Below are 114,012 nucleotides of genomic sequence, written 5' to 3'. Positions count from 1 at the left end.
CCCACCACCACCGGCCCCCGATCCCACCCCCACCAGCCCCTTCCTCCAGCCAGCCCCCGACCCCCGCCCAGCCACTGCGCCCCCGCCGATCCACCCCGGCACCCCGCCACCCCGGCCCCAAGCGTCGCGGAGCGACGCAGCACCACCCGGACCCCCGCAAGCAACCCTCACCAGACCCCAACCCACCCCGACCCGAGAAGCCCATGCGGGGCCGGGCCGCGCGCGCCGCGGAGCGGCGAAGCCCCACCGGCGCGGAGCGCCGCAGCATCTGTCACGCTGCCTCGTTGTGCGGGGTGAGGTTGATGGTCAGGTCGGCGTCGAGGGCTCGGGCCAGCCGCCGCAGGAGTGGGATCGTGGGCACGGTGCCGCCGCCTTCGATCCGGGAGATCTGCGGCTGCTTCATGCCGCAGCGCTCGGCGAGTTCGGCCTGGGACAGTCCGAGGGCGGTGCGTCGGTCGTAGACGAGCTGGCCGAGGTCGTGGGCCAGTTCGGCCTCCTCGTACAGCCGGTCGTACTCGGGGTTCTCCTCGACCGCTTCGCCGAGGAGCTTGCGGTGGCGGCGGGTCTTCCACTCGGCGTGGTTCATCGCAGTTCCTCCTTGATGTCGCGGCTGTAGGGCTTACCGGCAAGGGGCGCTCGTACCCCAATCCCCCTCCAACGCCCGCCAGAACACGTCCGCCAGGACCCGTTCCCCCGCCGGCGAGAGATGCGTGCCGTCATGCGTGGCGGACTCGTACGGCCACGGGGTGGGCGGCTCCACCAGCGTCAAAGGGGAGGTGGGGGTGGAGAGTTCCGCGAGCGTCTTCGTCAGGAGGTCGTTGAAGTGTGCGCACTCCGCGTCGAAGGACGGGTCGTTCGCCGCGACCACGTTGCGCAGGACCGGGAGGATCGCCATGCGGATGCGGGGGTTGGACTCGCGGGCGGCGGTGACGAAGGCGTGGACGTTCTGCGTCGTCTGGGCCGCGTTCGTGTAGAAGCCGAGGTCTATGAGGCCCAGGGCGACCAGGAGCACGTCCGGGCGGTGGGCCGCCACGGCCGGACCGATCAGCGGCGCCATGTGCAGCCAGCCCTCGCCCCAGCCGGCCAGGTGCTGCTGGGGGAAGGCCGGGTCGGCGTAGGCGTGGGAGGTGGCGGCGTCCGTCGCCGGGTCGTAGAGGGCCGTACGGGGGCCCACGACCTCCACGGCGGTGCGGCGGCTCAGCCCACGCCACAGGCGGTAGCGCCAGGTGTGGTCACCGGCGCTGCCGATCGTGATGGAGTCGCCGACGAACATGATGCGCATCGCCTCATCATCCCAAGCCGGATCCGCCCCCGGGGAAGGGGTCTCCTCCGGGTCGATCTCCCCGTCCGCCCCCGGCGTGGCACGCTTGGGGCATGGTCAAGGCATACGGGGTCGGGGTCGGAGTGCTGCTCGCGATGGGCGCGGTGTGCGCGGCGGGTGCGCCCGCCCTCGCGGACGACGGCGACTTCGGGATCCGGGACGCGCGCATCACCGAGTCCAGCGGGCTGGCCGCCTCCGCGCGGCACCCGGGGGTGTACTGGACGCACAACGACAGCGAGGACGGCCCGTACGTGTACGCCGTCGACTCGCGCACCGGGAAGACCGTCGCCACCGTCACCCTCACCGGGATCGGGCGCCCCCGCGACGTCGAGGCCGTCTCGATGGGCCCCGGCGGGCAGCTCTACGTGGGCGACATCGGCGACAACACGGGCGGCAGCTGGTCGCACGTGTGGATCTACCGCTTCCCCGAGCCGAAGGTCCTCAAGGACGTGACCCTGCGCGCCGTCCAGTACGACGTGACGTACGCGGACGGCCCCCGCGACGCCGAGGCGCTGATGGTGCACCCGAAGACCGGCCGGGCGTACATCGCCAGCAAGAAGGAGGGCGGCGGCGCCCTCTACGCGGGGCCGGAGAAGCTGACGGCCGGGCGGACGAACGTGTTCCGCAGGATCGCCCCCATCGACCTGTGGGTCACCGACGGCGCCTTCTCGCCCGACGGCCGCCGGCTGGCGCTGCGCAGCTATCTGGGCGGGCGGCTGTACAGGTGGGAGAAGGGCAGGCCGGTCGAGGACGGCCGCCTCTCCGTCCCGCTCCAGCGGCAGGGGGAGTCGATGACGTACACCACCGACGGCCGCGCGCTGATGTACGGCACCGAGGGGGCGGGCAGCGAGGTCACCCGGGTCGCCGTCGAGGGCGGCGGTACGGACCCGGCGGGCACCCCGAAGGCACCGGGCGACCCCGCGGCGGGAGCGGCCGGGACGGACGGAGCGGACGGGACGGGCCCCGCCTCCGAGAACCGCGATCTCTTCGTGGTCGTCCTCGTCGTCGCGGGCGCCACCGCCGCCTTCACGCTGCTGCGGCGGGCACTGCGCCGCGCCTGAGTCCGTACACCCCTGCTCCCATCCGGCCCGCGAGCGCTTGCACCCCGGTGACCCGTGGGTTGAAGTGGCGGGGTGGAAGTGGAGCCGCCGTCGCACGCCCTGTCGGTCGCCCAGCGCGGCGGCCGGGCGGTCCTGGGTTTCTCCACGCTCGGGTTCGCCGGGTCGCTGGCGTTCTATCTGGCGGGCGACGGGCCGCCGTTGAGCCGCTGGTGGCCGCTGGCCGCCTGCGGCGCGCTGGTGCTGCTCTCGGCGATCGTGGTGTTCCTGGAGCCGTTCACGCTGGTGCGCTGGCGGGCGGTCCTGTCCTCCGTGCTCGCCTCCTGCGTGATGCTGGGCGGCATCGTGGCGACGCTGTCGCTGATCAGCGAGGACGACATCGACCTGCTCTCCGCCGGCCGGGTCGTCGACAGGCGGTTCGAGGCCGATGAGTACCTGGACGCGGACCGGACCGCGGCGGGCAGGCGGCGCATCCCCACCGGGGTCTTCCTGCAGCAGCTGCGCTTCACGGCGCCCAACGCCGTGCAGGCGAGCGGCTTCGTCTGGCAGCGGCTGCCCAAGGGCTTCCCCAAGAAGTTCGAGGGGGTCGTCTTCCCCGACGCGGAGGACTCCTACGGCACCAAGGAGGTCTACCGCGACAAGCAGCCCGAGGACGGCTCGACGACGGTGGGCTGGTACTTCAAGGTCAAACTGGCGGAGAACTTCGACTACGAGCGCTACCCCTTCGACCGGCAGGGCATCCGCCTTCGGCTGTGGAGCAAGGACCGGGCCGACGACTCGATGGCCCTGGTGCCGGACTTCCGCTCGTATCCCCCGTGGCAGCCCCAGCAGCGCTACGGCGTCGATCCCGGCCTCGTCCTGCCGGGCTGGAGCACGGTCTTCAGCAGCTGGAGCTATCTGCGCCTGGACTACCACACCACGCTGGGCGGCAACCCCCGCGACTACCACGGCGCCTACCCCGTACCGCCGGACCTCTACTTCAACGTCGGCATCGACCGGGACTGGGTGTCGCCGTTCTTCGACACCCTCACCCGCTGGCTGATCGTCGCCCTCGTCATCTTCCTGGCGCTCTTCGTCTACCAGAAGGACAAGGGCGAGCTGCGGCCCGACCTGGGCTTCAGCACCTGGGCGGTGATCACCTTCGGTGTGCAGATGCTGCTCGTCGTGGTGATCGACCAGGATTCCGTACGACTGGCCACCGGCCCCACGATGGCGTACGTGGAGTGGTTCGCGCTCTCGCTCTACACGGTGATCTTCCTGGTGGCGCTCAACGCCGTCATCCTGACCAGCCGGCGCTACTCGCCGGGGCTGGAGTGGCGCGACAACCGCGTCGCGAAGCTGCTGTACTGGCCGGTCCTGCTCGCGCTGATCTTCGCGGCGACGCTGTACGTCTTCCGCCCGCGGTGGTGAGCGGGGGCCGCGCGAACGGCCCCCCCTTCACCGGTCCGTCTCAGAGCCGCTCGGCCACGTAGTCCACGCAGGCCGTGAGCGCCGCCACGTCGGCCGGGTCGATCGCCGGGAACATCGCGATCCGCAGCTGGTTGCGGCCCAGCTTGCGGTACGGCTCGGTGTCCACGACGCCGTTGGCCCGCAGCACCTTGGCGACGGCGGCGGCGTCCACCTCGTCGGTGAAGTCGATCGTGCCGATCACCTGCGAGCGCTGCGCCGGGTCGGCGACGAACGGCGTCGCGTACCGCGAGCGCTCCGCCCAGCCGTAGAGGCGTTCGGCGGAGTCGGCGGTGCGCTCCACCGCCCACTTCAGGCCGCCCTGGCCGTTGATCCAGTCCAGCTGCTCGGCGAGCAGGAAGAGCGTGGCGAGGGCGGGGGTGTTGTAGGTCTGGTTCTTCAGGGAGTTGTCGATCGCGGTGGGCAGCGAGAAGAACTCCGGTACGTGCCGCCCGGAGGCGTGCACGGCCGCCGCGCGGTCCAGGGCGGCGGGGGAGAAGACGCCCAGCCACAGGCCGCCGTCGGCGGCGAAGGACTTCTGCGGGGCGAAGTAGTAGACGTCCGTCTGGGCGATGTCCACGGGCAGGCCGCCCGCGCCGGAGGTCGCGTCGACCAGCACCAGGGCGCCGGGGTCGGCGCCGCCGACGCGCTTGATGGGGGCGGCGACACCGGTGGAGGTCTCGTTGTGGGTGAGGGCGTAGACGTCCGTGCCCGCCTCGGCCTCGGGCTCGGGGTGCGTGCCGGGCTCGGCGGAGATCACCGTCGGGTCGTCCAGCCAGGGCGCGAGCCTGGCGGCCTTGGCGAACTTCGAGGAGAACTCGCCGAAGCTCAGGTGCTGGGACCTGCGCTCGATCAGGCCGTGGGTGGCGATGTCCCAGAAGGCGGTGGAGCCGCCGTTGCCGAGGACCACCTCGTAGCCCTCGGGCAGCGAGAACAGCTCGGCGACGCCCTCGCGGACCCGGCCGACCAGGTTCTTCACGGGGGCCTGGCGATGGGACGTACCCAGCAGGGAGGTGCCGGTGGCGGCCAGGGCCTGGACGGCCTCCGTGCGCACCTTCGAGGGGCCTGCGCCGAACCGGCCGTCGGCGGGCTTGATGTCAGCGGGAATCCGGATCTCAGCCACGGCGGCAGCGTAGTGGGTGGGAGCGGGCGGGAGGGGGATACGTCCAGCGGATGAGACGGGGTGTCCGCCCGTGTCCGCCCGCCGGAAGGCCGCGTTCCGGACCCCGGCCCGGCCGGGTCCGTACGAAAAAACATGCACGCATGCTTGTTTTCCGCTCCGGACGCTGCCACGCTGCTCGACAGCCCCGCCGGATAGGGCCTGACGAGAGGAGCGTGCCGTGGCCGATACGACGGCCCTGTTCGACGATCTGCGGGACGAGGGCGCGGAGTTGGAGGAGCTGGTCGCCGCGCTGCCGCCCGGGCAGTGGGGCGCCGCGACGCCCGCCGAGGGGTGGAGCATCGCCCACCAGATCGCCCATCTCGCCTGGACCGACGAGCAGTCGCTGATCGCGGCCACCGACCCGGTCGCCTTCGGCCGGGTCGTGGAGGAGGCCGTCGCCGCCTTCGACACCTTCGTCGACGACGGCGCGGCGGCCGGAGCCGCCCTGCCGCCGGGGGAGTTGCTGGACCGGTGGCGTACGGGGCGGACCCGGCTGGCGGAGGTGCTGGCCGCGCGCGGCGGCGGGGAGCGCATCCCGTGGTTCGGGCCGCCGATGAGCGCCGCCTCGATGGCCACCGCCCGGCTGATGGAGACCTGGGCGCACTCCCTCGACGTCGCGGAGGCGCTCGGGGTGGTGCGCGAGCCCACCGCGCGGCTGCGGCACGTGGCGTGGATCGGCGTACGGGCCCGCGACAACGCCTTCCGCACGCACCAACTCACGCCGCCCGCCGAGCCGTTCCGCGTCGAGCTGACCGCGCCCGGCGGCGAGGTCTGGGTGTACGGGCCGGAGGAGGCCGCCCAGCGGGTCGCCGGGAGCGCGTACGACTTCTGCCTGCTCGCCGTCCGGCGCGTCCACCGGGCCGACACCGGCCTGACCGCGGTCGGCCCGGACGCCGAGCGGTGGCTCGACCTCGTGCAGGCCTTCGCCGGCCCGCCCGGCGCCGGACGGGAGCCGCGCCGATGACGGCCCCGCTGCGGATCGGCAACGCCTCCGGCTTCTACGGCGACCGCTTCACCGCGATGCGCGAGATGCTCACCGGCGGCCGGCTCGACGTCCTCACCGGCGACTACCTCGCCGAGCTGACCATGCTCATCCTGGGCCGCGACCGCCTGAAGGACCCCGCCCTCGGCTACGCCAGGACCTACCTGCGCCAACTGGAGGAGGGCCTGGGCCTCGCCCGTGAGCGCGGCGTCAAGCTCGTCGCCAACGCCGGCGGCCTCAACCCGGCCGGCCTCGCCGACGCCGTCCGCGCGCTCGCCGAGCGGCTGGGCATCCCCGTGCGCGTGGCCCACGTCGAGGGCGACGACCTCACCGGCCGCTTCCCCGGCGCCCTCGCCGCCAACGCCTACCTGGGCGGCGCGGGCATCACCGCCTGCCTGCGCGCCGGCGCCGACGTCGTGGTCACCGGCCGCGTCACGGACGCCGCGCTGGTCTCCGGCGCGGCGGCCGCGCACTTCGGCTGGACGCCGCAGGACTACGACGCCCTCGCCGGCGCGGTCGTCGCCGGGCACGTCCTGGAGTGCGGGACGCAGGCCACCGGCGGCAACTACTCCTTCTTCACCGAGCACGACATACGCCAACCGGGCTTCCCCCTGGCTGAGTTGGCGGCCGACGGCTCCTGCGTCATCACCAAGCACCCCGGTACGGGCGGCGCGGTCACCCGCGAGACGGTCACCGCCCAACTGCTCTACGAGACGGGCCCCGCCCGCTACGCCGGCCCCGACGTGACCGCCCGCCTGGACACCGTCCGCCTCACCCAGGAGGGCGCCGACCGGGTCCGTATCGACGGCGTACGGGGCGAGCCCCCGCCCCCCACCCTCAAGGTGGGCCTGAGCCGGCTGGGCGGCTGGCGCAACGAGACGGTCTTCGTCCTCACCGGCCTCGACGTCGACGCCAAGGCAGCCCTGGTCAAAGAGCAGTTGGCGCCCGCACTCGCCCCCGTCAAGGACGTCCGCTGGACCCTGGCCCGTACCGACCGCGCGGACGCGGACGTACAGGAGGAGGCGAGCGCCCTGCTGCGCCTCGTCGTCCGCGACAGCGACCCCGACACCGTGGGCCGCGCCCTCTCCGGCGCCGCGATCGAACTGGCGCTGGCCAGCTACCCCGGCTTCCACGTCACCGCGCCGCCCGGGAAGGCGAGCCCGTACGGCGTCTTCGAGGCGGCCCACGTCCCCCAGCCCGACGTACCGCACACCGCCGTCCTCCCGGACGGCACCCGCACGGACATCCCGACCCCGCCCGCCTACCAGGAGCTGGAACCAGCCCAGCAACCCGCTCTCCCCGAGCCGTTGCCCCCCGCCCCCACCATCCGCGCCCCCCTCGGCGCCATCGCGGGAGCCCGCAGCGGCGACAAGGGCGGCGACGCCAACCTCGGCGTCTGGGCCAGGACGGACGAGGGCTGGCGCTGGCTGGCCCACGAACTGACCGCGGACCGCCTGCGCGAACTCCTGCCGGAGACAGCCCCCTTGACCGTCGAACGCCAGGTACTCCCGCACCTGCGCGCCCTGAACTTCACCCTGCGCGGCCTGCTCGGCGAAGGCGTCGCCTCCCAGGCCCGCTTCGACCCCCAGGCCAAGGCCCTCGGCGAATGGCTCCGCGCCCGCCTCGTGGACCTCCCGGAGACCCTGGCCAAGGAGACCCAGCCATGACCGTCCTGCCCACCCGACTCGACCCCTCGGCCCCCGAGTACACGGCCAACCGCGAGGCGATGCTCGCCAAGCTCGACGAGTTGGCGGCCGAGCACGCCAAGGCCCTCGCGGGCGGCGGCGAGAAGTACACGACCCGCCACCACGCCCGCGGCAAGCTCCTCGCCCGCGAACGCATCGAACTGCTCCTGGACCCCGACACCCCGTTCCTGGAGCTGTCCCCCCTCGCGGCCTGGGGCAGCGACTTCGCCGTCGGCGCCTCCCTGGTGGTCGGCATCGGCACCGTCGAGGGCACCGAGTGCCTGATCAGCGCCAACGACCCGACCGTACGCGGCGGCGCCTCCAACCCCTGGACGCTGAAGAAGGGCTTCCGCGCCCACGAGATCGGCTACGCGAACCGCCTGCCCTCCATCCACCTGGTGGAGTCCGGCGGCGCCGACCTGCCCAGCCAGAAGGAGATCTTCATCCCGGGCGGGGCGATGTTCAAACACCTCACCCAGTCCTCCGCGGCCGGCATCCCGACCATCGCGGTGGTCTTCGGCAACTCCACGGCGGGGGGCGCGTACGTACCGGGCCTCTGCGACCACGTGATCATGGTCAAGGAGCGGGCCAAGGTCTTCCTGGGCGGCCCCCCGCTGGTGAAGATGGCCACCGGCGAGGAGTCGGACGACGAGTCCCTGGGCGGCGCGGAGATGCACGCCCGCACCTCCGGCCTCGCGGACTACTTCGCCACCGACGAACAGGACGCCCTGCGCCAGGCCCGCCGCGTGGTGGCCCGACTCAACTGGCGCAAGGCGTACGCGGATCCGGGACCCGCCGAGCCCCCGAAGTACGACGCGGACGAACTCCTGGGCATAGTCCCCCCGGACCTCAAAACCCCCTTCGACCCCCGCGAGGTCATCGCCCGCCTCGTCGACGCCTCGGACTTCGACGAGTTCAAACCCCTCTACGGCACCAGCCTCACCACCGGCTGGGCGACCCTGCACGGCTACCCGGTCGGCATCCTCGCCAACGCCCAGGGGGTCCTGTTCAGCGAGGAGTCGCAGAAGGCCACCCAGTTCATCCAACTGGCCAACCAGCGCGACATCCCCCTCCTCTTCCTCCACAACACCACCGGCTACATGGTCGGCCGGGAGTACGAGCAGGGCGGCATCATCCGCCACGGCGCCGCGATGATCAACGCCGTCTCCAACTCCACCGTCCCGCACCTGTCGGTCCTGCTGGGCGCCTCCTACGGGGCAGGCCACTACGGCATGTGCGGCCGCGCCTACGACCCCCGCTTCCTCTTCGCCTGGCCGAGCGCGAAGTCCGCGGTGATGGGCCCCCAGCAGTTGGCGGGCGTCCTGTCCATCGTCGCCCGAGCCTCAGCCCTCGCCAAGGGCCAGCCGTACGACGACGAAACAGACGCGACCCTGCGCACGATGGTGGAACAGCAGATCGAGTCGGAATCCCTCCCCATGTTCCTCTCGGGCCGCCTCTACGACGACGGAATCATCGACCCCAGAGACACCCGCACGGTCCTGGGCCTCTGCCTCTCAGCGATCCACACCACCCCCTACCAGGGGACAAAAAACGCCTACGGAGTCTTCCGCTGATACCTCTGTGGTGAGTAGCCGGGGTTGCGACGCCCGGCACGCCGAGAGCACGCACCGGACGCCGCTGTTAGCCCCGAAGCACTTGGGAGTGGTTCATCCCCATGTGCATTGAGTGCCGTAATACCCCTGTCTCATGCCTTGTTGACCTAGGACGGAATCGCTGATGATCGACACCCTTCTGGTGGCCAACCGGGGCGAGATCGCCTCCCGTATCTTCCGCACCTGCCGCGAGTTGGGCATCGCCACCGTCGCGGTCCACTCGGATGCCGACGCGCGCGCCCTGCACGTACGGGAGGCGGACGCGGCCGTACGGCTTCCCGGCGACACCCCGGCCCAGACCTATCTGCGCGGCGACCTCATCATCAAGGCAGCCCACGCGGCCGGCGCCACCGCCATCCACCCCGGCTACGGATTCCTCGCCGAGAACGCCGACTTCGCCCGCCAGGTCACCGAAGCGGGCCTCATCTGGATCGGCCCGCCCCCCGAGGCGATCGAGGCGATGGCCTCCAAAACCAAAGCCAAGGAAATCCTGGGCATCACCCCCCTGGACCCGGCAGCGCTCACGGAGGAGGACCTCCCCGTGATCGTCAAAGCCGCAGCAGGCGGCGGCGGCCGGGGAATGCGCGTGGTACGCCAACTCCCGGACCTCTCCCAAGCCTTGACCGCCGCAGCAGCCGAAGCAGCCTCGGCCTTCGGCGACGACGAGGTCTTCGTAGAGCCCTACCTGGAGAACGGCCGCCACATCGAGGTCCAGCTCCTGGCGGACACCCACGGCACCGTCTGGACCCTGGGCACCCGCGACTGCTCCCTGCAACGCCGCCACCAGAAAGTCATCGAGGAGGCCCCGGCCCCCGGCGGCCCCTGGGACGAGCTGTACGACCAGGCGACATCCATCGCCAAGTCCATCGGCTACACAGGAGCGGGAACAGTCGAGTTCCTCCTCGCCCCCGACGGCCGCGCCCACTTCCTGGAGATGAACACCCGCCTCCAGGTGGAGCACCCGGTCACCGAACTGACCCACGGCATAGACCTGGTGGCCCTCCAGATCCGCATCGCCCAGGGCGAAAAACTCCCCCCCGTACCCCCCGCCCCCCACGGCCACGCGATAGAGGCCCGCCTCTACGCGGAGGACCCGGCCCACGACTTCGCCCCCCAGACGGGCCGCCTCCACGCCCTGCGCATCCCCCACGCCCGCACGGACGCCGGATACGCGGCCGGCGACACGGTCACCCCGTACTACGACGCGATGCTGGCCAAGGCGATCGTCCACGCCCCCACCCGCGACGAGGCGATCCGCCGCCTGGCCCACGCCCTGCGCGTCGCCCGCATCCACGGCCTGACAACCAACCGCGACCTGCTCGTACGCTCCCTGCTCCACCCCGACTTCACCACCGCCGCGATGACCACGGCCTTCTACACCCACCACCTCCAGGAGCTGACCAAGCCCCCGACAACTCCCACCCTCACCCCCCTGGCCCCCCTCGCCCCCCTGGCAGCGGCCCTCGCGGACGCAGCAGCCAGAAGAGCAACACCGAAGAACACCCTCCCGGCCCGAATCGGCGGCTGGCGCAACATCCCCTCAGCCCCCCAGACCAAGACCTACACCACCCCCGCGGGCGAAACCCACGAGGTGACCTACCACCTCACCCGCACCAACACCCTGGAATCGGCGACCCACCCCCACGTCAGCCTGATCGAAGCAACCCCCACCCACGTAACCCTCGAATCGGACAACGTCACCCGCACCTACGAGGTGACGGCCTACCCCGACAACCTGGTGCACGTCGACTCCCCCCAGGAAACAGCAACCCTGCACGCCCAACCCCGCTTCACCGACCCCACCACCCAGCAACTCCCCGGCTCCCTCCTGGCCCCCATGCCGGGCACGGTGATCCGCATAGCGGAAGACCTGACCCCGGGAACCCCCGTCACCCAGGGCCAACCCCTCCTCTGGCTGGAGGCGATGAAGATGGAACACAAGATCACAGCCCCCACCACAGGCACCCTCACAGCACTCCACGCAACGGTAGGAACCCAGGTGGAACCAGGAACCCTCCTGGCGGTCGTAGAAGAAGACCAGAGCGAAACGGAAACCCACCCACCCAAGTGAGGGGCCCGGAGCGACGACTCCGAAAAGACGCACCGCAACGCAGGCCCCCGACAGAGCAGCAAATCGACCGATGGCCAGTACATCCCTATGGCTTTTCGGAGTTGTCGTGGAGAGGCCCCGCCCCAGAAGAAGAACCGATGTGCCCCCCAACCCAAAAGGAGCACCATGTCCATCACGGAACCCCAGGACCACCAGGACCTCCGCGCAGCAGTATCGGCCCTGGGAGCAAAATACGGCCGCGCCTACTTCACCCAGGTAGTGAACGAGGGCCGCCACACAGACGAACTCTGGTCAGAAGCAGGAAAGCTCGGCTACCTGGGCGTAAGCCTCCCCGAAGAATACGGCGGAGGCGGCGGCGGAATAGCCGAACTCTCCATAGTCCTGGAAGAGTTGGGCGCAGCAGGCTGCCCCCTCCTGATGCTCATCGTCACCCCCGCCATCACCGGCACGGTGATAGCAAGATTCGGCACGGAGTCCCAGAAGCGCGAATGGCTCCCCGGCCTGGCCGACGGCAGCCGCAAGATGGCCTTCGGCATCACCGAGCCGGACGCCGGCTCCAACTCCCACCGCATCACCACCACCGCCCGCCGGGACGGCGACGACTGGATCCTCACCGGCCGCAAGGTCTTCGTCTCGGGCGTGGACATCGCCGACGCGACCCTCATCGTCAGCCGCACCGAGGACGCCCGCACGGGCAGGCTCAAGCCCTGCCTCTTCATCGTCCCCCGCGACACCCCGGGCTTCCAGCGGACGATGATCCCGATGGAACTCTTCGGCCCGGAGAAGCAGTTCGAGCTGGTCCTGGACGAGGTACGCCTCCCCGCCGACGCCCTGGTGGGCGACGAGGACGCCGGCCTCTTCCAGCTCTTCGCCGGCCTCAACCCCGAGCGCATCATGACCGCCGCGATGGCGCTGGGCATCGGCCGCCTGGCGATGGGCGTCTCCGTGGAGTACGCCCGTACCCGCCAGGTGTGGAAGGGCGGCCCCATCGGCGTCCACCAGGCCATCGCCCACCCCCTGGCCCAGGCGCACGTGGAACTGGAACTGGCCCGCCTGATGATGCAGAAGGCCGCCGCGCTCTACGACAGCGGCGACGACGCAGCCGCGGGCGAGGCGGCGAACATGGCCAAGTACGCGGCAGCGGAAGCAGCGGTGAAAGCAGTGGACCAATCAGTCCACACCCTCGGCGGCAACGGCCTCACCAAGGAGTTCGGCCTCGCCCAGCTGATCACGGCCTCCCGCGTGGCCCGTATCGCACCGGTGAGCCGGGAGATGATCCTGAACTACATCTCCCACCAGACCCTGGGCCTACCCAAGTCGTACTGACCCCAGGATGCTTGACCCGGCACCACCCCCCACCGGGGCGGTGCCGGGCCAAGCGCGTATCAGCCACGTACGAAGGGGAAGGCCACCGATGATCTTCCAGAGCGAGTACGCCCCCGTCACCCCCATCGACGAACCCATCCACGACGCGGTCCTGGGCCGCGCGGCGGAGTACGGCGACATCCCCGCCCTCGTCGACGGCGTGAACGGCACCACCCTCACCTACGCCCAACTGGACGCGTTCACCCGCAAGATCGCCGCCGCCCTCGCGGAGTCCGGCCTGCGCAAGGGCGACGTACTGGCCCTGCACAGCCCCAACACGATCGCCTACCCGGCGGTGTTCTACGGCGCGACCCGAGCGGGCGCGACGGTGACCACCGTCCACCCGCTCGCCACCCCGGCCGAGTTCGCCAAGCAACTGCGAGACGCCGACGCCCGCTGGATCGTGACGGTCTCCCCCCTCCTGGAAACCGCGCAGGCAGCGGCAGCCGAAGCCGGCGGCATCAAGGAGATCCTCGTCTGCGACGAGGCCCCCGGCCACCGCTCGATCCTGGACCTCCTGGCGACAACCGCCCCCGAGCCCCGAGTGGACATCGACCCCGCGGAGGACATCGCCGTCCTCCCGTACTCCTCGGGCACCACGGGCACCCCCAAGGGCGTGATGCTCACGCACCGCAACATCGCCACGAACCTCGCCCAGCTGGACGCGACGATGGACGCCCAGCCCGGCGAACGCATCCTCGCCGTCCTGCCGTTCTTCCACATCTACGGCCTGACCGCCCTGATGAACGGCCCCCTGCGCAAGGGCGTCACGGTGGTGGTGCTGCCGCGCTTCGAGCTCGACCAGTTCCTCACCGCGATCGAGAAGCACCGCATCCAGGGCCTCTACGCCGTCCCGCCGATCATCCTGGCCCTGGCAAAGCACCCGGCGGTCGAGCAGCACGACCTCAGCTCCCTGGAGTTCGTCCTCTCCGCGGCCGCCCCCCTGGACGCGGACCTGGCCCGCGCCTGCGCCGCGCGCCTGGGACTGCCGCCGATCCTCCAGGCGTACGGGATGACGGAGCTGTCCCCCGGCTCGCACAACGTCCCGCGCGGCTGTACGGACTTCCCCGCCGGCGCGGTCGGCAAGCTGCTGCCGTCCACCGAGATGCGGATCACCAGCCTGGACGAGCCGGGCCGCGACCTGGGCACGGACGGGACGGGCGAGGTGTGGTTCCGGGGCCCGCAGGTGATGAAGGGCTACCTCGGCCGCCCCGAGGAGACCGACGCCATGATCGACGCGGACGGCTGGCTGCACACCGGCGACGTCGGCCGGGTGGACGCGGACGGCTGGCTGCACATCGTCGACCGGGTCAAGGAGCTGATCAAGTACAAGGGCTACCAGGTGGCGCCCGCCGAGCTGGAGGCCGTCCTGCTCACCGACCCGCGCATCGCCGACGCCGCCGTCATCGGGGTCCACGACGAGGAGGGTACGGAGGTGCCCAAGGCGTTCGTCGTGCCCCAGCCGGGCCGGGAGCTGACCGCGGACGATGTGATGCAATACGTGGCCGGGCAGGTGGCCCCGTACAAGAAGGTGCGACGCGTGGAGTTCGTCGGACAGATCCCCCGCGCGATCAGCGGCAAGATCCTGCGCCGCGAGCTGCGCGACCGCGAGAGGAGCACGAGGCCCTGATGGACCCCCTGGTACGGGTGGCGCACGAGGACGGCACCGCCGTGCTCACCCTCGACTCGCCGCACAACCGCAACGCCCTGTCCACCCGCCTGGTCACGGAGCTGTACGCGGCGCTGGAGGCGGCGGCCGGCGACACGCAGGTGCGCGCGGTGCTGCTCACCCACACCGGCGGCACCTTCTGCGCCGGCGCGGACCTGGGCGAGGCGGTCCACAGCGCGCCGGCCGACGCGGCGCGGGGCCTGGCGCGGCTGCTGCGCACGATCGTGGAGCTGCCCAAGCCGGTGCTGGCGGCGGTCTCCGGCCATGTCCGGGCGGGGGGCCTGGGCCTCCTTGCCGCCTGCGACGTCTCCGCCGCCGGGCCCCAGTCCACCTTCGCCTTCACCGAGGCCCGCCTCGGCCTGGCACCGGCGGTGATCTCGCTGCCGGTACTGACGCGGATGGAGCCGCGCGCGGCGGCCCGCTACTACCTCAGCGGCGAGCGCTTCGACGCCGAGACCGCCGCCCGTACGGGACTGATCACGCTGGCCGGGGAGCCGGGCAGGGCGCTGGAGCCGGTGCTGGCGGGCATCCGGCGCTCCTCGCCGCAGGGGCTGGCGGAGTCCAAGGCACTCACCACGGCGGCGGTACTGCGGGCCTTCGACCGCGACGCCGAGCGCCTGGCGGAGCTGTCGGCGCGGCTCTTCGGCTCGGCGCAGGCGCGGGAGGGCATGACGGCGTTCCTGGAGCGGCGGGACCCCGAGTGGGCGCGGTAGCAGCACCTGTGGACGAGACCGAAGCAGCCCCCGCGAACGAAGCAGCCCCCGCGAACGAAGCAGCCCCCGCGAACGAAACCGCCCCCTCACCTGCGGACGGGACCGACCCCCCTCACCGCACCCCCCGCGGCGCCGCCCCCAAGCAGGACCGCAGCCGCGCCACCCGCCAGCGCCTCCTGACGGCGGCGGTGGACTGCCTGGCGGAGTACGGCTGGAGCGGTTCGACGGTGACGGTGGTGGCCGAGCGCGCCGGCGTCACCCGGGGCGCCGCGCAGCACCACTTCCCCACCCGGGAGGACCTCTTCACCGCGGCCGTCGAGCACGTCGCCATCGAGCGCCGCACCGCCCTGCGCGGGGTGGTCGGCGGCTCGACGGTGCACGAGGCGGTCGGGGAGATCGTCGACCTCTTCACCGGCCCGCTCTTCCGCGCCGCCCTGCAGCTCTGGGTGGCCGCCGCCCACGAGGACCAACTGCGCCCGCGCGTCACGGCGTTGGAGGCACGCGTCGGCCGCGAGTCGCACCGCATGGCGGTACGCCTGCTGGGCGCGGACGAGTCGGTGCCGGGCGTGCGCGAGACGGTCCAGGGCTTCCTGGACATGGCCCGCGGCATGGGCCTGGCGACCCTGCTGAGCGACGACACCGCACGCCGCAGACGAGTAGTGGAGCAGTGGGCCCGCCTCCTGACGGACGCCCTGGCCCGTACGACCCGATGAAAAGCCGCCGCCCCCACCGGAACCGGCAGGGGCGGCGGACACGGTGCGGGGGGCTGCCTACGCCACCGGCGCCGCGATGTCCTCGTAGCCCGCGATCGCGCTGACCGGGCGGGTGCCGGGGCCGGTGTAGCGGGCCGAGGGGCGCACCAGGCGGCCGGTGCGCTTCTGCTCCAGGATGTGCGCCGACCAGCCGGCGGTGCGGGCGCAGGTGAACATCGAGGTGAACATGTGCGCCGGGACCTCCGCGAAGTCCAGCACGATCGCCGCCCAGAACTCCACGTTCGTCGCCAGCACCCGGTCCGGGCGCCGCGCGTGCAGCTCCTCCAGCGCGGCCTTCTCCAGCGCCTCCGCCACCTCGAAGCGCGGCGCGCCCAACTCCCGCGCGGTACGCCGCAGTACGCGGGCGCGCGGGTCCTCGGCGCGGTAGACGCGGTGGCCGAAGCCCATCAGGCGCTCGCCCCGGTCCAGGGCGCCCCTGACGTACGCCGTCGCGTCGCCGGTGCGCTCGATCTGCTCGATCATGCCCAGCACCCGGGAGGGCGCGCCGCCGTGCAGCGGGCCGGACATGGCGCCCACCGCGCCGCTCAGCGAGGCGGCGACGTCGGCGCCGGTGGAGGCGATGACGCGGGCGGTGAAGGTGGAGGCGTTCATGCCGTGCTCGGCGGCGGAGGTCCAGTAGGCGTCGACGGCGGCGACGTGCTTGGGGTCGGGCTCGCCGCGCCAGCGGATCATGAAGCGCTCCACGACCGAGGTGGCCTTGTCGATCTCCCGCTGCGGCACCATCGCCAGCCCCTGGCCGCGCGCGGACTGGGCCACGTACGACAGCGCCATGACGGCGGCGCGGGCGAGGTCCTCGCGGGCCTGGGCCTCGTCGATGTCCAGCAGCGGGCGCATGCCCCACACCGGGGCGAGCATCGCCAGCGCGGACTGCACGTCCACCCGGATGTCACCGGAGTGGACGGGGATGGGGAAGGGCTCGGCGGCGGGCAGGCCCGGGTCGAAGGCGCCGTCGACGAGCAGGCCCCAGACGTTGCCGAAGGAGACGTGGCCGACGAGGTCCTCGATGTCGACGCCGCGGTAGCGCAGCGCGCCACCCTCCCGGTCGGGTTCGGCGATCTCCGTCTCGAACGCGACGACTCCCTCGAGTCCGGGTACGAAATCGGACATGCGGCGGCTCCCCTGATGAAGGTCAACTGTGTGCGACACCGGCGGACTTGTGGTCAGCGGCCAGTCCCTGGCTCGCGTCCGTCCGCCGTACAACTCCGTCCCGACCCGCGCGGACCGGTGCCTTCCACGCGCGGGCCCGGCCACGATATCCCGGTGGCGCGGCGGGTTCCCAGAGTCCGGCCGGCGGATTCTGGCGAGTTGCCCCCATGCGCTCTCGGGTGATGTCCGGCACATCGGCCGGTTGCCGCCGGAGGGGATTACACCGCGCGTCCAGTGGGCAGACTGCGCCGGCGGCGCGCGGACCGTACGGCAGGATGGGCCCGTGCGAGACGACGAGAGCGAGCCCGCCGCCCGTTCCTACGACCCGGCCGCGATGCGCGAGCAGTACCGCTCGGCGGGGCTGGCGGAGGAGGAGTTGGCCGCCGGGCCGATGGAGCAGTTCGACCGGTGGTTCAGGGACGCCGTGCGCAGCGGGGTCTACGAGCCCAACGCCATGGTCGTCTCCACGGCGGACGCGGACGGGCGGCCCAGCTCGCGCACGGTGCTGCTGAAGGAGTACGGCCCGCGCGGCTTCGTCTTCTACACCAACTACCGCTCCCGCAAGGGCCGCGAGCTGGCGGCCAACCCCCGTCTCTCGCTCCTCTTCCCCTGGCACCCGATCGCCCGCCAGGTGATCGTCTCCGGTACGGCGCAGCGCGTCGCGCGCGCGGAGACCGCCGCCTACTTCCGCGAGCGCCCGCGCGGCTCCCAGCTCGGCGCCTGGGCCAGCGAGCAGTCCTCGAAGATCGCCTCCCGCGCCGAACTGGAGCGCCTCTACGCGGACGTGGAGCTCCGCCACCCGCCGGGCGAGGAGATCCCCGCGCCCCCGGAGTGGGGCGGCTTCCTGGTCGTACCGCAGAGCGCGGAGTTCTGGCAGGGCCGCGAGAACCGCCTCCACGACCGCCTGCGGTACGAGGCGCAGGACGGCGGCTGGCGGGTGGACCGGCTGTGCCCCTGAGGGCCCCTGAGGGCCCCTGAGGGCCCCTGGGGTCCCGTGCGTCCCGAGCCGGTGTACTGCCGCCCGCGGAAAGGGAGTTCGCGCACCCCCGGCAGGTATCAACAGGTTAAACATTTGGGCGAACCGGGTGTGGGCCAGGTCACTTTCGAGTTGAATGATCGGAGGTAGCCGGCCCACGCTGGGGGTGGAGATGAGCGCGACCCGCCATACGGACCGCCCGGGCGAGCAGCCCCCCGCGGCGCAGCCGCCCCCGACCCCCGACCTCCTCTCCGCCCTGCTGGACGGAATGGACGCGGCGCTGTGCGCCTTCGACGCCCAGGGCGTGGTCACCCACTGGAACAGGGAGGCCGAGCACCTGCTGGGCTGGAGCGCCCGCGAGGCCGTCGGCCGGCGCGGCTTCGCCGGCTGGGCGGTGCTCCCCGGCGACGCGCAGGAGGTGCGCGAGCGGCTGCTGGGCGTGATGGGCGCGCCGGGCCGGCAGGTGCACGAGTTCGCGCTGCTGACCAAGGACGGCCGCCGCGTGCTGGTGCGGATGCAGGCCGCGGCGGTGACCACGGCCGGCGGTGAGCCCACGGGGGTGTACTGCGCGTTCAGCGAGGTGCACGCCCAGATCGACCTGGAGCGCTCGATCGCGCTCAGCGAGGCGCTCTTCGAGGACGCGGCCTGGGGCGTGGTCCTGGTCGACGTCGACCTGCGCCCCGCCGTGGCCAACGCCCAGGCGGCGCGGGCGCTGCGGGCCGGCCCCTCGGCGCTGCTGGGCCGCCCCTTCGGCGAGCTGCTGGAGCAGGGCGCGGAGGAGCTGGAGTCGGCCCTGCAGCACGCCCTGGCCCGCACCACCCCGTCCGCGCCGGCCGATCTGTGGGTGGCGGTGCGCGGCGAGGGCGCGGAGCCGGGGGGTGCGGGGGCCCTGGAAGGGGGTGCGGGGGGCGCGGGCGGCGAGCCGCAGCGCCGCTGCTGGCGCAGTGCCTTCGTACGGCTGTCCTCGCCGCTCGCCGAGCAGGCGGTGCCGCTGGGGGTGGGCTGGCTCTTCCAGGACGTGACGGAGACGAAGACGGCCGAGCAGGAGGCCGCGGTCGCCCGCTTCCGCGAGCACCAGCTGCACCGGGCCGGGCGGGCGGCGGCCGAGTGCGAGGACCCGGTGGAGGCGGCGACGGTCTACCTGGACTTCGCGCTGGCCGGCTTCGCCGACCACGCCCTGGTCGACCTGCTGCCCCCCGAGGCGCGCGAGTCCGGCCAGGAGGCCCCGCGCCGCCTGATCCGCGCCGCCGCCACCCCGGCGCAGGGGCCGGGCCCGTGCCTGCCGACGGGCGGGCGGCCCTGGTCGGGGGTGGCGATGCGCTATCCGGCCGCGCATCCGGTGCTGCAGGCGCTGGAGCGCTGCGGCTCGGTGCGGGCGGGGTGCGCCGGTGCGGATCCGGAGGTGGCGCAGGGCTGGGCCCAGGCCCGCCGCTGGCCCGAGGGCGCCACCCACGCGCTGTGTACGGTGCTGCGCAGCCGGGGCCGCACGCTGGGCGCGCTGACGTTCCTGCGCGGCGGGGTCCGCCGCTCCTTCAGCCGCGACGACGCGCGCTACGCGGAGGACGTGGCGGCCCGGGTGGCGACGGCGCTGGATCTGGCGGAACTCCTGGGATGAGCACCCGGGCTGAACTCCCGGGCCGAATTCCCGGGCCGGACGAACCCGGTGGGACGGGAGGGTCGCAGGGCCCGCGCAGGACGCCCCGTTCCGTCCCGGTCCGGCCCCGTCCGCGCGGCCCCGTTGCGCATGCCCGGCCCGGTTGTCGGTGGGATGCGCAAGAATTGGGGGCACGGCCACCGCACCACGTATCCGAGGGGCACGCATGTCCGGACTCATCGACACCACGGAGATGTATCTCCGCACGATCTTCGAGCTTGAGGAAGAAGGCGTGGTCCCCATGCGCGCGCGTATCGCGGAGCGGCTCGACCAGAGCGGGCCGACCGTGAGCCAGACCGTCGCGCGGATGGAGCGCGACGGACTGGTGACGGTGGCCGGGGACCGGCATCTGGAGCTGACCGGCCAGGGCCGCCGGCTGGCCACGCGCGTGATGCGCAAGCATCGGCTGGCCGAGTGCCTGCTGGTCGACGTGATCGGGCTGGAGTGGGAGCAGGTGCACGCGGAGGCGTGCCGCTGGGAGCACGTGATGAGCGAGGCGGTGGAGCGCCGGGTGCTGGACATCCTGGGGCATCCCACCGAGTCGCCCTACGGCAATCCCATCCCGGGCCTGGAGGAGCTGGGCGAGGAGGGCACCGCCGACCCGTTCCTGGACGAGGGGATGGTCAGCCTCATGGAGCTGCAGCCGGGCGCGGAGGGCAAGTCCGTCTTCGTGCGCCGGATCGGGGAGCCGGTGCAGACCGACGCCCAGCTGATGCACACCCTGCGCCGGGCGGGCGTGCGGCCGGGCGCGGTGGTGAGTGTGACGGCCTCCGCCGGCGGGGTGCTCGTGGGCAGCGGCGGCGAGGCGGCGGAGCTGGATCCGGAGATCGCCTCGCACGTCTTCGTGGCGAAGAGGTAGCGCGGCGGGCTGTGCGGAGGGGGTTGTGCGGGTAGGCATAGGGGCGGATGGGGATACGGGCCCCGGCGCCTGGCGCCGCCGGGGTCCCGCCTCCCCTCGCCGACCCGGAGCCCCGAGCTCCCAGGGTCGTCCCCCGCGGCGGCCTCCCCAGGTCCGCCTCCCGGTTTCAGTCATCCCCGCGAGGGGCTCCGCGAACCCTGGGGCGTGGTCACCCGAAAGTGGGGTTCAGGGCGTCGGAGCCGAATGTTCGAATGAAAGTTCGATAGTTTGAGGTCGGCCCGGATCCGGGCGGCCGTCCCTGGGGGCGGGCGCCCGGATCGGACCGGGCGGCCTGGACGCGGAGAGCAGGGGGTGCCGGCAGATGGTGCGCCGTATCGATGTCACGGGCGCGGGCGGAGTGCGCCTGGCGGCCTGGGAGTACGCCGACCCCTCCCCGAGCTCTTCGAGCAGGGGATACCCCAAGGGCCTGCCCTCCCCGCGCGGGGGCGGGCCGGGCTCGGGTTCTGCCGCCGGGTCCGCCCCCCGCGTCCACCCCGAACCGAAGCGCCCCGGCGTGCTGTTACTCCACGGGCTGATGGGCCGCGCCTCCCACTGGGCGCCGACCGCGCGCTGGCTGGCCGGGCGCTACCGGGCCGTCGCCGTGGACCAGCGCGGCCACGGCCGCAGCGGGAAGCCCGCCGAGGGGCCGTACGGCCGCGACGCCTTCGTCCAGGACGCCGAGGCCGTCGTCGAGCAGCTTGACCTGGCGCCCGTGGCCCTGATCGGGCACTCCATGGGCGCCCTCACCGCCTGGCAGTTGGCGGCCCGCCGCCCCGAGCTGGTCCGGGCGCTGGTGATCTGCGACATGCGGGCCTCCGCGCTGGGCGCGCGCTCGCAGCGCGAGTGGGAGGAGTGGTTCGGCTCCTGGCCCGTCCCCTTCGCCGCCCTCGCGGACGTGCGCCGCTGGTTCGGCGAGGAGGACCCGACGCTGGAGCGCCCCCGCCCCTCGCGCGGCGCCTTCTTCGCCGAGGTGATGGCCGAGCGCTCGGACGGCTGGCGCCCTGTCTTCTCCCGCCGCCAGATGCTGACGGCCCGTGAGACGTGGGTGCACGACGCGCACTGGGAGGAGCTGGCCCAGGTCCGGTGCCCCACGCTGGTGGTGCGCGGACTGGACGGCGAGCTGGGCCGCGCGGAGGCGATGGAGATGGTCCGCGTCCTCCCCCGCGGCCGGTACGCGGAGATCCCGGACGCGGGCCATCTGGTGCACTACGACTCGCCGGAGGGCTGGCGCGGCGTGGTGCAGCCGTTCCTGGACGAGGTGCTCCACCCGGTCGCGTAGTCGCCTCCGGGGCGAGCGCGCCCGGGAGTTCGGTGCGCGCGACATGCTGCCGGACGTGTGAGTCCCGTGTGTCGAACGGGGGAAAACCCGGGGGGAGCCGGGGAAAACGGCAGTCTGCGGTCAGATAGTCATACAAAACGGGCGAGAGGGAGATCTCGTCCGACGGACTGTCAGACGGACTGTCAAGGGGCAATTGTGTTCAACGGTGTGTTCCATCGGAAGAGTGCGCTGATCGCGTCGGTGGCAGTGGTCGCGGGGCTGCTCAGCGCCGCGCCCGCCGCCGCGGCCGCGCAGCCGGGATCGGTGAAGACCTGGGGCGACGGCTACCCGCGCGGCGTGGTCGTCGCCAAGGGCGGCGTCAACATCCGCTCCGCGCCCAGCCACGTGGGCTCCACCTGGCGCGGCAACGTCGGCCGCAGCGAGGTCATCGACCTCGTCTGCAAGGTCTGCGGCACGGACGTCCTGGGCAACGGCATCTGGTTCAAACTCCGCGACGGCGACTACGTCACGGCCCGGTACGTCAAGAACGTGGACTACGTCCCCTGGTGCTGACGGCGCCGCACCGACACGCAGAAGCCGCACCCCCGGCGCGAGGGTGCGGCTTCTGCGTACGTACACCAGCGGCGGTCAGCGGCTCACCGCCGCCAGGATCTCCGGCAGCCGGCGTGCCAACTGCGGGGCCGCCAGGCGCAGTGCGCCCGCCACCAGCAGCCACGCGTAGCCCGCGCCCAGCGGGAGGACCAGCCACAGCCAGCCGTGCAGGTCCGCCACGTGCAGCCAGACCGTCAGCGCCACCACCGGGGCGCAGAGCAGCGCGCCCACGATCATGCCGGCGAAGATGCTGAAGCCCGCCAGCGCGCCCTGGCCCGGAGCGGCGTTCCTGAAGCCGCTGTCCTGCGGGACGGAGTACGGAAGCCGCACCGAGGCCGGCGCCCCCGTCGCCACCAGCGCGCCGAGCAGTGCCAGCGCGATCCCCAGCGCCTCGGGCAGCGCCGCCCAGTCGCCGACGAGCGCCGCGCCGCCCACCACCACGAGCACCACGAACGGCACCGCGACCGCCAGCAGCGCCAGCGCCCGGCCGCGCAGTTCGAGGTACGCGTCCTCGCGGCCGGAGATCGTCGAGGCGACCAGCCAGAAGCCCGAGTAGTCCTGCCCGAACTGGTTGTACATCTGCAGCCCGAGCATCCCCGACGCCCAGCAGGCCACGTAGATGCTCCCGCCGCCCTGCACCACCGTCACCACCGGGATCAGCAGCCCCACGCCCATCCCCGAGGCCCAGGCCGACCGGGTCTTCGGGTCGCGCCAGGCGTAGCGCAGGGAGCGGACCATGACGGGGCCGCTGCGGTCGGCGGGCAGCAGGCGGGCGGCCCAGGCGCCCCGGCCGGGCCCGCCCCCGCGCGTGGCGGCGGGCTCCGCGGCCCGCAGCGTGGAGGAGTCGGGCGCGGTCATCAGCTTCGTCAGCCCGCGCTCCCACCACCACAGCAGCAGCGCCAGCGCGGCGGCCGTGAGGCCCAGCCCCAGCGCCGCGCGCCCCCAGGCGCCGTCGCCCGCGGCCCCTACCGCGTCCACGGCCGAGGCGGGCGGCACCCAGCGCAGCACCCGGGCGATCGGCTCCAGTACGTCCAGACCGCTGCCCGGCCCGCTGAGCCGCTGGATGCCCAGGTTGACCGCCTGGACGCCCACCGCCACCAGCAGACCGCTCAGCAGCGCCAGATCGCGCCCCTTGCGGCTGGTCAGCAGCCCGACGTTGGCCGTCGCCACCGCCCGCGCCAGCGCCAGGCAGACCAGCACCGCCAGCACCCCGGCCACCACCGCCACCACCCCGGCCGCGGCGCCCCGGCCGGCGGCGACCACCGCACCGGCCACCATCGCCACGGTGAAGAGCGGGCCGATGCCGATCACCGAGGTCAGCAGCAGCGCCGTGACCGTCGAGCGCGGCCGCAGCGGCAGCATCACCAGCCGGGTCGGGTCCAGCGTCTCGTCGCCGCCGGGGAAGAACAGCGGCAGGAACGCCCAGCCCAGCGCCAGCAGCCCCACCAGGCAGACCGCCAGCGCCCCGGCGTGGTCGTGCCCGCGCAGCAGGACCAGGCCCAGCAGCTGCGCGGCGGCGAAGAGCGCCACCAGCACCGCCGCGGTGACGAACAGCGCCCGCCGGCCGGCCGACTGGCGCAGCCCGTTGCGCAGCAGCGCGAGCTTCAGCCGCGCGAAGGTCCCGGTCAGCGCGACCGTCCCCGGGGTGGCCGGCGTGCTCGTCCCCGGGACCGCCGGCGTGCTCGTCGGGGTGCCCGTCCGCGTGCTCAACGCGCCGCACCGCCCAGCCAGTCGAGGCTCTGCCCGGCGTCGCGGCCGTGCGCGCCGACGAGTTCGAGGAAGGAGTCCTGCAGGGAGGCCGCCGCGCCCCGTACCTCGGCCAGCGGGCCCTGGGCGCGGATGCGGCCCGCGCTCATCACGGCCACCCAGTCGCAGAGCGACTCCACCAGCTCCATCACGTGGCTGGAGAAGACGACCGTCGCCCCGGAGGCCGTGTAGCGCTCCAGCACCTGCCGGATGGTCTGCGCCGACACCGGGTCCACCCCCTCGAACGGCTCGTCCAGGAAGAGGACCTCGGGGTTGTGCAGCAGCGCCGCCGCCAGCCCGATCTTCTTGCGCATGCCGGTCGAGTAGTCCACCACCAGCTTGTGCCGCGCACCCGCCAGGTCCAGTACGTCCAGCAGCTGGCCGGCGCGCTTGTCGGCCTCCGCGCCCGGCAGACCGCGCAACCGGCCCATGTAGCCCAGCAGTTCACGCCCGGAGAGCCGCTCGAAGAGCCGCAGCCCCTCCGGCAGCACCCCGATGCGCGACTTGACCGCCGCCGGGTCCGTCCACACGTCCGCGCCGCCGATCAGCACCCGGCCCGAGTCCGGGCGCAGCAGCCCCGTCACCATCGACAGCGTGGTGGTCTTCCCCGCCCCGTTCGGCCCGACCAGCCCGACGAACCGCCCCGCCGGCAGCTCCAGGTCCACTCCGGCCACGGCGACCTGCTCCCCGAACCGCTTCCACAAACCCTCGACCCGCACCGCGGGCGCCCCCGTGGGGATGTCATCAGTCATGGACGCAACGATAGGTGTTGGCCCGCACGCCGTCGCCGGGCTGCCGTCCCGGCCCGTACGGCCCGCGCGACCAGCCGGTCAGCGGACCCCGGCGGGCACCCGCTCCAGCGAACAGGCGTACGCGAGCGGGTTGATGAGGTCCTCAAGGTCGGGGAACCAGGCGTTGGAGACCGTCGGCCGCCGCGCCCACTGCACGCGGGCGCTGCCGCCCATCCGCGTCGGGGGCGCCGGGATCCAGCTGTCCGGGCCGTGCGCCGTGAGGTCCAGGGGCGACTGCCCGTACCCGAGCCGCCCCAGCAGCGCCGCGCACTTGCCCGCCGCGCCCGGCAGGACGAAGAACAGCATCCGGCGCCGGGGCGTCGCCGCGACCGGCCCCAGCGGCACCTGGGTGCGCTCCAGCCGGGCCAGCGCCAGGCAGCCCGCCGCCTCGGGGACGTCCACCACGTCGAAGGCGCGCCCCGTCGGCAGCAGCACGGCGGCGTCCGGCGCGCGGCCCCACAGGCGGCGCACGGTGGTGGGGCTGGCGGTGGCGACGGCCTTCCAGTCCGGGCGCATCGGGTGCGCGCCCGGCGCCGCGCAGCCCGCATCGCCGCAGGAGCAGCACTCCGCGCCCGCGCCGTACTCCAGCCAGGCACCGGGGACGACCTCCCAGTGCCGCTGCTCCACGTACCCCAGCGCGGCGGCGAGGGGGCGGTCGGGAAGAGGGGCGCCGGCCGGACCGGTGGCGGTGCGGGCGAAGGGGGCGGTGGCTCGCGCGGTGTCGTTCACGGGAATCACAACTCCCCGCGTGGTCGGGGGTTACGGGAGGCGCGCCGAAGGACCCGGGGCGCACAGGGGCAGTCGGCGATGCGTGAGTTTCCCCGCCCGGTACGGGGCAATGATCACCTATGCGGTGGCGGTTCGCCATCGACCGGTGACTCTCCGTCCCTCAGGGGGTCGTGCATGGCCGCGAGGCCGATCATCACGCGCCAGCCGAACGAACGACTGCGGTACCTGGTCCACGAGGCCGGCTGCTCCAACGCCGGCCTCGCCCGGCGGGTCAACATAGTGGGCGCCGAGCACGGCCTGGACCTGCGCTACGACAAGACCTCCGTCGCCCGCTGGCTGCGCGGCCAGCAGCCGCGCGGCCGCACGCCGGCGATGGTCGCCGAGGCGCTGGGGCGCAAGATGGGCCGCCCGGTGACGGTCGAGGAGATCGGCATGTCCGACAGCCGCCGCCTCTCCGCCGCGATCGGGCTGGGGTACGCGGCCGGCCCGGCGGAGGCGGTGGACCAGGCGCGCCGGCTGTGGCGCGGCGACGTCTCGCGCCAGCCCTTCCTCAGCGAGGCGCCCCCGCTGGCCGCGGTGCTCGTCGAGCCCAGCCGCGACTGGCTGATCGGCGAGGCGGCGCCCCGGCCGGGTCAGGCCGCGCGGTCGGGTCAGGCCGCGACCGCGGCGCTCCACCCCCCGCGCCCCCCGGCCGGACTGCGCCCCGCCCCGCCCGGCCGGGGCGACGTGCCGGCGGTCCGGATGGCCACCGACCGCCTCGTCACCCTCGACCGGCGCCACGGCAGCGCCCTGATCCGCCCGATCGCCGTGCACTACCTCGACTCCGTCGTCGGCCCGCTGCTCGGCGGCGTACGCGAGGAGGCCGGCGAGCGCACGACCGCCCGCGAGCTGTACGCGGCGGCCGCCCGGCTGACGGAGCTGGCCGGCTCCATGGCCGTGGACGCCGGCCGCCCGGCGCTGGCGCTGCGCTACTACATCCAGGCGCTGCGCCTGGCGGAGGCCGGCGGCGACCGGGGGCTGGGCGGGTACGTACTGTGCGCCGGGATGAGCCGGCTGGCCGCCGTGCTGGGCAGCCCGCGCGAGGCGCGCCAGCTGGCCCGCACCGCGCTGGAGGGCACCCGCGACCGGGTCGGCTCGCGGGCGCTGGCCCTCTTCCACGCCACCGAGGCGCGGGCCGCCGCGGCGGCCGGGGACGCCGCCGGCTGCCAGGAGGCGGCCGGGCGGGCGCTGGCGGCGATGGAGCGGGCGGAGGCGCGCACCGGACCGGAGCCGGTGTGGATCGCGCACTTCGACCGCGCCTACCTGGCCGACGAGCTGGCGCACTGCCACCGCGACCTCGGCCAGCCGGCCGCCGCCGCGCGCCGGGCGCAGGAGGCACTCGCGGGGCATCCGCCGGGGCGCGTGCGCCGGCGGGCGATCGACCTGGCGCTGCTGGCCTCCGCGCAGGCGGAGCAGCGGGAGATCGAGCGGGCCTGCGGTACGGGACTGCAGGCGGTGGAGCTGCTGGGCGACCTGGGCTCGGCCCGCGCGACGGCATATGTGGCGGAACTGGCCCAACTCCTGCGACCCCACAGCGAGGCGTCCGCGGTACGGGAGTTCCAGGAGAGGCTGGCGGGCATCGGCACGTCGCCCGCCGCCGCGGGAAGCAGGTAGCGTAGCCCGACCGGGGAGGGTTTTGACTTGCGTCGGGGTTACGAGGAGAGTCCGGTGTCGCACAGCGCAACGAGCGGGGATCACCAGGGCGCCGCGCCCGCGGGCGGGCAGCCGTGGGGGAGCGTGCCGCCCGGAGAGCCGTCGTACCCCGAGGCTTTCCCCGCGCAGAACCCGGCGCAGAACCCCACGCAGAACCCGGCTCAGCATCCCGCGCCCGGTCACGCGTACCACCCCGGGCAGGGCGGCTACGGAGGCACCGGCCACCAGGGCTCCTACCCTTCCCCCGGCCCTTCCGACGCGGACGCCACCCAGTTCATACCGCCCGTCCCCGGCGACTGGTCCGCGCCCCCGCCCCCCGCCGGGGGACAGGACGCCGACGCCACGCAGTTCATCCCGCCGGTCACCGACGGCTGGCCGCCGCCCCTCGCCGGGCCGCAGGACGCGGACGCCACCCAGTTCATACCGCCCGTCCCCGACCAGGGCGCCGGATACCGCATGCAGGCGCCCGAGGCGTACGAGGAGGGCCCGCGCGCCCGGCACGCCGTCGACCACTTCGACGCGCTCTACCGCGACCACCGCGCCTCCGCCGCCGCGGGCGACCCCAACTCCACCCAGCAGCTCCCCCGCGTCGAGGCGGAGGGCCCGCCCCCCTACCGGGGCGGCGGCGACGGGCGCGGCCCGGGCGCGTACGAGGAGGACGACCGCCCCTCCGTGCCCCGCTGGGCGCTGGTCGCCCTCGGTACCGCCGCCTGCGTGGTGATCGGCCTCACCGCCGGCTGGCTGCTCAGCGGCGGCGACGGGGAGCGGGACGACCCGAAGGCCGGTGCGAGCAGCACCGCCAGCGCGGACCCCTCGACCGGCCCGACCAAGGCCGCCAAGCCCGCCGACCCGGCGAAGGCGCAGGCCGAGAAGCTCAGCCGGCTGCTGGCGACCAGCAACGACAGCCGCACCTCCGTGATCCGCGCCGTCGAGGACATCAAGCAGTGCGAGAACCTGGACGGCGCCGCCGCCGACCTGCGCGCCGCCGCCCGCCAGCGCACCGCGCTGGTCACCCGGCTCCAGGCGCTGCCGATCGACAAGGTCCCCGACTCCGCCCGGCTCTCCGAGAGCCTGACCGCCGCCTGGCGGGCCTCCGCCGCCGCCGACAGCCACTACGCGAACTGGGCGGACCAGATGAAGCGCGGCAAGCGCGGCTGCGGCGACGACGACGAGGACGACCGCGAGGCCCGTACGACCTCGGAGAAGCGCTCCGGCGACCGCCAGAGCGGTATCGCCTCCCAGAACAAGCAGCAGGCGGCCCAGCTGTGGAACCCGACGGCCCGCAGGTACGGCCTGCCCACCCGCCAGTCCACCCAACTGTGACCCATCCGATCAGGCGGCGGCACGGCGCGCCTGATCGACCCGCATACGATCGAGCCCATGCAAGCTTCCGAAACGTCTTCCCGAGCCGGGCGCCGGTCCAGCAGGATGGGAGGCATGCCCATCCAAGACATGCCCTGGTGGCGCTGGCGCGCGAATGTGCGCTCGGCGCTGCACATGCTCTCCGACGCGTCCTTCCAGCAGGAGTGCTGGGGGGCCGGGACCCCCGGCTACGGCGACGTGACCGACGCGGTCTACCGGCTGGTGGAGGACACCTGGCTGGACAACTGGTCGGCCGAGAAGTACGTGGGGACGATCTTCCGCGACTCCCAGGAGGCGGCCCTGGTGGACGTCGCCGTGCTGCGGGTGCTGCGCATCATGCACCAGGTCGGCGCGGACGCCCCCGTCGCCGACTACCTGGCCCACCACGGCTGGCCCGAGGCGCTGCGCGCGGCCCGCGAGGCGCACGTACGCCTGGCCGGCAACGACGGCGACGACCCGGACGAGGCGCCCAGGTCCCTGGAGGTCCTGGCGATCGTCACCGGCGCCGCGTGAGACGGCGCACCGCCTGCGCACCGGGTGTGCGAAGGTGGTGCGCATGAGCGCTGACCAGGCAGCCGGGCCCCTCGCGGAGCAGCCCGCAGAGCAGCAGGTGGAGTACGTCCTGACCCTGTCCTGCCCGGACCGGAAGGGCATCGTGCACGCGGTGTCCAGCTACCTCTTCATGACCGACTGCAACATCGTCGACAGCCAGCAGTACGGCGACCGCGCCGCCGGCCTGTTCTTCATGCGCGTCCACTTCTCCGCCGGCTCCCAGGTCACCCTGGAGCGGCTGCGCGCCAGCTTCGCCGCCGTCGCCGACTCCTGGCAGATGGAGTGGGAGATCGGCGGGGCGCGCGCCCGGATGCGGATCCTGCTGATGGTCAGCCGCTTCGGACACTGCCTCAACGACCTGCTCTTCCGCGCGCGCACCGGCGCCCTGCCGGTGGAGATCGCCGCGGTGGTCTCCAACCACACGGACTTCCGCGAGCTGGCCGACTCGTACGGCATCCCCTTCCACCACATCCCGGTGAGCGCCTCCAGCCGGGAGCGCGCCGAGGCGGAGCTGCTGAAGGTGGTGCGCGCCGAGGACGTGGAACTGGTCGTGCTGGCCCGCTACATGCAGGTCCTGGGCGACGACCTGTGCAAGCAGCTCTCCGGGCGGATCATCAACATCCACCACTCCTTCCTGCCGAGCTTCAAGGGCGCCAAGCCCTACCACCAGGCGCACGCGCGCGGGGTGAAGCTCATCGGCGCCACCGCGCACTACGTGACGGCCGACCTCGACGAGGGCCCGATCATCGAGCAGGAGGTCGAGCGCGTCGGCCACGACGTCACCCCCGAGCAGCTGGTGGCGCTCGGCCGCGACGTGGAGTGCCGGGCGCTGGCGCGCGCGGTGAAGTGGCACAGCGAGCGGCGGATCCTCCTCAACGGGGCGCGCACGGTCGTCTTCACCTGACCCGCCGGCGCGGACCGGTCACAGCCGGCTCAGCGACGCCGCCGCGTAGAGCACCTCGGTCACCGCGCGGGCGTCGCTGTCGCTGCCCGCCGCCGCCTCCTCGGGCGCCAGGTGCCCGGCCGCTATCCGGCAGAACTCCACGCCCTCCAGCGCCAGATGGGCCACCTCGCCCTTCGCGGAGGCGCTCGCGCCGGGCGAGTCCAGCGCGACGAACCACTGCCCGCCGCCCGGGCCCTCGACCTCCAGCCGCAGGCTGCGCCCCTCCTCCCCGGCCGCCAGCAGCCCGGCCGGGGGGTCCGCCAGCCCCCGGCGCCGCCGCTCGGCCAGCGCCGGGGGCAGCAGCCGCGCCGCCAGGTCGATCATCCGGTGCAGGTGGTGCGGCTCGGGGGCGGTGTACGGGTAGTCGATCGCCTCCGCGATGTCCCAGGCGTGCATCCACGTCTCGAAGGCCCGGTCCGTGAAGGCCTCGCGCATCGGGAGGCTGAGCCCGGGCCCGTACGGCACCGGGTGGTCGGCGACCTGCTTGGCGGCGAAGGAGGCGTGGCGGACCAGCTCGTAGGTCTGCTCGCGCCACACGCCGCGCATCGTCCCGGCGTGGCTGCGCCGCAGCTCGGGGGAGAGCCGGCGCTGCAGGGCCGGGTCGGAGCCGGCCTCGCGCCAGATCGCCTCGGTACGGGCGTCGGGCGAGGTGATCGGCGGCTGCGGCGCCCGGCCCGGGGGCGCGCCGCCGCGCCGCAGCGGGTCGGGCAGGCCCAGGGCGAGCGCGGGCAGCCCGTCGACGGCCAGCAGATGGCCGATGACCCCGGCCACGGAGGTCTCGCGGCGGGCGGTGGCCGTACCGTCGAACCAGGTCAGGGCGACGGGCGCGGCCCACTCCGCCTCGCCCATATCGGCCAGCAGCGCGTCCAGTCGGGCCGTCTCCGCGTCGTAGGCGGTGGCCCAGCCGGGGACGGGCAGCAGCGGGCGGCGCCGCGCGCGGGCGAAGTCCAGCACCCGCACCCGCAGCCCCGGATCCAGGTCCAGGCCGTCCTGGGGGTGCAGCATCGTCACGGCCCTGCGCAGCCGCACCGCCTCCTCCGCGCACTCGCCGCAGTCCGTCAGATGGGCCTCGACCGCCGCCGACTCCTCCGGGGAGCAGGCCGCCAGCGCCCACGCCCCCAGCAGGGACTTCAGCAGCGGATGGTCGTAGGGCCCCATGCTCATGCGTCCACGCGCCCCTGGCCGTCGTGGCGCCCGCCGCCCGCCGGTGTGTCGGCGCTCGACACCAGCTGCAGGCCCAGCCGCAGCCGGCGCCGGGCCTCGGCCTCGGTGATGCCGAACTCGGCGGCCACCTGGCGGTAGTCGCGGCGCTGGAAGTAGGCCAGCTCCAGCGAGGCGCGCAGGGTGGCCGGCATGGACTGCACGATGAAGTCGGCGCGGGCGTGCGCGCCGAGCAGCCGGATCCGCCGCTCGGCCTCGCGCTCCTCGGCGGCGGTGGGCGTGCGGCCGTGCTCCTTGTGCTCGTTGAGCTCGTCCCAGCGCAGCCGGCGCACCGCCCGCTTCTGGGCCAGGCCCGCGAACCAGGAGCGCAGCTGCCCGCGCGCGGGGTCGTAGGCGTCGGGGTGCTGCCAGAGGTAGGCGAAGACGTCGGCGGTGATCTCCTGGGCGGCCTCGTCGTCGCCCAGTACGCGGTGGACCAGCCCGTAGACCATCGAGGCGTGGCGGTCGTACAGCTCGCCGAGGGCGGCGGCCTCGCCGCGCGTCAGGCGCTGCTGCATCTTGCGGTCCCAGCGCCGGGCGTCGTGCGGCTGCGCCATCGCGGTCGTCGGGTACGTCAAGTCGGCCCCCCTTCTGCGTACCGGTCCCCATCCCGTACTGCGGTCCCCTCGAATGTAGTGCAGGGGAGGCGTTTCGTGTCGGGTCGGTGGGGCAGGCGGTGGGATACGACAACGGGGACACGGCGGCCGGAAGTTGACATTGAGGACCTGGAGCATCGAGCGGGGCGACTGGCACGTGCTGCGCATGTGCGGGGACATGGACCTGCTCAGCTCACCGGAGCTGCGCCGCCGGCTGCACGAGGCGGTCGCCGAGGGGCGCCGCGACGTGGTCATCGACCTCAGCGACGTGGTCATCTGCGACTCCACCGGGGTGGGCGTGCTGATCGCCGCCCGCCGGCTGCTGCGCTCCTGCGGCGGCCGGCTGCGCCTGGTGCTCCCCGGGGGTTGCGTCGCGGGGGTCGCCGGGCCCTCGCACGTCGAGCGGGTGCTCTCCGCGCTGGGGGTGCGCCGCCTCTTCGACGTGTACGGCGACCTCGACTCGGCGCTGGACGACGCGGGCGAGCCGCTCTCCGCGTGACGGCCCGGCTGCACGGCGCCGTGTTCCGTAGCGCTGCGTAGTCGATCAAACGTGCCGGTCCTGTCGCGACAGGCTGTCAGCAGACCGCTCCGGTACGCTCCGTGAGGTGCGAGTCGTCCGTGGATGCCACGACCGCGCGGAGGCCCCGGGGGTCTCCGCGGGGGCGGTGGTGTGCGGAGGCAGGGCCGTTTCGGGACGGTGCGGCGGGGGGTGTTCGACGCCGGAGTCCGAGCGTCGCACAGTATCCCCCACCCGTACTCCTTCGCGCTGGAATATGCCCGAAGCGCTTGTGGCAGTGACGCTACGTCAATCATGCTGTACAGCAATGAAGTCACAGAGTGTGACGATCCGGGTGGTGTGAGCGGTGCAGCAGCTCCAGGTTCAGCTCGTGGTCCGGCCCGACCCCGTGGAAGTGGGGAGGGCCCGGAGGTGGGCGCGTGCGCGCCTGGCGTGGGTGGGTGTCGAGGCCGACGACCCGAGCGCCGAGACCCTCATCCTGCTCATCTCCGAGCTGGTCACCAACGCGGTGGTGCACACCGGCCGCCCGGCCGAGCTGCACATGGCGCTGCCCCCGCCGGGCGGTGCGGCGGGCATCCTGCGGGTCGAGGTGGTGGACGGCAGCGTCCGCGCCCCGCAGCTGCGCCAGGCCGCCTCGGACGCGACGCACGGCCGGGGTCTGGAGCTGGTCGGCGCGCTGGCGGACCGCTGGGGCTGGGAGGTGGAGAGCGGCGGCAAGCGGATCTGGTGCGAGGTCGACCGCACGCCGGTCCGGCGGGAGGTGCCGGGCCCCGCCGCCGCGCTGCCGGCCGCCGCCGCTGCCGCCGCGGCCGTACGGGCCGGCTTCTGCGAGCACGCCCGCGCGGTGCCGCAGGGCGGCTGACGGCTGCAGCCGGCGATATGGGAGGAAGCGGACGTTTTCCTCCAACTTTGCTTGCAGGCTGAGCGGTTGTATTCGCTTTGCTGCCCAGCCGATCACTTGTGATCGTAATCCGACTACGACACGATCACTTTCCACGATCCCCCGTACCCGTGGAAGGTGACCCATGAACGAAACCCCCCTGTGGCTCCAGGGCCGCGACGCCGTGGTGGCCGCCGCCGACCCCTCCGTCTGGCGCGACAAGGCCCCCGGCTACGACAAGTCCCACGAGGTCATGCCGCAGCAGCGCACCCACCACTTCGACACCGGCTCCCTGGAGGCCATCGTCGAGAGCCTCGTGCAGGTCTTCGAGATGGAGGTCTCGCACAAGAAGGACCCCGCCACCTGGGTGTCGATGGTCACGGAGCGCTTCCGTACCAACGTCAACGGCGGCGGCTGGGCGAGCGCGCAGGACATAGCCGACATCGGCAGCTACAACATCCTCATCGGCGACAGCGCCTTCTACCGCAAGGACGAGAGCTTCGAGTCCTCGCACGACGTCTTCCACCAGGCGTTCCCCCAGGGCTTCTTCTGGGAGGTCCTCGAAGTCATCTCCCCGCCGCCCGTGGTCACCTTCAAGTGGCGGCACTGGGGCGCCTTCGAGGGCGAGTACAACGGCTTCGCGCCCAACGGCGAGACGATCGAGATGTTCGGCGTCAGCATCGCCAAGGTCAGCGAGGACCTGCGGCTGCTGGAGGTCGAGCACTACTACGACCCCAACTCCTTCCTCGGCTCGATGACGGGCGGCTGCCCGGTCGCGCACGGCGAGGGGAAGTGACGGGCGGCGGTAACCGGTTGCGCCGGTCCGGGGAATTGGGCTAGACCTCTCATCCGTGACCGTATCTCGTACCGACCAGCAGATATCCGAGCCGTCCGCCGGGGAGGACCCCTCCGGCGGACGGCTCTGGAGCCGGGACTTCCGGCTCTTCTTCACCGCCCGCACCGTCGCCCGCTTCGGCGACGGCATGGTGCCCGTCGCCCTCGCGGCGGGACTGGTCGTCGCCGGCTACGGGGCCACCTCCGTCTCCCTCGCGCTCGGCCTGTGGACCGCCTGCTTCGCCGGCTTCGTACTCTTCGGCGGCGTCCTGGCAGACCGCTTCTCGCCGCGCCGGGTGATGATCGCCGCCGACCTGCTCAGGGCGGGCGCCGCCGTCGCGCTCGCCGCCGACTTCGCGGGCGGGACGCCCCACCTGGGGCTGGTGTACGTCCTCAGCGCGGTGGGCGGCGTGGGCGCGGCCCTCTTCCAGCCCGGGGTCGCCAGCACGATCCCCGCCGTCGCCTCCGACGTGCAGGGCGCCAACGCCGTCATCCGGGTCTCCGAGGCGCTGATGACGATGGCCGGCCCGGCCGCCGCCGGCCTCCTGGTCGGCTTCGGCGGCGCGGGCACGCTCTTCTCCGTCAACGCCGCGACCTTCGTCCTGAGCGCCGGCGCGCTGTTCCTGATGCGCATGGCACGCCCGGAGCGGACCCACGTGCAGTCCCCCCTGGCCGATCTGGTCGAGGGCTGGCGGGAGTTCCGCTCCCGCACCTGGCTGTGGGGCGTGATCGCGGTGTGGACGTTCTTCGGGCTGCTGGCGGGCGGGCCGTCGATGCCGATGGCCACGGTGGTGGTCACCGAGGCGCACGGCGCCACGGTCTTCGGGGTGCTGATGGGCCTGCACGGTGTGGGGGAGGTGCTGGGCGGACTCGTCGCGATGCGGATACGACCCGCGCGCCCGCTCTTCGCGGGATCGCTGGCCCTCTCCGGCTTCGCCCTCCAACTGCTGGCGCTGGGCCTGGACGCACCCCTGTGGGTACAGGGCGCGGGCTATGTGGCGGGCGGTGCCGGCTTCGCCTTCTGGCTGGTGCAGTGGTTCACCACGGTCCAGACGCAGATCCCGCACGAGGCCCTCACCCGCGTCCACGCCTACGACGTCGCCGGCTCCCTCACCATGTCCTCGGTGGGCCAGATGCTGGCGGGTCCGGTGGCCGGACTGGTCGGCGCCCGCCACGTCCTCCTGGCCGGCTCGGGGGTGACGGTCGCGGTGATCGGGGCGCTGCTGGCGATCCGGCCCGTTCGGCGGCTGCGGGCGGTCGGGAGCATGTCGTAGCTCGGCGGCGGGGGGCTTCGTGCTTGGGGGCGGGGCCTCTCCGCGACAACTCCGAAAAGCCATAGGGATGTACTGGCCATCGGTCGATTTGCTGCTCTGCTGGTACCTGCGTTGCGGTCCGTCTTTTCGGAGTCGTCGCTCCGGGCCCCTTCCTTGGGCGGCCGGCTTCCTGTTGCGCTCGGGGGCGGGTGTGCTCCGGTTGCGTGTGCTGGTTACGGGGTGCTTGCCTTCGTCGGGCCGTCGAGCGTGGTGCGGAACGTGCGGCGGTACGAGGTGGGGGAGACGCCCAGGGCTGACTGCAGGTGTTGGCGGAGGGAGACTGCCGTGCCGAAGCCTGCCTTCTCCGCTACCTGGTCCACCGAGTGGTCGGTGTCCTCCAGCAACTGGCGGGCCAGTTCTATGCGTTGACGGTTGAGCCACTGCAGGGGGCTCAGGCCCGTCTCCTCGCGGAAGCGGCGGGTGAAGGTTCTTACCGACATCGACTCCTGTTCTGCCAGGTCCCGTAGTGCGAGTGGCTCGTGGAGGTGGGCCAGCGCCCAGGCGCGGGCCTTTGTCGTGGTGGCGAGTTGGGGTTCGGGGACGGGGCGGCGGATGAACTGGGCCTGGCCGCCGTCGCGGTGCGGGGGGACGACGGTGCGGCGGGCCACCTCGTTGGCCACCGCCGTGCCGTGGTCGCGGCGCACCAGGTGCAGGCACAGGTCGGTGCCGGAGGCGACGCCGGCGGAGGTGAGGATGTCGCCCTCGTCCACGTACAGCACGTCCGCGTCCAGCTCGACCCGCGGGAAGAGGCGCGCGAAGCGCTCGGCGGCGATCCAGTGCGTCGTCGCCCGGCGGCCGTCCAGCAGCCCGGCGGCGGCCAGGACGAAGGCGCCGGTGCAGATGGAGGCGATCCGCGTCCCCGGGCGGATGCGGGCCAGCGCCTCGGCGGTGCGCGGGTCGAGGGTGCCGTCGAGCTCTGGCTGCTCCTGGGCGTGCGAGGCGGGGACGACCACCGTGTCGGCGGTGGCGAGGGCCTCGGGGCCGTGTTCCACCACGATGGGGAAGTCGGCGTCCGTGCGGACCTCGCCGGGGGTGTGGGAGCAGGTGACGACCTCGTAGAGGGGGTCGCCGGCGGGGGTGCGGGCCATGCCGAACAGTCGGTGGACGATGCCCAGTTCGATGGGGAGGAGCCCGTCGCGGACGAAGACGGCGACCCGGTGGCGGGTGGGTACGGCGGTGGGGGCGTCGAGGGCGGTGGGTGCGGCAGGGGTGGGGTGGCGGGTGGGGGAGGCCATGGCCCGATTCTTTCACGGGTGCGCAAGTGGGCCATGGCCTCCGTTGGGTGCTACGGCGTCACAGCGCCGCCAGTACCTCCCTCGCCGCGCGCTCGCCCGAGCGCACCGCGCCGTCCATGTAGCCGTTCCAGTAGTCGGAGGTCTCCGTGCCGGCCCAGTGCAGTGGGCCGACGGGGGTGCGCAGGGCCGGTCCGTACTGGGTGAGGACGCCGGGGGGCGCGTAGCCGACCGGGCCGCCGCGTGAGAAGCGCTCGTTGTCCCAGCGCTGGAGGAGGAAGGCGGTCGGCTGGGCGGCCTGGGCGCCGAAGTAGCGCACGTAGTCGGCCAGTACGGCCGCCCGGACCTCGGACTCCGCCGCCCCGTCGAGCCTGCGGACCTCGTCGGCCTCCAGGAAGCCCATCAGGGCGCCGCAGGAGCCGTCGGGGGGCGAGTTGTCGAAGGTGGAGCGCACCGCGCCGGTGTCGCTGACCACCTGCCCGTTCAGCCCCGAGGAGCGCCAGAAGGGGGTGGGGTAGACGGCGATGGCCTTCGCCACCGCGCCCATCGGCATCCGCTGGGTGAGCTGGTCGCGGGCGGCCGGCAGCAGCGGGTCGTAGTCCACGCGCGCGGCCAGCGCCGGGGGCAGCGCGACGATGACGCGGCGGCCGGTGGCGGTGAGGCCGGCGGCGGTGACGGTGGCCGTGCCGCCGCCGTACGAGATCCGGTCGACCGGGGCGTTCAGCACCACCCGCTCGCCCAGGGCGGCGGCCAGCCGCTGCGGGATGAGGCCGGAGCCGCCGGTGAAGCGGGTGGCCTGGGCGCCGGAGCCGGTGTCGGTGAGGCGCTCGAAGGTGCCGGGGGTGGACTCGTTTCCGGCGGAGGCTATGTAGAACAGCACGTAGAGCAGGGAGAGTTCGCGCGGCTCGGCGGAGAAGATCGAGGTGGTGGCCACGTCGAAGAGGAAGCGCGCGGAGGGCACCGGCGCGTTCAGGCACAGCCAGCTGTCGAAGGTGGTGCGGTCCCACTCCTGGGCCTTGGCGGCCGTCCAGGGGGCGTTGACGGGGACCTGCTTGGCCAGGTTGTCCAGCGTCGCCTGCACGGTGGCGGCGTTGGCCAGCCCCGCCAGGTCGACGGGCGGCACGGCCCCCAGCAGGCCGTCGGTGGCGTAGGGGGTGCGCTTGCCGTCCTTGTACAGGAGGTTCTTCCCCGCGTTGTACGTGGGGAAGGTCGCCACGCCCAGCTCGGCGGCCAGGGCGCGGATGCGGTCCTGGGTGGGGCCGATGAACTCGCCGCCGCCCTCGGTCCAACCCCCGTCTGGAAGCGGGAGGTTGAGCACCCGGCCGCCCACGCGGTCGCGGGCCTCCAGGACCAGGGCGCTGCGGCCGGCGGCGACGACGGCGCGGGCGGCGGTGAGGCCGGCCAGGCCGCCGCCGACGATGATCACGTCGGCGGAGCGGGTGGCCGCGGCGGCGGGGGTGGCGGTGGTGAGGGCCGCGGCGGCGGCGGTGGCCGCGGCGGCGCCGAGCAGGCGGCGGCGCGGGAGGGGTACGGACACGGGGTCTCCTTGGTCGGGGTGACGGGAGTGCTGTGTGCGCAGGGCAGGGATCTTCGGGCGAGAGTAGAACACCTGTCAGCTTTTCGGAGGTCGTTCCCGAAGGCGGGGGTCTTCGGGTGCCCGTAGCGACTGGCCCGAATCTTTCGAGCCGTGGCCTCCCGGCCGCTCGCCGGGGGGCGGCGCTGTGGGGGATGCTCTGGGCATGTCACAGACCGCGCCGCCCCAGGACCCCGCCGGACCGCCGTCCGCCCCCGTAGCCGCCGCGGCCCCCGCGTCCGTACGGCGGAGGCGGCTGCCGCACCGGGCGTGGCTCGTCGCCGCCGTCGCCTTCCTCACGATCATCGGGGCCGCGGCTTTCAACTCCCTGCCCGGGCTGCTGATCGACCCCCTGCACGCAGCTCCCGCCGACGGCGGTTTCGGCTGGTCGCGCGGCACCATCGGCCTCGCCGCCGGGCTGACCGTGGCGCTCTCGGGGCTGGCCGGGCCGTTCGCCGCCGCCCTGCACGACCGCTTCGGGATCCGGCGGGTGTGTGCCGTGGCGCTGACGGCGATCGCCTCCGGCTCGCTGCTCAGTGTGTGGATGACCGCCTCCTGGCAACTCGTCCTCTACTGGGGTGTGCTGGTGGGGCTCGGCACCGGTTCGATGGCGCTGGCCTTCGCGGCGACGGTGACCAACCGGTGGTTCGTGGCGCGGCGCGGTCTGGTCACCGGGGTGCTCACCGCCGCCGGGGCCTCGGGGCAGCTGGTCTTCCTGCCGCTGTGCTCCTGGATCGTGGAGAACCACGGCTGGCGACCGGCCGTCGTGACCACGGGACTGGCGGCGCTGGTCGCCGTGCCCTTCGTCTGGCTGCTGATGCGCGACCACCCGGCGGACGTGGGGCTGGCCCCGTACGGCTCGGAGGTGTTCGTCGAGAAGCCCGCCCCCCAACCCGGCGCCTCACGGCGGGCGTTGCGGGTGCTGCGGGACGCCTCGCGCACGGGGCCGTTCTGGCTGCTGGCCGGGACCTTCGCCATCTGCGGCGCCTCGACCAACGGACTGATCCGCACCCACTTCGTGCCCTCCGCCCACGACCACGGGATGCCGATCACCGCCGCCGCCTCGCTGCTGGCCGTCATCGGGATCTTCGACATCATCGGCACCATCGCCTCCGGCTGGCTCACCGACCGCTACGACTCCCGCCGCCTGCTCGCCGTCTACTACGGGCTGCGCGGGCTGTCGCTGATGTTCCTGCCGATGCTGCTGGGCGCCTCCGGCGGCGAGGTCCAGCCGCCGATGGTCTTCTTCATCGTCTTCTACGGCCTCGACTGGGTCGCCACCGTCCCGCCCACCCTGGCCCTGTGCCGCGAGCACTACGGCGAGGACAGCGCGATCGTCTTCGGCTGGGTGCTCGCCTCCCACCAGCTGGGCGCCGCCCTGGTCGCCTGGCTCGGCGGCCTCACCCGCGACCTCACCGGCACCTACGACGCGGTCTGGCTCACCTCGGGCGCGCTGTGCGCACTCGCGGCGACGATGGCGCTGGTGATCCGCAGCGGGCGCCGGGGCGCAGACGGGGAACTTCAGACAGGTCCTAGTCCGTCCCGTACGTCGAGCCGTCGATGACGAAGCGGTAGCGCACGTCCCCGGCCACGACGCGCTCGTACGCCTCGTTGATGCGCGTGGCCGGGATGACCTCGATGCGCGGGCGCAGGCCGTGCTGCGCGCAGAAGTCCAGCAGCTCCTGGGTCTGCCCGATCCCGCCGGCCAGTGAACCGGCCATCGACTTGCGGAGGTTGATCAGGGAGAACACGTTCATCGGCTGCTCCAGCGGCGGGGAACCCACCGTCACCAGCGTGCCGTCCGTGCGCAGCAGCGCCAGGCAGGCGTCCAGCGGCACCGTCACCGGGACCGTGTGGAGGATCAGGTCGAAGCTGCCCGCCAGCGCCTCGAAGACCGCCGGGTCGGCGGTGGTGTGGAAGTGGTCGGCGCCCAGCCGCAGGGCGTCCTCCTCCTTGGCCGGCGTGTGCGACAGGACGGTGGTCCGCGCCCCCAGTGCGTGCGCGAGCTGCACGGCCATGTGCCCGACCCCGCCCAGCCCGACGACGGCGAAGCGCGTGCCGGGACCCGCCTGCCAGTGCCGCAGCACCGAGTACGGGGTGACGCCCGCGCACAGCAGCGGCGCCGCCTCCCGCAGGTCGACGGCGTCGGGGACGCGCAGGACGTAGCGCTCGTCCACCACCAGGTGCGTGGCGTAGCCGCCGTAGGTGGGGCGGCCCTCGTAGTCGGTGTCGTTGTACGTCCCCACCGGGGTGTCCAGGCAGTACTGCTGCAGCCCGGCGCGGCAGTTCGCGCACGTACGGCAGGAGTCCACGAAGCAGCCCACCCCCACCCGGTCGCCCACCCGGTGCAGGCTTGCCTCCGGCCCGGCGGCGGTCACCGTCCCGGCGATCTCGTGGCCGGGGACCATCGGATAGAGGGCGCCGCCCCACTCGTCGCGGGACTGGTGGATGTCGGAGTGGCAGATGCCGCAGTACGCGACCTCGATGAGCACGTCGCGCCCGCCCAGCGGCCGGTGCTCGATCACGGTGCGCTCCAGCGGGGCGCCGGCGAAGGGGGCGGCGTAGGCGGTGACCTTGACGGGGGCTTCGGCGGGGGCGTCGGTGGGGGCTTCGGCGGGGGGCGGGTCCGCAGGGGTGTGCATGCCCCTCAGCTTGCGGTATCCCCCCGCCGCCCGGCGGACAGCGCCGCCGCGATCCGCCGCGCGTCGCGGGAGATCTCGCGGAGCATGCCGCTGATCGGGTTGGTGTAGCCGATGAAGTGCAGCCCGGGCGCCTGCGGCAGGGTGGCGGCGCCGTGGGTGCGCGGGGCGCCGCGCTCGTCCAGGACGTCCAAATGGCCGACCAGCGGCTCCAGTCCGCGTCCGTAGCCGGTGGCCGCGATCACCGCGTCGGGGGTGATCTCCGTGCCGTCGGCCAGTCGTACGGACGCGCCCGCGAAGGACTCCACCGCCGGGACCGGGAGCACCAGGCGCTCGCGCACCGCTTTGGCGAACCCCGTGTCCTGCACCGGGATCGACCCCTGGGCCGCCCGGCTGAACAGGCCGCTCGCCGGCCGGGGGATGCCGTACGCGCCCAGGTCCGGGCTGCTCAGGCGGGTGACGCGGGCCGCGAGGCGGTCGGCCAGGCGCACCGGCACCCGGCGCAGGAGGATGCCGCTGCGCTGCGCGGGCCAGCCCAGCGTCGTACGGGGCAGGATGTGCGGGGCGCTGCGCACCGCGATGCGCACCCGCGCCGCGCCGCCGCGCGCCAGGTCGACGGCGAGGTCGGCGCCGGTGTTGCCCACGCCGACCACCAGCACGTCGCGGCCGGCGAAGGGCTCGGCGCCGCGGTAGTCGCGGGCGTGCAGCAACTCGCCGGTGTAGCCGCCGCGGCCGGGCCAGTCGGGCAGGCGCGGGGTGTGGTTGCGGCCGGTGGCGACCACCACGGTCGGGGAGCGCAGGACGCGCCCGCCGGTGGCGTGCAGCGTCCAGTCCCCGGCCGCCTCGCGCTCGATACGGTCCACCTCGACGCCGCAGACCAGTTCGAGGTCGTGGTGCTCGGCGTAGGAGACGAGGTAGCGGGCGACGTCGTCGCGGGCCACCCAGCGCCCGTACGCGCGGGGGATCGGCAGCCCGGGCAGGCCGGACAGGGCGCGGGTGGTGTGCAGCCGCAGGCTGTCGTAGTGCTCCGGCCAGCGGGCGCCGGGGGTGGCGCCCTTCTCCAGCAGCACGGCGCGCACGCCCTTGGTACGCAGGGCGGCCGCGGTGGCCAGTCCGGCGGGGCCGGCGCCTATGACGTACACGGGGGTGGTCGGGCTATGGGGTGTCCCCTGCTCGAAGAGCTTGGCATGGGGTATCGGCATGGGGCTGAGCGTAGAACACCCGTCAAGAGGGGATCACTTGACCGTTGCCCCACCGGGCGGCGGCCTTCGCGCGGCGCTACTTGGCGCCCTTGCGCCCCGTCATCCCGAGCTGGACGAGCGTCGCCAGCGTCGGCTTCAGCTCCGCCTGCTTCACGCCCCAGCCCTGGAAGCCGCGCAGCTGGGCCGCGGTCGCCGCGAGCATGGTGACCAGCGAGCCGGCCACGGCGGTGGGGGAGGCGGACTCGTCCGCCGTGCCCTTGGGGCTCTTGTCGCCCTTGGCACCCTTGGCCCGCACCTCCTCGACGCCGGCCGACAGGGCCCGTACGAGCGGGGTGAGGATCTTCGCGCGGAGTTTGGTGAAGCGCTTGTCGCCCTCGGCGGCGCTGAGGTCCACCACGCGCAGGATGGCCTCGTTGCGGCGCCAGAAGGCGAGGAAGGAGTCGACCAGCTCCGCCGCGCTCCGCGCCCCGGCCTTGCCCGTCCAGCTCTGCCCGCCCGCCCACCGGCCCAGCGCGGCGCCCTCGGCGACCGCGTCGCCGGCCAGCTCCAGCACGGCGGTCTCGACGTCGGGGAAGTACTGGTAGAACGTCGCCGGCGAGGTACCCGCCTTTCGCGCGACGTCGATCACCTTCACGTCGCGGTACGGGGCGGAGGCGAGCAGTTCGCCCAGGCTCTCCAGCAGCCTGCTGCGGGTCGCCTGGCCTCGATGCCCCGCGATCCGGCCGTCGACCGTGCGGACCTGTGCTGTCATACCGTCAGCTTACTGACGGGTGATCGCACCGCGATCGGGCTGGGTCGAACGGGTGGCACGGCAGGTGGGAAGGGGTTTCGGCGGGCGGGGGCGGCGGGAGACTGCCGGGAGCGGATAAATCAGTCATACGTTCGCAGAATCGTTTCATGGGTGCGCTCCATGATCGACCGCTACCTTGACCTCAGGGCGACGGTCGCCCGCCCAAGGGAGTCGTCTTGATGGCCTCGGCAGCAGCCCCGTACCCGGAAGGGGCCCCCTGCTGGGCCGATGTCGCGCTCGGCGACCCGGCGGCGGGCAAGCGCTTCTACGGCGAGCTGCTGGGCTGGACCTTCGGTCAGCCCGCCGAGTCCTACGGCGGCTACACGGAGGCGTACCTCGACGGCGCGAAGGTCGCCGCCCTGGCCGCGAAGCCCGACGGGCGGATGCCCACCGCGTGGAACATCTACTTCGCCACCCCCGACCTCGGCGCCGCCGCCCAGCGCGTCACCGCCGCCGGCGGGCAGCTCATCGCCGGCCCGGCGCGCGTCGGCGGCCTCGGGCGGGCGCTGACGGCGGCCGACCCCGGCGGCTCGGTCTTCGGCGTCCGCCAGCCCGGCGGCTCCGACGCCGACGCGGGCTTCGAGCGCACCGGCGAGCCGGGCTCGTACTGCTGGGTGGAGAACCACACCCGCGAGCCGCGGGCGGTCGACGCCTTCTACGAGGCCGTCTTCGGCTACGCCCCCAGCGAGTCGCCGCAGGCCCCCGGCCACCGGCTGCTCTCCCCGCGCGGCAGCGAGCCCGGCGCACACACCGCCGTCGCCGGGCGCGAGGTGCTCGGCGGGCTCTTCCCGGCCGAGATGCCGCCGCACTACCTGCTGTACTTCCGGGTCTTCGACGCCGACGAGACCGCCGCCGTCGCGCGCCGGCTGGGCGGGCGCGTGCAACTGGAGCCGCGGGAGGGCCCGTACGGCCGCTGGGCGATCCTCACCGACAACCAGGGCGCCCGGTTCGCCGTCCTCTCCCACCCGCGCGGCGTCAACTGAGCGCCGCTGTGCGCCCGTATGTCCGCGCGGACGCCCGCCCGCAGGGGACGAACAGGCCCGGTGTGAGCGAACCGTGACACGGTGAACCGCCCCCGGGTTCGCCACCGCGGCGTCCGGCGGGGAGAATCGGGACGTCCGGCGGGAGTGCACGACGGCCGGACGGCGGGGCGTACCGCGGACCGACGGTGCGGCGCCGCTTCTGGGAAGCTGCACGGGGTTGGTGCGGGCGGGGGTCCGGTGGGCCCCGACGGGGAGGTGGCAGGGAAGTGGTCGAGCAGCTGACGCAGCACGATCCGAGGCGGATCGGCCCGTTCGAGGTCCTCGCGCGGCTCGGGGCCGGGGGGATGGGGCTGGTCTATCTCGCGCGCTCGCCGTCCGGCCGCCGCGTGGCGATCAAGACGGTCCGCACCGAGCTGGCGGAGGACCAGCTCTTCCGCGTGCGCTTCACGCGCGAGGTCGAGGCGGCGCGTTCCGTCAGCGGCTTCTACACCGCCGCCGTGGTCGACGCCGACCCGCGCGCGGCCGTGCCCTGGCTGGCGACGGCGTACGTCCCCGCGCCCTCCCTGGAGGAGATCGTCAACCAGTGCGGCCCGCTGCCCCCGCAGGCCGTGCGCTGGCTGGCCGCCGGCATCGCGGAGGCGCTGCAGTCCATCCACGGTGCCGGGCTGGTCCACCGCGACCTCAAGCCCTCCAACGTGCTCGTCGTCGAGGACGGCCCGCGCGTGATCGACTTCGGTATCGCCTCCGGCGTCTCCAACACCCGCCTGACCATGACCAACGTGGCCGTCGGCACCCCCGCGTACATGTCGCCCGAGCAGGCGCGCGACTCGCGCAGCGTCACCGGCTCCAGCGACGTCTTCTCCCTCGGCTCCACCCTGGTCTTCGCCGGTACGGGCCACGCGCCCTTCCACGGCAGCAACCCGGTCGAGACGGTCTTCATGCTGCTGCGCGAGGGGCCCAACCTGGCCGGTCTGCCGGGCGAGTTGCACTCGCTGATCGAGGCGTGCATGGGGATGGCTCCCGAACGGCGGCCCAGTCCGGTCGAGTTGACGGAGATGCTGGCACCCCACCTCTTCAGCTCCGGCAGCGACGACGACACCGGGACCGCCTCCGCGTGGCTGCCCGGATCGGCCGTCGCGATGATCGAGGAGCGGCGCGGGGGGCGGTCCAACGGGGTGCGGCCGTCGCCGCCTCCGCCCCCTCCGCCCCCACCGCCGTCCGAGCCTCCGCGTGGGCCCGTCGCCGTGGAGGAGCCCGGCGGCGCGGTGCGCCTCGCCGGCGCCGTCGCCGTGATCGGTCCCGGGCCCCGGGTGAAGGACGCCACCGCCGCGCGGTTGCGTACGACCCCGCAGCCGCATCCGGTTTCCGGCTGGGTGCGGCCTCCCGGCGGGGTCGCCGCGTCCGTCCCCGAGACGCGGCCCGCGCCCGTGGTCGCCGAGGCCAAGCCGTCGGGGGACTGGCGGCCGTGGCGCTTCCGGATGTCCAACGACGTGTGGGGCACCCCTGTGGTGGTGGGCGACCTGCTCTACGTCACCTCCTTCGAGGTGCACGCCCTTGAAGTGGGCACCGGGCGACGGCAGTTCAAGACGCGTGAGGTCGCCTGGACGATGGCCGTGGCCGACGGCCGTATCCACGCCTCCGACGGGCCGAGCCTGTACGCCCTGGACGCCTCCGACGGCGCCGAGCGCTGGCGGCGCGCCGTGGACGGCTGGGTGTACGCGCTGCGGGCCGACGGCGGCGTCGTCGTCACCGGCACGCGTGGCGGCGGCGTCCAGGCGCGTGATGCGCTCAGCGGCGACACCCTGTGGGAACTGGCCGGCGCGCAGGCGGAGTTCGAGACCTCCGAGGCCGGGCCCGTGCTGTACGCCGGCACCGTCTACCTGTGGGCGGACGGCCGGCTGCGTGCCCTGGACGCGCGTACCGGCGCCGAGCGCTGGTCGTACCCGGTCGGTGACGCGGCGGCCTGCGGCGGGGTGCCGGTGCGGCTGCTCGCGGCGCCCGACGGGGCGGTGTACGTCTGCGCGGGCAAGCGGGTGCTGGCGCTGGATGCCGCGTACGGGCGGCTGCGGTGGACCTTCGAGACGCCCGCGGTGCTGCTGTGTCCGCCCGCCTTCGCGCCGGGGGCGGCTGTGGGGGGTGGCGGGGTCTACCTCGCCGACTACCTCGGCACTGTGTACGCCCTGGACGCCTCCGACGGGCGGGAGCGGTGGCGGATCGCCACCGAGGCGCGTAACTCCATCGAGCCTGTGCTGGTTGCCGGTGGGGCGGTGCATGTTGCCTCCGGGCCCGCGCTCTACACGCTTGACGCGGTTGCGGGGACTCCCAAGTGGCGCTTTGCCACCCGGGGGGAGTTGGTCGGTTCGCCTGTCGCGGCTGATGGGCGGGTTCACTTCGGGTCTGCTGATCACTGGCTTTACGCGGTGGATGCTGTCGGGGGGCAGTTGCGGTGGAAGCTGGAGACGGGGGGTGAGATCACCGGGTCGCCTGTTGCTGCGGCGGGGGTGGTTTATGCCTGTAGCAAGGATCGGTGTGTCTACGCGTTGGATGCGGCGGAGGGGACTGGGCGGGGGCGGTGAGGCTTCGCCTTTTCGGGGGCGGGGGCGGGAGCGGGCTTCTTCGCGTCGCTGGGGCGGGGCCTCTCCGCGACAACTCCGAAAAGCCATAGGGATTGACTTGCCATCGGTCGATTTGCTGCTCTGTCGGGGGCCTGCGTTGCGGTGCGTCTTTTCGGAGTCGTCGCTCCGGGCCCCTCACACGGGCGGGTGGGTTCCTGTTGCGCTCGGGGTGCGTTCTCGATCCGGGCCCCTTACTTGGGCGGCCGGGTGTGGGTGCGCTCTGGGAGTGCTCTTGCCTCGGGTTTTCGCTGGTGCTGGTGGGGTGGCGTGGTTACGATGGTGGCGATGAACTTCTTCCGGTGTGGATTGGGGGAATCGTTCGCTCAGGGTGAGTGCTGATGGCAGCTCACTTTGCGGATGCGATTCCTGACCGTTTGCTGATGTGGCAGCGCGTGCGTGAGTACGCCGTGCCACCGTCCATGATTGAGATCGCTGCCGCGCGTCGTGCGGGTGGTGACTGGGCGGGGGCCTGTGCTGCCGCCCGTGTTGATGTCGATCTTGATCTGTGTGGTGTGCGTGATCGATACGGCACCGAGATGTCTCGATGTCTTCGGGCTGATCTGCGTTCTCTGGCGCCTGATCTGCTCCGGTGGCATCTGCCTCGGGTCGCCCCCGATGGGCGGTTGCGGCCCGGGCTGACCATCCCCCTTGTTGATTACGGCAGTTGGGGGCCCGTGCTGGTGGTACGGACTCCGCCGGCCCGGGCGGATGCCGGGCAGCGGATCTCCCTGGCCCTGTGGGAGGGGGTGCGGGGGGATGCCTCCGGCCGTCACTCCCATCCCCACCCTCATCCCGATCGGCGCTTTCGGCTTGATCTGCACCGGCATCTCTGGGATGCCGGGCGCAGTGGGGAGCTGGCGCGGCGGTGTGGTGCGGGGTGGGGTACTGACTCTCCCTGGGCTGTGGGGCGTTGGGCCGCTGAGGCCGAGTTGCTGCTCCGTTCCGAGGGGCGTTCGCGTGGTGCCTTCGTGGTGCGGATGGGTGCGCGGGGGCGTGGTGTGTTTGAGCTGGTCGCTCCCGATGACAGTCATGTTCCGGTGCTCCGGCCGCTGCGGGGGACGCTTTCGGCGGGGGAGGTCCGTGCGCTGCCCGTACTGCCGGAGATGGCTGCCCGGACTCTGCCGGATCTTGAGCTGCTGCGGGCCGGGCTAGTCGCGGTTGAGCGGCTGCATCCGCTGGTCGCGGCGGCGTTGGGGGCGTGGGGTGGGGTTGCTGATTCGGACGTGGGGCCGGTGGTCGTGGCTGATTCCGGCTCCGGTGATCCGCACCGGGTGGAGTGCCGGGGTGAGAGTCACCGTATTGCCCTGCGGGATGGCGTACTGACGGCTGTCGATCATGATGCTGACCAGCTGCGTCGTGAGGAGCTGCTGGTGGCGCTCGGGGGGCCGCCGTTGCCGTGCCTGCGGGCGATCGACGCGGTGCACCGTGATCCGCAGGCGCTTCCCGCCGTTCGTGAGCGGCTCGGGCACGGTGATATCGCCGGTGCGCTGGCCGTGGTCGAGGGGTTGCTCGGCCCCGGCGCTGTCCTGCGTGAGGGGCCGCTGCGGGCTGAGTTGGAGTCGGCCGCCGCGCGTCGGATCGAGCATGGTCTCTTCCGTTCCGGGCTCGTCGACGTTCATCCCGGTGCGGTGGCGGGTGCCTCCGGTACGGGCCGTCGCCGGCGGCTTGACCGTCGTACGCCGCGCGAGCTGCGGCGCAGGTGGGCCGCCCGGTCGCGGCCCCGTACCGCTCTGGCCGACTGACCGCCCCGGCCGACTGACCGCTCTGGCCGACTGGCCGCTCCGGCTGGTCAACCGGTCATTCGCATATCCGCGCATCCGCATGTCTTCCCGACCTCCGGGGCGGCTCGACCGTCCCCTGTCCTCTCCCAGGTGATGACCATGACTTCCACTGCCCTCCTGCCCGCTGCCTCCACTGCCCAACTCGCCCTTGCCGGCAGCCTCCTTGACCGCCTGCGTGCCACCACCACGGAAGCGCGTCCCGACGAGCAGTTGGAGGCGCTCACCCTTGCCGTCGCCGCCGATCTGCCCGTGCTCCTGTGGGGCGAGCCCGGTATCGGCAAGACCGCCGCGCTGACCCAGCTCGCCGCCTCCCTCGAACTGCCGCTGACCACCGTGATCGCCAGCGTCCACGAGCCGTCGGACTTCTCCGGGCTGCCTGTCGTGGGGGATGATCCTGCTGTCCAGGGGGTGCCGATGGCTCCGCCGCAGTGGGCGGTGGAGCTGGTGCGGGCCGGGCGGGGGCTGCTCTTCCTGGACGAGCTCTCCACCGCTACTCCGGCTGTCCAGGCCGCCCTGCTCCGGGTCGTCCTGGAGCGGCGGGTGGGAACGCTTCAACTCCCGCCGGGCGTACGGATCGTGGCTGCCGCCAATCCGCGTGCCTCGGCGGCCGACGGCTGGGAGTTGAGTCCGCCGCTGGCCAACCGCTTCGTCCACCTGTACTGGGTGCACGATCCGGAGGTGGTGGTACGCGGCCTGGGCGGCGTCTGGCCCCGTGCCGAGCTGCCGCGTCTGGACCCCGACCGGATGGCGGAGGCGGTCGACCTCGCCCGCCGTGCGGTCTGCGGCTTCCTGCGGGCCCGCCCCACCCTCATCCACCGGCTGCCCAGTACCGAGACCCGGCGCGGCGGCGCCTGGCCCTCGCCCCGCAGTTGGGAGGCGGCGCTGACCCTGCTGGCCTTCGGTACGGCGGCCGACGTCTCGCGCGAGGTGCTGGCGCTGCTGGTACGGGGCGCGGTCGGCGACGGCCCCGGGCTCGAACTCCTCGCCCACCTCGACCGGATGGACCTCCCCGACCCCGAGTCGCTGCTCGCCGTACCGCCCACCGCCGAGCTGCCGGTCCGGGGCGACCTGCGCCAGGCCGCGCTGGAGTCGGTGGTGGCCGCTGTCGGGGCGCGGCCCGAGCGGGCCAGGTGGGAGGCCGCCTGGGGGGTGCTGGTACGGGCGATGGAGAGTGGCGCCCCGGATCTGCTGGTCGCCCCCGCGACGGCGCTGGCCGCGCTGCGGCGCGACGACTGGGAGGTGCCGGCGGCGATGGAGCGGTTGGCGGCGGTGGTCGGCCTCACCCGGCGGGCGGACCGCTCGGTGGCCGGAGTCGCGGCGGCGGTGCGCCGGTGACGGGGGCCGTGCGGCGTCCGCTGCCGCGTCCGATGGCGCCGCCCGCGCCACCGCGTCCGGTACGCGCCGTACCGGCCGGGGCGCCGGGGGCCGCCGGGCCCGAACTGCCGCTGGACATGGAGAAGCTGCTGGCCGCCCGGCTGCACGCGGTCAAGGTCCGCCCGTACCTCGCCGCCGCGCTCTTCGCGCTGCACGTGGTGGCGGACCGGTCGGTGCCGACGATGGCGGTGGACGTCCACTGGCGCTGCTACGTCTCACCCGCCTTCGTGGCCCGTACCCCCGTGGCGGAACTGGCGGGTGTCTGGGTGCACGAGGTCTCCCACCTGCTGCGCGACCACCACGGGCGCGGCGAGCGCTATGCGCGCGAGCACGAGGAGTACGGGCCCGGCGAGCGGCTGCGGCGCAACATCGCCGCCGACTTCGAGATCAACGACGACATCTACGGCGACGGCCTTCCCCGGCCGGCCGGCGCGGTGCTGCCGTCGCTGCTGCGGCTGCCGACCGGGCTGCTGATGGAGGAGTACCTGCGCACCGCGTCGATGTCCGGGCTCGCCGCCGACCTGGCGTGGCTGGACTGCGGCAGCGGCGCCGACGGGCAGCGGCGGCCCTGGGAGCTGGGGGCCGACGGGGCGCACGGGCTGAGCCGCCAGCAGCGCGACGCGGTCCGCTTCCGGGTCGCCGAGGGCATCAGGGGACAGCCGGGGGACGCGCCGGAGGGCTGGCGGCGCTGGGCGGACGAGGCGTTCCATCCGCCGCAGCCCTGGCGGCAGTTGCTGGGCGCGGCGGTCCGCTCGGCGGCGGGCGCGCCGGGCGTGGGGGAGGACCACAGCTACCGGCGCCCGTCCCGGCGCTCGGCCAGTGTGCCCGGGGTGATCCTGCCGAGCCTGCGCCGCCGACCGCCCCGGGTCTGCGTCGTGATCGACACCTCGGGCTCGGTGAGCGACGCCGAACTGGGCGGCGCGCTGCTGGAGGTGGCGGCCATCGCCCGGGCGGTGGGCGGCCGGCGCGACCTGGTCTCGGTGGTCTCCTGCGACGCGGCGGCCGGGATCGCGGTCCCGCTCTGCCGCGCGGAGAGCATGGAGCTGATCGGCGGCGGCGGTACGGACCTGCGCTCCGGCTTCGCCGCCGCTCTGCGCAGCCGCCCGGACGTGGTCGTCGCCCTCACCGACGGCCAGACCCCCTGGCCCTCCGCGCCGCCGCCCTGCCGCACGGTGGTCGGCCTCTTCCCCCGCCCCGCGCGCGTACGCGAACACGATCCGGACTACGTGCCGCAGGGGCCGCCGGCGTGGGCGCGGGTGGTGACGATCGGGTGAGGGGACGGGAGATCCGGCCGGCTGCCGCTCGCGGGAGCGGCAGCCGACCGGATCATCGGGTGGCCTCGGTTACGCGGCGTTGCGGTGGTCGCCGCTGTCCTCCTGGCCGCCTGTGTCCGTACCCGTGTCCGTACTCGTGTCCGCGTCCGCCTGCGGCTGGTCCGCGGTGTGGCGCTTGCGGAAGTGCAGGAGCTTGCCGCTGTCGGCGGTGGGCTGCTGCGCGGTGTCGTGCTCGGGCGGGGGGTGGACGGGGTCCTGGACGTACGGGCCCTCCTCCGGGTGCTCGTCCGGGGCGCCGTGGTGGGCGTCCCCGGCGTGCTGCCGCTCCTCCCAGTGCTGCTCGCCCACCGGCACCGGGGCCGGGGCGCCGCGGGCGTGCTTGCCGGTGCTCTGGGCGCCGGCCGCGCGGCGGCTGCCCATCAGGACCGTGCCCGCCAGGATCGCGAGGGCGCCGAAGAGGGCGCCCAGGACGCCCATGCCCAGGCCGCTGCCGCTGGTGGTGATCCTGATCCCGTCGGAGACCTGGCCCACGCGCACCATCCACGTCACGACGGTGGCCAGCACGAGCAGCCCGGAGAGCGCGGTGAGGATCCGCGAGCGCATCAGCACCCCCAGCAGGGCGAGCACGGCGACCACCAGCATGGGGACGAAGAGCGACTCCATCAGCACGGCGCGGGTGTCGCTGATGCCGCCGAAGAGGTCGTCGACGCTGTAGTACCGCCCGTGCCGGCCGTTGTACCAGGACCGGAAGGGGCTGTAGAGGGCGATCGCGGCGCCCAGCAGCACCACGAGTCCTCCGGCGCCGTAGCGCATCGTCGACGCGGCGTTCCGTGGCATCTCCACTCGCCTCCGCTCAGCTCGGGGCAGGGCGCACAAGCACCCACTCCGCCTCCGACGCTACGCCGGACGGGGGAGCCCCGCATCCGCGCCCGCCCCGACGCCGTACGGACGAGGGGGCGGTGGCGCACCGCAGGCCCGGACCGGCGGTGCGCCGGTCCGGGCCTGCGGCGGGGTGGTTCAGGGAGCCGGGGTGACCGGCATGTGGAGGTTGGCCAGGACGACGCTGCCGTCCTTCGGCGAGACCGGCATGTGTCCCTCGCCGGCGAGGGCGGCGGTGGCGGAGCCGGCGCCCAGCAGGGCGGCGGCGAGGACGGCGGTGGCGGCGAGGAGGGTCTTCTTAGCGGGAGTCATGGACATCCTTCGGGTTGGGCCTTCGGGGCGGGCGGCGACGCCGGACGATACGACGGATGCGTCAGCCAACTGGGATGCAGCGAACGGAAGTTACCGGCACGCGGTGCCAAGCCCCCTCGGCGCCTCCTCGCAGAGGTGCCCGGAACGCCGGACGGGCCGGCCGCGACGACCCCCCTCCCGGCGTCGCGGCCGGCCCGTCCGTCCGGCGGTGGTGCGGGCGCCTTACGGCGTGTGGAGGTTCGTCGGTTGGATCGGCGTCCCGTCAGTGCTCTCCGCCTTCCCCTTCTTCTCCGTGTCAGTGCCCGCGACCGTCGTGTCGTCGGCGGGCGGAGCCGGGGTGTGGAGGTTGTCGTTCTTCTCGGTGACCGTCGGGTCGTTCGCCATGGCTGTTCTCCAAGGTGTCGATCTGCTGAGGTGGGCGGCTGGCCGACGACTCCCCCGCGGGTCGTCGGACAGCCGCCCCATCAGGCCGCGCATTCGTGTGGTCCCCCGTACGGCCTGGCGTGCGACCCCCGTGCCCCCCGACATCGGGAGCCGCAAGAACAAGAATGGCGCAAGGCGATAAACGTTCGATGAACGCGCACGTTCATGGGTGAGATGCCAGGTCAGAGCGCCGGAGTAGGGGACATGAGAGCCCGCACGGATGCCGCCTCGTCCGAACCCGTCTGTTCGTAGAGGGCCAGGGCCTGGCTCCAGCACGCCTGGGCCCGACCGTGCTGACCGATCTGCTCCAGCGCACGTCCCAGTACCACCAGGACATTGGCGGAGTACCAGTCGCCGCCGATGCCGTGGAGTCGGGCGAACGCCTCGTCCGCCAGTGCGGCTGCCTGGGCGGGGGCCTCACCGACCAGGTGGGCCTCGGCCATCCGTAGCAGTGCCATCGCCTGCCACAGCCGCATCCGGTGCTCCCGGAAGGTCTCCACCGCTTCGGAGAGGCGTTGCACCGCGCTCTCCGCACGTCCTGCCCCGGTGAGGGCGATACCCAACGCGTACAGCGCGTTGGCGGTCTGGAGCGAGGCTCCCAGCTCCCGGTAGAGGGCCACCGCCTTCTCGGCCAGCTGGATCGCACTTTCCTGACGTCCGGTCCTGGCGTGGATGCGGGAGAGGTTGCTGAGTGCGCTGGCCTCCCCGGAGAGGCTGCCGTCCGTACGGAAGGCGTTGAGCGCGATCTGCAGACAGGACTCTGCCGTCGGGTAGTTGCCCAGGACCGTGTTGACAGCCCCCCGGTCATTGGCCGCGCGGCTGCACACGAACACATCGCCGCACGCCTGTCCCAGCAGCATCGCCCGGGTCGCGTGCCGGTCCGCCTCCTCGAAGCGGCCGGAGAAGGTGTGCGCGAAGGTCAGGACGGTGTGGGCGCGTCCTTCGGCGCGGGCGTCGCCCTCCTGCCGCGCTGCCTCCAGGGCCAGGGTGGCGACCTGGTTGAACTGCTGGGAGTACACCCCGGACTCCGCGAGGTCGACGGCGGCCAGCAGCAGGTCGACCGCCCGGCCCAGGGAGGCGCCCGCTGTGTGCCGGCGCGCCGTCGCGAGTACGCAGTCGGCCTCGACGAAGAGCCACTCCTGGCTCAGGCTGCCGTCCTCGACCCGCAGGGTGGACGCCGCCAGCGGGCCGATGTGGGCCAGCAGCGGGTCGCCCGGCCGGCTGAGGGCGTACACCCCCGCCGTCGTCGCCAGATAGAAGTCCAGCAGCCGCGACAGCGCCGCCGTCCGCTCCGTCGGCGGCTGCTCGTCGCGCTCCGCGCACTCGCGGGCGTACAGCCGCACCAGGTCGTGGTAGCGGTAGCGGCCGGGCGCGGTGGACTCCAGGAGGCTGGCGTCGACCAGGGCCTCCAGCACGTCCTCGGCCGCGTCCGGATCCAGTACGAGCATCGCCGCCGCGGCGTGGACGGAGATGTCGGGGCCGTCGGCCAGGCTCAGCAGGCGGAAGGCGCGGGCCTGGGCGGGCGGGAGTTGGCCGTAGCCCAGCTCGAAGGTGGCCTTGACGGCGAGGTCGCCGACGCGCAGTTCGTCCAACCGCCGGTGCTCGTCGGCGAGTTTGGCGGCCAGGGTGGAGACCGTCCAGGTGCGGCGGGCGGCCAGGCGCGAGGCGGCGATGCGGATGGCGAGGGGGAGGTAGCCGCAGCGGCCGACGACGTCCATCGCGGCCTCGCGTTCGGGGGCGACGCGGTCCTCGCCGACGATCCGCACGAACAGCTCCATCGCCTCCACCGGGCTCATCACGTCGAGGTCGACGTGGTGCGCGCCGGCGAGGTCGGGCATCCGGCCCCGGGAGGTGATGAGCGCCGCGCAGCCCTGGGTGCCCGGCAGCAGCGGGCGTACCTGTGCGGCGTCGCGGGCGTTGTCCAGCAGCGCCAGCACCCGGCGGCCGGCCAGGGTGGAGCGGTAGAGCGCGGCGCGCTCGGACAGGCCGTCGGGTATCTCGGCGTCCTGGGCGCCCAGCGCGCGCAGGAAGGCGGCCAGGACGGTGCCGGGTTCGGCGGGGGAGGGGCCTGAGCCCTGAAGGTCGACGTAGAGCTGGCCGTCGGGGAAGCTCTCGCGGGCCGCGTGGGCGACGTGGACGGCGAGGGTGGTCTTGCCGACACCGCCGATCCCGGACACGGAGGACACCGCCATCACGCTGCCTCCGGTGGTCGACAACTGCTTGGACAGGTCGTCCACATAGGCCATCCGACCGGTGAAGTCGGAGACAGAAGCGGGCAGTTGGGAAGGGCGTACGAAGGTGCGCTCGGTGGCGGGGGCGGAGGGAGGGGCCGGTGCGGTCAGGGTGCGGTCCGCGCGCAGGATGCGGGCCTGGAGCTCCGACAGTTCGGGCCGCGGGTCGACGCCCAACTCGCCCCGCAGCAGGCGGCGGGTGTCGGCGTAGACGGCCAGTGCCTCGCTCTGGCGCCCGTTGCGGTAGAGGGCCAGCATCAGCAGCTCCCGCAACCGCTCCCGCAGCGGGTGCGCGGCGCTGAGCGCGGTCAGCTCGGCTATGGCGTCGGCGTGGCAGCCCGCCTCCAACTCCAGGCGCACCCGGTGCTCCAGCAGCGTCAGCCGCAGCTCCGCCAGCCGTACGCGCTGGGTCTCGGCGTACGGCCCCGGCGCGCCGGCCAGCGACTCGCCGTCCCACAGCGCGAGCGCCTCGGCGTACAGGGCGCGCCCACGCGCGAGGTCGCCGTCCGCCGCCGCCCGCTCGGCCTCGGCGCCCAGCGCCTGCGCCCGCTCGGCGTCCAGGCTCCCCGGCGCGCGCACGGCCGCGTACCCGCCCGCCCGGCTGGTCAGCGTGCCGGCGCCGAGCGCCTTGCGCAGCCGGGAGGCGTAGGTGCGGATGGTCGCCACCGCGTGCTCCGGCGGAGCGTCGCCCCAGAGCGCGTCGACCAACTCCCGCACGGTGGCGGTGCGTCCGTCGCGCAGCAGCAGGGCGGCGAGCAGGGAACGCTGCTGCGGCGACCCGGTGGCCAACTCGACACCACCGCGAACGGCCCGCACGGGCCCCAGGACATGGAAGGACAACTCCCCGTCGTCCCGGTGACCGCCACCGCTGATCTCCTCGCCCATCACCAACCCCCTCCCCGAGGCAGACAACCGCACCGCCACAGTCTGCACCCCCCGCGCCCCGCAGTCAGCGGCAGTTTTGGACGTTCACAACCACGAAGCGGACATTAGCCACGCACCGAACGAGACTTCCCTCAAATCCCCCTCAAATCCCACACGGCCCCCGAGCACAACGCCCCAGAGGCGCAGTAGATCCCCCCGAGCGCACCAGGAACCCACCCGCCCAAGGGAGGGGCCCGGATCGAGAACGCACCCCGAGCGCAACAGGAAGCCGCCCTACCCAAGGGAGGGGCCCGGAGCGACGACTCCGAAAAGACGCACCGCAACGCAGGCCCCCGACAGAGCAGCAAATCGACCGATGGCAAGTCAATCCCTATGGCTTTTCGGAGTTGTCGCGGAGAGGCCCCGCCCCCACAGGACGAAGCCCCGCCCCACAAGCACGAAGCGCCACCCACGAACACCGCCGAAGCCCCCCGTATCCTCGGAGAATGACCGCGACAGCAACCCGCCGCGCCCTCAAGCGCGCCCGCGACGGCGTAGCCCTGAACACCGAAGAGGCAGCGGTCCTCCTCCAGGCCAGAGGCGCGGACCTGGCAGCCCTGTGCACCTCAGCCGCCGCGGTCCGCGACGCCGGCCTGGCACAAGCCGGCCGCCCGGGCGTCATCACGTACTCCAAGAGCGTCTTCATCCCGCTCACCCGCCTGTGCCGCGACACCTGCCACTACTGCACCTTCGCCACCGTCCCCGGCAGGCTGCGCCGCGAGGGCCACGGGATGTTCATGTCCCCGGACGAGGTCCTGGCCGTAGCCCGCCGCGGAGCCGAACTCGGCTGCAAGGAAGCCCTCATCACCCTCGGCGACAAGCCCGAGGCCCGCTGGCCGGAGGCGCGCGAGTGGCTCCAGGCGCACGGCTACGACGACACCCTCGCCTACGTGCGGGCGATCTCCATCCGCGTCCTGGAGGAGACGGGACTGCTCCCGCACCTCAACCCAGGCGTGCTGAGCTGGCAGGACCTCCAGCGCCTGAAGCCGGTGGCCCCGTCGATGGGGATGATGCTGGAGACGACGGCGACCCGCCTGTGGAGCGAGCCGGGGGGCCCGCACTACGGCTCCCCGGACAAGGAACCGGACGTGCGGCTACGGGTGTTGGAGGACGCCGGCCGCTCCTCCGTCCCCTTCACCACCGGCCTGCTGATCGGCATCGGCGAGACGTACGAAGAGCGCGCCGAATCCCTCTTCGCCCTGCGCCGGATCGCCCGCGCCTACCACGGCATCCAGGAGGTGATCATCCAGAACTTCCGCGCCAAGCCGGACACGGCGATGCGCGCCCGCCCGGACGCGGAGCTGGACGACCTGGTGGCGACGGTGGCCGTGGCCCGCCACCTGCTGGGCCCGGCGGCCTGCATCCAGGCGCCCCCCAACCTGGTGGACGCCGAGTTCACCCGCCTGATCGAGGCCGGCGTCGACGACTGGGGCGGCGTCTCACCGCTGACGATCGACCACGTCAACCCCGAGCGCCCATGGCCCCGTATCGACGAACTGGCTGCGAAATCAGCCGAGTCGGGCTTCGAGCTGCGCGAACGCCTCTGCGTCTACCCGGAGTTCGTCACCCGGGGCGAGCCCTGGCTCGACCCGCGCATCCTCCCGCACGTCACCGCACTGGCCGACCCGCGGACCGGCCTGGCCCGCCCCGGCGCCCCGGTCCGGGGCCTGCCCTGGCAGGAGCCGGACGGCGGCTTCACGGCCACGCCGACCGGCCGTACGGACCTGCACCGCACCATCGACACCGAGGGCCGCAGCGACGACCGCCGCACCGACTTCGACTCGGTGTACGGGGACTGGGGCGCCCTGCGCGAGGCGGCGGCGCCCGGCATGGTGCCCTCGCGGCTGGACGCGGACGTACGGACCGCGCTGGCCCAGGCGGCGGACGACCCGGAGAAGCTGACCGACGCCCAGGCGCTGGCGCTGCTGCACGCGGACGGCGAGGCGCTGGACGCGCTCTGCCGGATCGCCGACGGGCTGCGCCAAGACGTCGTGGGCGAGGAGGTGACGTACATCGTCACCCGCAACATCAACTTCACCAACGTCTGCTACACCGGCTGCCGCTTCTGCGCCTTCGCCCAGCGCCGCACCGACGCCGACGCCTACACCCTCTCCCTCGCCCAGGTCGCCGACCGCGCCCAACAGGCGTGGGAGGTGGGGGCGGTGGAGGTGTGCATGCAGGGCGGCATCCACCCCGACCTGCCCGGCACCGCGTACTTCGACCTCGCACGCGCGGTGCGCGAGCGGGTGCCGGGGATGCACGTGCACGCGTTCTCGCCGATGGAGGTCGTCAACGGCGCCTCGCGCACGGGCCTGTCGATCCGCGAGTGGCTGACCGCCGCGAAGGAGGCGGGCCTGGGCTCGATCCCGGGCACGGCGGCGGAGATCCTCGACGACGAGGTGCGCTGGATCCTCACCAAGGGCAAGCTGCCGACGGCCAGTTGGGTGGAGGTCGTCACCACCGCCCACGAGCTGGGCCTGCGCTCCTCGGCCACGATGATGTACGGCCACGTGGACCAGCCCCGCCACTGGCTCACCCACCTGCGCCTGCTCGCGCGGATCCAGCAGCGCACGGGCGGCTTCACGGAGTTCGTCACCCTCCCCTTCATCCACACCAACGCCCCCGTCTACCTCGCGGGCATCGCCCGCCCCGGCCCGACGGAACGCGACAACCGCGCGGTGACGGCGATGGCCCGCCTCCTGCTGCACCCGCACATCCCGAACATCCAGACCAGCTGGGTCAAACTGGGCGCAGAGGGCGCGGCCCGCATGCTCCGCAGCGGCGCCAACGACCTGGGCGGCACGCTGATGGAGGAGACGATCTCCCGCATGGCGGGCTCCTCCTACGGCTCCCACCAGGCAATCAGCGACCTGGAGCACATCGCGACCCTCGCGGGCCGCCCGACGCGCCCCCGCACGACGCTGTACGGCGAGGTCCCCCCGGAAAGAACGGCGACGGCCCGCCGCCATGACGGCCAACTGCCGGAGCTGCTGCCGGTGTTGGAGTGAACGCACCGATGGAGACTGAGGAGTCGGACGTACACGACGAACCCCCCAGCCCGTCCGGCCCGCGGGCGGAGCCCGCTATCGGATGCAGCGAGGACGAGGCGCGAAAGCGCCAACACAGCCCGGCCGGCGTTTGAGGCCAGAGCTGCGAAGCAGCGATCCGGGGGGCCGGGGGCGAAGCCCCCGCAGCGCGACGCAACCCCAGGACCGAAACCGCCGAAGGCGTTATCGTGCACCGCATGACCAACACCGCGTGGGGGCGCGCAGAACAGCAGGACTTCCGCAGCAGAGTCCGCGGCAGCCTGCTCGGCGGCGCGATAGGCGACGCCCTGGGCGCAGGCATCGAGTTCGACTCCCTGGAGTCGATCCGCGAGAAGTACGGCCCGCAGGGCGTGACGGACTATGTACCGGCCTACGGCCGACGAGGCGCCGTCACCGACGACACCCAGATGACCCTCTTCACCGTGGACGGCCTCATCCGCGCCCAGGTCAGACGCGACGTCGGCGCCTGGCACCCGCCGTCCGACGTGCACGCCGCCCACCGCCGCTGGTACGCCACCCAGCACGACTGGGGCCCCGACGAGCGCAAGGCGGACACCGGCTGGCTGGCCGCCCAGGAGTGGCTCTACGCCCAGCGCGCCCCCGGCAACGCCTGCCTCTCCGGCCTCGCGGACGAGACGGCCGGCACCCTGGCGGCCCCCAAGAACCCCGACTCCAAGGGCTGCGGCGCCGTGATGCGCTCGGCGCCCTTCGGCCTGCTGGTCGGCTGGGAGCCGCACCTCGTCTTCCAGCTCGCCGCCGAGTGCGGCGCCCAGACCCACGGCCATCCCACCGGCTACCTCTCCGCCGCCGCCTTCGCCGTGATCGTCCACGGCCTGGTGCGCGGGGAGAGCCTTCCCGCCGCCGCCCACCGCGCGCTGACGCTGCTGGCCGCGCAGCCCGGCCACGAGGAGACGGCGCACGCCCTGCAGCGGGCGCTGGCCCAGGTACGTACCGGAGCGCCGAGCGCGGAGCGGGTGGCCGAGCTGGGGGAGGGCTGGGTCGCCGAGGAGGCGCTGGCCATGGGGCTGTACTGCGCGCTCGTCGCCGAGGACGTGACCCACGGACTGCTGCTGGCCGTGAACCACGGCGGGGACTCCGACTCCACCGGCTCGATCTGCGGGAACCTGCTGGGCGCCCTGCACGGGGAGACCGTGCTGCCGCCGGCCTGGCTGGCGGAGCTGGAGGGACGCGGCACGATCCTGGAACTCGCCGACGACTTCGCGCTGGAGATGACCCACGGCGCGGCCCTGCACACGGCGGAGCACATGGCCCCGGGCTGGCAGGCCCGCTATCCGCGGGACTGAACCACGGCGAACCTCCCCTGGACCGGCGGGAGGCGGCGGGAGTCGGCGGGAGTCCGCACCGCCGCGCCCCCTCGCCCAGGACGGCGTGCCGGTCGAGAGGGCGTCTGAGCGGCGGTGCCGGACGGACGGGCGGCTCAGGCCGCCTCGAACGCCCCGTCGTTCACCGCGGTGACGAACGCCACCCAGGACTCCGGTCCGAAGTCCAGTGTCGGACCCTGGGGGTCCTTGGAGTCGCGGACCGAAACAAGGCCCTGGGTAGGGGACTTGATCTCGACACACGCGCCGTTACCGGCGGAGTAGGACGACTTGGTCCACTCCTGCGTGGCTCCTTGCTGGATAGTCATGTTCACTCCGGTTACTGCCAGTGGGGAACTCGCCTGTCGGCGTACGTGCGTTGATCCGTTCTTCAACGCCTGTCCGACGCTACTCCCCAACATCACGACCCGAAGATGACTTTCACTCGACAGGATGGCTTCTTCCGGCCATCCCTTCCCCGCAGCTAGGGGCGGGGTGTACTGTGCCGCCGATCAGCTACGGGCGGGGTCAACGCGCGTACTCCTTCGCCGCGTCCAGGACGAAGCGGCGGGTCTCCTCGGCGCTCAGCGCCTGCGCGCGCAGATGCTCGTACATCATGCTGTAGCTCTGCACGTCGTTGGACTTCTCCAGATAGAGGTCGCTCGTCACGCCCTCCAGGTAGACCACGCTGGAGTCGGAGGTGTCCGCGAACTCCAGGATCGCGTACTGCCCGGTCACACCCGGGTGCGCGCCCATCGTGAAGGGGATGACCTGGAGGGTGATGTGCGGCTCCTTGGACAACTCCACCAGGTGGTCGAGCTGTTCGCGCATGACGGCCCGGCTGCCGACCTCGCGCCGCAGCGCGGACTCGTCCACGACGACCCACAGCCGCAGCGGGCCGTCCGGGTCCTGTATCCGCTCCTGGCGGCGCATCCGGACCTTCACGCGCTTCTCCACGTCCGCCTGGGCGACCTCCGGCAGGGCGCCGCGGATCACGGCCTCCGCGTACGCCGGGGTCTGCAGCAGGCCGGGGATGATCAGCGACTCGTACACCCGCAGCGAGGACGCGGCCGTCTCCAGGCCGATGTAGACGCTGTAGGGCATGTCCCCGAAGGCGTGCCACCAGCCCTGCTGGCGGGAGTCCTTGGCCATCTCCATCAGCGAGTCGACGACGCGCTGGTCCGCCACCTCGTACACCCCGCACAGATCGCGTACGTCGCGCTGGCTGATGCTGCGCCGGCCGTTCTCCAGCCGGGAGATCTTCGACTGCGAGACCAGCAGGCGCTCCGCCACCTGCTCCGCGGTCAGCCCCCGTTCCTCACGCAGCCTGCGCAGCTCCATACCGAGTCGACGCCGCCTGACCGTGGGATTGACGAGGGACGCCAAGGGAGTTGCACCTCCGAGCCGCGATGTGTCCGAACTACTGCGCAGCAGACTGCCACTCCTGCGCGTCGCGGCGCTGGCCTCCGGTGAAAAAAGCGCCCTGTCCAGCCGATGGCTTGACCGGACGGGGCGGGGCGGGGTCGGATTTCGCGTCCCCGCTCCGGCCTGCGGGGATCCCGGCGCTCCCGCAGTGCGGCGGGAGCGCCGGGTCCGTCTCGGCCGGGCCGTCCCTCGGCCCTCCCGGCTAGCGGGCCATCGCGGTACGGACCGACATCCCCGGATGCCGCTGCAGCCCCGACGGCTCCGGGTGCAGGCCGGTCCTGCGGCCGCCGCCCGGACCCCGGCGCGGCTGCGCGCCGACGCCGTTCTGCACGTCCATCACGGCGTGCGCCACCAGCCCGCCCATCGGATCGTGCCGGATCAGGTCCCGGAGGCGGGAGCGCGAGGAACGCCCCTCGTTCCCCGGGTAAAGGTGCTTGCCCAGCCCGATCGCGTGCGCGAGCGAGGCCAGGGCGGCGGTCCGCGAGTCCGGCGGGACGCCGGTGCGGATCGCCGTGTCCAGCCGGGCCTTGATGTCCCGGCAGACGGCCGAGTCGGACGCCTGGTAGCGCGTCGTCGGCAGCACCCCGCACATCTGGCCGGTCACGGCGTGCACCATGCCGCACCGCTCCAGATGGGTGAGATAGGTCTGGCGCAGCCCCAGCCGGGGCCCGCCGATCCAGTTCACGGCGCGAACGGGACTGCCGCGTCGGCGCAGCAGTTCCAGCGCGTGATCCAAGGTCGGATCTCCTGTCGGCCGTGGCAGCACCACGGCGATACGATCCCCGTCTGGGGCTATCCGTCCGGCCAGCGCCAGCTCGACGAGCTGTGCACCGGCCAGGCCGAGATCGAGCGACTGCGGCTGCGCTGTGGTACCCGTGGCCGGGTCCAGAGCGAGCAGCAGGAGCTCCTCCGGAATGTTTCTGCGGCTCTTGCCCATCCATGCCTCCCCGCGTGGATGTACGACAGGGTGACCCCTCTCACATTCATCTGTCGAGAGCGCGTGCGCGCTTTGTACGGGAACCAGTAGGTATGTCGTTCTCGTCATAGGGGAGAAGCGCGGCGGACGCACCACCGGCTACCCGTAGGGTGGGGCGCCGGGTGGTGCGGTGTTCGAAGGAGGAACCGGTGGCGGGCGAGTCCCCCGACAAGTCGGAGCAGCAGCAGTCGTCGGGGGCGGCGACTACGACTACCGAGGAGCGGAAGACGGAGGGCGGGTCCGCCGGGTCCGTCGATCCGCGGCTTGCGTTGTCGCTGCCGGACGAGGTCGGCACGTCGGAGGCGTCGGATTCCTCCGAGGCTGTACGAGAGGACGCGGCGCCCGCGGACGCGGTTGCGGCGGTGCCGGCGGCGCGGGAGGCGGACGCTCCCGAGGCTGAGGCGGACGACGAGGCGGATGTCGAGCCGGAGCCCGAGGCGGATGTCGAGCCGGAGGGCGCCGAGTCCGAGTCGGACGCCGGGTCCGCGCCGGAAGCGGAAGCTGAGCCGGCCGTCGAGCCCAAGACCGATGACCGGCTGCGTGCCGCCGTGACGGCGTGGGTCGCACTGGCCTCTGCGGAGGAGGGCGCGGAGCCCGAGGCGGACGCCGAGCCCGAGCCCGTAACGGACGCCGAACCGGAAGCGGAAGCCGAGCTTGAGGCGGACGCCGAGCCCGAGGCGGACGCGCAAGCCGAGCCGGCGGCGCCCGAAGACGCCGCGCCCGTCACGGAGGCGGACGAGGACGCCGAGCCCGTAACGGACGCCGAGCCCGTAACGGACGCCGAAGCGGAAGCGGAAGCCGAGCTTGAGCCCGCGGACGCTGCCGCCATCGAGGACGCCGCGCCCGCCGAGCCGGAAGCGGAAGCCGCGCCCGTAACGGACGCGAAGCCCGAGCGCCCCCGCGACCAGCCGACGACCGCCATCCGGCTGCCGGCCGCGAAGCCGGAGCCCAAGCCCGAACCGAAGCCCGAACCGAAGCCCGAACCCAAGCCCGAGCCCGCCGCGGCGCTCGTACCCGCGCCCGCGAAGCCCGCGTCCGAGCCCACGTCCGTCTTCGCCCCCCTGCCCGCCGAGAGCAGCGAGCGCACCTCGCAGCAGCCGCTGCCCCCCTACGCGCGGCCCATAGACCTGCTCGCCGAGCTGACCAACACCCCGCCACCGCCGGAGACCCCCCTGCGCACCATCGTGCGCCGGATCAAGATCTGGACGCCGCTGGTCGTGCTGCTCGCGGTCGTGCTCGCCGTGGTGCAGCTCGCCCGCCCGCTGCCCGCGCCGGCCATCGTGCTCACCGCGCAGACCCCGTACACCTTCGGCGGCCAGGACCCGAAGCTGCCGTGGCCCCGGTCGGGGCAGGCGGCCGTGGAGGTGGTGGGCCTCGGCGACCTGGGGACGCACGGCGAGCAGAAGCCGGTGCCGATCGCCAGCGTGGCCAAGGTGATGACCGCCTACCTGATGCTGCGCGACCACCCGGTGCGTGCCGGGAGCAAGGGCGCGATGATCCCCGTCGACCGCAGGGCCGAGGAGGAGGCCGGGCTGTCGGAGACGGACGGCGAGTCCACCGTCTACGTACGCGCGGGCCGGAAGATCAGCCAGCGTGAGGCGCTGGAGGCGATCATGCTCCCCTCGGCCAACAACGTGGCGCGGCTGGTGGCCCGGTGGGACGCCGGCTCCGAGAAGGACTTCGTGGCGAAGATGAACAAGACCGCGAAGGAGCTGGGGATGCGCGACACCACGTACACCGACCCCAGCGGCCTGAACCACACCACCGTCTCCACCGCCGCCGACCAGGTGCGACTCGGCAAGGCGGCCATGGAGGAGCCCCTGTTCAAGGAGGTCGTGCGGCTGCCGAAGTACCAGGACAGCCTGGGCGCCTCCCACCAGAACTGGAACCACCTGGTCCCGGCGAACGGCGTCGTCGGCATCAAGACCGGCACCACCACCAAGGCCGGCGGCAACCTGCTCTTCGCCGCCGAGCGGCAGATCAACGGCACCACGCAGCTGGTCGTCGGCGCCGTCCTCGCCCAGCCGCCCGCCGCCCGCGACAACTCCATCCTCACCGGCGCCCTGGACGCGGGCGCGGCGCTGATGGCGAAGGCGCAGGACGTGCTGGAGGCGGTGACGGTGGTGAAGAAGGGCCAGGTCGTCGGGTACGTGGACGACCGGCTCGGCCGCCGTACCCCGGTGCTGGCGACGAAGGACGTCACCGCGATCGGCTGGACCGGGCTGACGGTGGACCTGCGGATCGGCGACGGCGGCACGCCGCTGCCGCACGCGGGGAAGGCCGGTGAGAAGGTCGGGGTGCTGACGACCGGCGGCGGCCAGGGCGAGGTGAAGGTCCCGGTGGTGCTGGGTGAGGATCTGGTGGAGCCGGACTTCGGGCGCAAGCTGACCCGGATCGGATGAACTCCCGCCCCGGGGACGGCCCGGGGCGCGTGGGGCAGGACGGGGAGAGCCGTGGGCGACGGGGGGGTGCCGTGAGCACCGTGCGTTCCGAGCGGCGGCCCGCGGCCGGGGGGCCGGGCATGCCCGAGCCCCGTGTGCCGCGGCGCCGCTCCTGGCTGGGACTGGTGGACGGGCTGGTGGACTGGCTGCGCGGCGTGCTGCTGCGCCCGGTGCCGGCCTCGCTGCTCCTCGCCGGGGTGCTCCATCTGCTGTGGCTGCTGTTCTTCGCCAACAGCGGCGGCGATCTGGCCGCGCAGGACGCCTGGGCGGAGTTCGCCGGGCGGCATCCGGACTCGGCGTACAACCTGTCCTGGTACGGGGGGATGCACCCCGTCTCGTACAGCGTGATCTCGCCCTATCTGATGGCCGTGTGCGGCGTGCGCACCACGATGATCGTCGTGGGGACGCTGTCGGCCGGGCTGCTGGCGCTGATCGTGACCAGGTCCGGTGTGCGCCGGCCGCTCGCGCCCTCCCTGTGGGGCGCCTTCGCGCTGACCTGCAACGCCGGCTCCGGCCGGGTCACCTTCGGGCTCGGGCTGCTCCTCGCGCTCGGCGCGGTCGCGGTGGTCTTCCCCGGCCCGCGCGAGTGGAGCCGGTGGCGGCTGGCTGCGGTGGCGCTGCTCTCCGCGCTGGCCACGGCCGCCTCCCCGGTCGCCGGGCTGTTCCTGATGGTCGTCGCCGCCGCCCTGCTGCTGCGGCGGCGCACCGGGCCGGCCCTGGCGATGGCGGTCCCGCCGCCGGTGGTGGTGGGGCTCTCCGCCTGGATCTTCCCGTTCGCGGGCACCCAGCCGCTGTCGCTCGGCGCCGCGAGCGTCCCGCTGGCCTGCACGGTCGCGGTGTACGTCCTCGCGCCGCCCCAGTGGCGCACGGTGCGCCTGGGCGCGGCCGTCTACGCCCTGGGCATCGTCGCCACCTGGCTGATCCCCACCCAGATCGGCAGCAACGTCGAACGGCTCTCGCTGATCTTCGGCGGCACGGTGCTGCTGGCCGCGGCCCAGTACCGGTGGGAGCACCGGTCGGCGGACGGACCGGAGCACGGCCCGGAGCCCGGCCCGGCGGACGGCCCGGAGCCCGGGCGGGGACGCTGGTGGACCAGCCACCGCACGCGCCGGCTGGTGGCGCTCTGGCTGGCCTTCGCGGGCATCGCCTTCTGGCAGGGCCTCAAACCGGTGCAGGACACCGTGCTCACCACCCCGCACGCCGCCTGGACCCACGAGCTGTCGCCGCTGGTCCACCGGCTCAACGAGGTGGACGCGGAACTGGGCCGCGTCGAGGTCGTCCCGGTGCGCAGCCACCGCGAGGCCTCCGCGCTCGTCCCGTACGTCAACCTGGCGCGCGGCTGGACCCGCCAGGCCGACCTGGAGCGCCACCCCCTCTTCTACGACGACACCCTCACCCCCGCCACCTACCGGGCCTGGTTGAAGCGCTGGGCGGTGCGGTACGTCGTGCTGCCCGTCGAGGACCGCCCCGACGTCGGCGCGAAGGTGGAGACGAAGCTGGTCGCGGCCGGGCTGCCGTATCTGACGGAGATCTGGACCGACTCCAACTGGCGCCTCTTCCGCGTCCAGGACCCCACCCCGCTCGCCGGGCCCTTCCCCGGCCCCTCCACCGTGAAGCGCCCCATGGCGACCGCGTGGCGGACGGACGAGAGCGAGCTGACGGTACGGGTGGAGGGGCCCGGCGAGGTGCTGGTACGGGTCCCCTACTCGCCGTGGCTGACGCTGGTGGACGCCGAGGGCGAGGCCGTCGAGCCGCCGCAGGAGCTGGACGCGCAGGGGCTGGCCCCGGGCGCGGAACTCCCCGCCGGGGAGTGGAGCCCGGAGGGCACCGCGTACCTCAACCGCAACGGCTGCCTGCGGGAGGCCGGGAACTGGACACGACTGAGCGTGCCACGCGCGGGGACATACCGGATCGACTCCCCCTACCGCTTGCCGCGCGGCACAGCATGTCCTGACTAGCTCCGCGATGGGCGGCCGGAGTGCGGGGGGTCGGGCTCCGTGGTCGAATGCCTGGCAGGGGGATGGTGCCGAGGTGAGACGGGTGCGAGTCATGGCGGTCATGGGTCCGGTGGAGTTCGTCGTCCTGACGTTTCCCGGGGAGCGGCTGAACGTCGGGGCGGTCGCGGCGCTGGAGCGCCTGCGCCGCTCCGGAGCGGTGCGGCTGATCGACTCGCTGGTCGTCACGCGCTCGGCGGAGAGCGGCGAGGCGGCGAGCGCGCACCCGGCGGAGCTGCCGGAGCTGGCCGCGCTCTTCCCCGCCGACGAGCGGCCCGAGCTGATCACGCCGCACGAGGCGCACGAGGCGGCGTCGCTGCTGAGCCCCGGCGACTGCGCGCTGCTGCTGCTCGTCGAGCACCTCTGGGCGGCGGAGGCGGCGCAGGCGGTGTGCGAGGCGGGCGGGCGCATCGCGGCGTCCGTACGCATCGCGCCGGACCGGATGGCGGGGGCGCACGCGGGGGCGCTGGCGACGGCGTAGACGGCGTAGACGGCGAGTGGCCCTTGACGGGAGCGGGGCGGGGGAGGAGCCTGAACTCCCCCCACGCCACTCCCAGTTGGACCCACACGCCCAGGGGGCAAACCGTCCATGCGCAGTCTCTCTCGCTGCCTTGTCGCAGCGGCCGTATCCATCGGCGCTCTCGTCAGCGCCGTGACCCCCTCCGCCGCGATCACCGGCGGCACCGAGGACACGGCCAACACGTACTCCAACGTCGGGATGCTGGTCTTCTACCAGCCCGACGGCCGCTTCCGCTGCTCCGGCACCCTGATCAGCCCGCGGGTCTTCCTGACCGCCGCGCACTGCACCTTCAACGACATCGGCAAGGTCGCCGTCACCTTCGACCCCGAAGTCGCGCGCACCGCCGAGGAGTCGGCGCGCAACATACCGCGGGCCGCCGATGACAGCGGGCCGGCCGACGCGGTCTCCGAGACCGGCTTCGCCGCCTCCGACGTGACCGGGCCGAAGTACCAGGGCGACCTGGACTGGCATCTGGGCAGCGCCCGCACGCACCCGCAGTACAGCGACTTCACCGACATGGCCAACTGGAACGACACCGGCGTCGTCATCCTCGACGAGCCCGTCGACCTGCCCGTCGCGCAGCTGGCCCCGGCCAACTACCTCGACCGGTTCGCCCAGCCCCGGCTGAACTCCACCGAGATACTCGCCGTCGGCTACGGCACCGAGGTGCGCCAGGCGCCCTCCGGCCCGCAGAAGCCGACGCCGATGGGCCTGCCGGTCGTGCGGCGCTACACCACCGAGATCGGCCAGAAGCTCACGCCGCAGGTCCTGCAGCTGAACGGCAACGAGCACGACAACCGCGCCGGCGGCGGCACCTGCTTCGGCGACTCCGGCGGCCCGTCCTTCCACGGCGGCTACGTCGTGGGCGACACCAGCTACGGCTACACGGACAACTGCCGCTACCTGGGCGGCATCCAGCGCGTGGACGCCCCGGTCGTCCGCAACTGGCTCCTGGACTGCATGGCCGACCTGGCCTGCGCCTCCAAGGACGACTGAGCCCCGCGCACCGCACGCCGCCCGCCCCACCGGGCGACCACCGCACGCCGCCTCCGGCCCGCCCGCTTCCCCAGGGGCGGGCCGGAGCGGTCTCACCAGCCCAGCCGGGGGTCGCCGTCCTTCGGCGGCGCTGTCGAGGTGGGGGCCTCGGACGGGGGCCGGGACGCGGCGGGGGTGCGGGCGGCGCGCGTGGCGCGGACCGGCTCCGGCTGGGGGGCCGGCCGGGGCCCGGCGTCCTCGTAGCCCGGGTCGTCGTCCGGGGGGAAGTCGTACTCCGGGTCGGGGGCCGGCTCGTAGTCGGGGTCCGGGCCGAAGTCGTGGTCGTAATCCGGCGGCGGCGGTGGCGCGTCGGCGGCGCGGGCCGCCGAGGGCCTGCCTGCCGCCGCGGGCCTACCGGCCGCCGGGGGCTCGGCTGCCGTCGAGGGCTCGGCGCCGGACAGGGTTTCCAGGATCTGGCGGCCGTACTTCGCCAGCTTGTTGTCGCCCACGCCGCTGATCGCCGACAGCTCCTTCGAGGTGGAGGGGACCGCCTGGGCGATCTCCCGCAGCGTCGCGTCGTGGAAGATCACGTACGCCGGGATGCCCTGCTCCTTCGCCATCGCCCCGCGCCAGGCCCGCAGCCGCTCGAAGACCGCCTGCGCCTCCGCCGGCAGGTCCGCGGCCGCCGAGCGCGAGCGGCGCGAGCCGGAGCGGCCACCGGCCGCCGCCTTGCCCGAGGGCGCCTTGGCCCGCTCGGCCTCCCGGCGCAGCAGCACCTCACGACGCTGCCCCAGCACCTCCGCCGAGGCGTCCGTCAGCACCAGCGAACCGAACTCGCCCTCCACCGCCAGCAGCCCCTGGGACAGCAACTGCCGCACCACGCCCCGCCACTGCACCTCGCTCAGGTCCGCGCCGATGCCGAAGACGCTCAGCCGGTCGTGGTCGAAGCGGATGACCTTCGCCGTCTTGCGCCCCATCAGGATGTCGATGAGCTGCCCCGCGCCGAACTTCTGCCGCCGCTCGCGCTGCAGCCGCACCACTGTGGATAGCAGCTTCTGCGCCGGCACCGTGGCGTCCCAGGTCTCCGGCGGGCTCAGGCAGGTGTCGCAGTTCCCGCAGGGCTCGGCGCCGTGCTGGCCGAAGTAGTCCAGCAGCCGCACCCGGCGGCAGGCCACCGTCTCGCAGAGCGACAGCATCGCCTCCAGGTGCGTGGCGAGGCGGCGGCGGTGCGCCTCGTCGCCCTCGGAGGTGTCGATCATCTTGCGCTGCTGGACGACGTCCTGCAGCCCGTACGCCAGCCAGGCCGTCGCGGGCAGGCCGTCGCGGCCGGCCCGGCCCGTCTCCTGGTAGTACCCCTCCACCGACTTGGGCAGGTCGAGGTGGGCGACGAAGCGGACGTCCGGCTTGTCGATGCCCATGCCGAAGGCGATCGTGGCGACGACGACGAGGCCGTCCTCGCGCAGGAACCGCGACTGGTTGCGCGCGCGGGTCCCGGAGTCCAGCCCCGCGTGGTACGGCACGGCGTCGATGCCCTCGCGCACCAGGAACTCGGCCGTGCGCTCCACCGAGGCGCGCGAGAGGCAGTACACGATGCCCGCGTCCCCCGCGTGCTCCTCGCGCAGCAGGCGCAGCAGCTGCTTCTTGGGGTCCTGCTTGGCGTCGATGCGGTACTGGATGTTCGGCCGGTCGAAGCTCGCCACGAAGTGCCGCGCGTCCTCCAACCGCAGCCGCTTGGCGATCTCGGCGTGCGTGGCCTCGGTCGCCGTGGCCGTCAGGGCGATGCGGGGGACGTCCGGCCAGCGCTCGTGGAGCGCGGAGAGCGCCAGGTAGTCGGGCCGGAAGTCGTGGCCCCACTGGGCGACGCAGTGCGCCTCGTCGATGGCGAAGAGGCTGACCTTCGCCTGGTCGAGCAGCCGCATGGTCGCCTCCGTGCGCAGCCGCTCGGGGGCGAGGTAGAGCAGGTCCAGCTCGCCGGCGAGGAAGGCCCGCTCCGTCTCGCGGCGCTCGTCGGCGAACTGCGTGGAATTGAGGAAGCCGGCCCGCACGCCCAGCGCGCGCAGGGCGTCCACCTGGTCCTGCATCAGCGCGATCAGCGGCGAGACCACCACGCCGACACCTGGTCTGACCAGCGCGGGGATCTGATAGCACAGGGACTTGCCGCCGCCGGTCGGCATCAGCACCAGGGCGTCGCCGCCCCCGACGACGTGCTCGATGATCTCCTGCTGCTCGCCCCGGAACGTGTCGTAGCCGAAGACGCGGTGCAGCACGCGCGCCGCCTCGCCGCTCCCGGTGCCGCCCTCGGTGCCGCTCTCGGCACCGGGGTCGGCGGCGGGGGCGGCTCCGCGCTCGGTCGGCTCGTCTGCGGGCTCGTCGCCCGCCGCATCCAGGAAATCCATGTCCGCCACTCTATGAGCAGCCGCTGACAGCACGCACAGCCCTGTGGACAACCCCGGCGGCGACCCGGGCGGGGCCTGTGCGCGGCCGGGCGGGGAAACTCCGTTGACGCCGTGGTCAGGGGCCGCGCCAGGATGGCCGTATGCCCTCCCTCCTCCCGCCCGTCATCCCCGCCGGCAGCCTCGCCGCCGCCGGTCAGCCCGTACTCCCGGCCGCCGACGGCCTGCGGCTGCGCCCCTGGCGGCCGTCCGACGCCCCGGTGTTCGTGTCCGCCTTCGCCGACCCCGCGATCCGGCGCTGGCACGCCCGCAGCGTCGACTCCGAGGAGGAGGCGCGCGAGATGATCGCCGGCCACCCCGGCGCCTGGGAGGAGGAGCGGCGTGCGGAGTGGGCGCTGGAGGACGCCGCCGGGAAGGTCGTGGGCCGCGCGGCTCTGGCGGGCGGGATGGGTATGAACCTCCACGACGGCCTGGCGGAGGTCGCGTACTGGATCCTCCCCGAAGCGCGCGGCAGGGGCATCGCCCCCCGCGCGGTCGAGGCCCTCACCACCTGGGCCTTCGAAACGGCGGGCTTCCACCGCCTGGAACTGGCGCACTCCGTGCACAACACGGCGTCCTGCCGCGTCGCCGAGAAGACCGCCTTCCCCCTGGAGGGCACCCTGCGCAGCGCCCTGCGCCACACGGACGGCTGGCACGACATGCACCTGCACGCACGGGTGGCGGCAGCGGGAGCCGGACTTATACCACCTGCGTCATGATCCGGGGTGGCTTCTCCCGGAAGAGTGCGGGGCGCGCCTCTCGCGGCGAGATCATCTTGCGTACAGGAAGCCCCGATTAAGGGAGGTGCCCCTGATGGCGTGTGGTCGGTGGAGTTCCCGCCGCTGTGGAAGCCCGCGTTGCTCGCACATACGACCGCCGCGTGACTACGGTCGGCCGGCGCCGCGGCGCGTCCGCAACTGGAGATGCGCGGCGGGCGGTCGGCGTACGCGGGCCTGCGTCTGACGTCCTGGGCGGGGTGCGGTCGTACGTGTCGTTTTTCCGCCAGCGCCGCGCCCGCGCGGGGGGTCTACTGGGCGGTATGAACCCGCAGTCGAACCAAGCCGCCGCCTTCCGCGCCCTGCATGTCCCCGGCGCCCCGCTCCTGCTCCCGAACGCCTGGGACGCCGCCAGTGCCCGTATCACCGAGGACGCCGGCGCCGCCGCCGTGGCCACCACCAGTGCCGGGGTGGCCTGGAGCCTGGGCGTCCCCGACGGCGACGCCCTGGACCGGGCGTCGATGCTCGCACACCTGCGGCGGGTGGTGGCGGCGGTGCGCGTGCCGGTGTCGGCGGACATCGAGAGCGGCTTCGGCGCGACGCCGCGGGAGGTCGCCGCGACGGTGCGCGAGGTGATCGCGGCCGGGGCGGTCGGCGTGAACATCGAGGACGGGCACGGTGCCGCGCTGCGGCCGGTCCAGGAGCAGGCGGAGCGCATCGCGGCAGCACGCCGGGCCGCAAAGGAGGCGGGCGTCCCGCTGTACATCAACGCCCGCACGGACGCCTACCTGTACGGGATCGGCACCGCGGAGGACCGCCTGCCGCAGACGCTGGCCCGCGCGGCGGCGTACCTGGCGGCGGGCGCGGACGGCGTCTTCGTCCCCGGCGTGACGGACCCGGCCACGGTGTCCGCGCTGGCGGAGGGCATCGGCGCCCCCCTCAACATCCTGGCGGGCGCCGGCGCCCCCACCGCCCCCGAGCTGGCGAAACTGGGCGTGGCCCGCATCAGCCTGGGCTCCTCGATCGCCTCGGCGGCCTACGAACTGGCCCGCAAGGCGACCCGGGAACTGCTGACCGAGGGCACGTACGAGGCGACGGCGAGCCGCCTGTCGCACGGCGAGCTGAACGGCCTGCTGCGGCCGTAGCGCACGAAAAGCCGCGGAAAGCGGAAAAAGGGCCGGCTCCCGGGGGTGATCCCGGGAGCCGGCCCTTCGCTGTGCCCCCGGCAGGATTCGAACCTGCGACACCGGCTTTAGGAGAGCCGTGCTCTATCCCCTGAGCTACGGAGGCGGGGTGTGCGCTGGCGCGCGGGTCGGGGCGGTGGGGCGCGCCGACCGTGTCACAGGGTAGCGGATCGGCTCGGGGCCGGTGGCGGCGGTCCGGGGCCGGGCGCAGCCTCGCGCCCGCGCGGTGGACCGGGGTCCGGGGCACGGGCGCGAGGGGGCGCGGGTGTTACTTGTGCTTCTTCTTCGCCGCGCGCTGTTCCTTGTGCGTCGGGGTCTGGGAGAGGGCGCTGGCCGCCGCCGTCTTCTCCTCCGGCGTCGAGCTGGGGTCCTGGAGGATGCGCCCGGCGTCGGAGGCGGCCTTCTTGTGGGTGTGGCGGTTCTGGGCCATTGCTCGGTCCTTCCATGGTCTGCACGTAAGGAGCAGCCGGTACGCGGCGCCGCGCGGTTCTGGGTCCGTGCGCACGCTGCCACCGGCCGTGGGGACGCTTGGTCCTCCTTCAGGCTGCGACATACCGGTGTATTTCGCCACTGGAGGTTTGTGCGGGAGGTCAGCGTCGGCGGGGCGCGGCGGCGCAGCGTACGCACCTCGTCGCCTCCGGGCGGATCTCCAGGCGCTCCACCGGGATGTCCCGGCCGCACTCGGCGCAGCGGCCGTAGTCGTCCGCCGCCAGTCGCTCCAGCGCGGCCTCCAGCTTCTCCAGCTGGTCGCGGGAGAGCGTCAACAGCGAGGCCACGTGGGCCCGTTCGAAGGCGGTGCTCTGGCCCTCGGGGTCGTGCTCGTCGTCGACCGCCACCAGGGCGTTGGCCTCCACGATGGCCTGGTAGTCGGCGTCCAGGGCCTCGATACGGGCGTTGACGGCGTCGCGCTCGGCCGTGAGGCGGGCGTGGACGGCCGCGTACCGGGCCCCGTCCGCCCCGGTACGCACCTCGTCCGCGGCGTGCTGTGCGCTCTCGTCGTCCATGATGGTTGCCAATATGGCCCCTTTGCCGCCGTCGCGCAGGTCCGGGGCCGTCATCGGGCGGCCCCTGCCCATGCCCCTCTCATCCCGCTCTCAGATACGGGCCCTACCCTCCCCCTATGAGCGAGACGAGCCCCGCCGGGTGGTACCCGGATCCGCAGCGCACCGCCGAGGACCCGCCGTGCGAGCGGCGCTGGGACGGGGAGGCGTGGACCGGGGAGGTCCGGGCCGCCGTGCCGGCCGCCTTCGCCGCGCCCCCGCCCCGCAAGCGCCCGGAGCCGGTGCGCTGGCTGCGGGCGCGCCCCTTCGTCGCCGGGGTGCTCCTGGGCGCCCTGGGCATGCTCGTCGTGGGCGGCGGGATCACCGGCGCCGTCGTGGCCGCCACCGACTCCGACGGCGGTGGGCGCCACCACGTCAAGGAGGGCATGCCCTTCGAGGACGGCAAGGGCCGCCCCGGGCCGGACGGTGACGGCCCGCGCGGGCCCGGGGAGCGCCAAAAGGGCGCCCCCGGCATCCCCGGCACGGAGAAGGGGTACGCCACCGACCTGGCCAGCGGCATCAGCATCCGCGTACCGGAGGGCTGGAAGTCCCGCTCCGGAATGGGCGCGGCGCTGTCCACCGGCGGCTACGAGTGCCCCGCCGACCCCGGGCAGCGCTGCACGCTCGGCGGCGTCAACTCCGCCCCGGCCAAGGCCCTGGGCATCGAGGAGGACACCGCCGAGTCGGCCGCGAAGGCGGACATCGAGGCCAACGCCGAGGAGTCCTACGGCGAGCAGGGCTACGGCGGCATCACCTCGCACGAGGTGCTGAAGGAGGAGGCCGTCACGGTCGCCGGGCGGCAGGGCTACCTGGTGCGCTGGAAGGTCGTCACGAAGGAGGGCGACGACGGCTACGTGCAGTCGCTGGCCTTCCCCTCCCCGGCCGCGTCGGGGAAGGGCGGCGCACCGCTGGTGATCGTGCGCTTCGGCTTCGACGTGAGCGACAAGGCGCCCCAGCTCGCGCAGATGGACGAGATCACGCAGGGCATCAAGGCGGCCAAGCGGCTGGGGGAGTGGAAGTCGGCCTGACAGCAGGGAAGTTGACGACCGGCCGGTGCTGCCCGGCCGGTGGCGGGGAAGGCCCGCCGGGCGCGTACCCCCACGCGCGCCCGGCGGGCCTTCCCCGTCTCGTGTGCCCGTACCCCTACTTCGTGTACAGCGCCTCGATCTCCGCCGCGTACACCTTCGCCACCTCATGCCGCTTGACCTTCAGCGACGGTGTCAGCAGCCCGTTCTCCTCGGTGAACTCGCCGTCGATGACGGCGAACGACCGGATGGACTCCGCACGGGAGACAGCCTCGTTGGCGTAGTCCACGGCCCGCTGGATGTCGGCCCGCAGCTCCTCGTCGCGCGCGAGTTCGGCCAGTGGCGTGGCGCGGTCGCGCTTGCGGATCGACAGCCAGTGCCGCATCGCGTCCGGGTCGAGGGTGACCAGCGCGGCGATGTACGAGCGGTTGTCGCCGACCACGATGCACTGCCCGACCGGCGGGCGGGAGCGCAGCCGGTCCTCCAGCACGGCGGGGCTGACGTTCTTGCCGCCCGAGGTGATGATCAGGTCCTTCTTGCGGCCGGTGATCGTGAGGTAGCCGTCCTCGTCGAGGGAGCCCAGGTCGCCGGTGGCGAACCAGCCGTCCGTGAGGACCTCGTCCGTCGCCGACTGGTTGCCCCAGTACGAGCTGAACACGATCGGGCCCTTGATCTGCACCTCCCCGTCGTCCGCGATCCGGATCGAGGTACCGGGGACGGGCTTGCCGACCGAGCCGGGGCGCGGCTCCAGGGGCGGGGTGAGGGTGGCGGCGGCGGTGGTCTCCGTCAGCCCGTACCCCTCGTAGATGACGATCTTCGCGGCGTAGAAGAAGAGGTTGAGGCGCCTGTCGAGCGGTGAGCCGCCGGAGATGGCGTAGCTGACCCGGCCGCCGAGTTCCTTTCGTACCCGGCGGTAGACCAGCAGGTCGTACAGTGCCCAGGCCAGCGCCAGTTTCACACCGGGGCCCCTGCCCGTACCGAGGTAGCGCTGGAGGTACGCCTCGCCGAAGCGCACCGCGATGGTGTCGGCGCGCTGGAAGGAGGATCCGCGCCCCAGCTTCTCGGCGGTGGCCCGCCCGGTGTCGTGGATCTTCTCGAAGAGGTACGGGACGCCGACCAGGAACGTCGGCTTGAACGTCCGGAACTCCGGGCGCAGTTCGTCGGGTCTGATGCTCGGCCAGTGCCCGATCTCGATCCGCGCGCTGAGGCAGGCGAGTTGGAGTACGCGGCCCAGGATGTGCGCGAGGGGGAGGAAGAGCAGGGTGGACGGCGTCTTCCCGGTGACCTCGCGGAAGACGGGGAGCAGCAGCTCGACGATGTTGCCCGACTCCGCCAGCATCGCGCTGTGCGTGAGGACCACGCCCTTGGGGCGGCCGGTGGTGCCCGAGGTGTAGCAGATGGTGGCGACGGTGTCCGGGGTGAGGGCCTCGCGGCGCGCGGTGGCCTCCGCGTCGCCGATCTCGGCGCCCAGTGCGGTGAGCTCCGCGATGCCCTCGGCGTCGAACTGCCAGACCTGCGGGGCGGCGGGGAGGTCCTTGGCGGCCTCCGCGACGGTCTCGGCGTGCGCGGCGGTCTCGACGGCCACGTGCGTCACCTCGGCGTCGCGGAGGATCCAGCCGACCTGGTCGGCGGAGGAGGTGGGGTAGATCGGCACGGTCTGGCCGCCGGCCGTCCAGATGGCGAAGTCCAGCAGGCACCACTCGTAGCGGGTACGGGACATGACCGCGACCCGGCCGCCGGGGCGCAGCCCGGCTGCGATGAGGCCCTTGGCGAGGGCGCTGACCTGCTCGGCGAACGCGGCCGCCGTGATCGGCGTCCAGCTCTCGGCCGAGCCCTCGGCCCGGCGTCGGATGACGACCGCGTCCGGCTCCTCGCCGGCGTTGGCGAAGGGAATGTCGGCGCAGGAGCCGCTGGTGGCGGGGGCGACGAGCGGGGAGGCCCGCACCTCGCGGACCACGCCGTCCTTCTTCGTGACCTCGTAGCGCACGCGCGCGGCCAGGTCAGGGCGCTTCCGCGCCCGCTTCATGTCCTGCCAAACGCCCATCTGCTGGCTCCTGTTCGCGGCTCTGCGGGGATGGTTCGGGGGAGGGTGCGGGCGGTGCGTTGACGCGGGGTGCGGGTACGGGCGGTGAGTGCGCGGCACGCGGTCGGGGTCCGGCAGTACGCACATTCGTACGACCGTAGCCGGGTCGGACGAACGTATCGAGAGGGCCTGCACGGACCCGGGCCGTGCGACGCCGTCATGCCTCAAGCAGCGCGGTGACGCCCTGGCCGCCCGCCGCGCAGATGGAGATCAGGCCGCGCACCGGGGCGCCGTCGCCGCCGCGCGCCAGGGCGTGCAGCTGCTTGGCCAGGCCGGCGACGATCCGCCCGCCGGTCGCGGCGAAGGGGTGGCCGGTGGCCAGCGAGGAGCCGTTGATGTTCAGGCGCGCGCGGTCGACCGTGCCGAGCGGGGCGTCCAGGCCCAGGCGGCTCTTGCAGAAGTCGGCGCTCTCCCAGGCGGCGAGGGTCGCGAGGACCTGGGAGGCGAAGGCCTCGTGGATCTCGTACAGGTCGACCTCGGCGAGGGGGATCCCCGCGGCGGCGAGCAGCTTGGGCACGGCGTAGACCGGCGCGGTGAGCAGGCCGTCGGGGCCCGAGACGTAGTCCACGGCGGCCGTCTGCGAGAAGCCGACGTACGCCAGCACCGGCAGTCCGCGCTCGGCCGCCCACTCCTCGCTGGCCAGCAGCACGGTGGAGGCGCCGTCGGTGAGCGGGGTGGAGTTGCCCGCCGTCATCGTCGCGTCCGGGCCCTGGCCGAAGACGGGGCGCAGCGTGGCGAGCTTCTCGACGCTGGAGTCGGGGCGCAGGTTCTGGTCGCGCTCCAGGCTCCGGAAGGGGGTGATCAGGTCGTCCTGGAAGCCCGCCTCGTAGGCGGCGGCGAGGCGGTGGTGGCTGGTGGCGGCGAGTTCGTCCTGCGCCTCGCGGCTGATGCCCCACTCCTTGGCGGTCCGGGCGGCGTGCTCACCCATCGACAGGCCGGTACGGGGCTCGGAGTTCTTCGGGATGTCGGGGACGAGGTGCCGGGGCCGGAAACCGGCGAGGGCGCCCAGCCTGCCGCCGTTGGTCTTGGCGCGGCGGGCCTTCAGCAGCAGCTTGCGCAGGTCGTCGTTGAGGCCGAGGGGGGCGTCGCTCGCGGTGTCCACGCCGCCGGCGACACCGGCGTCGATCTGGCCGAGGGCGATCTTGTTGGCGACGAGGATGACCGCCTCAAGGCCCGTACCGCAGGCCTGCTGGAGGTCGTAGGCGGGCGTGCGGTGGTCGAGGGTGGAGCCCAGGACCGTCTCGCGGGCCAGGTTCCAGTCGCGGGCGTGCTTGAGGACGGCGCCCGCGACGAACTCGCCGAGCTGGACGCCGCCGAGGTCGAAGCGCTGGATCAGCCCCTCCAGGGCGGCGCCCAGCATCTCCTGGTTGGAGGCGGTGGCGTAGGGCCCGTCGGCGCGGGCGAAGGGGATGCGGTTGCCGCCGAGGACGGCGACGCGGCGGGGGGTCGGGGTCATCGCGTACTCCCTGGGGGACGGCGGGGCGGTGGGATGGGCTCCGGTATCCCAACCATCCGCATGCGTCGAACGGTTGTGTACGGAACCACCTAACTTTACTCTTCAGTAGACTTACTCATCCGTAGGGAGGAAATCAATGGCCGACCGCTACCAGAAGTTCACCGCGGGTGGACCTGGAGGATTTCTGGCGAAGCGGCTCGGTCTGCCGCGCCCGGAGCCGCTGCGCCGGCACGCCCCGGGAGACCCGCTGCTGACCGGTCCCGCGCTGCTGGCCGGCGCCGACGGCGGGCGGCTGCTCAAGCCCGTACGAGCCGCCCTGGAATCGGCGTCTGTCGAGGTCAGCACCGACGCCGAGCGTCCCGCCGCCCTGGTCTTCGACGCCACCGGCATCACCTCAAGCGCCGAGCTCGCCGCGCTGTACGCCTTCTTCCACCCCAAGGTCCGCGCCCTGGCCCCCTCGGGCCGCGTTGTGGTGTTGGGCACACCGCCCGAACTCGCCGCCTCCGCCGCCGAGTCGGCGGCCCAGCGCGCCGTCGAGGGCTTCGTGCGCGCGATCGGCAAGGAGCTGCGCCGGGGCGGCACGGCGAACCTGCTCCTCGTCGCCCCCGGCGCCGAGGAGGCCCTGGAGTCCTCGCTGCGCTTCCTGCTCTCGGCCCGCTCCGCGTACGTCAGCGGGCAGCCGGTCCGCCTCTTCGCGCCGGCGGCGGCCGTCGAGGCGCCCGCCTCCTGGGACCTGCCGCTCGCCGGGCGCAGCGCCCTGGTCACCGGCGCCTCCCGGGGCATCGGCGCGGTCGTCGCGCAGACCCTCAGCCGGGACGGCGCGACCGTCACCCCGCTGGACATCGCCGCGCAGTCCGCCGACCTGGCGGCGGTGGCGGGCACGTTGGGCACCCAGGCCCTGGAGCTGGACATCACCGCCCCCGAGGCGGCCGAGGCGATCGCCGCCCGCTACCCCGACGGCCTGGACATCCTGGTCCACAACGCGGGCATCACCCGGGACCGGACGCTCGGCCGGATGGACCAGGGCCGCTGGGACTCCGTCATCGCCGTCAACCTCACCGCCGTCGAGACGCTGACCGCCGCGCTGCTGGAGGCGGGGGTGCTGCGCGCGGGCGCCCGTATCGTCTGCACCTCCTCCATCAGCGGTATCGCCGGCAACATGGGCCAGACCAACTACTCCACCAGCAAGGCCGGCCTGATCGGGTACGTCGACCACCTCGCCCCCGAGCTGGCGCCGCGCGGCATCACCCTCAACGCGGTGGCGCCCGGGTTCATCGAGACGCAGATGACGGCGGCCGTCCCGCTGTTCATCCGCGAGGCGGGGCGCCGGCTCAACAGCCTCAACCAGGGCGGCCTGCCGGTGGACGTGGCGGAGGCGGTGGCGTACTTCGCCGCCCCGGCGAGCGGCGCGGTGCGCGGCCAGACGCTGCGCGTCTGCGGCCAGGCGCTGCTGGGGGCCTGAGCGATGACACGCGACGTCCGTACGCTCACCGGCCCGCCCGGGATCGCCGCGCAGTACCTGCGCGCGGTGCTCCCCAAGGGCCGGGGGAACGGTGTGATCCCCCCCGGCGCGCTGGGGCTGCGCGCGGCCCCCGTCGACGCCGCGCGGCTGCGCACGTACGCCCGGGTCTGCGGCTTCGAGGATCCGGCGGCCACCGGGCGGATGCCGGCGACCTTCCCGCACATCACCGCGTTCCCGCTGGCGATGGAGCTGATGACGGCGCGGGCCTTCCCGTACCCGGTGCTCGGCCTGGTCCACCTCACCAACCGGATCGAGCAGCTGCGCCCGATCGGCGCGGAGGAGCCCCTCGCCTACGAGGTCTGGTGCGAGCAGCCCGTCCCGCACGCCAAGGGCGTCACCTTCGACGTCCGCGGCGAGGCGCGGGCGGCGGGGGAGGGCGAACCGCTGTGGCGGGAGGTCTCCACGTACCTGGTGCGCGGCAGGGGTACGGGCGAACGGGCGGCGCCGCACGAGGAGTTCGACCTCGCCGCCCCCGAGCTGGAGACGGTGTGGCGGCTCCCGGAGTCGCTGGGCCGCGGCTACGCCTCCGTCTCCGGTGACCGCAACCCGATCCACCTGCACGCGCTGACCGCGAAGCTCTTCGGCTTCCCGCGCGCGATCGCGCACGGCATGTGGTCCAAGGCGCGCGCGCTGGCGGATCTGGAACGGGCGGGTCTGCTGCCGGCCGCGTACGCGGTGGGCATCGACTTCCGGGCGCCGATCCCGCTGCCCGGGGAGACGCGTCTGCGGGCGGTCCGCGCGGGCAAGGGCGTGCGGTTCGCCGTCACCGCCGAGCGCGAGCAACTGCGGGGAGAGGTCACCGCGTTGTAGCCCCCGCCACAGACGCCGGGTGTCCCCGCCGAGGGGGGCGCCCGGTACCGCCCCCGTCTGCCGGACGCCGATGCCGTGCGGGCGGGGGTGCGGCCGTTCAACCTCGCGGCGGCGTCCACGTCTCGCCCGCCAGGGCGTTGCGCATACCGACCCAGATCATCGACATCAGCCGCTGCGTCACCTGGTCCGGCGACTCGCCCGGGTGCTCGGCCATCCAGTCCGTCAGCGCGTCCGCCGCCCCGACGAGCGCCATCGCGACGAACGACACCTCCGGGTCCGCGAGCCGCGCCGAGGTGTCCGTGCGCGCGATGCCGCTGGCGACGAGCGAGGCCACCGCCGCCCCCACCTCACCGCGCTGGCGCTGGACCTCCGCCGCCACCTCGCCACCGACTTCGGACGCCTGCCGGTAGAGCACCACCCAGCCGTCGCGGTGCTCCGCGACGAAGCCGAAGAACGCCGACAGGCCCCGCCAGAGCTGCGACTCGGCGTCGCGCGCGGTGCGCGCGGCGTTCGCGAAGGACTCCGTGAGCAGCTCGCCCTCCCGGCGGATGCAGGCGGTGAACAACCCTTCCTTGGAGCCGAAGTACAGGTACACCATGGGCTTGGAGATGCCCGCCAGTTCCGCGATCTCGTCCACCACGGCCAGGTGGTACCCCCGCTTGGAGAACACCTGGATCGCAGCGTCGATGATCTGCTGCTCCCGCACGTGGCGGGGCAGCCTGCGCCGGGTTTTATCGCTCATCTTGTCGGCCACCTTGCCAGGGTATCTATCCCACCAGTAACTTAACTCCACAGTAAGTTTACCGAAGAGTAAGTACCGCTGGAAGGACAGTCGATGCCCGACGCAAACGGTCTGGGAGAGATGGACTTCGAGTCCATCTCGCCGGAGGACTACGCCAAGCTCGTCAAGTCGCTCTCCATCAAGGAGATCCGCGAGATCGCCGCGGACGCCCCGCTCCGCGCCACGATCATCGCCGCGATCTTCGCCCGGATGGGCCGCCAGTTCCGCCCCGAGAGCGCCGCCGGCCTCAAGGCCGTGGTCCGCTGGAAGATCACCGGCGAGGGCGAGGCCGACGAGCTGGTGTACGAGACGAAGTTCGACTCGGGCACGGTCGCCGTCAGCGAGGGCCGCACCGACGTGGAGCCCCGTACCACGCTCACCATGGACGACCTGATCTTCCTGAAGCTCACCTCGGGCAACAGCAACCCGGTCACCCTCTTCCTCACCCGCAAGCTCAAGCTCGCCGGTGACGTGGGCTTCGCCGCCGGCCTGACCCGCTACTTCGACATCCCGAAGGCGTAGGGACGGCCATGGCTTTCAATCTCGACCTCACCGAGGACCAGCGCGATCTGCGCGACTGGGTGCACGGCTTCGCCAAGGACGTCGTACGGCCCGCGGCGGCCGAGTGGGACGAGCGCGAGGAGACCCCCTGGCCCGTCATCCAGGAGGCCGCGAAGATCGGGCTCTACGGCTTCGAGTCCCTCGCCGACCTCTTCGGCGACCCCAGCGGCCTCTCCCTCCAGATCGCCAACGAGGAGCTGTTCTGGGGGGACGCCGGCATCGGCATGGCCCTCTTCGGCACCTCCCTGGCCGTCGCCGGGATCTTCGCCGCCGGCACCCCCGACCAGCTCGCCGAGTGGGTCCCGGAGTGCTTCGGCGACGAGAGCGACCCGAAGGTCGCCGCCTTCTGCGTCTCCGAACCGCAGGCCGGCTCGGACGTCTCCGCGATGCGTACCCGCGCCCGCTACGACGAGGCGAAGGACGAGTGGGTGCTCAGCGGCCAGAAGGCGTGGATCACCAACGGCGGCATCGCGAGCATCCACGTCGTGGTGGCTTCGGTGGACCCGGAACTGGGTGCGCGCGGGCAGGCCGCGTTCATCGTGCCGCCCGGCACCCCCGGCCTGGTCGGCAACAAGAAGATCAAGAAGCTGGGCCTACGCGCCTCGCACACCGCCGACGTCTTCCTCGACGAGGTCCGGGTCCCCGGCCGCTGCCTCCTGGGCGGCAGGGAGCGCCTGGACCGGCGCCTGGCGAGGGCGCGCGACGCGGCGGCGGGCAAGGTCGTCCCGGGCCAGAAGGGCCAGGCGGCGATGGCGACCTTCGAGGTCTCCCGCCCCACGGTCGGCGCCCAGGCCCTGGGCATCGCCCGCGCCGCCTACGAGTACGCGCTGGAGTACGCCGGCGAGCGCGAGGCGTTCGGCCGCCCGATCATCGACAACCAGGCCGTCGCCTTCCCGCTCGCCGACCTGCGCACCGAGATCGAGATGGTGCGGCTGCTGATCTGGCAGGCGTCCTGGATGGCCCGCAACGACCGGGTCTTCGACGCCGCCCAGGGCTCGATGGCCAAGCTGCGCGCGGGTGAACTGGCCGTCTGCGCAACGGAGAAGGCGATCCAGATCCTGGGCGGCGCGGGCTACAGCCGCGAGCACCCGGTGGAGCGGATGTACCGCGACGCCAAGATCTACACGATATTCGAAGGCACGAGCGAGATCCAGCGTCTGGTGATCGCCCGCGCCCTGTCCGGGAGGCAGATCCGATGAACGGCAAGGGATACCGCACGGTACTCGTGGGTACGGACGGCTCGGAGTCCTCGCTGCGCGCGGTGGAGCGGGCGGCGGTGCTGGCCGCGGCGGAGGGGGCGACGCTGGTGATCGCCTGCGCGTACTCCCCGATGCGTGGACGCGAGGTGGAGCGGGCCCAGGACGTGCTGGGCGCGGAGGAGGCGTACCAGGTGGTGGGCTCGGCGCCGGCCGAGGACACCCTGCTGACGGCGGCCGACCGGGCGGTGGCGCAGGGGGCGGCGGAGGTACGGACCATGGCCGTGGAGGGCGACCCCGTCTCGACGCTGGTGCGGTTGACCCAGGACCTCGACGCGGACCTGGTGGTCGTCGGCAACCGGGGGCTGCGCTCGCTGGCCGGGCGGCTGCTGGGGTCCGTACCGGCGGACGTGGCGCGCAGGTCGGGCACGGACGTGCTGATCGTGCACACGACCTGAGGGCGGGCGCATGGACGAAGCCGTGGACGAAGCCGTGGAGAAGGCCGTGGACCAGGCAGTGGATGAAGCCGTGGACCGGGCAGTGGACCAGGCCGTGGACGGGGCTGCCGACGAGCAGGCCGCCGCCCGGGAGCGTATCGAGGGCATCCTCCTGGGCGGCCCGCGCCGCTACTCGCGCGCCGACGTCACCCGGCTCTCGGGGGTCTCCGCCGAGCGCACCCAGGAGATCTGGCGTGCGCTCGGCTTCGCGGTGACCGACGAGGACGAGATCGTCTTCACCGACGGCGACCTGCTCGCCCTCGCGGGCGGGGAGCGCTTTATCGAGGCCGGTCTGATCACCGCCGACAGTGAGACGGCGATGACCCGCCAGCTCGGCCACCACCTCTCGCGCCTCGCGGAGTGGCAGGTGATGACCATCTGGTCATGGCTGGAGGGAATCAGCGAACTGGAGCCGGGGGACGAGGAGTTCGCCCGGCTGGTGGAGATACTGCTCCCCGAGCTGGAGCGGCTGCAGACCCATGTCTGGCGCCGGCACCTGGCGGCCTATGCGGGCCGTACGCTCACCGCCCCCGGCGAGCGGCAGGAGGCCTCGCTCAAGGCCGTGGGCTTCACCGACATGGTGGCGTACACCCGGATGACGCGCGGGCTGGACGACGCCCAACTGGACAGTGTCCTGGGCCGCTTCGAGGCCCTCGCCGGCGATGTCATCGCCGACCACGGGGGGCGGCTGGTGAAGACGATCGGCGACGAGGTGCTCTTCACGGCCGACACCCCGGACGCCGCGGCGGAGATCGCGCTGGAGCTGACGGAGCGGGCCGCCGCGGACGAGGTGGTCCCCCGGCTGCGTACGGGCCTCGCCTACGGCACGGTGCTCAGCCGGTACGGCGACGTCTACGGGGAGGTGGTCAACATCGCGGCGCGGCTGACCTCGGTGGCCCGCCCCGGCACCGTCGTGGCGAGCGAGGAGCTGGCCGAGAGGCTGGCGCGGGGCGGGGCGTACGAACTGCGCGCGCTGCGTCCGGTGTCGGTGCGCGGCTACAGCAGGCTGCGCTCGGCGGTGCTGCGCAGGGCGGGGCGCGGGGGAGCGGTGTGAAAGGGGACTGTCACCTGGTGACAGTCCCCGCCCGCCCCCTGCTCAGTCACGGCTCAACTGCCGTGGACCAGGGCTCTGTTGATCGGGTTCGACCCCTCGTGCCGTGTGGCTCAGATCACATTACCGCCGGTATCTGAAACATGCTGTCGCAGGTAAATTGCGGGTAACACATGGAGTACAGGCGCCACCGGCCGACCCGTCCGTCCGCGCAGCCCGAAGCGACAGAAAGAGGGATACGGAGATGGACCAGCACGTCGATGTACTGATCATCGGCGCCGGGATATCCGGCATCAGCGCCGCCTGCCATCTGGAGCGTGAGGGCGGCGGTCGCAGCTACGCCATCCTGGAGCGCCGCGAGCGCCTGGGCGGCACCTGGGACCTCTTCCGCTACCCCGGTATCCGCTCCGACTCCGACATGTACACCTTCGGCTTCGGCTTCCGCGCCTGGCACGGCACGAAGATCCTCGCAGCCGGCGGCGACATCCGCGAGTACGTCCAGGACACCGCCGCGGCCCACGGCGTCACCGACCAGATCCGCTACGGCCGCCGCGTGGTGCGCAGCGACTTCGACAGCGCGAGCAACCTGTGGACCGTGCGGGTCGAGCGGGAGGACGGCTCCCCCGACGAGGTGTGGACCGCCGGCTTCGTCGTCATGGCGACCGGTTACTACGACTACGACGAGGCCTACCGCCCCGCCTTCCCCGGCGAGGAGGACTTCGCCGGACAGGTCGTCCACCCCCAGTTCTGGCCCGAGGACCTCGACTACGCCGGCAAGCGCGTCGTCGTGATCGGCAGCGGCGCCACCGCGATCACCCTGCTGCCCGCGATGGCCGACGAGACCGCGCACGTGACGATGCTCCAGCGCTCGCCCACGTACATCCTCGCGCTGCCCGAGGACGATCCGATCGCCACGGCGATGCGCGCCCTGCGCCTCCCGGCGAGCCTCGTGCACCGCTTCGGACGGGCCCGCAACATCTTCCTCCAGCGCTTCTCGTACGACATGTGCCGCAGGTACCCGCGCGCGATGCGCCGCGTCCTGCTGCGCCTGGTGCGCCTGCAGACCGGCGGGGCGGTCGACATGAAGCACTTCACCCCGAGCTACAACCCCTGGGACCAGCGCCTGTGCATCATTCCGCGCGCCGACCTGTTCCGGGTGCTCAAGAAGGGTCAGGCGTCGATCGTCACCGACCACATCGAGCGCTTCACCGAGAAGGGCATCAGGCTGAAGTCCGGCGAGGAGCTGCCCGCCGACCTCGTCATCACGGCCACCGGACTGAAGATCCAGCTGGGCGGCGGCGGCGTCATGGCCGTGGACGGCGAGGAGGTCCGGCCCCACGAGCGCTCCTTCTACAAGGGCGTCCTGCTCGACGGCGTCCCCAACATGTCCTTCATCGTCGGCTACACCAACGCCTCCTGGACCCTGAAGGCGGACCTGGCCGCCGACTACACCGCCAAGCTGCTCGCCAGGATGAAGCGGGGCGGCTACGACCGCGTCACGGCCGTCGGCACCGACGGCGACCGCGCCGCGAACTCCATCCTCGGCGACTCGATGACCTCCGGCTACATCGCCCGCGGCAACGAGGTGATGCCCCGGCAGGGCACCCGCGACCCCTGGATGATCCACAACAACTACTACGTGGACCGCAAGGCGCTGAGCAGGGCGCCGATCGACGACGCGGTCCTGGAGTTCGCCCGTACCGCCGCTCCTGGCGGGAAGGCGGAGGAGAAGGCCGGCGAGGCCGCCGCCTCGGCCGCCTGACGCACGCTCTGCCCCTGCGGCTCCCCGGAGCCCCCGGCGTCCCAGCGGACGCACCCCTGCCCCACCTGTGCCAAGGCCCCCAGGGACCGGCCATCAGACGGAGGACGGCCATGACCGCGCTGACCAAGCAGCAGTACCACGAGACGATCCGCACCCTCTCCGAGGCCTCCACCCACGTCCACTTCCAGGCGTTCAAGGACATCGACTGGGACCACCCGGACAACGCGATCGACCCCGCGGACCCCCGCTGGGTGCTCGCCGAGGCCGACGCGCTGGGCCGCCACCCCTGGTACAAAGCGCAGCCGGTGGAGTTGCAGGCCCGGATCGGGCTGATGCGGTACGCCAACATCGCCAAGGTGGGGATGCAGTTCGAGAACGTCCTCATCCGCGGCGTGGCGGACTACGTCTACCACCTGCGCAACGGCAACCCGGAGTTCCGCTACCTGACGCACGAGAACACCGAGGAGTGCCACCACACCCAGATGTTCCAGGAGTTCGTCAACCGCTCCGGGATGGACGTGGGAGGCGCACCGGGCTGGTTCAACAAGGTCGCCCGCCTGCTGCCGCTGGCCGGCTCCCTGTGGCCCGAGGTCTTCTTCACCGGCATCCTCGCCGGCGAGGAGCCCATCGACCACGCGCAGAAGGCGGTACTGCGCAGCGGCGACGTGGTGCACCCCCTGTTCCGGCGGATCATGCAGATCCACGTGGCGGAAGAGGCCCGCCACATCTCCTTCGCGCACATGTTCCTCACCCAGCGGATTCCGAAGCTCGGCCGCCGGCGCCGGGCGGTGCTCTCGGTGGCCTTCCCGATCGTCATGCGGACCCTCGCAGACGTGATCATGATTCCGGACCGCAAGGCGTCCGAGGCCATGGGCATCCCGCGCTGGGTCATCAAGGAGGTCTTCTGGGACTCCGCGGACGGCGAGCAGATGCTGCGCGAACTCTTCGCGGACGTACGGCTGCTGGCCGAGGAGACCGGTCTGATGAACAAGACCTCGCGCCGCGTCTGGAAGCGCCTGCGGATCGACGGCCGCCCCTCGCGGTTCCGTGGCGAGCCGGCCCCGCTGGCGAGCCGCGCGGCAGCGTAGCGACCTTTGCCGGACCCCTTGTCCGGCCCGGATGAGCCGTGAGCCGACGGCCCCCGCCGTCGGCCCCTCTGAACGGAGTACCACCCCCTCATGCCCCACGTCGTCACCCGGTCCTGCTGTGCCGACGCGTCCTGCGTACTGGCCTGCCCCGTCAACTGCATCCACCCCGCCCCGGGCGAGGAGGGCTTCGGCCAGGCGGAGATGCTCTACATCGACGAGCGCTCCTGCGTGGACTGCGGGGCCTGCGTGAGCGCCTGCCCGGTCGACGCGATCAAGCCGCACACCAAGCTGGGCGAGGGCGAGCTGCCGTTCCTGGAGCTGAACCGCTCCTACTACCGGGACAACGCGCACGAGGACCGTGCGCCGATGTACGTCCTGCCCAAGGCGCGCCCGATCCCGCCCGGCGAGCTGAGCGTGGGCGTCGTGGGGGCCGGTCCCGCCGGACTCTTCGCCGCCGACGAACTGCTGCGCCACCCCGAGGTGTCGGTGACGGTGTACGACCGGCTGCCGACGCCGTACGGGCTGGCGCGGGCCGGGGTCGCCCCCGACCACCAGGACACCAAGCAGGTCAGCGAGCTGTTCCGCGTCATCGAGAGCCAGCCGGGCTTCAGCTACCGCCTCGGTGTGGAGGTCGGCCGCGACACCACCCACGCCGACCTGCTGCGCGAGCACCACGCCGTGATCTACGCGGTGGGCGCCGCGACCGACAAGCGCCTGGGCATCGAGGGCGAGGACCTGCCCGGCAGCGTCTCCGCCACCGACTTCGTCGCCTGGTACAACGGCCACCCCGACCGCGCGGGCGACCACTACGACCTCGACTGCGAGCGCGCGGTCGTCGTCGGCAACGGCAATGTCGCCCTCGACGTGGCGCGCATCCTCACCGCCGACCCCGGCGCCCTGGCCCGTACCGACATCTCCGACCGGGCGCTGGACGCCCTGCGGGCCAGCGCGATCCGCGAGGTCGTCCTCCTGGGCCGGCGCGGGCCCGCGCAGGCGGCGTTCACCGTCCCCGAGCTGATCGCGCTGAGCGCCCTGCGGGAGGTGGACGTGCTGGTCGAGGGCTGGCCCGAGGGCCTGGCAGCGGACGGCTCCCAGGCCGAGGGCGGCGAGAGGGTCCGGCTGCTGGCCGAACTCGCCACCCGTACCCCCGTCGAAGGGCGCCGCCGGATCGTGCTGCGGTTCTGCGCCGCGCCGGTACGGATCGAAGGCGACACGGCGGTCACCGCCCTGGAACTGGCCGCCACCGAACTGAGCGCCGGCACCGACGGCACCGTCCGCGCGACCCTCACCGAGCGGCGCGAGCTGCTGACCACCGGCCTGGTCCTGCGCTCCATCGGCTACCGCGCCCGCCCCGTCGCCGGGCTGCCCTTCGATGAGGCCGCCGCCACCGTTGTGCACGAGCGCGGCCGCGTCGAGCCGGGCGTGTACGTCGCGGGCTGGATCAAGCGCGGTCCGACCGGGTTCATCGGCACCAACAAGACCTGTGCGAAGGAGACCGTCGAAGCACTGCTGGAGGACTTCGCGGCGCAGCGGCTGACGGCGCCGACCTCCACGCATCCGGCGTCGGGTCCCGTGCCGGGGATCACGACGGCCGGCTGGCGGGCCATCGACCGCACCGAGCGGGCGGCGGGCGAGGCCCAGGGCCGCCCGCGCGTGAAGCTCACCTCGACGGAGGCGATGCTGGACGCGGCCTCGCAGCCGCACTGAGGCGGTGGGTGCCGTGCTGAGGCGACCGCATACGCGTATCCGTCGATAGCATAGAAGGATGGCGCACAGCAGGACCCGGCGTGACAGCAAGAGCCGGACAGAGACGGTGGACGTCGCCACGGACGGGCGCTCCACCCGCTGGGACGAGCATCGTGCCCAACGGCAGGGCGAGTTGCTCGATGCGGCGGTCTCGCTGATCGAAGCGGAGGGCCCGCGCTTTCGCGTGGGCCGCCTCGCGGAGCACGCCGGGCTGCCCCGCTCGGTGCTCTACCGGCACTTCAAGGACCGGGCCGGCCTGGAGCGGCTGATCCGGCGGCGGGTAGTGGATGCCTTCATGCGCCAACTGGAGCCCACGATGCGCTTCGAGGGGACGGTCGCGGAGTCCACCCGCCAAGTGATCAACGCCTATCTGGACTGGGTCGTCTCCCATCCGAGCCTGTACGCGTACGTGGGCGTCGGTACGCACTCGCTCAGCGACGGATCGGTCGTCGCGGACGCCAAGACGGCCATCGCCCGCACCCTCGCGGACCGCTTCCGCGAGGTGCTGGACTCGATCGGGGTGCACGACGCACCGATAATGCCGATCGCGACGGGGCTGGTCGGCTTTGTGGACGCGACCGTCAACCAATGGGTGGCTGACGGTCAAGAGGCCACCAGTGAGGGCGAGTTGCGCGAGATCCTGGTCCTGGCCGCAGAGGCGATCCTTGAGAGCGGCCTGGCCTACCTGGGCGTCCGCATCCCCCCGGACCAACCCCTCAAGGACCTCCTCGTCCCCTGACGGCGGACCACCGGCCGGTCGGCCGCGCTCCCGTCAGCGAGCGCGGCAGGCCCCCGTCGCGCCCGCGGCCGCGGCCTCAGTCGCGCGTCGTCTGCCGCGCTCGCAGCTCCAGCCCCCGCAGCACGATCTCGACCGCGAACCGGTCGTCGGGATCCGCCAGCAGATCCCCGAACGTCTTGTCCAGGCCGCGCATCCGATAGCGCACCGTCTGCGGGTGAAGCCCCAACTGCTCAGCCATCTGCACCGCGTTGCCCCGGGTGTCCAGCCAGGCGCGAAGGGTTCTGATCAGCCGGTCACGCTGGCTGGCGGTGAGTTCGGTGAGCGCCGTCAACCGCTGCCTGGTCAGCGCCTCCACCAGACCGGGATCGGCGAAGAGGAGCAGGGTCACCAGATGGTCGGCGCAGTTCACCATCGGGCCGGGAGGCAGCACCCCCGACTCGGCGAGTGCCAGCGCCCGCCGTGCCCAGCGCAGCGAGTCCGCCGCCTCCGCCAGCGGGACGGTGAGCCCGACCGCCATCTTGGTGCCCAAGGGCATCAACGCGAGGGTGGCGCGTACCTCCTCCGTCATCTCGCCGGGGAGTAGCGCATAGGGCTGGTGGTCGTCGAGGTCCAGCAGCAGGGTGTCATCGAAGACGCCCCGAGGGGGCGCCATGCCGGCGTGGAAGGCGAGCAGGGTGACCTGCCCGGGCAGCGGCCACTCGACCCGCTCGGCGACCTCCTCCAGCGCCGCGCGCGGCGCCGCCGAGCCGGAGAGGATGAGGTGCAGCAGCCGGCGGCGCTGGGTGCCGATGCCCTGCTCCATCTCCGCTTTGGCTTCCAGGTAGCCCTCCCGGGCCACCTCCACCAGCTCGTCCACGTACACGAGGAGCGCGTCCGCGAAGGAGAGCAGCAGCCCGGAGGAGAGATTGAAGCGGCGGGCGACCTTGCGGGAGCGGTGCAGCGCCATCCGCGTCCCCAGCCGGAAGGCGGCCTCCATGGTGTCCAGGCCGCGCCCCTCGTACGCCTCGAAGCGGCCGAAGCGGCGGAAGGTCTTGTCGCGCTGGACGGTGGGTGCGCCGGGGGCGCCCACTTTCTCGACGAAGGTGGTGAGGGCCTGCTGCACGATGAGCACGACCGTGCGCCCGTAGGGGCCGTTCTGGAGGGAGGCGTAGTCCGGTATCTGCATCCGGATCTCCGCCCGGATCTCCTCGATCAGGCTGGGCAGCTCCGGTCGCATGATCGCAGCCAGCTCGGGCGGCAGGCCACTCATGGCGCGTGAACGCTGTTCGGCGGGTATGGCCGTCGTCATGATCACCCCGATGTGCGGCTCGGGCCCCGTCGTATGGGGCGTTCCCTGGTCCTGGGCGGGCTGCTCGGGACGCGGTGGCTGTACGTGTTAAGTGCGCGATGACGGTAGGCGCCTCGGTCGGTGAAGGCACCTGTCGCGCGGTAGCGGTGCCTCGATGCCAGGGCCGTCGGCATCAGTGTCTGGAAGCAAGGTAGAACATCCGTCAGGTAAACGCGATGCTTCGGCTGTGTATAAACCGTGGAGGATTGCTCACTTCGGTGCAGAGCGGTCCTCCCGGGCAGTCCTTCCGAAGGCCCGGTGGGTCCGATCTTGCTCACCGAGTGACAGGGGTTGACTGTGAGGTGCGCCCGTGGAGAGGTACCCGGGGGACCGCAAGACCACTCCGCCGGTCCGGAAGTTATGCCTCCCGGCAGGGGGCGTTCGACTGCGTGCTCACTTCTTGATGAGCCGTGGGCCGCGATTGCTGGGCTCTGCACAAGGCAGCCGGACCGTAAACCTGTGGCGGCATCTTTTCGAATACAAGCATTGCGCTACCGGGTTACCCGTACGTAACGTCCCTCGCAGCCCCAGTACGTCCATCCCCTGGAGAACCGTCATGCGAGGTGCCGCGAGGCGAGTGCGTGCCGCACGGTTCGCCGGAATCGGCGCCTTGGCGCTGCTCGGCGGTCTGCTGCCCGGCTCGAACCCGGCTGTCGGCGCCGGAGCCGGCCGAATCGACGTCCTCTTCGACTGCGCTCTGGCCGACGGCTCCACCGTACGGACGGAAGCCGCCATCGCGGTGGTACTTCCCGAATCCGGGACGCCTGGCGAGCGTATCCAGCCCACCGACGTCGAGGTGGCGGTAGAACCGCCCGCCGCCACGCTGGCCGCGTTGGCCGCGCAGGGCACCACCAGCGTGGACAGCACCGTCACGCTCGGCGTGGACCTGCGGCAGGGCGCGAACGCGGTGAAGGCCCCCTGGGGTCCGCTCGCCGCCGCGGCATCCACCACGGCGGCAGAGCGCCCCACGCACACCGGCGAGGTGCCCTGGGTGCTGCTGGCGGCCGAGGGCGAGGTCAGCTTCACCACCGCCGACCTCCAGCTGACGCTGACCCCGAAGGACGGCTCCTCGCTGGCCCCGGTCGACGTCACCTGCGCTCCGACCGGACCGGGCACCTTGCTCGGTACGGTCGAGGTGAGGGCTTTTGGTGCGCCGGAGGCGTCGGCTCCCGAGGACGCGCCGCCCGCGACATCCGGCGCCGGCGCCGCCCCGGGCGGGGAGTCCCCCGGAGCGGACGGGGGCGAGGACGCCACGGACGGTGGGCCCGGCGTCAAGACGCCGGAGTCCAAGCCGTTCGTCATGCCGCGCCAAGCCGCCGGTGTGCGGCGCGGCGAGGCGTGTCCGGAGGAGAAGCCGGACACCAGGCCCGACCCGAAGCTCTACCCGCCGATGCCCCCGACCGCGGTCCTGGGTTCCCCCGGCGTATCGAACAACCTGTGCGCCATCGCGACCGGCTTCGCGACGGTGAGGAAGCAGCAGCGCTCGATGATCGTCAATGACGGGCGCAAGAACGTCATGACCGCGCTGAGGCTGGTCTTCAACCAGGAGCGGTACACCGACCCCCGGCAGCCGGGGTGGACCCGCAGGATGCACTCGGGCACCATCGCGCTGCCGGACGCCGAGTCCTCCTTCATGGTCTTCGACTTCCAACCCGCCAGCGCCAAGGTGGCGTTCGAGGCGGGTCCGGTCACCGCGGTCTCCGACCAGCAGAGCGGGACCACGGGCTTGACCATGCACGTCGGCTACTTCCAGCACCTGCGCCTCTACGACGTCAAGATCAACGGCGTGCCGCTCAGGGTCGGGCCCGACTGCCGCACCTCCAAACCGATCAAGACCATGCTGAGCGGCAAGTACGCCACCACCATCAACAACGGCGGCATCCTCACCACCGGCAGCCTGGAGATCCCGCCGTTCTCCGGTTGCCGCAACGGGACCGAGGACGTGAGCCGCCTGCTCACCCTCGCGATCTCCGGACCCGGCAACAAACTCAAGATCCGTCAAGGCCAGGCCTATCGAACCGGCGAGCCCCTGGGCAGCGCCGTCCCGGAGCTTCCTCCACTGTGACCCACACGAACCAGTCCCCCAGCCACGCATGAACGCCCGGGAGGTGCAATGGGAATCGAGGTAGTCGTCGAAGGACTCACCAAGTCCTTCGGCCGGCAGAACATCTGGCAGAACGTGTCACTCACCCTGCCCGCCGGTGAGGTCAGCGTGATGCTCGGCCCCTCAGGAACCGGCAAGTCCGTCTTCCTCAAGTCGCTGGTCGGACTCATCCGGCCGGAACGCGGCCGCGTCCTCATCAACGGCGTCGACATGGTCAACAGCCCCGAGCGGGACGTTTACGAGACCCGCAAGCTCTTCGGCCTGATGTTCCAGGACGGCGCGCTGTTCGGCTCGCTGACGCTCTTCGACAACATCGCCTTCCCGCTGCGCGAGCACACGCGCAAGAAGGAGAAGGAGATCCGCGACATCGTCATGGAGCGGATGGACATGGTCGGCCTGCGAGGCGCCGAGGGGAAGCTCCCCGGCGAGATATCCGGCGGTATGCGCAAGCGCGCCGGCCTGGCTCGCGCGCTGGTCCTGGATCCGAAGATCCTGCTGGTCGACGAGCCGGACTCCGGCCTCGACCCGGTCCGTACCGCGTACACCTCCCAGCTCCTCATCGACCTCAACGCCCAGATCGACGCGACGATGCTGATCGTCACGCACAACCTGGACATCGCGGCGACCGTCCCCGACAACATCGGGATGCTCTTCCGCCGCAACCTGGTGATGTTCGGCCCCCGCGAGGTGCTGCTGACCAGTGAGGAGCCCGTCGTCGAGCAGTTCCTCTCCGGACGGCGCGCCGGCCCGATCGGCATGTCCGAGGAGAAGGACCACGCGACGATCGCCGCGGAGGAGGAGCAGGGGCTGTACGAGAACCTGGGCACGCCCCGGGGCCTCGAACCGCAGCTCGTCCCGTCACCGGGGCTGCCGATGCGCAAGGCGGTCCACCGCCGCCGCGCCCGGGTCCGCACCATGCTGCACGAGCTGGCCCCCCGTGCCCGCGCCGCGGTCGAAGCGGACCTGCGGGAAGCGGAGGCGGAGATGACCATGCCGCTGCCGGCCGTGCCGGGGCTGCCCGCCGACCTCAGCCCCGCGCTGTCGGCCGCGCCCGCCGCGCCCCACCTGCCGCCGCCCGGTGGACCGGCCGCGGCGCCGGCCCCGCGCACGCCGACCGTCGCCGAGGTCCACGCCGGCCTGTTCCGCAAGGCCCCCACCGGGGACCGCGAAGACGGGGCCGCCGAGGCGGGCGCCGCCGAGGAGACGGACGACGTCTCCAGGGGTCCGGGGAGCGCGTGGTGAGCCGGACGACACCGGAACCGGCGGGCGCCCCGATACCGGAGCCCCACCACCAGACTCCGGCCAAGGCACCTGAGGTCACCTTCGAGCGGGAGCCGTTGCGCCTGCTCAATCCGCTGCGCGAGGTCGGCCGGATGTTCATCCTCGGCCTGCTGGTGACGCGCGAGATCTTCCGCCGCCCCTTCCAGTGGCGGGAGTTCGTCGAGCAGTTCTGGTTCATCGCCAGCGTGACGATCCTGCCCGCGATGCTGGTGACGATCCCCTTCGGCGCCGTCATGGCCCTCCAGGTCGGTTCGCTGATCTCGCAGTTCGGCGCCCAGTCCTTCACCGGCGGCGCCAGCGTGCTGGTCATCATCCAGCAGGCCAGCCCGCTGATCGTCTCGCTGCTGATCTCCGGAGTGGCCGGTTCGGCGATCTGCGCCGACCTCGGCTCCCGCACCATCCGCGAGGAGCTGGACGCCATGCGCGTGATGGGCGTCTCGCCGATCCAGCGCCTGGTGGTGCCCCGCGTCCTCGCGGTGATGCTGGTCGCGCTGCTGCTCAACGGCATGGTGTCGGTGGTCGGTACGCTCGGCGGCTACTTCTTCAACGTGATCATGCAGGACGGTACGCCCGGCGCGTACCTGTCCAGCTTCTCCGCGCTGGCGCAGCTGCCCGACCTCTACATCAGCGAGCTGAAGGCGCTGATCTTCGGCTTCATCGCCGGGATCGTCGCCGCCTACCGGGGTCTCAACCCCAAGGGAGGGCCGAAGGGCGTGGGTGACGTGGTGAACCAGTCCGTGGTCTTCACCTTCCTCATCCTCTTCTTCGTGAACATGGTGCTCACCGGCATCTACCTCCAGCTCGTACCGTCGAAGGGGCTGTGAGCCATGGCTGTCACCTCGGACCGCGGCGACCACGTCTCGCCGCCGCCCACCCCCAAACCGCCGCTGCGCTACCGGCTGCCCGCGCACCGCGAGGAGGTCGGCGCCCTCTTCCGCTTCCTGGACCGCCCCGGCGATGAGATCCTCTTCTACCTGCGCGCCCTGGCATGGATACCCCGCGCGATCCGGCGCTACCCCAAGGAGATCCAGCGCGTCATGGCCGAGGTCGCCTTCGGCAGCGGCGGCCTGGGCGTCATCGGCGGCACCGTCGGCGTGATGATCGGCATCACCGTCTTCACCGGCACCGTCGTCGGTATGCAGGGCTACGCGGCGCTCAGCCAGATCGGCACCGACGCCTTCACCGGGTTCGTCTCCGCGTACTTCAACACCCGGGAGATCGCGCCGCTGGTGGCGGCGCTCTCCTTGTCGACGACCGTCGGCGCGGGCTTCACCGCCCAACTCGGCGCCATGCGCATCAACGAAGAGGTCGACGCGTTGGAGTCGATGGGCATCCGCTCGATGCCCTTCCTCGTCTCCACCCGCGTCGTGGCCGGAGCCGTCGCCATCGTCCCGCTGTACGGGATCGGCCTGCTCGGCTCCTATCTGGCCTCGCGGATGGTGACGGTGCTGTTCAACGCGCAGTCCACGGGCACCTACGACCACTACTTCGAGCTGTTCCTGGTCCCCACGGACGTGCTGCTCTCCTTCCTCAAGGTGATCGTTTTCAGCGTGCTGGTGATCCTGGCGCACTGCTACTACGGCTTCCGGGCCTCCGGAGGCCCGGCCGGGGTCGGCCTGGCCGTGGGGCGCTCGGTGCGTACCGCGATCGTGCTGATCTCCGTCACCGACTTCTTCCTCAGCCTGGCGCTGTGGGGCGCGACGACGACCGTGCGGGTGGCGTGATGGCACTGCTGACCAAACCCGGGTCCTCGACCCTCGGCACCCGGAAGACAAAGGTCCGGTCCAGCGAGCGGTCCTTGATGTGGCGCAGGCGCGCGGGCGGGGTGGCCTACCTCGTGGTGCCCCTGCTGCTGATCGTGCTCTCGCTGGCGATCTACAACAAGCAGTTCACCCCCGCCGACACCGTCACCGTGCTGACCGGCCCGGTCGGCAACGAGATGCGCGTCGGCGCGGACGTCAAGCTCCGAGGCGTGATCATCGGCGAGGTCCGGAAGATCGACACCAATGGCGACCAGGCCCGTATGGTGCTGGCGATCAAGCCCGGCGCGCTCAAGAACGTCCCGGCGAACGTCACCGCGCAGATGCTGCCCACGACGCTCTTCGGCCAGCGGTACGTGGCCCTGGTGTCGCCCGCGGCGCCGGACGCCGTCCCGCTCGCACCCAACGCGACCATCCCCCAGAACCGCAGCTACAACGCGATCGAACTGGAGGAGACGCTCGACAACCTGATGCCGCTGCTCACCGCCGTGCAGCCGGCGAAGCTGGCGGCCACCTTGAGCGCGGTGTCCACCGCGCTCAACGGGCACGGCAAGGAGATCGGCACGGCGATCACCACGCTGGACGCCTACCTCAAGAAGTTCAACCCGCACCTGCCGGAGCTGAACGAGGACCTCAAGCAGTTCGTCGGCGTCAGCAACACCTACGCCGAGGCCGCCCCGGACATCGTCGACGCCCTCAAGGCGGCGACGACGACCACCGCGACCCTGGCGCAGCAGCGCGCCAAGCTGTCCAGCCTCTACACCTCCGTCACGGTCAGCTCCCAGGACCTCGACACCTGGCTGCGCGGCAACCGCGACAACCTCATCCAACTCACCTCCACCGCGCGTCCCACGCTGGAGCTGATGGCCCGCTACTCTCCGTCCTTTCCCTGCACGCTGGCCACCGTGGCCAACTTCGTGCCGGCGATGGACCGCGCCCTGGGCAAGGGCACCGATCGACCGGGCCTGCGGGTGAACGTCACGGTGGAGCCCTCGCGCGGGGCCTACCAGCCCGGCCGTGACGCCCCCGTCTACCGGGCCAACAGCGGCCCCGCCTGCTACTCCGTGCCCTTCAACGGGACAGGCCGGCCCGCCGGCGAGCGGCGCTCGGCCCCTGAGGTCACCGGTCAGACCCTGACCCGGGTGGACGGCGGACTGGGCCTTCCCAACTCACCGCAGGAGAACGCGCTGGTGAACGAACTGCTCGCGGCCCAGGCCCCGGCGGCTGCGGACACGCTGCCCAACTGGTCGAGCCTGCTCGCCGGCCCCGCCTTCCGCGGTGCGGAGGTGACGCTGCGATGACTGGACGCTCCCTTGCCGGCCCGCTGGTCAAATCGCTGATCTTCATCGTGCTGACCGGGCTCGCCACCGCCGTGCTGGCCATCTCCGTGGCGCAGACCTCGCTCGACAACACCACCACGTACAAGGCGTGGTTCACCGACACCACCGGCCTGATCGAGGGCGACTCGGTCCGGGCCGCCGGGGTGAAGGTCGGCCAGGTCGACTCGATCAAGGTGGTCAACCGCCGCTACGCGGAGGTCACCTTCTCGGTGGAGAGGCAACGGGCGCTGCCCGCCACGACCACCGCCGCGATCAAGTACCTGAACATGGTCGGACAGCGTTTCGTCGACCTCGACCGCGGTGCGGGGACCGCCAGCGGCGTTCTGGCGGCCGGCGACACCATCCCGCTGAAGCGGACCATGCCCTCCCTGGACCTCACCCAGCTGTTCAACGGCTTCCAGCCGCTGATGCGGGGCCTGTCCCCGAAGGACACCAACAAGCTCGCCGGCTCCTTGATCCAGGTCCTTCAGGGCGAGGGCGGGACCGTGACGTCGCTGATGGAGGTCGTGGGCTCGCTCACCACCACGCTGGCGGCGAAGGATCAGGTCATCGGCCAGGTGATCGACAACCTGAACACGGTGCTGAAGACGGTCAACGACCGTGAGGACCACTTCACCGAGCTGGTCGGCACCCTGCAGCAGGTCATCACCGGGTTCGCCGAGGACCGCCACACCATCGGCGCCGCCGTCCACTCGATGTCCGAACTCGCGGTCAGCACCGCGGACCTCTTCGAAGAGAGCCGCCCCGCCCTCAAGGACGGCATCCACCAGCTGGGCCAGGTCTCGCAGACGATGGCCGCCAACACCACGCTGCTGGAGAGCTTCCTCCAGAAGACCCCGCAGAAGATGCGCGTTCTGACCCGGGCCGCCTCCTACGGCTCCTGGCTGAACCTCTACCTCTGCGAGGCGAAGGTCACCGGTGTCACCACCTACGACGGCAGCCCGCCGCCCACCGGGATCGCGATCAAGGATGGACGGTGCCGCTCATGAAGCGCGCCCTTCGGCTGCCGCGTTGGCGGCGCAAGCCGCTCAGCGACCGCAACCCGTTGACGATCGCCCTGATCGGCCTGGTGCTGATGACGGTCCTCGGCCTCACCACGTACAACATCGAATCCATCGTCGGCAGCGGCACCACCTACACCGCCGAGTTCTCCGAGTCCGCCGGCCTGCGCGCCGGTGACGAGGTACGGGTCGCGGGCGTCAAGGTCGGCAAGGTCGAGACCGTCGCCCTGGACGGCGCCAAGGTGCGTGTCAGCTTCACCGTCAAGGACGCCTGGGTGGGCGCGGACAGCCGGGTCGGCATCGCCATCGCCACCCTGCTGGGCTCCAAGTACCTTGCCCTCGACCCGCTGGGGAGCAAGCCGCAGGACCCCGACAAGCGCATTCCGCTGGCCCGTACCAGCGCGCCGTACGACGTGATGGAGGCGTTCAACGGCCTCAGCACGACGGTCGGCGAGCTGGACAGCGCGAAGATCGCGATGAGCCTGGACGTCGTCGCCGAGACCTTCAAGGACACGCCGCCCGCGGTCCGCAAGGCGCTCGCCGGTATGTCCGCGCTGTCGCAGACCTTCGCCACCCGCAACACCCAGTTCGGTGATCTGCTGGCCAACACCCGCCGGATCACGACGACGATGAACAGCCAGAGCGCCGAGTTCGAGCGGCTGCTCAAGGACGGAAACCTGCTGCTGGGAGAGGTACGGGCCCGCCGCCAGGCCATTCACAACCTGCTGGTCGGCGCCCGCTCGCTCAGCACCCAGCTGATCGGGCTGGTACGGGACAACGAGACCCGGATCGGCCCGGCGCTCGACGCGCTGGACCGGGTCACCAAGGTCCTCGTCGACAACCAGGCCAACCTGGACAAGGCGCTTTCGCAGGCCGGCGCCTACTACCGGCTCGTCGGCAACACGTTGGGCAACGGACGCTGGTTGGACGGCTACATCTGCGGCCTCGTCCCCAACAGCTACCAGGCCCCCGGTCAGGCGCCGGTCTCCGGCTGCATGCCGCCCAAGATCGGAGGTCGGGGCTGATGGCCGCCAACAGGTTCGCCGGACTCGCCGCACGCCACGGCATGCGCCGGATCGTCGCCGTGGCGGTCGTGCTGACGCTGCTGGCCGCCGGCGCCGTCCAGGGCTTGCAGCGGCTCTTCGGCGAGAAGGACGGCATGCGGATCACGGCTGTCTTCGACAAGGCCATCGCCGTCCACCCCGGCTCCGATGTCCGCATCCTGGGCGTGCCCGCCGGCGAGGTCGAGAAGGTCGAGCCCAGCGGCACCCAGGTGAAGGTGACCCTGCGCGTCGACAAGGGCGTCAAGGTGCCGCTGACGGTACGGGCCGTGGTGGTCGCCCCGAGTGTGGTCTCCGGGCGTTTCATCCAGCTCTCCCCTCCCTACCAGGAGGGCCAGGCGATGCAGGAGGGCGGCGAGATCCCCCGGGAACTCACCGCCGCCCCGGTCGAGGTCGACGACCTCACCCGTTCGGTCACCGATCTGGTCCGCGCGCTGGGCCCCGGCGGCGTCAACCAGGACGGCGCGCTCTCCCGGTTCCTGGACGTCGGCGCCAAGAACCTCAAGGGCAACGGCAAGTACGTCAACGACACCATCCAGGCCCTCGGTGGCGCCTCGGCCGTACTGAACGGACACAGCGCCGAACTGGTCCGCGCCATCCAGGAGTTGGCGAAGTTCGTCGCCATGCTCAAGCGCAACGACGGGCAGATCGGCAAAGCCACCCAGCAGATCGCCGATGTGACGACCTTCCTCGCCGCCGACCGCGAGGAACTCGCCGCCGCGCTCAGCCAGCTCGGCACCGCGCTGGGGGAGATCAAGGTGTTCATCGCCGACAACAGAGGTCGGCTGAAGGGCAACGTCGACAAGCTCGCCAAGGTCACCGACACCCTGGTCAAGCAGCGCAAGTCGATCGCGGAAGCCCTCGACACCCTGCCGCTCGCCGGCCAGAACATCGAGAACGCCATCAACCCGAAGACCAACCGCATCAACGGCCGCGCCAACATCCTCGAAGCACTGCGCCTGACGACCAGCCCCCGCGGGGCGCTCGCGCCCGTCACCGAGGAGCAGGCGCGCACCCTGCCCGCACTGCCGCTGCCCTCTGTGGGCGGGCTGTACGGAACCACCGGTGACACCCAGGAAGGAGCCCGCTGATGGGCCGCAAAGCGGCACGCGTGGGCCTGGCCCTCTCCGCCGCCGTCACCCTGGCGGGACTGGCGATGATCCCCGGCTGCGGGGTGCCCTCCGTCCCCGGTATCCAGCAGCTTCCGCTGCCGGGCGGCGCCGACCTGGGCAACTACCCCTTCACGGTCGTCGCCGAGTTCCGGGACGTCGTCAGCCTCTTCCCGCAGTCCGCGGTGAAGGTCAACGACGTGGCGGTGGGCGAGGTCACCAAGGTCGAGTTGGGCAGGGACGGATGGACCGCCCGCGTCACCATGAAGGTCAACGGCAAGGTGTGGCTGCCGCAGAACACCTACGCCAACCTGGAGCAGTCCAGTCTGCTGGGGGAGAAGTTCATCCAGCTGGTCCCCCCGGGCTCGATGCGCTCCCGACCTGACCTGATCGACACCCAGACCGGCGTCAACGCCGCGTACAGCGCCAACCGCGGACGGCTGCGGGACGGCGCGGTCATCCCGCTGATCCGCACCAACCGCAACCCGGAGATCGAGGAGGCGTTCGGCGCCCTGTCCCTCCTGCTCAGCGGCGGCGGGGTGGAGAAGATCCACACCATCACCACCGAGCTGAACAACGCCCTGGACGGAAACCAGGCCCCGGCGCGCTCCCTGCTCACCCAGATCAACACACTGGCCAAGAACCTGGACAAGAACAAGGAGCAGATCACCGCCGCCATCGACGGGATGAACCGGCTCTCCTCCACCCTGGCCCAGCGCGGCCCCGGCATCGGCCAGGCCATCGACGGCCTCCCCGAGGGGCTGAAGGTGCTCAGGGACCAGCGCGGCGCGCTCGTCACCATGCTGCGCTCCTTGAACTCCCTCTCCGGCGTCGCGGTGGACACCCTCGACCGCAGCAAGAAGGACCTGGTGGCCGACCTCAAGGCGCTGGAGCCGATCCTGCGCAACCTCGACGAGGCAGGCCAGGACCTTCCCGACTCCCTCCAGGTGATGTTCACCTACCCCTTCACCGACGAGGTGCTGAGCGGGGTCAAGGGCGACTACCTGAACGTCTACCTGAACATGGCGGCCGCCCCGGGCAGCACCGAACTCATCGGGCCCATCACCGACGCGACCGAGACACAGCGATCCGCCGGCCAACTGCCCGTACTGCCCGGCCTGTCCGGCTCGGGCACCACCATCATCGAGGGAGGCGGGAACTGATGCTGACGCTCAGTACACACCTGCGGAACCTGGCCTTCCTCCTCCTGGGCGCCGTAGTCCTCTCCTACATCGGCGTGGTCTACGCGGACGTGGGCCGCTACGTCGGCGTCCGCGACTACTACACGGTGTCGGTGGAACTGCCCGCCGCCGCCGGCGTGTACCCCAACTCCAACGTGACCTACCGCGGGGTGGACGTCGGCCGGATCGGGGCCATCGACCTGACCGCCGACGGGGTGCGCGCCCAGGTCCGTATCGACAAGAGCAGCCCGGACATTCCCGCCGATCTCAAGGTGACCCTCGCCAACCTCTCGGCGGTCGGCGAGCAGTACCTGGAGTTGACCCCCAACTCCGACGGCGCCCCCTACCTCCACGACGGCTCCACGGTGCTGCGGACGCAGACCACGCTTCCGCCGCCGGTCACCGAGGTGCTGGACGGGGTCAACGAGCTGTCCGGCTCCGTCGACCTGGACGATCTGCGCACGGTGGTGGACGAGTTGGGCACCAGCTTCCAGGGGCGCGGGCAGGATCTGCAGATCCTGGTGCGCACCGGCGCCGAGTTCATCGACGCCGCCTACCAGGCACTGCCCGACACCACGAGCCTGCTCGTCGACTCGCAGACCGTGCTGAGGACGCAGAACGCCAACTCGCGGGCACTGAAGGACTTCGGCAAGGGCATCAACCAGCTCGCGAAGCAGCTGGAGACCTCCGACGCCGACATCCGCACGCTCATCCAGCGCACCCCCGAGGCGGCCAACCAGTTCACCGGCCTGCTCCGGGACACCGATCCGGGCTTCTCGCTGGTGCTGGCGAACCTGCTGACCACCTCGGAGCTGCTCTTCACCCGCCAGCGCGGCACCGAGGAACTGCTGGTCCGCATCCCCCGGATCGCCGCCGCCGGAGCGACCGCTGTCGGACCCACCGGTGTCCAGTTCGGCCTGGTCCCCACCTTCTTCCAGCCGCTTCCCTGCGTGGAGGGCTACGGGGGCACTACCTACCGTAACGGCCTTGACAGTGCTGACACCGTGCCGAACACTGGCGCGACCTGCACCGCAAGCCCCCAGACGGGCAAGAACGTGCGCGGATCGGGCAATGCGCCCGGAGGTGGTTCCGTGCCCGCTCCCGCCACGCCGGGGGCGCCTGTGGACAGCGCACACAGAGACAGCTCCTCCGCCACCTCGACCGTGGACCTTGGCGGACGATCGGGACTGGAGGAGTAAGTGCGAGGCCTCAGCTATGCCGCCGCGGCACTGGCCGCCGTCTACTGCGGGTACGCCGGCTACTCCTACGCCGAGACCCGCGGCAGCGACGACCTCGCCCTCGCGAAGGCGAGGAGCGCCGCCCTGGACGCGGGCAGCGAGCACATAGCGAGGCTCAGCTCCCTCGACGGAGAGCACCCCGAGCAGGGGCTGAAGCGCTGGCAGGAGGCCACCACCGGGGCGCTCCACGAGGAGCTGGTCCGCAGCGGGAAGCAGAGCGCCGCCACCCTTCGGCAGCAGGGCACCCGTACGGAGGGCACCATCACCGACGCCGCTCTCACCCGGCTCGACGAGCCGGGCGGGCAGGCCGGGATCATCGCGACGGTACGGGTCGAGGTGCGGCCCCGCGGCGGCGAGCCCTCCACTGAGCGCAGGCGCTGCGAAGGCGAGCTGCGGCGCACCCCGCAGGGCTGGAAACTCAGCTCGCTGAAGATCCTCACCCCGGGGGTGGCGTGATGGCGTCGTTGGACGAGCGGCCGCGCACGGAGCGCCTCGCGGCCGCTGAGGCCGCTGAGGCCGCCGGATCCGCTGAGGCCGCCGGGTCGGAGCGCGCCCGCGAACGCCGGGAGTCCGCCCGCCGCCGCCGCGGCCTGGCCGCCGGCCTGCTGGCCGCTGTCCTCACCCTCACCGGGGGTGCCCTGACCTTCGTGGACTGGCGGACCGCCGCCTCGGTCGACACCGCCAACACCGCGCTCACCGACGAGGAGGCCACCGACCGGGTGGCGGCCGAGGTCGGTACCGCGCTCGCCCGGGTCTTCAGCTACACCCCCGACAGCCTCGCCGCCACCGAACGCCAGGCCGCGGAGCTGATGCGCGGACAGGCGGCCCGCGAGTACCGCGAGCTGATGGCCCGGCTGCGCGGGCGGGTCGTCGAGCAGAAGCTCAGCCTCACGACCGAGGTGGTACGGGTCGGTGTCGCGGAGCTGAGCGGCGACACCGCCCGGCTGCTCCTCTTCCTCGACCAACGCACGCAACGCGCTGGAGCCAAAGCCACCACCGTGGCGGCCCAGCTCTCGGTGACCGCCCGGTTCCATGGCGGTCAATGGCAGATCTACCAGCTCACCGCACGCTAGGAGCCCCGACAGTGGCCGACGAAGTCCATGCCCAGGCTGACCGCGACGCCGCCTCCGGCAGCGTTGCCGGCCGGTCGATGCTGGGAGCCGCGCTCGCGTTGACGCTCCTCGCCGCCGCCTTCGCCTCCTGGTCGGGCTATGCCTGGCAGAGCGCCGCCGGCGATGACCGTGCCGCCTTCGCCAAGACCCGCGAGGAGGTGCTGGCCGTCGGTGAGCAGGCCGTCATCAACCTCCACACCCTCGACTTCCGGGACCTTCGAAAGGGCCGGGCGGTCTGGGAGGAGTCCGCGACCGGGGACGTCCTGTCGGACCTGCGGCAGAACTGGGACGCCTTCTCCAAGCAGGTCGTGGAGCGCAAGTCCGTCACCAGCGCGAAGACGCTCTCCGGCGCCGTCACCGAACTCAACACGCACGAGGGCAAGGCGGAGATCATGGTCGCCCTGCGGGTGAGCGTATCGCTCGCGGGAGCCAAGCCCTCGACCAGGGAGAGCCGCATGCTGGCCACGCTGACCAAGACCGCCGAGGGCTGGAAGGCAAGCCGCCTGTACGCCGCTCCGCTGGCCGAGAACCCGGTGGATCCGGCTCCCGCGGAAACGGGGAAGTGAGGAAGCGTCATGTCCACTACCCGTCACCTTGTCAACCGCCGCCGCCGGCTCGCCGCCGCCGAGCGGGACAACCCCGACCGTACGACGCCCGCCGCGCTCCTCGTCAAGGAGCGGCCCGGGGCGCCCGTACGGAAGAAGCCCTCCCCGGGCAGGGGAAGGCGGGGGACCACGGGCGGCGGGGACGCCCCCGCCGCCGCCGACGGGCCCCGCGCCCGGCGGCGCGTCCCCTGGATACCGGTACTCGTCGCCCTCACCCTGGCGTTCGGCGCCTTCGGTGGCTTCGCGAGTTCCCGTGCCGAGGCACTGCGTGATTCGCCCTCCCGCAGCAACACGGCGCTCAGCGACACCGTCCGTACGAGCGAGGTCACCGGGATGGTCAAGAAGGCCGTCGCGGATGTCTTCTCGTACGACTTCACCGCTCCGCAGCGACAGGAGGCAGCCGCCAAGGAGCAGTTGCGGGGAGCGGCGGTCGAGCAGCACAAGAAGCTGGTCGCCGGTGTCGTCCAGCAGGGAGCGCAGCTCAAGACCAAGCTCACCACCACGGTCACCGACATCGGTGTGGTGCTGATCGAGGGCGATCGTGCCCGGGTCCTGGTCTACGCAGACATGATCAACATCAGCACCGCCAAGGGCGGTGGCACCGCCGCGTCAGCGGCGATGTTCGCCGTCGACGCCGCCTATGAGGGCGGCGGTTGGCGGATCACCAGTATCGACACCTTCGGCCGCTAGCGGCGAGGGGAGCGCTGCGGCGCCCGAAGCAAGGGACATGGAGGGCACGACGTGTTGTTGCGAAAGATAGCCGCCACCGCCGCGGTGGTCTGCGCCGCACTGGCCTTGACCGGCTGCGGTTCCGACGACGGGCCGAAGCAGACACCGGGACTGAACTGGGCCGACGGGCTGTGCCAGCAGCTCGACAAGAGTGGCGACATGGTCAGCTTCCCCGAGGTCGACATGAAGAAGCCCAAGGAAGCCCAGGCGAGCATGCTGGTGTTCCTCACCGCGATGGACACCCAGCTCGGCGCCGTTGAGAAGTGGATGAAGAAGACCGGCGCCCCGGAGGTCGACGGTACGAAGGAGGGGTACGACAAGGCGGTCGCCAACCTCGCCCACACCCGCTCCGAGCTGGGCAAGGCGAGGACGAAGCTCAAGGACGCCAAGGTCACCACGACCGGTTCGCTGGTGAAGGTCCTCGCGTCCCTGGACAAGGACATGGCCGCCCTCAACGACTACGCCGGTCCGCATGAGGAGCTGAAGAAGAACGAGGCCCTTAAGCCGGCATTCGCGGAGGCACCCAAGTGCCTGCTCGTGGAGAAGGAGACCAAGGGCTCATGACCGCGACCATGGAGAAGGAAGCCCTCGCGGCGGAAGGGGACGGGAGAGGAATCTCCGGGCCTGAACCGTTGTCACGGGTGCAGCGCTGGTTCGTCATCGGCGTCGCCACCCTGATCGCCGCCGCGGTGACGCTGCACATCGGTATCACCGTCGTAGCGGCGGGTCCCGACACGGAGCTCTCCCGACGCTACGAGACGCAGATCAACGAGTACACGCAGCCGGAGTTCTACCAGAGCTGGTCGCTTTTCGCCCCGGCACCGATGAACACCACCGCCGTACACGCCCGGTTGGAACTGCGCGGCCCCAACGGTGTGCACCAGACCGGCTGGTTCAATCTGGACGTGGTGGATCTCTACCACATTCAGCATGCCCCGATTCCACGGCGCACGGTGTCGCTGATGAACGGCTGGCTGCGCCAGGTTCCGTACCACTCGCCTGAGGATCGTGCCAAGAACGTACCGCTGACCACTGACCGCGAGGCGCAGCGGGTCATGACCCGGCAGATCCTCGACCGGATGGACAAGCTGGTCGGCGATGAGACGCCGGTGCGGATTCAGATCCGTGCCGTCACGACCCCGCAGCCGTCGCCCTCCTGGGTGGATGCCAAGCGCTCGCTGCGAGCCGGGGTTCAGGAGCACGAGTGGTGGCAGGTCGAGGCAGCAGACCGGAAGGGGGGTTCGGAGAAATGAGCAAGGTCGACGAGCTGGCGGACGAGGACCAGCGGCTGCTGTGGCCACTGGTGGACAAGATCTCACACTCCTCCTTCGCGCTGAGGCAGTTGGCGGCCGTCCGCATCCTCATGGGTGTGGCCCTTTTCGGGCTGCTGGTCCGCAACTTCCCCTACCGGCACGAGCTGTACGGCCCTGACGGTTACTACAGCTTTGAGCTGTGGAAGGCTATGCAGGGGACCTCAGGGGTCTTCGGCTGGTCGTCCTCCGAGCTGTGGTTCGAGTTCCTGTACGCCTTGGCCATCGTGGTCTCGGTGGCCCTGATCATCGGTTGGCGCACCCGGTTGGTCTCGGCGGTTTTCTGCCTGATCGTGGTGGGGCTGCACGCCCGGCTCTTCGTGGGGCTCAGCGGTGGGGACATGATCCTGCGGATCACCTCCCTGCTGCTGCCGTTCACCAACTGCGGTGCGGCCTGGTCGCTGGACGCACGCCGGCGCCGTCGCAAGGGTGACGAGCCTGACCTCACCGGTCGGATTCTCCTCGCCGTCTCCGGCCTGGCGCTGGTCGCGATGAGCTTCCAGGGCTACTACTCCTGGAAGTACTTCCTGGCGCTGTGGCTGCTGTGGGCCGCGCACCCGCTCGCGTACGTCCTGCGGGGCTCGGCCTCATGGAGCGCGGTGTTCAACCGGATCTCCAACCTGGCCAGCAATAGCGTGCTGGTGCTGATCGGAGCGCAGCTCTGCGTGGTCTACCTGGCCGCGAGCTGGTACAAGATCCAGCACCCGGAGTGGCAGGACGGCACCGGCGTGTACTGGTCGATGCTTGGCGACGACCACTACAACAGCTGGCCCGAGCTGAGCGAGTTCCTGGCGCGCAGCCCGATCGTCATCCTCATCCTTACCTGGGGCACGGTGCTGCTCCAGTGCGCCTTCCCCTTCGCGCTGTTCAGCCGCAAGGTGAAGAACGTCCTGCTGATCCTGCTGCTCGGTGAGCACATCGGTATCGGCGTGATGATGGCGCTCCCCTTCTTCTCGATCCAGGTGATCGCCGCCGACATGGTCTTCGTGTCGACGGCCTGGATGCTGTACGTGGAGAGGTACGCGGGCATCGGGTACGCGGCGGTGGCCGCCCGGGCGCCTTCCAGGCTGCGCAAGCGCAAGGCCGGCGTGCCCAAGTCGGGGAAGCCGGCGAAGGCGGCCGGGGACGGCGCGGGCGACGCCGCGTCCAACCCGGAGGCCGTACCGGCGGAAGTCGCGAACTGAGAACGGACCGCGGTCGCCGCCATCACGGGCGTCGCCCCCCCCGCGCGCCAATGCGGGAGGGCGACGCCCGCCGGTTGCCGGTGGACGGTCTCCGTTGCTCGGCGGTGGTGCTTATCGCGTCGGAGCAAGCGAGATCCAGATCATCACCGTTGTGTGGCGAGCCTGTGAACACCCCTGTCTGAATGTCCCGTTCCACCCGCTCCTGGATTTGGGGACTGGTCGTGGCTGCCAAGAAATGACGGCGCAGTGCTCACTGCCCTGATAAGAAACCACGGCATCGGAACGCGGGCAAAAGGGCCCGCTTATGTGCCATTGACCACACCGCTTACTCATCAGTACTTTACGTGCTGGAAACGCAGCCAGCTTCGGAGCTCGTCCACCAAGCAACGGCGTTCCTGCTTCGGCGACATCATTCGCGTCGAAGCTCCACTCAGTGTCCGTGCCCAGTGATGACGCACACGAACACGAAGGGTAGCTCTATGCGAGCCTCCAAGAAGACCCGGGCGAAGATCGCCGCGGCGGTTGCCGCGGCGGGAGTCACCGCGGGCCTCCTCGCGGTGCTGGCGCCCACCAACGCCAACGCCGTCCCGGTGAACCTGACGCAGAACTACACCTGTAGCTTCCCGCTCATCGGTGACGCGACGATCGGGATCGACATCGCGTCGGACATGCCCGCTCAGATTGTCAAGGGTGTTCCGACCGGCATCTTCCAGATCCTGGCCGACGCCCATGTCCCGGGGAACGCCACGGACGGTCTGAACATGGTCGGCGCCCAGTCGATATCCGGCAAGGCCGTCGCGACGGCTGTCGTGACGCGCCCGGGTCAGACCAACCTGACCGTCAACGTCACCACCGCGGTCGCCCCGGCGGCCGTGCCGCAGGACGGAACGGCCTTCGACATGAAGGCCACCGGCCAGACCCCGTCGCTGACGTTCCAGAACCTCGGCACCGGCCAGATCGACGTCAACGCGATCAAGCTGGTCGACATGGTCGCCCTGGACGCCGCCGGCAACCCGGTCAACTGGGGCTTGAACGACAACGGTGGCAACGCCGACCCGCTCAAGTTCAACGCCAGTTGCACCCGCGGTGCGGGCTCGACCGTCCTGCACACCTTCGAGGTGGTCGACGAGCCGGTTGCCGCTCCGGCCCCGGCCCCCGCCCCGGCCCCGGAGCCCGCCCCGGCCCCGGAGCCTGCGCCCGAGCCCGCCCCGGCCCCGGAGCCCGCCCCGGCCCCGGCCCCGGCCCCGGCTGAGGGCAGCGGCCTCGACCAGAACCTGACCAGCACCGTCAACACCGCGCCGCCCGTCGGCACGTTGTCGATGACGCAGGCGGGTACCTCCGTGGCGCTGTCCACGGTGGAGAAGGGGGGTACCTCCACGGGTGCGCTCAACACGGTGACGGTCTCCGACACCCGCTCCAGCGGTGCCGCGTGGAACCTCACGGGCAAGGTCTCGGACTTCACGGGAGCCGGTGGCACCATCCCCGCGGGCAACCTGAGCTGGACCCCCGCCTGCGCCACCGGCGCCGGCTCTGACGCCACCTGTGTCCCGGGTACGCCGGGCACCGTCGGCACTGTCGGTGCCACCCTCGCGAGCGCTCCGGCGGCCGCGAGCGGCGTGGCGCGCACCAACAGCTTCGCCGCGGACGCCGGGCTCAGCCTGGCCATCCCCGGTGACGCTGCCAACGGCGACTACAACGCCACCCTCACGCTGACCCTGCTCTAAGCGGACTCTTGCTCAACCGGGCACTGTCAGGTTGAGTGAAAGCCTCTGGGACTCAGCACCGCAACACCCCGGGTGGGGTCCTCCGCTACGGCGGCGGACCCCACCCTCCGGCGGTTCTTGCCCGCGAAACCACTCTCCCTCCTGTCACACTTCGAACTTCTGGGGCCACCATGCACGAAGGAAGCGCACCCGCCAGCCATGTCCGCCTCGCGGTCTCGCTCCTCCTCAGTCTCGCCCTGTGCCTACTGGCCGCGGTGAGCCTCAGTGGTCCAGCCCAAGCCGCCGACAACGGGCACTGGTCGATCTTCCCCGCGCACGCCAAGGGCGAACAGCCGGGCAAGATAACAGACTTCCGGCTGACAGCCGACCAAGGTCAGGTCTTCCAGGAGAAGATCGCCATCCTGAACCACACCGACGCTCCCAAGACCTTCCTCGTCTACGCGGCGGACGCCTACAACACCGCGCGCGATGGCGGGCTGGCGGTGAAGGACATGGAGGAGAAGCAGAAGGGCGTCGGCAGTTGGATCGAGCTGAAGCGCACGAAGGTCACCGTGGCGCCGAAGAAGGAAGTGGAGATCCCCTTCACCCTCACGGTGCCGGCGCGGGCCGAACCCGGTGACCACGTCGGCGCCGTCCTGGCGATGGACGAGAAGACCAGCAAGTCCGAGACCGATTCCAGCGTGAAGGTCCGCCGCTCCGTCGGTACCCGGGTCTACGTCTCGGTCGCCGGTACACGGACGACCGAGCTGAGCCTTGAGAACGTCCGCTTTGACTACGACCCGCCGCTCATCCCCGGTACCGGCGAGCCCGCCACGATCCGCTACACCCTGGTGAACAGCGGAAACGTCATGATCAAGCCGCTCATGGATCTGAAGTCCAAGGGCTTCCTCGGCCGCTCCGCGCTCAGCCTGGATGACCGGCAGCTGCCCACAGAACTGCTGCCCGGCCAGCGGGTCGACATCGTGCAGGAGTGGAAGAGCCCGCCGTTCCTCGACTTCGGCGACATCGAGGTCATCGCGGGCGATGCGGAGGGCGAGCAGGTCAAGACCGTCACCCTCTCGTACAGCACCACCAACTGGATCTCGGTGACGCTCCTGGTGGTCCTCCTGGTACTGGCTGTCGTCGGCATCTTCCTCTACCGGCGCCGCCAGTCCGCCACTGGCGACGGCGAGGACGAGAGTGAGGACAGCCGGGTACCCGAGACCGTCTGACGCTCTGCCGCACGGCTCGCTTCGTATACGCGGCGAATAATCCGAAGGGGCGGCCCCTCTCGTGGTCGAGAGGGGCCGCCCCTTATCGTCGTACCGCGTCGAATGCCCCGCCGTGACTACGCGGGGCTCTGGGACTCCCGGCGGGCGCGGAGGCGTGCGGGCAGGTAGTGGGCACCGCCTATGCCCAGGGCGCTGAGCAGACCGGCGATGGCCAGGAGCCAACCCGCCTGCGTCGCCCCCGTGTCCGCGAGGCCGCCGTCGCTGGAGCCCACCCGGGCGCTCAGGGTCACGGTGCCGGCTCCACCGCTGGTGGTCGCCGCGCTGTCGGCGCCCTCCGTATCCGTCGGAGCCGCCGTCGCACCGGTGCTGTCCTGCCCCGCGCTGTCCTGGTCATCGGCGCTCTGCCCTGAGTCGGCCTGATCGACCGCCCCTTCCCCGCTCGTCGTCTCCGTTGTGTCGATGGCGTCACCGGGGAGGGCGGCCTTGGCTCGGGGTGCGCTCTCGGCGACCGTGAAGCGTGTGAGTGTGACGTCCTGGTCCTTCGAGGAGAGCGCGCAGGGTGCGGACCAGGAGCGCTGGGCGTTCAGAGGTACCACCGCCCCGGAACCGTCCCGCGCGGTGATCCCCCGCAGCCACAGCCCTGTCACCTCAATGCTGCCTACTCCAGCCGAACTCAGACCCATCTCAGGGGTCTTGCCGAGCGCGCGCAGGGCGAGTCGGCCTTCGGGAGCGTCTGGAGCGTTCGGGGCGAGTGTGGCTGTGACAACCGTATCGGCCGCGTCCTGGCCTGGGCGGCGGATGGTGAGCGCGAGAAGGACGTCTCCTGTGAACGAGCGGGCCGCTCCCAAAGCGGACGACGTCACCGCTTCCGCGCTGAGCTGGATGTCGGCTGCCAGCGTGGCACCCGGGGCCACTGTCTGGGCGCGTATCCGATCGGGAGCCTCGCTCCGCACCGCCAACGTGACCGGGCTGGTGGCGCCGTTGGCGAACTGGCAGGTGTAGTCCTGCTGGAGGGCTGCCGAGGCGGCCCCGGCTTCACCGGCGGCGAACAACGCGAGGGACGCCCCCGAGGCTCCCATACCGACGACCAGTGCCAGCCCCCACCGCGAACTCGTCCTGGAAAGCCGCCGTGCTGTCATGATCTACCCTTCGCCGCGCCTAGGTGAACGTGTGGCAGACACGGAGCGTAGTTACGGCTCGGAGAGCCAGTCAATGCGGCGGAACGCTCTTGCGCGACAAGTGAGTGGATGCGCTGGCGAAGCTGTCCAGATGGTACGAGGCCCGATGGTCAACTCCTGGCGGATGAACTTCGTTGTTACCCTGCCGAAAAAATCATGGACGACCTCGAAACGTGATCGCCCATGCACCGTGTGGAGTCAATGCTGACCCTCGTTGCCAATGCCGACGGGCCCTCCACTCACCTTGCTTACAAAGAATCAGGCCGCCTGGCCGGCGGGTGCGAAAGCTTCTGATGTGCCATTGACCACATGTCCTACCGGTCAGTATTTTACGTCCTGGTAACGCGGCCGTTCCGGCGCTCGGCAACCGAGATCAGGCCTTCCGGCTTCGACGGGACTCCTTCTCGTCGAAGGCTTGAAAAGTGTCCGTGCCTTAGTCATCACGCACACGAACACGAAAGGTAGCTCTATGCGAGCCTCCAAGAAGACCAGGGTGAAAATCGCCCTGGCTGCCACCACCGCGGCGGGTGTTACGGCCGGTCTGGTAACGGTTCTGGCACCTGGCGCCAACGCCGTCCCGGTGAGCCTGACGCAGAACTACACCTGTAGCTTCCCGCTCATCGGTGACGCGACGATCGGGATCGACATCGCGTCGGACATGCCCGCCAAGATGGAGCGGGGTGTTCCGACCGGCATCTTCCAGATCCTGGCCGACGCCCATGTCCCGGGGAACGCCACCGACGGTCTGAACATGGTCGGCGCCCAGTCGCTCTCCGGCAAGGCCGTCGCGACGGCTGTCGTGACGCGTCCGGGTCAGACCAACCTGCCCGTCAACGTCACCACCGCGGTCGCCCCGGCGGCCGTGCCGCAGGACGGATCGGCCTTCGACATGAAGGCCACCGGCCAGACCCCGTCGCTGACGTTCCAGAACCTCGGCGCCGGCAAGATCGACGTCAACGCGCTCAAGCTGGTCGACATGGTCGCCCTGGACGCCGCCGGCAACCCGGTCGACTGGGGCTTGAACGACAACGGTGGCAACGCCGACCCGCTCAAGTTCAACGCGGCCTGCGTTCGTAATGCGGGCGACACGCTGCTGCACACCTTCGAGGTAGTGGACGAGACCGAGGCCCCCGGCCCGGCCCCGGCCCCGGCCCCGGAGCCCGCCCCTGCGCCGGAGCCCGCTCCGGCCCCGGAGCCTGCGCCGGAGCCCGCTCCGGCCCCGGAGCCCGCGCCCGAGCCTGCGCCGGAGCCCGCCCCGGCCCCGGAGCCTGCGCCCGAGCCTGCCCCGGCCCCGGAGCCTGCGCCCGAGCCTGCCCCGGCCCCGGAGCCTGCGCCGGAGCCCGCTCCGGCCCCGGAGCCTGCGCCGGAGCCCGCTCCGGCCC

General features: G+C 72.4%; 96 protein-coding genes, 1 tRNA gene and 1 pseudogene. 68 read left to right on the top strand and 30 right to left on the bottom strand.

The features are described 5' to 3' along the window. Positions 1 to 271: 271 nt before the first annotated feature. On the bottom strand, positions 272 to 586 hold the full coding sequence (locus ACFQLX_RS13565; RefSeq protein ID WP_386414748.1) for a helix-turn-helix domain-containing protein: 315 nt from the start codon (positions 584 to 586) through the stop codon (positions 272 to 274). Positions 587 to 619: 33 nt separating this feature from the next. After that, on the bottom strand, positions 620 to 1,282 hold the full coding sequence (locus ACFQLX_RS13560) for a GDSL-type esterase/lipase family protein (RefSeq protein ID WP_386414747.1): 663 nt from the start codon (positions 1,280 to 1,282) through the stop codon (positions 620 to 622). A gap of 92 nt (positions 1,283 to 1,374) precedes the next feature. Here ACFQLX_RS13560 and ACFQLX_RS13555 point away from each other — a divergent pair, with 92 nt between their 5' ends. Together ACFQLX_RS13555 and ACFQLX_RS13550 are read left to right on the top strand one after the other, a co-directional pair. Beyond that, positions 1,375 to 2,382 (top strand): TolB-like translocation protein, encoded by a 1,008-nt coding sequence (locus tag ACFQLX_RS13555; RefSeq protein WP_386414745.1) that lies wholly within the window; start codon positions 1,375 to 1,377, stop codon positions 2,380 to 2,382. A gap of 72 nt (positions 2,383 to 2,454) precedes the next feature. Next, positions 2,455 to 3,789 carry a hypothetical protein gene (locus tag ACFQLX_RS13550; protein ID WP_386414744.1) on the top strand — a complete coding sequence of 445 codons (1,335 nt, stop codon included), beginning with the start codon at positions 2,455 to 2,457 and terminating at the stop codon, positions 3,787 to 3,789. Positions 3,790 to 3,829: 40 nt separating this feature from the next. Here ACFQLX_RS13550 and serC read toward each other — a convergent pair whose 3' ends face one another. Beyond that, positions 3,830 to 4,948, bottom strand: a complete 1,119-nt coding sequence (gene serC / locus ACFQLX_RS13545; RefSeq protein ID WP_386414743.1) for a phosphoserine transaminase — start codon at positions 4,946 to 4,948, stop codon at positions 3,830 to 3,832. A 217-nt stretch (positions 4,949 to 5,165) separates the two neighbouring features. Between serC and ACFQLX_RS13540 the strand changes: the two genes are divergently transcribed. From ACFQLX_RS13540 to ACFQLX_RS13505, 8 genes are all read left to right on the top strand, one after another. Continuing rightward, complete coding sequence (locus tag ACFQLX_RS13540) at positions 5,166 to 5,951, top strand: TIGR03084 family metal-binding protein (protein WP_386414741.1); 786 nt, start codon at positions 5,166 to 5,168, stop codon at positions 5,949 to 5,951. Then, entirely contained in the window at positions 5,948 to 7,636 is a 1,689-nt protein-coding gene (locus tag ACFQLX_RS13535) for an acyclic terpene utilization AtuA family protein (RefSeq protein WP_386414739.1), read from the top strand. Before ACFQLX_RS13540 ends, ACFQLX_RS13535 begins: the two co-directional genes overlap by 4 nt. Then, positions 7,633 to 9,228, top strand: coding sequence for an acyl-CoA carboxylase subunit beta (locus tag ACFQLX_RS13530; protein WP_386414737.1), 1,596 nt, complete (start codon positions 7,633 to 7,635; stop codon positions 9,226 to 9,228). The genes ACFQLX_RS13535 and ACFQLX_RS13530 overlap by 4 nt, the downstream gene beginning before the upstream one ends. 163 nt (positions 9,229 to 9,391) lie before the next feature. Next, positions 9,392 to 11,338: an acetyl/propionyl/methylcrotonyl-CoA carboxylase subunit alpha gene (locus ACFQLX_RS13525; protein WP_386414735.1), complete on the top strand. Its 1,947-nt coding sequence runs from the start codon at positions 9,392 to 9,394 to the stop codon at positions 11,336 to 11,338. Between the two features lie 165 nt (positions 11,339 to 11,503). Continuing rightward, positions 11,504 to 12,664, top strand: coding sequence for an acyl-CoA dehydrogenase family protein (locus tag ACFQLX_RS13520; RefSeq protein WP_386414734.1), 1,161 nt, complete (start codon positions 11,504 to 11,506; stop codon positions 12,662 to 12,664). An 88-nt stretch (positions 12,665 to 12,752) separates the two neighbouring features. Further along, positions 12,753 to 14,333 (top strand): 4-coumarate--CoA ligase family protein, encoded by a 1,581-nt coding sequence (locus ACFQLX_RS13515; protein ID WP_386414733.1) that lies wholly within the window; start codon positions 12,753 to 12,755, stop codon positions 14,331 to 14,333. After that, on the top strand, positions 14,333 to 15,085 hold the full coding sequence (locus ACFQLX_RS13510) for an enoyl-CoA hydratase family protein (RefSeq protein ID WP_386414731.1): 753 nt from the start codon (positions 14,333 to 14,335) through the stop codon (positions 15,083 to 15,085). Before ACFQLX_RS13515 ends, ACFQLX_RS13510 begins: the two co-directional genes overlap by 1 nt. Positions 15,086 to 15,093: 8 nt before the next feature. Next, complete coding sequence (locus ACFQLX_RS13505; RefSeq protein ID WP_386414729.1) at positions 15,094 to 15,798, top strand: TetR/AcrR family transcriptional regulator; 705 nt, start codon at positions 15,094 to 15,096, stop codon at positions 15,796 to 15,798. Between the two features lie 57 nt (positions 15,799 to 15,855). Here the strand turns inward: ACFQLX_RS13505 and ACFQLX_RS13500 are convergent, their stop codons facing one another. Further along, positions 15,856 to 16,965: a citrate synthase 2 gene (locus ACFQLX_RS13500; protein WP_386414728.1), complete on the bottom strand. Its 1,110-nt coding sequence runs from the start codon at positions 16,963 to 16,965 to the stop codon at positions 15,856 to 15,858. 373 nt (positions 16,966 to 17,338) lie between these two features. Between ACFQLX_RS13500 and pdxH the strand changes: the two genes are divergently transcribed. The 5 genes from pdxH to ACFQLX_RS13475 all read left to right on the top strand — a co-directional run bounded on the left by pdxH (position 17,339) and on the right by ACFQLX_RS13475 (position 22,363). Continuing rightward, on the top strand, positions 17,339 to 17,962 hold the full coding sequence (pdxH, locus tag ACFQLX_RS13495; protein ID WP_386414753.1) for a pyridoxamine 5'-phosphate oxidase: 624 nt from the start codon (positions 17,339 to 17,341) through the stop codon (positions 17,960 to 17,962). A gap of 190 nt (positions 17,963 to 18,152) precedes the next feature. Next, the gene (locus ACFQLX_RS13490; RefSeq protein WP_386414752.1) at positions 18,153 to 19,595 is read left to right on the top strand and encodes a PAS domain-containing protein; all 1,443 of its coding nucleotides are present in this window, start codon (positions 18,153 to 18,155) and stop codon (positions 19,593 to 19,595) included. Between the two features lie 205 nt (positions 19,596 to 19,800). Next, positions 19,801 to 20,493 carry a metal-dependent transcriptional regulator gene (locus ACFQLX_RS13485; protein WP_386414726.1) on the top strand — a complete coding sequence of 231 codons (693 nt, stop codon included), beginning with the start codon at positions 19,801 to 19,803 and terminating at the stop codon, positions 20,491 to 20,493. A gap of 361 nt (positions 20,494 to 20,854) precedes the next feature. Continuing rightward, a complete protein-coding gene (locus ACFQLX_RS13480) occupies positions 20,855 to 21,811 on the top strand; it encodes an alpha/beta fold hydrolase (RefSeq protein WP_386414725.1) in 957 nt (318 codons plus the stop codon). A 195-nt stretch (positions 21,812 to 22,006) separates the two neighbouring features. After that, positions 22,007 to 22,363, top strand: coding sequence for an SH3 domain-containing protein (locus tag ACFQLX_RS13475; protein WP_386414724.1), 357 nt, complete (start codon positions 22,007 to 22,009; stop codon positions 22,361 to 22,363). 75 nt (positions 22,364 to 22,438) lie between these two features. On the opposite strand, the gene ACFQLX_RS13470 is transcribed toward ACFQLX_RS13475, so the two are convergent. From ACFQLX_RS13470 to ACFQLX_RS13460, 3 genes are all read right to left on the bottom strand, one after another. Further along, positions 22,439 to 24,112: a transporter gene (locus ACFQLX_RS13470; protein WP_386414722.1), complete on the bottom strand. Its 1,674-nt coding sequence runs from the start codon at positions 24,110 to 24,112 to the stop codon at positions 22,439 to 22,441. Continuing rightward, complete coding sequence (locus ACFQLX_RS13465) at positions 24,109 to 24,900, bottom strand: ABC transporter ATP-binding protein (protein WP_386414720.1); 792 nt, start codon at positions 24,898 to 24,900, stop codon at positions 24,109 to 24,111. The genes ACFQLX_RS13470 and ACFQLX_RS13465 overlap by 4 nt, the downstream gene beginning before the upstream one ends. Before the next feature lie 78 nt (positions 24,901 to 24,978). Next, complete coding sequence (locus ACFQLX_RS13460) at positions 24,979 to 25,668, bottom strand: bifunctional DNA primase/polymerase (protein ID WP_386414719.1); 690 nt, start codon at positions 25,666 to 25,668, stop codon at positions 24,979 to 24,981. Between the two features lie 174 nt (positions 25,669 to 25,842). Between ACFQLX_RS13460 and ACFQLX_RS13455 the strand changes: the two genes are divergently transcribed. From ACFQLX_RS13455 to purU, 4 genes are read left to right on the top strand one after another with little or no spacing between them, the layout of a single operon-like run. Beyond that, positions 25,843 to 27,321, top strand: coding sequence for a transcriptional regulator (locus tag ACFQLX_RS13455; protein ID WP_386414718.1), 1,479 nt, complete (start codon positions 25,843 to 25,845; stop codon positions 27,319 to 27,321). 54 nt (positions 27,322 to 27,375) lie between these two features. After that, the gene (locus ACFQLX_RS13450) at positions 27,376 to 28,683 is read left to right on the top strand and encodes a hypothetical protein (RefSeq protein WP_386414717.1); all 1,308 of its coding nucleotides are present in this window, start codon (positions 27,376 to 27,378) and stop codon (positions 28,681 to 28,683) included. Positions 28,684 to 28,740: 57 nt separating this feature from the next. Then, the gene (locus ACFQLX_RS13445) at positions 28,741 to 29,235 is read left to right on the top strand and encodes an SCO4402 family protein (RefSeq protein WP_386414716.1); all 495 of its coding nucleotides are present in this window, start codon (positions 28,741 to 28,743) and stop codon (positions 29,233 to 29,235) included. A gap of 43 nt (positions 29,236 to 29,278) precedes the next feature. Continuing rightward, positions 29,279 to 30,178 (top strand): formyltetrahydrofolate deformylase, encoded by a 900-nt coding sequence (purU, locus tag ACFQLX_RS13440; protein WP_386414715.1) that lies wholly within the window; start codon positions 29,279 to 29,281, stop codon positions 30,176 to 30,178. Between the two features lie 18 nt (positions 30,179 to 30,196). On the opposite strand, the gene ACFQLX_RS13435 is transcribed toward purU, so the two are convergent. Beyond that, positions 30,197 to 31,381, bottom strand: a complete 1,185-nt coding sequence (locus tag ACFQLX_RS13435) for a zf-HC2 domain-containing protein (RefSeq protein WP_386414714.1) — start codon at positions 31,379 to 31,381, stop codon at positions 30,197 to 30,199. Further along, positions 31,378 to 31,974: a sigma-70 family RNA polymerase sigma factor gene (locus tag ACFQLX_RS13430; RefSeq protein ID WP_386414751.1), complete on the bottom strand. Its 597-nt coding sequence runs from the start codon at positions 31,972 to 31,974 to the stop codon at positions 31,378 to 31,380. Before ACFQLX_RS13430 ends, ACFQLX_RS13435 begins: the two co-directional genes overlap by 4 nt. 154 nt (positions 31,975 to 32,128) lie before the next feature. On the opposite strand from ACFQLX_RS13430, the gene ACFQLX_RS13425 reads away from it, so the two are divergent. From ACFQLX_RS13425 to ACFQLX_RS13410, 4 genes are all read left to right on the top strand, one after another. Beyond that, entirely contained in the window at positions 32,129 to 32,512 is a 384-nt protein-coding gene (locus ACFQLX_RS13425) for an STAS domain-containing protein (RefSeq protein ID WP_386414712.1), read from the top strand. Between the two features lie 364 nt (positions 32,513 to 32,876). Then, complete coding sequence (locus ACFQLX_RS13420) at positions 32,877 to 33,392, top strand: ATP-binding protein (RefSeq protein WP_386414711.1); 516 nt, start codon at positions 32,877 to 32,879, stop codon at positions 33,390 to 33,392. A gap of 163 nt (positions 33,393 to 33,555) precedes the next feature. Further along, entirely contained in the window at positions 33,556 to 34,206 is a 651-nt protein-coding gene (locus ACFQLX_RS13415) for a SnoaL-like polyketide cyclase (RefSeq protein WP_386414710.1), read from the top strand. 55 nt (positions 34,207 to 34,261) lie between these two features. Beyond that, on the top strand, positions 34,262 to 35,518 hold the full coding sequence (locus ACFQLX_RS13410) for an MFS transporter (RefSeq protein WP_386414709.1): 1,257 nt from the start codon (positions 34,262 to 34,264) through the stop codon (positions 35,516 to 35,518). Positions 35,519 to 35,730: 212 nt separating this feature from the next. Here the strand turns inward: ACFQLX_RS13410 and ACFQLX_RS13405 are convergent, their stop codons facing one another. After that, positions 35,731 to 36,792, bottom strand: a complete 1,062-nt coding sequence (locus tag ACFQLX_RS13405; protein WP_386414707.1) for a GlxA family transcriptional regulator — start codon at positions 36,790 to 36,792, stop codon at positions 35,731 to 35,733. 58 nt (positions 36,793 to 36,850) lie between these two features. After that, positions 36,851 to 38,326: a flavin monoamine oxidase family protein gene (locus ACFQLX_RS13400; RefSeq protein WP_386414706.1), complete on the bottom strand. Its 1,476-nt coding sequence runs from the start codon at positions 38,324 to 38,326 to the stop codon at positions 36,851 to 36,853. A 202-nt stretch (positions 38,327 to 38,528) separates the two neighbouring features. Between ACFQLX_RS13400 and ACFQLX_RS13395 the strand changes: the two genes are divergently transcribed. Beyond that, positions 38,529 to 39,926, top strand: a complete 1,398-nt coding sequence (locus ACFQLX_RS13395) for an MFS transporter (protein WP_386414705.1) — start codon at positions 38,529 to 38,531, stop codon at positions 39,924 to 39,926. Here the strand turns inward: ACFQLX_RS13395 and ACFQLX_RS13390 are convergent. The 3 genes from ACFQLX_RS13390 to ACFQLX_RS13380 all read right to left on the bottom strand — a co-directional run bounded on the left by ACFQLX_RS13390 (position 39,895) and on the right by ACFQLX_RS13380 (position 42,954). Beyond that, entirely contained in the window at positions 39,895 to 41,004 is a 1,110-nt protein-coding gene (locus ACFQLX_RS13390) for an NAD(P)-dependent alcohol dehydrogenase (protein WP_386414704.1), read from the bottom strand. The two genes, ACFQLX_RS13395 and ACFQLX_RS13390, sit on opposite strands and share 32 nt — an antisense overlap. A 5-nt stretch (positions 41,005 to 41,009) precedes the next feature. Then, on the bottom strand, positions 41,010 to 42,203 hold the full coding sequence (locus ACFQLX_RS13385; protein WP_386414702.1) for a flavin-containing monooxygenase: 1,194 nt from the start codon (positions 42,201 to 42,203) through the stop codon (positions 41,010 to 41,012). Positions 42,204 to 42,279: 76 nt separating this feature from the next. Then, complete coding sequence (locus ACFQLX_RS13380; RefSeq protein ID WP_386414701.1) at positions 42,280 to 42,954, bottom strand: TetR family transcriptional regulator; 675 nt, start codon at positions 42,952 to 42,954, stop codon at positions 42,280 to 42,282. Between the two features lie 218 nt (positions 42,955 to 43,172). On the opposite strand from ACFQLX_RS13380, the gene ACFQLX_RS13375 reads away from it, so the two are divergent. The 5 genes from ACFQLX_RS13375 to ACFQLX_RS13355 all read left to right on the top strand — a co-directional run bounded on the left by ACFQLX_RS13375 (position 43,173) and on the right by ACFQLX_RS13355 (position 51,020). Then, complete coding sequence (locus ACFQLX_RS13375) at positions 43,173 to 43,976, top strand: VOC family protein (protein ID WP_386414699.1); 804 nt, start codon at positions 43,173 to 43,175, stop codon at positions 43,974 to 43,976. A gap of 266 nt (positions 43,977 to 44,242) precedes the next feature. Then, positions 44,243 to 46,552 carry a serine/threonine-protein kinase gene (locus ACFQLX_RS13370; RefSeq protein WP_386414698.1) on the top strand — a complete coding sequence of 770 codons (2,310 nt, stop codon included), beginning with the start codon at positions 44,243 to 44,245 and terminating at the stop codon, positions 46,550 to 46,552. 377 nt (positions 46,553 to 46,929) lie between these two features. Continuing rightward, positions 46,930 to 48,333: a hypothetical protein gene (locus ACFQLX_RS13365; RefSeq protein WP_386414697.1), complete on the top strand. Its 1,404-nt coding sequence runs from the start codon at positions 46,930 to 46,932 to the stop codon at positions 48,331 to 48,333. 138 nt (positions 48,334 to 48,471) lie between these two features. After that, on the top strand, positions 48,472 to 49,707 hold the full coding sequence (locus tag ACFQLX_RS13360; protein WP_386414695.1) for an AAA family ATPase: 1,236 nt from the start codon (positions 48,472 to 48,474) through the stop codon (positions 49,705 to 49,707). 116 nt (positions 49,708 to 49,823) lie between these two features. Next, complete coding sequence (locus tag ACFQLX_RS13355) at positions 49,824 to 51,020, top strand: vWA domain-containing protein (protein ID WP_386414750.1); 1,197 nt, start codon at positions 49,824 to 49,826, stop codon at positions 51,018 to 51,020. A gap of 69 nt (positions 51,021 to 51,089) precedes the next feature. Here ACFQLX_RS13355 and ACFQLX_RS13350 read toward each other — a convergent pair whose 3' ends face one another. The 4 genes from ACFQLX_RS13350 to afsR form a co-directional block, all read right to left on the bottom strand. Further along, the gene (locus tag ACFQLX_RS13350; RefSeq protein ID WP_386414694.1) at positions 51,090 to 51,857 is read right to left on the bottom strand and encodes a hypothetical protein; all 768 of its coding nucleotides are present in this window, start codon (positions 51,855 to 51,857) and stop codon (positions 51,090 to 51,092) included. A 180-nt stretch (positions 51,858 to 52,037) separates the two neighbouring features. Continuing rightward, complete coding sequence (locus ACFQLX_RS13345) at positions 52,038 to 52,211, bottom strand: hypothetical protein (RefSeq protein ID WP_386414693.1); 174 nt, start codon at positions 52,209 to 52,211, stop codon at positions 52,038 to 52,040. Between the two features lie 222 nt (positions 52,212 to 52,433). Then, a complete protein-coding gene (locus ACFQLX_RS13340; protein ID WP_386414691.1) occupies positions 52,434 to 52,595 on the bottom strand; it encodes a hypothetical protein in 162 nt (53 codons plus the stop codon). Between the two features lie 221 nt (positions 52,596 to 52,816). Continuing rightward, a complete protein-coding gene (gene afsR / locus ACFQLX_RS13335; protein WP_386414690.1) occupies positions 52,817 to 55,750 on the bottom strand; it encodes an SARP-family global regulator AfsR in 2,934 nt (977 codons plus the stop codon). A gap of 485 nt (positions 55,751 to 56,235) precedes the next feature. Here afsR and ACFQLX_RS13330 point away from each other — a divergent pair, with 485 nt between their 5' ends. Together ACFQLX_RS13330 and ACFQLX_RS13325 are read left to right on the top strand one after the other, a co-directional pair. Then, positions 56,236 to 58,797 carry a bifunctional FO biosynthesis protein CofGH gene (locus ACFQLX_RS13330; protein ID WP_386414689.1) on the top strand — a complete coding sequence of 854 codons (2,562 nt, stop codon included), beginning with the start codon at positions 56,236 to 56,238 and terminating at the stop codon, positions 58,795 to 58,797. Positions 58,798 to 59,033: 236 nt separating this feature from the next. Next, positions 59,034 to 60,140 (top strand): ADP-ribosylglycohydrolase family protein, encoded by a 1,107-nt coding sequence (locus ACFQLX_RS13325; protein WP_386414687.1) that lies wholly within the window; start codon positions 59,034 to 59,036, stop codon positions 60,138 to 60,140. A gap of 134 nt (positions 60,141 to 60,274) precedes the next feature. On the opposite strand, the gene ACFQLX_RS13320 is transcribed toward ACFQLX_RS13325, so the two are convergent. From ACFQLX_RS13320 to ACFQLX_RS13310, 3 genes are all read right to left on the bottom strand, one after another. Then, positions 60,275 to 60,484 (bottom strand): DUF397 domain-containing protein, encoded by a 210-nt coding sequence (locus ACFQLX_RS13320; RefSeq protein ID WP_386414686.1) that lies wholly within the window; start codon positions 60,482 to 60,484, stop codon positions 60,275 to 60,277. Positions 60,485 to 60,683: 199 nt separating this feature from the next. After that, entirely contained in the window at positions 60,684 to 61,541 is an 858-nt protein-coding gene (locus tag ACFQLX_RS13315; protein WP_386414684.1) for a helix-turn-helix domain-containing protein, read from the bottom strand. Between the two features lie 241 nt (positions 61,542 to 61,782). Continuing rightward, a complete protein-coding gene (locus tag ACFQLX_RS13310) occupies positions 61,783 to 62,517 on the bottom strand; it encodes a GOLPH3/VPS74 family protein (RefSeq protein WP_386414682.1) in 735 nt (244 codons plus the stop codon). A 188-nt stretch (positions 62,518 to 62,705) separates the two neighbouring features. Here ACFQLX_RS13310 and ACFQLX_RS13305 point away from each other — a divergent pair, with 188 nt between their 5' ends. From ACFQLX_RS13305 to ACFQLX_RS13290, 4 genes are all read left to right on the top strand, one after another. Continuing rightward, a complete protein-coding gene (locus ACFQLX_RS13305; protein ID WP_386414680.1) occupies positions 62,706 to 64,958 on the top strand; it encodes a D-alanyl-D-alanine carboxypeptidase in 2,253 nt (750 codons plus the stop codon). A 119-nt stretch (positions 64,959 to 65,077) separates the two neighbouring features. Beyond that, a complete protein-coding gene (locus tag ACFQLX_RS13300; RefSeq protein ID WP_386414678.1) occupies positions 65,078 to 66,955 on the top strand; it encodes an MFS transporter in 1,878 nt (625 codons plus the stop codon). A 91-nt stretch (positions 66,956 to 67,046) separates the two neighbouring features. Continuing rightward, on the top strand, positions 67,047 to 67,472 hold the full coding sequence (locus ACFQLX_RS13295; RefSeq protein ID WP_386414677.1) for a DUF6325 family protein: 426 nt from the start codon (positions 67,047 to 67,049) through the stop codon (positions 67,470 to 67,472). A 171-nt stretch (positions 67,473 to 67,643) separates the two neighbouring features. Next, on the top strand, positions 67,644 to 68,507 hold the full coding sequence (locus ACFQLX_RS13290) for a trypsin-like serine protease (RefSeq protein ID WP_386414676.1): 864 nt from the start codon (positions 67,644 to 67,646) through the stop codon (positions 68,505 to 68,507). A 92-nt stretch (positions 68,508 to 68,599) separates the two neighbouring features. Here ACFQLX_RS13290 and recQ read toward each other — a convergent pair whose 3' ends face one another. Further along, positions 68,600 to 70,882: a DNA helicase RecQ gene (gene recQ, locus ACFQLX_RS13285; RefSeq protein ID WP_386414675.1), complete on the bottom strand. Its 2,283-nt coding sequence runs from the start codon at positions 70,880 to 70,882 to the stop codon at positions 68,600 to 68,602. A gap of 140 nt (positions 70,883 to 71,022) precedes the next feature. On the opposite strand from recQ, the gene ACFQLX_RS13280 reads away from it, so the two are divergent. Both ACFQLX_RS13280 and ACFQLX_RS13275 read left to right on the top strand, forming a co-directional pair. Next, a complete protein-coding gene (locus ACFQLX_RS13280; RefSeq protein WP_386414673.1) occupies positions 71,023 to 71,637 on the top strand; it encodes a GNAT family N-acetyltransferase in 615 nt (204 codons plus the stop codon). A gap of 320 nt (positions 71,638 to 71,957) precedes the next feature. Further along, positions 71,958 to 72,779, top strand: coding sequence for an isocitrate lyase/PEP mutase family protein (locus tag ACFQLX_RS13275; protein WP_386414672.1), 822 nt, complete (start codon positions 71,958 to 71,960; stop codon positions 72,777 to 72,779). 72 nt (positions 72,780 to 72,851) lie between these two features. Here ACFQLX_RS13275 and ACFQLX_RS13270 read toward each other — a convergent pair. From ACFQLX_RS13270 to ACFQLX_RS13260, 3 genes are all read right to left on the bottom strand, one after another. Continuing rightward, a tRNA-Arg gene (locus ACFQLX_RS13270) sits at positions 72,852 to 72,924 on the bottom strand. Between the two features lie 162 nt (positions 72,925 to 73,086). Then, positions 73,087 to 73,248: a hypothetical protein gene (locus tag ACFQLX_RS13265; protein ID WP_386414670.1), complete on the bottom strand. Its 162-nt coding sequence runs from the start codon at positions 73,246 to 73,248 to the stop codon at positions 73,087 to 73,089. A gap of 160 nt (positions 73,249 to 73,408) precedes the next feature. Continuing rightward, a complete protein-coding gene (locus tag ACFQLX_RS13260; protein WP_386414668.1) occupies positions 73,409 to 73,834 on the bottom strand; it encodes a TraR/DksA family transcriptional regulator in 426 nt (141 codons plus the stop codon). Between the two features lie 104 nt (positions 73,835 to 73,938). On the opposite strand from ACFQLX_RS13260, the gene ACFQLX_RS13255 reads away from it, so the two are divergent. Beyond that, on the top strand, positions 73,939 to 74,886 hold the full coding sequence (locus tag ACFQLX_RS13255) for a DUF2510 domain-containing protein (protein ID WP_386414666.1): 948 nt from the start codon (positions 73,939 to 73,941) through the stop codon (positions 74,884 to 74,886). A gap of 115 nt (positions 74,887 to 75,001) precedes the next feature. Here ACFQLX_RS13255 and ACFQLX_RS13250 read toward each other — a convergent pair whose 3' ends face one another. After that, positions 75,002 to 76,927 (bottom strand): AMP-dependent synthetase/ligase, encoded by a 1,926-nt coding sequence (locus ACFQLX_RS13250; protein ID WP_386414664.1) that lies wholly within the window; start codon positions 76,925 to 76,927, stop codon positions 75,002 to 75,004. Positions 76,928 to 77,123: 196 nt separating this feature from the next. Then, complete coding sequence (locus ACFQLX_RS13245; RefSeq protein WP_386414662.1) at positions 77,124 to 78,422, bottom strand: acetyl-CoA C-acetyltransferase; 1,299 nt, start codon at positions 78,420 to 78,422, stop codon at positions 77,124 to 77,126. Between the two features lie 136 nt (positions 78,423 to 78,558). Here ACFQLX_RS13245 and ACFQLX_RS13240 point away from each other — a divergent pair, with 136 nt between their 5' ends. Together ACFQLX_RS13240 and ACFQLX_RS13235 are read left to right on the top strand one after the other, a co-directional pair. Next, positions 78,559 to 79,884, top strand: a complete 1,326-nt coding sequence (locus tag ACFQLX_RS13240; RefSeq protein ID WP_386414661.1) for a 3-oxoacyl-ACP reductase — start codon at positions 78,559 to 78,561, stop codon at positions 79,882 to 79,884. Positions 79,885 to 79,887: 3 nt separating this feature from the next. Next, the gene (locus ACFQLX_RS13235) at positions 79,888 to 80,754 is read left to right on the top strand and encodes a MaoC family dehydratase (RefSeq protein ID WP_386414659.1); all 867 of its coding nucleotides are present in this window, start codon (positions 79,888 to 79,890) and stop codon (positions 80,752 to 80,754) included. A gap of 97 nt (positions 80,755 to 80,851) precedes the next feature. On the opposite strand, the gene ACFQLX_RS13230 is transcribed toward ACFQLX_RS13235, so the two are convergent. Beyond that, positions 80,852 to 81,508: a TetR/AcrR family transcriptional regulator gene (locus tag ACFQLX_RS13230; protein WP_386414657.1), complete on the bottom strand. Its 657-nt coding sequence runs from the start codon at positions 81,506 to 81,508 to the stop codon at positions 80,852 to 80,854. A gap of 81 nt (positions 81,509 to 81,589) precedes the next feature. Here ACFQLX_RS13230 and ACFQLX_RS13225 point away from each other — a divergent pair, with 81 nt between their 5' ends. The 8 genes from ACFQLX_RS13225 (at position 81,590) to ACFQLX_RS13190 (ending at position 90,175) form a co-directional block, all read left to right on the top strand. Further along, entirely contained in the window at positions 81,590 to 82,057 is a 468-nt protein-coding gene (locus ACFQLX_RS13225; RefSeq protein ID WP_386414655.1) for an SCP2 sterol-binding domain-containing protein, read from the top strand. Positions 82,058 to 82,065: 8 nt separating this feature from the next. After that, a complete protein-coding gene (locus ACFQLX_RS13220; RefSeq protein ID WP_386414653.1) occupies positions 82,066 to 83,295 on the top strand; it encodes an acyl-CoA dehydrogenase family protein in 1,230 nt (409 codons plus the stop codon). After that, complete coding sequence (locus ACFQLX_RS13215) at positions 83,292 to 83,750, top strand: universal stress protein (protein ID WP_386414652.1); 459 nt, start codon at positions 83,292 to 83,294, stop codon at positions 83,748 to 83,750. Before ACFQLX_RS13220 ends, ACFQLX_RS13215 begins: the two co-directional genes overlap by 4 nt. Positions 83,751 to 83,760: 10 nt before the next feature. Then, on the top strand, positions 83,761 to 84,843 hold the full coding sequence (locus ACFQLX_RS13210; RefSeq protein WP_386414650.1) for an adenylate/guanylate cyclase domain-containing protein: 1,083 nt from the start codon (positions 83,761 to 83,763) through the stop codon (positions 84,841 to 84,843). 241 nt (positions 84,844 to 85,084) lie between these two features. After that, entirely contained in the window at positions 85,085 to 86,602 is a 1,518-nt protein-coding gene (locus tag ACFQLX_RS13205; protein WP_386414649.1) for a flavin-containing monooxygenase, read from the top strand. Between the two features lie 110 nt (positions 86,603 to 86,712). Next, a complete protein-coding gene (locus tag ACFQLX_RS13200) occupies positions 86,713 to 87,690 on the top strand; it encodes an AurF N-oxygenase family protein (RefSeq protein ID WP_386414648.1) in 978 nt (325 codons plus the stop codon). Positions 87,691 to 87,780: 90 nt separating this feature from the next. Next, the gene (locus ACFQLX_RS13195; protein WP_386414647.1) at positions 87,781 to 89,397 is read left to right on the top strand and encodes an FAD-dependent oxidoreductase; all 1,617 of its coding nucleotides are present in this window, start codon (positions 87,781 to 87,783) and stop codon (positions 89,395 to 89,397) included. A 58-nt stretch (positions 89,398 to 89,455) separates the two neighbouring features. Beyond that, positions 89,456 to 90,175 (top strand): TetR/AcrR family transcriptional regulator, encoded by a 720-nt coding sequence (locus tag ACFQLX_RS13190; protein WP_386414646.1) that lies wholly within the window; start codon positions 89,456 to 89,458, stop codon positions 90,173 to 90,175. A 76-nt stretch (positions 90,176 to 90,251) separates the two neighbouring features. Here the strand turns inward: ACFQLX_RS13190 and ACFQLX_RS13185 are convergent, their stop codons facing one another. Beyond that, positions 90,252 to 91,463, bottom strand: coding sequence for a PucR family transcriptional regulator (locus ACFQLX_RS13185; protein ID WP_386414645.1), 1,212 nt, complete (start codon positions 91,461 to 91,463; stop codon positions 90,252 to 90,254). A 616-nt stretch (positions 91,464 to 92,079) separates the two neighbouring features. On the opposite strand from ACFQLX_RS13185, the gene ACFQLX_RS13180 reads away from it, so the two are divergent. From ACFQLX_RS13180 to ACFQLX_RS13090, 19 genes and pseudogenes are all read left to right on the top strand, one after another. Further along, entirely contained in the window at positions 92,080 to 93,567 is a 1,488-nt protein-coding gene (locus ACFQLX_RS13180; protein ID WP_386414644.1) for a DUF6801 domain-containing protein, read from the top strand. A gap of 48 nt (positions 93,568 to 93,615) precedes the next feature. After that, positions 93,616 to 94,608, top strand: a pseudogene (locus ACFQLX_RS13175) (ABC transporter ATP-binding protein); the annotation flags it as partial. 236 nt (positions 94,609 to 94,844) lie between these two features. Beyond that, the gene (locus tag ACFQLX_RS13170) at positions 94,845 to 95,711 is read left to right on the top strand and encodes an MlaE family ABC transporter permease (RefSeq protein WP_386414643.1); all 867 of its coding nucleotides are present in this window, start codon (positions 94,845 to 94,847) and stop codon (positions 95,709 to 95,711) included. A 3-nt stretch (positions 95,712 to 95,714) separates the two neighbouring features. Then, positions 95,715 to 96,611, top strand: a complete 897-nt coding sequence (locus ACFQLX_RS13165) for an MlaE family ABC transporter permease (RefSeq protein ID WP_386414642.1) — start codon at positions 95,715 to 95,717, stop codon at positions 96,609 to 96,611. Between the two features lie 77 nt (positions 96,612 to 96,688). Then, positions 96,689 to 97,948, top strand: coding sequence for an MCE family protein (locus ACFQLX_RS13160; protein ID WP_386414749.1), 1,260 nt, complete (start codon positions 96,689 to 96,691; stop codon positions 97,946 to 97,948). Then, positions 97,945 to 98,976, top strand: a complete 1,032-nt coding sequence (locus ACFQLX_RS13155) for an MCE family protein (protein ID WP_386414641.1) — start codon at positions 97,945 to 97,947, stop codon at positions 98,974 to 98,976. Before ACFQLX_RS13160 ends, ACFQLX_RS13155 begins: the two co-directional genes overlap by 4 nt. Beyond that, complete coding sequence (locus ACFQLX_RS13150; RefSeq protein WP_386414639.1) at positions 98,973 to 100,013, top strand: MCE family protein; 1,041 nt, start codon at positions 98,973 to 98,975, stop codon at positions 100,011 to 100,013. The genes ACFQLX_RS13155 and ACFQLX_RS13150 overlap by 4 nt, the downstream gene beginning before the upstream one ends. Further along, positions 100,013 to 101,140 carry an MCE family protein gene (locus tag ACFQLX_RS13145; protein ID WP_386414637.1) on the top strand — a complete coding sequence of 376 codons (1,128 nt, stop codon included), beginning with the start codon at positions 100,013 to 100,015 and terminating at the stop codon, positions 101,138 to 101,140. The genes ACFQLX_RS13150 and ACFQLX_RS13145 overlap by 1 nt, the downstream gene beginning before the upstream one ends. Beyond that, the gene (locus ACFQLX_RS13140; RefSeq protein WP_386414636.1) at positions 101,140 to 102,321 is read left to right on the top strand and encodes an MlaD family protein; all 1,182 of its coding nucleotides are present in this window, start codon (positions 101,140 to 101,142) and stop codon (positions 102,319 to 102,321) included. The genes ACFQLX_RS13145 and ACFQLX_RS13140 overlap by 1 nt, the downstream gene beginning before the upstream one ends. Further along, a complete protein-coding gene (locus tag ACFQLX_RS13135; protein ID WP_386414634.1) occupies positions 102,321 to 103,538 on the top strand; it encodes an MCE family protein in 1,218 nt (405 codons plus the stop codon). The genes ACFQLX_RS13140 and ACFQLX_RS13135 overlap by 1 nt, the downstream gene beginning before the upstream one ends. Beyond that, positions 103,539 to 104,033 carry a hypothetical protein gene (locus ACFQLX_RS13130; protein ID WP_386414633.1) on the top strand — a complete coding sequence of 165 codons (495 nt, stop codon included), beginning with the start codon at positions 103,539 to 103,541 and terminating at the stop codon, positions 104,031 to 104,033. Then, positions 104,033 to 104,650, top strand: coding sequence for a hypothetical protein (locus ACFQLX_RS13125; protein WP_386414631.1), 618 nt, complete (start codon positions 104,033 to 104,035; stop codon positions 104,648 to 104,650). The genes ACFQLX_RS13130 and ACFQLX_RS13125 overlap by 1 nt, the downstream gene beginning before the upstream one ends. 11 nt (positions 104,651 to 104,661) lie before the next feature. Beyond that, positions 104,662 to 105,255, top strand: coding sequence for a hypothetical protein (locus ACFQLX_RS13120; RefSeq protein WP_386414630.1), 594 nt, complete (start codon positions 104,662 to 104,664; stop codon positions 105,253 to 105,255). A gap of 9 nt (positions 105,256 to 105,264) precedes the next feature. After that, complete coding sequence (locus tag ACFQLX_RS13115) at positions 105,265 to 105,984, top strand: hypothetical protein (protein ID WP_386414629.1); 720 nt, start codon at positions 105,265 to 105,267, stop codon at positions 105,982 to 105,984. A gap of 51 nt (positions 105,985 to 106,035) precedes the next feature. After that, positions 106,036 to 106,587: a hypothetical protein gene (locus tag ACFQLX_RS13110; protein WP_386414628.1), complete on the top strand. Its 552-nt coding sequence runs from the start codon at positions 106,036 to 106,038 to the stop codon at positions 106,585 to 106,587. Next, a complete protein-coding gene (locus ACFQLX_RS13105; RefSeq protein WP_386414627.1) occupies positions 106,584 to 107,276 on the top strand; it encodes a DUF5819 family protein in 693 nt (230 codons plus the stop codon). The genes ACFQLX_RS13110 and ACFQLX_RS13105 overlap by 4 nt, the downstream gene beginning before the upstream one ends. Further along, positions 107,273 to 108,517: an HTTM domain-containing protein gene (locus ACFQLX_RS13100; RefSeq protein WP_386414626.1), complete on the top strand. Its 1,245-nt coding sequence runs from the start codon at positions 107,273 to 107,275 to the stop codon at positions 108,515 to 108,517. The genes ACFQLX_RS13105 and ACFQLX_RS13100 overlap by 4 nt, the downstream gene beginning before the upstream one ends. Before the next feature lie 479 nt (positions 108,518 to 108,996). Then, on the top strand, positions 108,997 to 110,241 hold the full coding sequence (locus tag ACFQLX_RS13095; RefSeq protein WP_386414625.1) for a DUF6801 domain-containing protein: 1,245 nt from the start codon (positions 108,997 to 108,999) through the stop codon (positions 110,239 to 110,241). A 170-nt stretch (positions 110,242 to 110,411) separates the two neighbouring features. After that, entirely contained in the window at positions 110,412 to 111,452 is a 1,041-nt protein-coding gene (locus ACFQLX_RS13090; protein ID WP_386414624.1) for a WxL protein peptidoglycan domain-containing protein, read from the top strand. A gap of 116 nt (positions 111,453 to 111,568) precedes the next feature. Here ACFQLX_RS13090 and ACFQLX_RS13085 read toward each other — a convergent pair whose 3' ends face one another. Beyond that, positions 111,569 to 112,591, bottom strand: a complete 1,023-nt coding sequence (locus tag ACFQLX_RS13085; protein WP_386414623.1) for a DUF6801 domain-containing protein — start codon at positions 112,589 to 112,591, stop codon at positions 111,569 to 111,571. Positions 112,592 to 113,210: 619 nt separating this feature from the next. On the opposite strand from ACFQLX_RS13085, the gene ACFQLX_RS13080 reads away from it, so the two are divergent. After that, positions 113,211 to 114,012: DUF6801 domain-containing protein (locus tag ACFQLX_RS13080; RefSeq protein WP_386414622.1), on the top strand; the 802-nt coding region annotated here is incomplete at its 3' end.

The organism is Streptomyces polyrhachis, from assembly GCF_042663125.1.
Taxonomy (GTDB): Bacteria; Actinomycetota; Actinomycetes; order Streptomycetales; family Streptomycetaceae; genus Streptomyces; species Streptomyces polyrhachii.
The sequence above is the reverse complement of the archived record's forward strand: the minus strand, read 5'-3'. Positions and strand labels throughout refer to the sequence as shown.

What these genes read in the sequence shown, in the direction of transcription:
- ACFQLX_RS13565 (WP_386414748.1), bottom strand. Translation starts at nt 586, where the DNA reads ATGAACCACGCCGAGTGGAAGACCCGCCGCCACCGCAAGCTCCTCGGC.
- ACFQLX_RS13560 (WP_386414747.1), bottom strand. Translation starts at nt 1,282, where the DNA reads ATGCGCATCATGTTCGTCGGCGACTCCATCACGATCGGCAGCGCCGGT.
- ACFQLX_RS13555 (WP_386414745.1), top strand. Translation starts at nt 1,375, where the DNA reads ATGGTCAAGGCATACGGGGTCGGGGTCGGAGTGCTGCTCGCGATGGGC.
- ACFQLX_RS13535 (WP_386414739.1), top strand. Translation starts at nt 5,948, where the DNA reads ATGACGGCCCCGCTGCGGATCGGCAACGCCTCCGGCTTCTACGGCGAC.
- ACFQLX_RS13530 (WP_386414737.1), top strand. Translation starts at nt 7,633, where the DNA reads ATGACCGTCCTGCCCACCCGACTCGACCCCTCGGCCCCCGAGTACACG.
- ACFQLX_RS13525 (WP_386414735.1), top strand. Translation starts at nt 9,392, where the DNA reads ATGATCGACACCCTTCTGGTGGCCAACCGGGGCGAGATCGCCTCCCGT.
- ACFQLX_RS13520 (WP_386414734.1), top strand. Translation starts at nt 11,504, where the DNA reads ATGTCCATCACGGAACCCCAGGACCACCAGGACCTCCGCGCAGCAGTA.
- ACFQLX_RS13515 (WP_386414733.1), top strand. Translation starts at nt 12,753, where the DNA reads ATGATCTTCCAGAGCGAGTACGCCCCCGTCACCCCCATCGACGAACCC.
- ACFQLX_RS13510 (WP_386414731.1), top strand. Translation starts at nt 14,333, where the DNA reads ATGGACCCCCTGGTACGGGTGGCGCACGAGGACGGCACCGCCGTGCTC.
- ACFQLX_RS13500 (WP_386414728.1), bottom strand. Translation starts at nt 16,965, where the DNA reads ATGTCCGATTTCGTACCCGGACTCGAGGGAGTCGTCGCGTTCGAGACG.
- pdxH (WP_386414753.1), top strand. Translation starts at nt 17,339, where the DNA reads ATGCGCGAGCAGTACCGCTCGGCGGGGCTGGCGGAGGAGGAGTTGGCC.
- ACFQLX_RS13490 (WP_386414752.1), top strand. Translation starts at nt 18,153, where the DNA reads ATGAGCGCGACCCGCCATACGGACCGCCCGGGCGAGCAGCCCCCCGCG.
- ACFQLX_RS13485 (WP_386414726.1), top strand. Translation starts at nt 19,801, where the DNA reads ATGTCCGGACTCATCGACACCACGGAGATGTATCTCCGCACGATCTTC.
- ACFQLX_RS13480 (WP_386414725.1), top strand. Translation starts at nt 20,855, where the DNA reads ATGGTGCGCCGTATCGATGTCACGGGCGCGGGCGGAGTGCGCCTGGCG.
- ACFQLX_RS13465 (WP_386414720.1), bottom strand. Translation starts at nt 24,900, where the DNA reads ATGACTGATGACATCCCCACGGGGGCGCCCGCGGTGCGGGTCGAGGGT.
- ACFQLX_RS13455 (WP_386414718.1), top strand. Translation starts at nt 25,843, where the DNA reads ATGGCCGCGAGGCCGATCATCACGCGCCAGCCGAACGAACGACTGCGG.
- ACFQLX_RS13445 (WP_386414716.1), top strand. Translation starts at nt 28,741, where the DNA reads ATGCAAGCTTCCGAAACGTCTTCCCGAGCCGGGCGCCGGTCCAGCAGG.
- purU (WP_386414715.1), top strand. Translation starts at nt 29,279, where the DNA reads ATGAGCGCTGACCAGGCAGCCGGGCCCCTCGCGGAGCAGCCCGCAGAG.
- ACFQLX_RS13435 (WP_386414714.1), bottom strand. Translation starts at nt 31,381, where the DNA reads ATGAGCATGGGGCCCTACGACCATCCGCTGCTGAAGTCCCTGCTGGGG.
- ACFQLX_RS13430 (WP_386414751.1), bottom strand. Translation starts at nt 31,974, where the DNA reads ATGGCGCAGCCGCACGACGCCCGGCGCTGGGACCGCAAGATGCAGCAG.
- ACFQLX_RS13415 (WP_386414710.1), top strand. Translation starts at nt 33,556, where the DNA reads ATGAACGAAACCCCCCTGTGGCTCCAGGGCCGCGACGCCGTGGTGGCC.
- ACFQLX_RS13405 (WP_386414707.1), bottom strand. Translation starts at nt 36,792, where the DNA reads ATGGCCTCCCCCACCCGCCACCCCACCCCTGCCGCACCCACCGCCCTC.
- ACFQLX_RS13395 (WP_386414705.1), top strand. Translation starts at nt 38,529, where the DNA reads ATGTCACAGACCGCGCCGCCCCAGGACCCCGCCGGACCGCCGTCCGCC.
- ACFQLX_RS13390 (WP_386414704.1), bottom strand. Translation starts at nt 41,004, where the DNA reads ATGCACACCCCTGCGGACCCGCCCCCCGCCGAAGCCCCCACCGACGCC.
- ACFQLX_RS13385 (WP_386414702.1), bottom strand. Translation starts at nt 42,203, where the DNA reads ATGCCGATACCCCATGCCAAGCTCTTCGAGCAGGGGACACCCCATAGC.
- ACFQLX_RS13380 (WP_386414701.1), bottom strand. Translation starts at nt 42,954, where the DNA reads ATGACAGCACAGGTCCGCACGGTCGACGGCCGGATCGCGGGGCATCGA.
- ACFQLX_RS13375 (WP_386414699.1), top strand. Translation starts at nt 43,173, where the DNA reads ATGGCCTCGGCAGCAGCCCCGTACCCGGAAGGGGCCCCCTGCTGGGCC.
- ACFQLX_RS13365 (WP_386414697.1), top strand. Translation starts at nt 46,930, where the DNA reads ATGGCAGCTCACTTTGCGGATGCGATTCCTGACCGTTTGCTGATGTGG.
- ACFQLX_RS13360 (WP_386414695.1), top strand. Translation starts at nt 48,472, where the DNA reads ATGACTTCCACTGCCCTCCTGCCCGCTGCCTCCACTGCCCAACTCGCC.
- ACFQLX_RS13355 (WP_386414750.1), top strand. Translation starts at nt 49,824, where the DNA reads ATGGAGAAGCTGCTGGCCGCCCGGCTGCACGCGGTCAAGGTCCGCCCG.
- ACFQLX_RS13350 (WP_386414694.1), bottom strand. Translation starts at nt 51,857, where the DNA reads ATGCCACGGAACGCCGCGTCGACGATGCGCTACGGCGCCGGAGGACTC.
- ACFQLX_RS13345 (WP_386414693.1), bottom strand. Translation starts at nt 52,211, where the DNA reads ATGACTCCCGCTAAGAAGACCCTCCTCGCCGCCACCGCCGTCCTCGCC.
- ACFQLX_RS13340 (WP_386414691.1), bottom strand. Translation starts at nt 52,595, where the DNA reads ATGGCGAACGACCCGACGGTCACCGAGAAGAACGACAACCTCCACACC.
- afsR (WP_386414690.1), bottom strand. Translation starts at nt 55,750, where the DNA reads ATGGGCGAGGAGATCAGCGGTGGCGGTCACCGGGACGACGGGGAGTTG.
- ACFQLX_RS13330 (WP_386414689.1), top strand. Translation starts at nt 56,236, where the DNA reads ATGACCGCGACAGCAACCCGCCGCGCCCTCAAGCGCGCCCGCGACGGC.
- ACFQLX_RS13325 (WP_386414687.1), top strand. Translation starts at nt 59,034, where the DNA reads ATGACCAACACCGCGTGGGGGCGCGCAGAACAGCAGGACTTCCGCAGC.
- ACFQLX_RS13320 (WP_386414686.1), bottom strand. Translation starts at nt 60,484, where the DNA reads ATGACTATCCAGCAAGGAGCCACGCAGGAGTGGACCAAGTCGTCCTAC.
- ACFQLX_RS13310 (WP_386414682.1), bottom strand. Translation starts at nt 62,517, where the DNA reads ATGGGCAAGAGCCGCAGAAACATTCCGGAGGAGCTCCTGCTGCTCGCT.
- ACFQLX_RS13300 (WP_386414678.1), top strand. Translation starts at nt 65,078, where the DNA reads ATGCCCGAGCCCCGTGTGCCGCGGCGCCGCTCCTGGCTGGGACTGGTG.
- ACFQLX_RS13295 (WP_386414677.1), top strand. Translation starts at nt 67,047, where the DNA reads ATGGCGGTCATGGGTCCGGTGGAGTTCGTCGTCCTGACGTTTCCCGGG.
- recQ (WP_386414675.1), bottom strand. Translation starts at nt 70,882, where the DNA reads ATGGATTTCCTGGATGCGGCGGGCGACGAGCCCGCAGACGAGCCGACC.
- ACFQLX_RS13280 (WP_386414673.1), top strand. Translation starts at nt 71,023, where the DNA reads ATGCCCTCCCTCCTCCCGCCCGTCATCCCCGCCGGCAGCCTCGCCGCC.
- ACFQLX_RS13275 (WP_386414672.1), top strand. Translation starts at nt 71,958, where the DNA reads ATGAACCCGCAGTCGAACCAAGCCGCCGCCTTCCGCGCCCTGCATGTC.
- ACFQLX_RS13265 (WP_386414670.1), bottom strand. Translation starts at nt 73,248, where the DNA reads ATGGCCCAGAACCGCCACACCCACAAGAAGGCCGCCTCCGACGCCGGG.
- ACFQLX_RS13255 (WP_386414666.1), top strand. Translation starts at nt 73,939, where the DNA reads ATGAGCGAGACGAGCCCCGCCGGGTGGTACCCGGATCCGCAGCGCACC.
- ACFQLX_RS13250 (WP_386414664.1), bottom strand. Translation starts at nt 76,927, where the DNA reads ATGGGCGTTTGGCAGGACATGAAGCGGGCGCGGAAGCGCCCTGACCTG.
- ACFQLX_RS13245 (WP_386414662.1), bottom strand. Translation starts at nt 78,422, where the DNA reads ATGACCCCGACCCCCCGCCGCGTCGCCGTCCTCGGCGGCAACCGCATC.
- ACFQLX_RS13240 (WP_386414661.1), top strand. Translation starts at nt 78,559, where the DNA reads ATGGCCGACCGCTACCAGAAGTTCACCGCGGGTGGACCTGGAGGATTT.
- ACFQLX_RS13235 (WP_386414659.1), top strand. Translation starts at nt 79,888, where the DNA reads ATGACACGCGACGTCCGTACGCTCACCGGCCCGCCCGGGATCGCCGCG.
- ACFQLX_RS13225 (WP_386414655.1), top strand. Translation starts at nt 81,590, where the DNA reads ATGCCCGACGCAAACGGTCTGGGAGAGATGGACTTCGAGTCCATCTCG.
- ACFQLX_RS13220 (WP_386414653.1), top strand. Translation starts at nt 82,066, where the DNA reads ATGGCTTTCAATCTCGACCTCACCGAGGACCAGCGCGATCTGCGCGAC.
- ACFQLX_RS13215 (WP_386414652.1), top strand. Translation starts at nt 83,292, where the DNA reads ATGAACGGCAAGGGATACCGCACGGTACTCGTGGGTACGGACGGCTCG.
- ACFQLX_RS13210 (WP_386414650.1), top strand. Translation starts at nt 83,761, where the DNA reads ATGGACGAAGCCGTGGACGAAGCCGTGGAGAAGGCCGTGGACCAGGCA.
- ACFQLX_RS13205 (WP_386414649.1), top strand. Translation starts at nt 85,085, where the DNA reads ATGGACCAGCACGTCGATGTACTGATCATCGGCGCCGGGATATCCGGC.
- ACFQLX_RS13200 (WP_386414648.1), top strand. Translation starts at nt 86,713, where the DNA reads ATGACCGCGCTGACCAAGCAGCAGTACCACGAGACGATCCGCACCCTC.
- ACFQLX_RS13195 (WP_386414647.1), top strand. Translation starts at nt 87,781, where the DNA reads ATGCCCCACGTCGTCACCCGGTCCTGCTGTGCCGACGCGTCCTGCGTA.
- ACFQLX_RS13190 (WP_386414646.1), top strand. Translation starts at nt 89,456, where the DNA reads ATGGCGCACAGCAGGACCCGGCGTGACAGCAAGAGCCGGACAGAGACG.
- ACFQLX_RS13185 (WP_386414645.1), bottom strand. Translation starts at nt 91,463, where the DNA reads ATGACGACGGCCATACCCGCCGAACAGCGTTCACGCGCCATGAGTGGC.
- ACFQLX_RS13165 (WP_386414642.1), top strand. Translation starts at nt 95,715, where the DNA reads ATGGCTGTCACCTCGGACCGCGGCGACCACGTCTCGCCGCCGCCCACC.
- ACFQLX_RS13160 (WP_386414749.1), top strand. Translation starts at nt 96,689, where the DNA reads ATGTGGCGCAGGCGCGCGGGCGGGGTGGCCTACCTCGTGGTGCCCCTG.
- ACFQLX_RS13155 (WP_386414641.1), top strand. Translation starts at nt 97,945, where the DNA reads ATGACTGGACGCTCCCTTGCCGGCCCGCTGGTCAAATCGCTGATCTTC.
- ACFQLX_RS13150 (WP_386414639.1), top strand. Translation starts at nt 98,973, where the DNA reads ATGAAGCGCGCCCTTCGGCTGCCGCGTTGGCGGCGCAAGCCGCTCAGC.
- ACFQLX_RS13145 (WP_386414637.1), top strand. Translation starts at nt 100,013, where the DNA reads ATGGCCGCCAACAGGTTCGCCGGACTCGCCGCACGCCACGGCATGCGC.
- ACFQLX_RS13140 (WP_386414636.1), top strand. Translation starts at nt 101,140, where the DNA reads ATGGGCCGCAAAGCGGCACGCGTGGGCCTGGCCCTCTCCGCCGCCGTC.
- ACFQLX_RS13135 (WP_386414634.1), top strand. Translation starts at nt 102,321, where the DNA reads ATGCTGACGCTCAGTACACACCTGCGGAACCTGGCCTTCCTCCTCCTG.
- ACFQLX_RS13125 (WP_386414631.1), top strand. Translation starts at nt 104,033, where the DNA reads ATGGCGTCGTTGGACGAGCGGCCGCGCACGGAGCGCCTCGCGGCCGCT.
- ACFQLX_RS13115 (WP_386414629.1), top strand. Translation starts at nt 105,265, where the DNA reads ATGTCCACTACCCGTCACCTTGTCAACCGCCGCCGCCGGCTCGCCGCC.
- ACFQLX_RS13105 (WP_386414627.1), top strand. Translation starts at nt 106,584, where the DNA reads ATGACCGCGACCATGGAGAAGGAAGCCCTCGCGGCGGAAGGGGACGGG.
- ACFQLX_RS13100 (WP_386414626.1), top strand. Translation starts at nt 107,273, where the DNA reads ATGAGCAAGGTCGACGAGCTGGCGGACGAGGACCAGCGGCTGCTGTGG.
- ACFQLX_RS13095 (WP_386414625.1), top strand. Translation starts at nt 108,997, where the DNA reads ATGCGAGCCTCCAAGAAGACCCGGGCGAAGATCGCCGCGGCGGTTGCC.
- ACFQLX_RS13090 (WP_386414624.1), top strand. Translation starts at nt 110,412, where the DNA reads ATGCACGAAGGAAGCGCACCCGCCAGCCATGTCCGCCTCGCGGTCTCG.
- ACFQLX_RS13085 (WP_386414623.1), bottom strand. Translation starts at nt 112,591, where the DNA reads ATGACAGCACGGCGGCTTTCCAGGACGAGTTCGCGGTGGGGGCTGGCA.